Origin of the sequence: Nocardioides sp. Soil777 (assembly GCF_001428425.1) — a bacterium.
GTDB lineage: Bacteria > Actinomycetota > Actinomycetes > Propionibacteriales > Nocardioidaceae > Nocardioides > Nocardioides terrigena.
The window spans coordinates 57036-154692 of record NZ_LMSN01000002.1; the positions used below are offsets into that span (position 1 = coordinate 57036).

General features: G+C 72.8%; 102 protein-coding genes and 1 riboswitch (1 of these 103 running past the window's edge). Of the genes, 82 read left to right on the top strand and 20 right to left on the bottom strand.

The genetic code is table 11. The features are described from left to right. The 3 genes in view from ASG88_RS23285 to ASG88_RS03865 are tightly spaced (at most 37 nt apart) and all read left to right on the top strand, a layout consistent with a single transcriptional unit that may run on beyond the window. Nucleotides 1-445: the 3' portion of a hypothetical protein gene (locus tag ASG88_RS23285; RefSeq protein ID WP_056886116.1), read on the top strand. 146 nt of this gene lie to the left of the window's left edge; only the last 445 of its 591 coding nucleotides appear in the window; its start codon lies beyond the left edge, outside the window; it ends in the stop codon at nucleotides 443-445. Then, nucleotides 442-1206 carry a sulfite exporter TauE/SafE family protein gene (locus tag ASG88_RS03860; protein WP_056886117.1) on the top strand — a complete coding sequence of 255 codons (765 nt, stop codon included), beginning with the start codon at nucleotides 442-444 and terminating at the stop codon, nucleotides 1204-1206. The genes ASG88_RS23285 and ASG88_RS03860 overlap by 4 nt, the downstream gene beginning before the upstream one ends. A gap of 37 nt (nucleotides 1207-1243) precedes the next feature. Next, nucleotides 1244-1852 (top strand): DUF3105 domain-containing protein, encoded by a 609-nt coding sequence (locus tag ASG88_RS03865; protein ID WP_056886118.1) that lies wholly within the window; start codon nucleotides 1244-1246, stop codon nucleotides 1850-1852. Nucleotides 1853-1894: 42 nt separating this feature from the next. On the opposite strand, the gene ASG88_RS03870 is transcribed toward ASG88_RS03865, so the two are convergent. Then, nucleotides 1895-2731, bottom strand: a complete 837-nt coding sequence (locus ASG88_RS03870) for an alpha/beta fold hydrolase (protein ID WP_056886119.1) — start codon at nucleotides 2729-2731, stop codon at nucleotides 1895-1897. 184 nt (nucleotides 2732-2915) lie between these two features. Here ASG88_RS03870 and ASG88_RS03875 point away from each other — a divergent pair, with 184 nt between their 5' ends. From ASG88_RS03875 to ASG88_RS03910, 8 genes are all read left to right on the top strand, one after another. Then, on the top strand, nucleotides 2916-4265 hold the full coding sequence (locus ASG88_RS03875) for a hypothetical protein (protein ID WP_056886120.1): 1350 nt from the start codon (nucleotides 2916-2918) through the stop codon (nucleotides 4263-4265). Next, on the top strand, nucleotides 4252-4737 hold the full coding sequence (locus ASG88_RS03880; RefSeq protein WP_056886121.1) for a SigE family RNA polymerase sigma factor: 486 nt from the start codon (nucleotides 4252-4254) through the stop codon (nucleotides 4735-4737). Before ASG88_RS03875 ends, ASG88_RS03880 begins: the two co-directional genes overlap by 14 nt. 42 nt (nucleotides 4738-4779) lie before the next feature. After that, a complete protein-coding gene (locus ASG88_RS03885) occupies nucleotides 4780-5082 on the top strand; it encodes an MTH1187 family thiamine-binding protein (protein ID WP_056886122.1) in 303 nt (100 codons plus the stop codon). Continuing rightward, nucleotides 5072-5476 carry a YjbQ family protein gene (locus ASG88_RS03890; RefSeq protein ID WP_056886123.1) on the top strand — a complete coding sequence of 135 codons (405 nt, stop codon included), beginning with the start codon at nucleotides 5072-5074 and terminating at the stop codon, nucleotides 5474-5476. The genes ASG88_RS03885 and ASG88_RS03890 overlap by 11 nt, the downstream gene beginning before the upstream one ends. Before the next feature lie 5 nt (nucleotides 5477-5481). Further along, nucleotides 5482-6024, top strand: a complete 543-nt coding sequence (locus ASG88_RS22890) for a hypothetical protein (RefSeq protein WP_056886124.1) — start codon at nucleotides 5482-5484, stop codon at nucleotides 6022-6024. Continuing rightward, entirely contained in the window at nucleotides 6021-6638 is a 618-nt protein-coding gene (locus ASG88_RS03900; protein ID WP_056886125.1) for a GNAT family N-acetyltransferase, read from the top strand. The genes ASG88_RS22890 and ASG88_RS03900 overlap by 4 nt, the downstream gene beginning before the upstream one ends. Nucleotides 6639-6742: 104 nt before the next feature. Next, nucleotides 6743-7726, top strand: coding sequence for a formylglycine-generating enzyme family protein (locus ASG88_RS03905; RefSeq protein ID WP_082599876.1), 984 nt, complete (start codon nucleotides 6743-6745; stop codon nucleotides 7724-7726). A 46-nt stretch (nucleotides 7727-7772) separates the two neighbouring features. Further along, a complete protein-coding gene (locus ASG88_RS03910; RefSeq protein WP_056886126.1) occupies nucleotides 7773-8144 on the top strand; it encodes a hypothetical protein in 372 nt (123 codons plus the stop codon). On the opposite strand, the gene ASG88_RS03915 is transcribed toward ASG88_RS03910, so the two are convergent. Continuing rightward, the gene (locus ASG88_RS03915) at nucleotides 8112-8693 is read right to left on the bottom strand and encodes a hypothetical protein (RefSeq protein ID WP_157559543.1); all 582 of its coding nucleotides are present in this window, start codon (nucleotides 8691-8693) and stop codon (nucleotides 8112-8114) included. The two genes, ASG88_RS03910 and ASG88_RS03915, sit on opposite strands and share 33 nt — an antisense overlap. A gap of 70 nt (nucleotides 8694-8763) precedes the next feature. Between ASG88_RS03915 and ASG88_RS23715 the strand changes: the two genes are divergently transcribed. The 4 genes from ASG88_RS23715 (at nucleotide 8764) to ASG88_RS03940 (ending at nucleotide 14095) form a co-directional block, all read left to right on the top strand. Beyond that, on the top strand, nucleotides 8764-9612 hold the full coding sequence (locus tag ASG88_RS23715; RefSeq protein ID WP_235534715.1) for an NUDIX domain-containing protein: 849 nt from the start codon (nucleotides 8764-8766) through the stop codon (nucleotides 9610-9612). Then, nucleotides 9609-10541: an SMP-30/gluconolactonase/LRE family protein gene (locus ASG88_RS03930; protein ID WP_056886128.1), complete on the top strand. Its 933-nt coding sequence runs from the start codon at nucleotides 9609-9611 to the stop codon at nucleotides 10539-10541. Before ASG88_RS23715 ends, ASG88_RS03930 begins: the two co-directional genes overlap by 4 nt. A 15-nt stretch (nucleotides 10542-10556) precedes the next feature. Next, nucleotides 10557-12461: a 1-deoxy-D-xylulose-5-phosphate synthase gene (dxs, locus tag ASG88_RS03935; protein ID WP_056886129.1), complete on the top strand. Its 1905-nt coding sequence runs from the start codon at nucleotides 10557-10559 to the stop codon at nucleotides 12459-12461. Between the two features lie 128 nt (nucleotides 12462-12589). Next, a complete protein-coding gene (locus ASG88_RS03940) occupies nucleotides 12590-14095 on the top strand; it encodes an amino acid permease (protein ID WP_056886130.1) in 1506 nt (501 codons plus the stop codon). Nucleotides 14096-14136: 41 nt separating this feature from the next. Here the strand turns inward: ASG88_RS03940 and ASG88_RS03945 are convergent, their stop codons facing one another. The 4 genes from ASG88_RS03945 to ASG88_RS03960 all read right to left on the bottom strand — a co-directional run bounded on the left by ASG88_RS03945 (nucleotide 14137) and on the right by ASG88_RS03960 (nucleotide 19324). Next, a complete protein-coding gene (locus ASG88_RS03945) occupies nucleotides 14137-15315 on the bottom strand; it encodes a hypothetical protein (protein WP_056886131.1) in 1179 nt (392 codons plus the stop codon). Then, nucleotides 15312-15863: a SigE family RNA polymerase sigma factor gene (locus ASG88_RS03950; protein ID WP_082599877.1), complete on the bottom strand. Its 552-nt coding sequence runs from the start codon at nucleotides 15861-15863 to the stop codon at nucleotides 15312-15314. Before ASG88_RS03950 ends, ASG88_RS03945 begins: the two co-directional genes overlap by 4 nt. Nucleotides 15864-16001: 138 nt before the next feature. Then, nucleotides 16002-18104 (bottom strand): 3-hydroxyacyl-CoA dehydrogenase NAD-binding domain-containing protein, encoded by a 2103-nt coding sequence (locus tag ASG88_RS03955; RefSeq protein WP_056886132.1) that lies wholly within the window; start codon nucleotides 18102-18104, stop codon nucleotides 16002-16004. Further along, complete coding sequence (locus ASG88_RS03960) at nucleotides 18101-19324, bottom strand: thiolase family protein (RefSeq protein WP_056886133.1); 1224 nt, start codon at nucleotides 19322-19324, stop codon at nucleotides 18101-18103. The genes ASG88_RS03955 and ASG88_RS03960 overlap by 4 nt, the downstream gene beginning before the upstream one ends. Nucleotides 19325-19454: 130 nt before the next feature. Between ASG88_RS03960 and ASG88_RS03965 the strand changes: the two genes are divergently transcribed. Together ASG88_RS03965 and ASG88_RS03970 are read left to right on the top strand one after the other, a co-directional pair. Beyond that, on the top strand, nucleotides 19455-20381 hold the full coding sequence (locus ASG88_RS03965; protein WP_056886134.1) for a PAC2 family protein: 927 nt from the start codon (nucleotides 19455-19457) through the stop codon (nucleotides 20379-20381). Continuing rightward, the gene (locus ASG88_RS03970; protein ID WP_056886135.1) at nucleotides 20381-21241 is read left to right on the top strand and encodes an acyl-CoA thioesterase; all 861 of its coding nucleotides are present in this window, start codon (nucleotides 20381-20383) and stop codon (nucleotides 21239-21241) included. The genes ASG88_RS03965 and ASG88_RS03970 overlap by 1 nt, the downstream gene beginning before the upstream one ends. Nucleotides 21242-21308: 67 nt before the next feature. On the opposite strand, the gene ASG88_RS03975 is transcribed toward ASG88_RS03970, so the two are convergent. Further along, complete coding sequence (locus ASG88_RS03975; protein ID WP_056886136.1) at nucleotides 21309-22193, bottom strand: MaoC family dehydratase; 885 nt, start codon at nucleotides 22191-22193, stop codon at nucleotides 21309-21311. Between the two features lies 1 nt (nucleotide 22194). Further along, on the bottom strand, nucleotides 22195-23529 hold the full coding sequence (locus ASG88_RS03980; RefSeq protein WP_056886137.1) for a 3-oxoacyl-ACP reductase: 1335 nt from the start codon (nucleotides 23527-23529) through the stop codon (nucleotides 22195-22197). Nucleotides 23530-23675: 146 nt separating this feature from the next. Between ASG88_RS03980 and ASG88_RS03985 the strand changes: the two genes are divergently transcribed. Beyond that, nucleotides 23676-24971: an acetyl-CoA C-acetyltransferase gene (locus tag ASG88_RS03985; RefSeq protein WP_056886138.1), complete on the top strand. Its 1296-nt coding sequence runs from the start codon at nucleotides 23676-23678 to the stop codon at nucleotides 24969-24971. A 21-nt stretch (nucleotides 24972-24992) separates the two neighbouring features. Here ASG88_RS03985 and ASG88_RS03990 read toward each other — a convergent pair whose 3' ends face one another. After that, a complete protein-coding gene (locus ASG88_RS03990; protein ID WP_056886139.1) occupies nucleotides 24993-25595 on the bottom strand; it encodes a class I SAM-dependent methyltransferase in 603 nt (200 codons plus the stop codon). 148 nt (nucleotides 25596-25743) lie between these two features. On the opposite strand from ASG88_RS03990, the gene pyrR reads away from it, so the two are divergent. The 7 genes from pyrR (at nucleotide 25744) to ASG88_RS04025 (ending at nucleotide 30610) form a co-directional block, all read left to right on the top strand. After that, nucleotides 25744-26274 carry a bifunctional pyr operon transcriptional regulator/uracil phosphoribosyltransferase PyrR gene (pyrR, locus tag ASG88_RS03995; protein WP_056886140.1) on the top strand — a complete coding sequence of 177 codons (531 nt, stop codon included), beginning with the start codon at nucleotides 25744-25746 and terminating at the stop codon, nucleotides 26272-26274. After that, nucleotides 26271-27197 carry an aspartate carbamoyltransferase catalytic subunit gene (locus ASG88_RS04000; RefSeq protein WP_056886141.1) on the top strand — a complete coding sequence of 309 codons (927 nt, stop codon included), beginning with the start codon at nucleotides 26271-26273 and terminating at the stop codon, nucleotides 27195-27197. Before pyrR ends, ASG88_RS04000 begins: the two co-directional genes overlap by 4 nt. Continuing rightward, entirely contained in the window at nucleotides 27197-28462 is a 1266-nt protein-coding gene (locus ASG88_RS04005; RefSeq protein ID WP_056886142.1) for a dihydroorotase, read from the top strand. The genes ASG88_RS04000 and ASG88_RS04005 overlap by 1 nt, the downstream gene beginning before the upstream one ends. Before the next feature lie 11 nt (nucleotides 28463-28473). Beyond that, nucleotides 28474-29019, top strand: coding sequence for a cysteine hydrolase family protein (locus ASG88_RS04010; RefSeq protein ID WP_235534716.1), 546 nt, complete (start codon nucleotides 28474-28476; stop codon nucleotides 29017-29019). A gap of 106 nt (nucleotides 29020-29125) precedes the next feature. After that, nucleotides 29126-29740, top strand: coding sequence for a pyridoxamine 5'-phosphate oxidase family protein (locus ASG88_RS04015; protein WP_056886143.1), 615 nt, complete (start codon nucleotides 29126-29128; stop codon nucleotides 29738-29740). Continuing rightward, on the top strand, nucleotides 29740-30153 hold the full coding sequence (locus tag ASG88_RS04020) for a VOC family protein (RefSeq protein ID WP_235534717.1): 414 nt from the start codon (nucleotides 29740-29742) through the stop codon (nucleotides 30151-30153). The genes ASG88_RS04015 and ASG88_RS04020 overlap by 1 nt, the downstream gene beginning before the upstream one ends. A 10-nt stretch (nucleotides 30154-30163) precedes the next feature. Beyond that, entirely contained in the window at nucleotides 30164-30610 is a 447-nt protein-coding gene (locus ASG88_RS04025; RefSeq protein WP_056886144.1) for a hypothetical protein, read from the top strand. Nucleotides 30611-30612: 2 nt separating this feature from the next. Here ASG88_RS04025 and ASG88_RS04030 read toward each other — a convergent pair whose 3' ends face one another. Both ASG88_RS04030 and ASG88_RS04035 read right to left on the bottom strand, forming a co-directional pair. Then, nucleotides 30613-31842: an acetyl-CoA hydrolase/transferase family protein gene (locus ASG88_RS04030; RefSeq protein ID WP_056886145.1), complete on the bottom strand. Its 1230-nt coding sequence runs from the start codon at nucleotides 31840-31842 to the stop codon at nucleotides 30613-30615. A gap of 12 nt (nucleotides 31843-31854) precedes the next feature. Then, complete coding sequence (locus ASG88_RS04035) at nucleotides 31855-32955, bottom strand: DNA glycosylase AlkZ-like family protein (RefSeq protein WP_056886146.1); 1101 nt, start codon at nucleotides 32953-32955, stop codon at nucleotides 31855-31857. A 147-nt stretch (nucleotides 32956-33102) separates the two neighbouring features. Between ASG88_RS04035 and ASG88_RS04040 the strand changes: the two genes are divergently transcribed. Next, nucleotides 33103-34716: an ABC-F family ATP-binding cassette domain-containing protein gene (locus ASG88_RS04040; RefSeq protein WP_056886147.1), complete on the top strand. Its 1614-nt coding sequence runs from the start codon at nucleotides 33103-33105 to the stop codon at nucleotides 34714-34716. A gap of 6 nt (nucleotides 34717-34722) precedes the next feature. On the opposite strand, the gene ASG88_RS04045 is transcribed toward ASG88_RS04040, so the two are convergent. Further along, nucleotides 34723-35373 (bottom strand): DUF3060 domain-containing protein, encoded by a 651-nt coding sequence (locus ASG88_RS04045; protein WP_056886148.1) that lies wholly within the window; start codon nucleotides 35371-35373, stop codon nucleotides 34723-34725. 194 nt (nucleotides 35374-35567) lie between these two features. On the opposite strand from ASG88_RS04045, the gene carA reads away from it, so the two are divergent. From carA to ASG88_RS04150, 21 genes are all read left to right on the top strand, one after another. After that, the gene (carA, locus tag ASG88_RS04050; RefSeq protein WP_056886149.1) at nucleotides 35568-36716 is read left to right on the top strand and encodes a glutamine-hydrolyzing carbamoyl-phosphate synthase small subunit; all 1149 of its coding nucleotides are present in this window, start codon (nucleotides 35568-35570) and stop codon (nucleotides 36714-36716) included. A gap of 1 nt (nucleotide 36717) precedes the next feature. After that, on the top strand, nucleotides 36718-40005 hold the full coding sequence (carB, locus tag ASG88_RS04055; protein ID WP_056886150.1) for a carbamoyl-phosphate synthase large subunit: 3288 nt from the start codon (nucleotides 36718-36720) through the stop codon (nucleotides 40003-40005). Next, nucleotides 40005-41036, top strand: a complete 1032-nt coding sequence (locus ASG88_RS04060) for a quinone-dependent dihydroorotate dehydrogenase (RefSeq protein ID WP_056886151.1) — start codon at nucleotides 40005-40007, stop codon at nucleotides 41034-41036. Before carB ends, ASG88_RS04060 begins: the two co-directional genes overlap by 1 nt. After that, nucleotides 41033-41869: a dihydroorotate dehydrogenase electron transfer subunit gene (locus tag ASG88_RS04065; protein WP_157559545.1), complete on the top strand. Its 837-nt coding sequence runs from the start codon at nucleotides 41033-41035 to the stop codon at nucleotides 41867-41869. The genes ASG88_RS04060 and ASG88_RS04065 overlap by 4 nt, the downstream gene beginning before the upstream one ends. Beyond that, entirely contained in the window at nucleotides 41866-42720 is an 855-nt protein-coding gene (locus ASG88_RS04070) for a tRNA-dihydrouridine synthase (RefSeq protein WP_056886152.1), read from the top strand. Before ASG88_RS04065 ends, ASG88_RS04070 begins: the two co-directional genes overlap by 4 nt. Then, on the top strand, nucleotides 42717-43547 hold the full coding sequence (gene pyrF / locus ASG88_RS04075) for an orotidine-5'-phosphate decarboxylase (RefSeq protein ID WP_056886153.1): 831 nt from the start codon (nucleotides 42717-42719) through the stop codon (nucleotides 43545-43547). The genes ASG88_RS04070 and pyrF overlap by 4 nt, the downstream gene beginning before the upstream one ends. Beyond that, a complete protein-coding gene (locus tag ASG88_RS04080) occupies nucleotides 43544-43981 on the top strand; it encodes a hypothetical protein (RefSeq protein WP_056886154.1) in 438 nt (145 codons plus the stop codon). Before pyrF ends, ASG88_RS04080 begins: the two co-directional genes overlap by 4 nt. A 124-nt stretch (nucleotides 43982-44105) precedes the next feature. After that, nucleotides 44106-44432, top strand: a complete 327-nt coding sequence (gene mihF, locus ASG88_RS04085) for an integration host factor, actinobacterial type (RefSeq protein ID WP_056886155.1) — start codon at nucleotides 44106-44108, stop codon at nucleotides 44430-44432. Next, complete coding sequence (gmk, locus tag ASG88_RS04090; RefSeq protein ID WP_056886156.1) at nucleotides 44429-45034, top strand: guanylate kinase; 606 nt, start codon at nucleotides 44429-44431, stop codon at nucleotides 45032-45034. The genes mihF and gmk overlap by 4 nt, the downstream gene beginning before the upstream one ends. A 36-nt stretch (nucleotides 45035-45070) precedes the next feature. After that, nucleotides 45071-45400, top strand: a complete 330-nt coding sequence (gene rpoZ / locus ASG88_RS04095; RefSeq protein ID WP_056886157.1) for a DNA-directed RNA polymerase subunit omega — start codon at nucleotides 45071-45073, stop codon at nucleotides 45398-45400. A 31-nt stretch (nucleotides 45401-45431) separates the two neighbouring features. After that, nucleotides 45432-46667, top strand: coding sequence for a bifunctional phosphopantothenoylcysteine decarboxylase/phosphopantothenate--cysteine ligase CoaBC (gene coaBC, locus ASG88_RS04100; protein ID WP_056886210.1), 1236 nt, complete (start codon nucleotides 45432-45434; stop codon nucleotides 46665-46667). A 69-nt stretch (nucleotides 46668-46736) separates the two neighbouring features. Continuing rightward, the gene (metK, locus tag ASG88_RS04105) at nucleotides 46737-47939 is read left to right on the top strand and encodes a methionine adenosyltransferase (protein ID WP_056886158.1); all 1203 of its coding nucleotides are present in this window, start codon (nucleotides 46737-46739) and stop codon (nucleotides 47937-47939) included. A gap of 140 nt (nucleotides 47940-48079) precedes the next feature. Beyond that, nucleotides 48080-50092: a primosomal protein N' gene (locus tag ASG88_RS04110; RefSeq protein ID WP_162259805.1), complete on the top strand. Its 2013-nt coding sequence runs from the start codon at nucleotides 48080-48082 to the stop codon at nucleotides 50090-50092. A gap of 52 nt (nucleotides 50093-50144) precedes the next feature. Beyond that, complete coding sequence (gene def, locus ASG88_RS04115; RefSeq protein WP_056886159.1) at nucleotides 50145-50690, top strand: peptide deformylase; 546 nt, start codon at nucleotides 50145-50147, stop codon at nucleotides 50688-50690. Next, the gene (gene fmt / locus ASG88_RS04120) at nucleotides 50690-51616 is read left to right on the top strand and encodes a methionyl-tRNA formyltransferase (RefSeq protein ID WP_056886160.1); all 927 of its coding nucleotides are present in this window, start codon (nucleotides 50690-50692) and stop codon (nucleotides 51614-51616) included. The genes def and fmt overlap by 1 nt, the downstream gene beginning before the upstream one ends. Nucleotides 51617-51705: 89 nt before the next feature. Continuing rightward, nucleotides 51706-53244 (top strand): OFA family MFS transporter, encoded by a 1539-nt coding sequence (locus tag ASG88_RS04125; protein WP_056886161.1) that lies wholly within the window; start codon nucleotides 51706-51708, stop codon nucleotides 53242-53244. A 58-nt stretch (nucleotides 53245-53302) separates the two neighbouring features. Then, nucleotides 53303-54151, top strand: a complete 849-nt coding sequence (locus tag ASG88_RS04130) for a family 16 glycosylhydrolase (protein WP_056886162.1) — start codon at nucleotides 53303-53305, stop codon at nucleotides 54149-54151. A gap of 35 nt (nucleotides 54152-54186) precedes the next feature. Continuing rightward, entirely contained in the window at nucleotides 54187-54600 is a 414-nt protein-coding gene (locus ASG88_RS04135; protein WP_056886212.1) for an MmcQ/YjbR family DNA-binding protein, read from the top strand. Continuing rightward, the gene (locus tag ASG88_RS04140) at nucleotides 54593-55912 is read left to right on the top strand and encodes a transcription antitermination factor NusB (protein WP_056886163.1); all 1320 of its coding nucleotides are present in this window, start codon (nucleotides 54593-54595) and stop codon (nucleotides 55910-55912) included. Before ASG88_RS04135 ends, ASG88_RS04140 begins: the two co-directional genes overlap by 8 nt. 136 nt (nucleotides 55913-56048) lie before the next feature. Further along, nucleotides 56049-57074 (top strand): hypothetical protein, encoded by a 1026-nt coding sequence (locus tag ASG88_RS04145; RefSeq protein WP_056886164.1) that lies wholly within the window; start codon nucleotides 56049-56051, stop codon nucleotides 57072-57074. A gap of 79 nt (nucleotides 57075-57153) precedes the next feature. After that, entirely contained in the window at nucleotides 57154-57558 is a 405-nt protein-coding gene (locus ASG88_RS04150) for a hypothetical protein (protein ID WP_056886165.1), read from the top strand. Between the two features lie 9 nt (nucleotides 57559-57567). Here ASG88_RS04150 and ASG88_RS04155 read toward each other — a convergent pair whose 3' ends face one another. After that, on the bottom strand, nucleotides 57568-58788 hold the full coding sequence (locus tag ASG88_RS04155) for a cation:proton antiporter (protein ID WP_056886166.1): 1221 nt from the start codon (nucleotides 58786-58788) through the stop codon (nucleotides 57568-57570). 127 nt (nucleotides 58789-58915) lie between these two features. On the opposite strand from ASG88_RS04155, the gene ASG88_RS04160 reads away from it, so the two are divergent. From ASG88_RS04160 to ASG88_RS04220, 13 genes are all read left to right on the top strand, one after another. Then, a complete protein-coding gene (locus ASG88_RS04160; RefSeq protein ID WP_056886167.1) occupies nucleotides 58916-59917 on the top strand; it encodes a DNA polymerase domain-containing protein in 1002 nt (333 codons plus the stop codon). A gap of 62 nt (nucleotides 59918-59979) precedes the next feature. Continuing rightward, nucleotides 59980-60903: a lipid kinase gene (locus ASG88_RS04165; protein WP_056886168.1), complete on the top strand. Its 924-nt coding sequence runs from the start codon at nucleotides 59980-59982 to the stop codon at nucleotides 60901-60903. A gap of 21 nt (nucleotides 60904-60924) precedes the next feature. Further along, on the top strand, nucleotides 60925-61587 hold the full coding sequence (gene rpe, locus ASG88_RS04170; protein ID WP_082599886.1) for a ribulose-phosphate 3-epimerase: 663 nt from the start codon (nucleotides 60925-60927) through the stop codon (nucleotides 61585-61587). Continuing rightward, nucleotides 61584-61997: an MmcQ/YjbR family DNA-binding protein gene (locus ASG88_RS04175; RefSeq protein ID WP_235534718.1), complete on the top strand. Its 414-nt coding sequence runs from the start codon at nucleotides 61584-61586 to the stop codon at nucleotides 61995-61997. The genes rpe and ASG88_RS04175 overlap by 4 nt, the downstream gene beginning before the upstream one ends. Before the next feature lie 97 nt (nucleotides 61998-62094). After that, a riboswitch (FMN riboswitch) is annotated at nucleotides 62095-62224 on the top strand. Nucleotides 62225-62294: 70 nt separating this feature from the next. Beyond that, entirely contained in the window at nucleotides 62295-63326 is a 1032-nt protein-coding gene (gene ribD, locus ASG88_RS04180) for a bifunctional diaminohydroxyphosphoribosylaminopyrimidine deaminase/5-amino-6-(5-phosphoribosylamino)uracil reductase RibD (protein WP_056886169.1), read from the top strand. Next, nucleotides 63326-63937, top strand: coding sequence for a riboflavin synthase (locus tag ASG88_RS04185; RefSeq protein ID WP_056886170.1), 612 nt, complete (start codon nucleotides 63326-63328; stop codon nucleotides 63935-63937). Before ribD ends, ASG88_RS04185 begins: the two co-directional genes overlap by 1 nt. Then, entirely contained in the window at nucleotides 63934-64635 is a 702-nt protein-coding gene (pnuC, locus tag ASG88_RS04190) for a nicotinamide riboside transporter PnuC (protein WP_414858627.1), read from the top strand. Before ASG88_RS04185 ends, pnuC begins: the two co-directional genes overlap by 4 nt. Beyond that, nucleotides 64632-65891: a bifunctional 3,4-dihydroxy-2-butanone-4-phosphate synthase/GTP cyclohydrolase II gene (locus tag ASG88_RS04195; RefSeq protein ID WP_056886172.1), complete on the top strand. Its 1260-nt coding sequence runs from the start codon at nucleotides 64632-64634 to the stop codon at nucleotides 65889-65891. The genes pnuC and ASG88_RS04195 overlap by 4 nt, the downstream gene beginning before the upstream one ends. Then, nucleotides 65888-66358, top strand: coding sequence for a 6,7-dimethyl-8-ribityllumazine synthase (gene ribH, locus ASG88_RS04200; protein ID WP_056886173.1), 471 nt, complete (start codon nucleotides 65888-65890; stop codon nucleotides 66356-66358). The genes ASG88_RS04195 and ribH overlap by 4 nt, the downstream gene beginning before the upstream one ends. Before the next feature lie 24 nt (nucleotides 66359-66382). Beyond that, entirely contained in the window at nucleotides 66383-66646 is a 264-nt protein-coding gene (locus tag ASG88_RS04205) for a phosphoribosyl-ATP diphosphatase (protein ID WP_056886174.1), read from the top strand. Beyond that, complete coding sequence (gene hisG, locus ASG88_RS04210; protein WP_056886175.1) at nucleotides 66633-67499, top strand: ATP phosphoribosyltransferase; 867 nt, start codon at nucleotides 66633-66635, stop codon at nucleotides 67497-67499. The genes ASG88_RS04205 and hisG overlap by 14 nt, the downstream gene beginning before the upstream one ends. A 10-nt stretch (nucleotides 67500-67509) precedes the next feature. Next, a complete protein-coding gene (locus ASG88_RS04215) occupies nucleotides 67510-67932 on the top strand; it encodes a PH domain-containing protein (protein WP_235534719.1) in 423 nt (140 codons plus the stop codon). Nucleotides 67933-67985: 53 nt separating this feature from the next. Continuing rightward, the gene (locus ASG88_RS04220; RefSeq protein WP_056886177.1) at nucleotides 67986-69269 is read left to right on the top strand and encodes an esterase-like activity of phytase family protein; all 1284 of its coding nucleotides are present in this window, start codon (nucleotides 67986-67988) and stop codon (nucleotides 69267-69269) included. 9 nt (nucleotides 69270-69278) lie between these two features. Here ASG88_RS04220 and ASG88_RS04225 read toward each other — a convergent pair whose 3' ends face one another. Further along, on the bottom strand, nucleotides 69279-70226 hold the full coding sequence (locus ASG88_RS04225) for an aldose 1-epimerase family protein (protein ID WP_056886178.1): 948 nt from the start codon (nucleotides 70224-70226) through the stop codon (nucleotides 69279-69281). A gap of 39 nt (nucleotides 70227-70265) precedes the next feature. On the opposite strand from ASG88_RS04225, the gene ASG88_RS04230 reads away from it, so the two are divergent. Continuing rightward, entirely contained in the window at nucleotides 70266-71225 is a 960-nt protein-coding gene (locus ASG88_RS04230) for a GNAT family N-acetyltransferase (protein ID WP_162259806.1), read from the top strand. Here the strand turns inward: ASG88_RS04230 and ASG88_RS04235 are convergent. From ASG88_RS04235 to ASG88_RS04245, 3 genes are read right to left on the bottom strand one after another with little or no spacing between them, the layout of a single operon-like run. After that, nucleotides 71195-71746: a 4-amino-4-deoxy-L-arabinose transferase gene (locus ASG88_RS04235; protein ID WP_235534720.1), complete on the bottom strand. Its 552-nt coding sequence runs from the start codon at nucleotides 71744-71746 to the stop codon at nucleotides 71195-71197. The genes ASG88_RS04230 and ASG88_RS04235 overlap by 31 nt on opposite strands. Before the next feature lie 7 nt (nucleotides 71747-71753). Then, the gene (locus tag ASG88_RS04240; protein WP_082599889.1) at nucleotides 71754-72983 is read right to left on the bottom strand and encodes an amino acid deaminase/aldolase; all 1230 of its coding nucleotides are present in this window, start codon (nucleotides 72981-72983) and stop codon (nucleotides 71754-71756) included. Next, the gene (locus tag ASG88_RS04245) at nucleotides 72980-73438 is read right to left on the bottom strand and encodes a hypothetical protein (RefSeq protein WP_056886180.1); all 459 of its coding nucleotides are present in this window, start codon (nucleotides 73436-73438) and stop codon (nucleotides 72980-72982) included. The genes ASG88_RS04240 and ASG88_RS04245 overlap by 4 nt, the downstream gene beginning before the upstream one ends. A 46-nt stretch (nucleotides 73439-73484) precedes the next feature. On the opposite strand from ASG88_RS04245, the gene ASG88_RS04250 reads away from it, so the two are divergent. The 7 genes from ASG88_RS04250 to ASG88_RS04280 all read left to right on the top strand — a co-directional run bounded on the left by ASG88_RS04250 (nucleotide 73485) and on the right by ASG88_RS04280 (nucleotide 77874). Continuing rightward, a complete protein-coding gene (locus ASG88_RS04250; protein WP_056886181.1) occupies nucleotides 73485-73997 on the top strand; it encodes an SseB family protein in 513 nt (170 codons plus the stop codon). Nucleotides 73998-74291: 294 nt separating this feature from the next. Next, complete coding sequence (infC, locus tag ASG88_RS04255; RefSeq protein WP_234411121.1) at nucleotides 74292-74945, top strand: translation initiation factor IF-3; 654 nt, start codon at nucleotides 74292-74294, stop codon at nucleotides 74943-74945. An 86-nt stretch (nucleotides 74946-75031) separates the two neighbouring features. Then, on the top strand, nucleotides 75032-75226 hold the full coding sequence (gene rpmI, locus ASG88_RS04260; protein WP_056886183.1) for a 50S ribosomal protein L35: 195 nt from the start codon (nucleotides 75032-75034) through the stop codon (nucleotides 75224-75226). A gap of 67 nt (nucleotides 75227-75293) precedes the next feature. Beyond that, nucleotides 75294-75680 carry a 50S ribosomal protein L20 gene (gene rplT, locus ASG88_RS04265; RefSeq protein ID WP_056886184.1) on the top strand — a complete coding sequence of 129 codons (387 nt, stop codon included), beginning with the start codon at nucleotides 75294-75296 and terminating at the stop codon, nucleotides 75678-75680. Nucleotides 75681-75696: 16 nt separating this feature from the next. Then, the gene (locus ASG88_RS04270) at nucleotides 75697-76506 is read left to right on the top strand and encodes a TrmH family RNA methyltransferase (protein WP_056886185.1); all 810 of its coding nucleotides are present in this window, start codon (nucleotides 75697-75699) and stop codon (nucleotides 76504-76506) included. 18 nt (nucleotides 76507-76524) lie between these two features. Next, nucleotides 76525-76791, top strand: a complete 267-nt coding sequence (locus ASG88_RS04275) for a DUF4031 domain-containing protein (protein WP_056886186.1) — start codon at nucleotides 76525-76527, stop codon at nucleotides 76789-76791. 9 nt (nucleotides 76792-76800) lie between these two features. Beyond that, nucleotides 76801-77874 carry a PAS domain-containing sensor histidine kinase gene (locus ASG88_RS04280; RefSeq protein ID WP_235534721.1) on the top strand — a complete coding sequence of 358 codons (1074 nt, stop codon included), beginning with the start codon at nucleotides 76801-76803 and terminating at the stop codon, nucleotides 77872-77874. 36 nt (nucleotides 77875-77910) lie between these two features. Here the strand turns inward: ASG88_RS04280 and ASG88_RS04285 are convergent, their stop codons facing one another. Continuing rightward, the gene (locus ASG88_RS04285; RefSeq protein WP_056886187.1) at nucleotides 77911-78543 is read right to left on the bottom strand and encodes a LysE family translocator; all 633 of its coding nucleotides are present in this window, start codon (nucleotides 78541-78543) and stop codon (nucleotides 77911-77913) included. 127 nt (nucleotides 78544-78670) lie between these two features. Here ASG88_RS04285 and ASG88_RS23290 point away from each other — a divergent pair, with 127 nt between their 5' ends. The 4 genes from ASG88_RS23290 to pheT all read left to right on the top strand — a co-directional run bounded on the left by ASG88_RS23290 (nucleotide 78671) and on the right by pheT (nucleotide 85778). Further along, nucleotides 78671-79381 (top strand): response regulator transcription factor, encoded by a 711-nt coding sequence (locus ASG88_RS23290; protein ID WP_056886188.1) that lies wholly within the window; start codon nucleotides 78671-78673, stop codon nucleotides 79379-79381. Beyond that, the gene (locus ASG88_RS04295; protein WP_056886189.1) at nucleotides 79378-81978 is read left to right on the top strand and encodes a DUF4153 domain-containing protein; all 2601 of its coding nucleotides are present in this window, start codon (nucleotides 79378-79380) and stop codon (nucleotides 81976-81978) included. The genes ASG88_RS23290 and ASG88_RS04295 overlap by 4 nt, the downstream gene beginning before the upstream one ends. A gap of 203 nt (nucleotides 81979-82181) precedes the next feature. Beyond that, the gene (gene pheS / locus ASG88_RS04300) at nucleotides 82182-83279 is read left to right on the top strand and encodes a phenylalanine--tRNA ligase subunit alpha (protein WP_056886190.1); all 1098 of its coding nucleotides are present in this window, start codon (nucleotides 82182-82184) and stop codon (nucleotides 83277-83279) included. A gap of 15 nt (nucleotides 83280-83294) precedes the next feature. Further along, nucleotides 83295-85778: a phenylalanine--tRNA ligase subunit beta gene (pheT, locus tag ASG88_RS04305; protein WP_056886191.1), complete on the top strand. Its 2484-nt coding sequence runs from the start codon at nucleotides 83295-83297 to the stop codon at nucleotides 85776-85778. 6 nt (nucleotides 85779-85784) lie between these two features. On the opposite strand, the gene ASG88_RS04310 is transcribed toward pheT, so the two are convergent. Continuing rightward, complete coding sequence (locus ASG88_RS04310) at nucleotides 85785-86594, bottom strand: maleylpyruvate isomerase family mycothiol-dependent enzyme (protein WP_056886192.1); 810 nt, start codon at nucleotides 86592-86594, stop codon at nucleotides 85785-85787. 40 nt (nucleotides 86595-86634) lie between these two features. Then, nucleotides 86635-87426 (bottom strand): hypothetical protein, encoded by a 792-nt coding sequence (locus ASG88_RS04315; protein WP_056886193.1) that lies wholly within the window; start codon nucleotides 87424-87426, stop codon nucleotides 86635-86637. 51 nt (nucleotides 87427-87477) lie between these two features. Between ASG88_RS04315 and argC the strand changes: the two genes are divergently transcribed. The 10 genes from argC to ASG88_RS04365 are packed head-to-tail and all read left to right on the top strand — an operon-like array spanning nucleotide 87478 to nucleotide 97266. Beyond that, nucleotides 87478-88506 carry an N-acetyl-gamma-glutamyl-phosphate reductase gene (argC, locus tag ASG88_RS04320; protein ID WP_056886194.1) on the top strand — a complete coding sequence of 343 codons (1029 nt, stop codon included), beginning with the start codon at nucleotides 87478-87480 and terminating at the stop codon, nucleotides 88504-88506. After that, nucleotides 88503-89057, top strand: coding sequence for an ACT domain-containing protein (locus ASG88_RS04325; RefSeq protein ID WP_056886195.1), 555 nt, complete (start codon nucleotides 88503-88505; stop codon nucleotides 89055-89057). The genes argC and ASG88_RS04325 overlap by 4 nt, the downstream gene beginning before the upstream one ends. After that, a complete protein-coding gene (gene argJ / locus ASG88_RS04330) occupies nucleotides 89054-90205 on the top strand; it encodes a bifunctional glutamate N-acetyltransferase/amino-acid acetyltransferase ArgJ (RefSeq protein ID WP_056886196.1) in 1152 nt (383 codons plus the stop codon). The genes ASG88_RS04325 and argJ overlap by 4 nt, the downstream gene beginning before the upstream one ends. After that, nucleotides 90202-91143 carry an acetylglutamate kinase gene (gene argB / locus ASG88_RS04335; protein WP_056886197.1) on the top strand — a complete coding sequence of 314 codons (942 nt, stop codon included), beginning with the start codon at nucleotides 90202-90204 and terminating at the stop codon, nucleotides 91141-91143. Before argJ ends, argB begins: the two co-directional genes overlap by 4 nt. Next, a complete protein-coding gene (locus tag ASG88_RS04340) occupies nucleotides 91140-92330 on the top strand; it encodes an acetylornithine transaminase (RefSeq protein ID WP_056886198.1) in 1191 nt (396 codons plus the stop codon). Before argB ends, ASG88_RS04340 begins: the two co-directional genes overlap by 4 nt. Further along, nucleotides 92327-93250 (top strand): ornithine carbamoyltransferase, encoded by a 924-nt coding sequence (gene argF / locus ASG88_RS04345; RefSeq protein WP_056886218.1) that lies wholly within the window; start codon nucleotides 92327-92329, stop codon nucleotides 93248-93250. The genes ASG88_RS04340 and argF overlap by 4 nt, the downstream gene beginning before the upstream one ends. Further along, nucleotides 93247-93792 carry an arginine repressor gene (locus tag ASG88_RS04350; protein WP_056886199.1) on the top strand — a complete coding sequence of 182 codons (546 nt, stop codon included), beginning with the start codon at nucleotides 93247-93249 and terminating at the stop codon, nucleotides 93790-93792. Before argF ends, ASG88_RS04350 begins: the two co-directional genes overlap by 4 nt. After that, nucleotides 93793-95223, top strand: a complete 1431-nt coding sequence (gene argG / locus ASG88_RS04355) for an argininosuccinate synthase (protein ID WP_056886200.1) — start codon at nucleotides 93793-93795, stop codon at nucleotides 95221-95223. It abuts the gene before it with no gap. After that, on the top strand, nucleotides 95223-96659 hold the full coding sequence (gene argH / locus ASG88_RS04360) for an argininosuccinate lyase (RefSeq protein WP_056886201.1): 1437 nt from the start codon (nucleotides 95223-95225) through the stop codon (nucleotides 96657-96659). The genes argG and argH overlap by 1 nt, the downstream gene beginning before the upstream one ends. Next, on the top strand, nucleotides 96643-97266 hold the full coding sequence (locus tag ASG88_RS04365) for a DNA-3-methyladenine glycosylase (protein WP_056886202.1): 624 nt from the start codon (nucleotides 96643-96645) through the stop codon (nucleotides 97264-97266). The genes argH and ASG88_RS04365 overlap by 17 nt, the downstream gene beginning before the upstream one ends. Nucleotides 97267-97657 lie beyond the last annotated feature (391 nt).

Genomic DNA, 97657 nt, shown 5'->3' on the forward strand with positions numbered 1-97657 from the left:
CCCGGAGCCGGATCGCCGCAAGGCGCCGGAGGACTGCAAGAGCTGCTCCGCGCTCGGACGCGAGGACCTCGTGCTGCACCGGGGTGACCGACTCGGCGTGATCCGCCCCGGTGGCTGCAACCTCGTCTTCGTCGCCAACATCGTGTCGTTGTCCCACGAGATGCTCGACGACCTCGACGACGACGGGCACGTCGAGCTGGGGCGGCTCGTCGGACGCACGTACGCCGCCATGAAGGCGCTCGACGGCGTGGGCAACGTCCACGTCAACAAGTGGGAGAACGGCACCGGCCACCTCTCCGTCACGCTGCTGGCGCGCCCCGAGGGCGTGCTCCAGCTCCGTGGCTCCAACCTGGCCGCCTGGGCCGACATGCTCCCGCCCACCCCGGCGGACGAGCTGGCCGCCCGCGCCGACCTCGTGCGGCACGCCCTGACGCGCGCCGGGTGAGCCCCGCCCTGGGCGACGCCCTCGGCGCCACCTGGGTCGGTGTACCGGTCTGGACGATCGCCGTCATCGGACTGATCGTGCTGGTCGGAGCCTTCGTGCAGGCCACGATCGGGCTGGGGCTCGGCCTCCTCGGGGCGCCGTTGATCGCCCTGATGGAGCCCCAGCTGGTCCCCACCCTGCTGCTGCTCCTCGCCGTGCCGGTCTCGACCGCCGTCCTCGTCGTCGAGCGGCACCACGTCGACTGGCGGGTCGTGGCCTGGGCGCTGCCCGCCCGGGTGCCGGGCACGCTGCTCGGCGTCTGGCTCGTCACCGCCATCGCCGGTCGCTGGCTCGGGGTGGCGGTCGCGGTGATGGTGCTCGTCGCGGTCGCCCTGGCGCTCCACACCGTGGAGGTGCGGCAGACGCCGGCGACGCTGGTCGGGGCCGGGTTCGTGGCCGGTACGGCGGGGACTGCCGTGGCCGTGGGGGGACCCCCGATGGCGATCGTGATGGCCCACCGACCGCCCCGTGAGGTGCGCGGCACGCTGTCGCTGTTCTTCGTCGCCGGCTCGGTGATGAGCGTCGTGTGGTTCGCCGTCGTGGGGGAGCTGCCCCGCTCGTCGATCGCACTGGCGGTGGCCTACCTGCCGTTGCTCGCGATCGCGTTCCCGCTGGGCAGCCTGGCCAACCACCGGTTGCCCCGGGAGCGGTTCCGACGTGGCGTGCTGGCGCTGTGCGCCCTGTCGGCCGTCGTGCTGCTGGTGCGCTCGCTCGTCGGGTGAGGGCGAGCTGCTTCGACCGCCCCCGTAGCCTGACGCGGTGAGCGAGACCGAGACGGACGACCGGCCGGAGCGACGATCCCCGGTCCTGCTGGTCCTGTCCTCCGTGGTGGCCGTGGTCGTGATCGGCGGGGCGCTCGCGGCTCCGCTCGTGGCGCGGGTCGCCGGCTACGAACGGGCGCCGCTGGACCTGTCAGACGTGCAGACGTGGGAGATCGACGACACGCGCCACACCGACGGCGACGTCGACTACCCGCACACGCCGCCGGCCGGCGGGCCGCACGCCCCTGTCTGGCTGGACTGCGGCGTCTACGACGTGCCCGTGCGGGACGAGAACGCCGTGCACGACCTCGAGCACGGGACGGTCTGGATCACCCACGACCCCGAGCTCTCCGAGCGCGACCTGGAGGAGCTCGCCGAGCAGCTGCCCGACAACGGGATCATGTCCCCGCGCGAGGACCTGCCGTCCCCCGTGGTCGTCACGGTCTGGGGCGCGCAGCTGGCCCTGGACGGGGTGCGCGACGAGCGGCTCGGCCTGTTCCTCGAGGAGTACGGCGACGGGCACACCGCGCCGGAGTTCGGCGTGACCTGCAACGGCGGCACCCCGGACCCAACCGGCGCGGTGCCGGAGCCAGGCATCGGGGCCTGACACCCGCACCGCACGGCCGGTGCCCGCGTCGTACGTCGTGCGTCAGCGGGCGAGGAAGTCGATCAGCGCCCGGTTGAACTCGGCGGCGTGGCTGACGTTGAAGCCGTGCGGCGCACCCTCGACGACCACGAGCTCGGAGCCGGGGATGGCCGCGTGGGTCCGCTGGCCCGAGCCCTCGAAGGGCACCGTGGCGTCGCCGTCACCGTGGATGACCAGGGCGGGCACGGTGACCTTGGTCAGGTCGTCGCGGAAGTCCGTCGTGCCGAACGCCTCCATGCAGCCGAGCGCGGCCTTCTCGTCGCTCTGGTGGCTCAGCCTGATGGCGTCCTGGCGCTGCTCCTCGGTGACCTTGAGCTCGCCGTCGACGGAGAAGAAGTCCTTCGTGAAGCCGTCGAAGAACGTCGTCCGGTCGTCCTTGAGCCCCTGCTCCATCTCGCCGGCGGCCTCCTCGGTGAGGGGGCCGTCGGGGTTGTCGTCGGTCTTGAGGAGGTACGGCGGGACGGCGGCGGCGAACACCACCGAGTGCAGCCGGTCCTGGCCGTGCTTCGCGACGTACCGCGCGACCTCGCCGCCACCCATCGAGAAGCCGACCAGGGTCACGTCGGTCAGCTCGAGCTCGGAGAGCACGCCGTCGAGGTCGTCGGCGAGGGTGTCGTAGTCGTAGCCGCCGGAGGGCTTGTCGCTGCGACCGAAGCCGCGGCGGTCGTAGGCGACGACGCGGTAGCCGGCGTCGCGCAGGGCGCCGGTCTGCTCGCTCCACGACTCGGCCGACAGCGGCCAGCCGTGGATCAGGACGACGGGGCGGCCGCTGCCGCCGGTGTCGTCCACGTGCACCTTGGTCTTGCTCAGCAGTCCGGAGTTGGCGGTGACTTCAGCCACGTCGGTCCTTCCGTCGTCGGGTGTCCCCTCGTGGAACACTCGGTTGCCTTTTCAACCTAGCGTCTTGTGCACAAGGTGTTTCCACCCGCAGAGGTGTCCACAAGAAATTCCTCTCGTGGCACCCCTCCGTACGGCCTGCTCGACGCGTGTGGACGTGTGAGGCTTTCCCGGACCAGGAGCTCCCATGACCATGCACGTGAAGGACCGGCTCGAGCGGCTCTCCGACGAGGCGCCGAGGTACGTCGGCGCGCCCGGCGACCTGTGGCGACGCGGCAGGCGGCGACAGGTGCGCCACTGGCTCGCGGGCACCGGGGCGCTCGTCGTGCTGGCCGGCCTCGGCGGGGTCGCCGCCGGACCGGTGCTCGCGCCCGACGGCGTCGACGTGGCCTCGACCGCCGCCACGGAGCTGCGGCTCCCCGACGTGTTCCGCCAGCCGGGCGAGTGGGAGCCCGCCTTCGACGGGCCGCCCGGGCCGCTGGTCGCGGTCGGGCCCGGTGTCCGCGGAGGCCTCCTCAACCCTCGCAACGCCTGGTGGGGGGTCTCCGGCACGACGGGGGAGTCCCGCTTCCTCGACCTGCCCGACGCTGTCGTCGGGTCGGAGGCCGACCCGGCGCTGTCGGAGGACGGTCGGCTGCTTGCCTACTGGTACACCGGGGCGACCACCGACGAACCGATCGTCCAGGGCGACGCGGACCCGGCCGTGGGCGTGGCCGTGCTCGACCTGGTCACGGGGAACGTCCAGCGCTGGGACACCGGGACCCCGCACGGGCTGATGACCTCCGGCCTGGTGTGGGCCGGGGATGTGCTGTGGTGGGTGGGCGGCGACTTCGCGGCCGGAGGCACGGACGAGGAACGGGGCGGCATGAGCTCGGCACGCCTGTCCGTGCACACGTGGGACCCGACGTCGGACGATCGTCGGACCCGCGAGGGCGTGGGGGTCTCGATGCACGCGAGCGGCAGCGCGCCCGGTGGGGCGCTGGTGCCGGGGCGGGACGGGTCGCTGCGCCTGCTCGTGGGGGACGAGGTCGCCCGCAGGATCTCGTTCGACCAGGACCTCCTGTTCCAGCAGAGCACAACCCCTGCCCTCAGCCAGTCGGGCCTGCTCGCCGGAGTGCTGCACGAGGATCCGTCCGTGTACGACGACGTCCCGCACCCGGTCCTGGTGGGGGAGGTGGACGCCGACACCGGCGCGGTCCGTCTCGCGCCGGTGGGAGACGTGCTGGCCTGGTCCGTGCTCGGCTGGCGTGGCCCGACCGAGGTGCTGGTCGACGCGACGGCCACGTCGGACGGCACGCAGCGCGTGATCGCGCAGGTCGTGGACGTCCGCTCGGGAGACGTCGTCGGGCCCCTCGCGGAGTTCCACGGCAACGTGCCCGACAGCTTCGCGTCCGGGGTCTGGTCCGCCGACCTGGTGGACGCGCCGGACGCCCCCTTCGCCCCTGACCACCGACTCGTCGGGCTCGCCATCGCCGGGGCGGTCCTGCTGCTCGTCCGGGCGGGGCTGGCGGTGAGGCGTCGTCGTGACCGCTCCTGACTCGTTCGAGGCCTTCGTCGTGGCCCGCCAGGCCGCGTTGCTGCGCACCGCCTACCTGCTGACCGGGCACGCCCAGGACGCCGAGGACCTCGTCCAGATGGCCCTGGTCAAGGTGGTGCCGCACTGGCGACGCATCGCGGACGACCCCGAGCCCTACCTCCGTCGCGTCCTCGTCCGGGAGAACATCTCGCGGTGGCGACGCCGGCGGTGGCGCGAGGTCACCTCCGACGCACTGCCCGAGGTGCTCGCCGAGTCGCCCGACCACGACGACCTGCTCTGGGTGCGCGCCGCCCTGGCGGAGCTCTCGCCGCGGCAGCGCGCCGTGGTGGTGCTCCGCTACTACGAGGACCGCACCGAGGCGGAGACCGCGGACCTCCTCGGCATCTCCGTGGGCACGGTCAAGTCGCACGCCCGCGACGCCGTCGCCCGGCTGCGCGCGGGGCTGGTGCGCGAGCCCGCCGAGCGGACCTGACGGCCGACGTCGCGGCCGCTGCGCGCGTCGTACGGTGGGGTCATGCTCGTTGCCTTCTCGATCTCCCCGACGTCCAGCGACCCGAGCGGGTCGGTCACCGAGGCCGTCGCGGCCGCCGTCCGCGTGGTGCGCGAGTCGGGCCTGCCGCACGAGACCAACGCGATGTTCACCAACATCGAGGGGGAGTGGGACGAGGTGATGGCCGTGGTCAAGCGGGCCGTCGACGTCGTCGCCGAGGTCTCCCCACGCGTGGGCCTGGTGCTCAAGGCCGACATCCGTCCCGGGTACGACGGGCAGCTCACCGCCAAGGTGGAGCGCATCGAGGAGACCCTCCGTGGAGAGTGAGGTCCGGTCCTACCGCACCGGCGGCCAGGAGGTCGTCCTCGACCTGACCCGCGACGCGGCGGCCTTCGTGGACGGTCGCGGCGACGGGCTGCTGCACGTCTTCGTCCCGCACGCCACCGCCGGGCTGGCGATCCTCGAGACCGGCGCCGGGTCCGACGACGACCTGCTCGCCGCGCTCGGTGACCTGCTGCCTGCCGACGACCGGTGGCGGCACCGGCACGGGTCGCCCGGGCACGGCCGCTCGCACGTGATGCCGGCCCTCGTGCCGCCGTACTGCTCCGTGCCCGTCCTCGGCGGGCACCTCGCGCTCGGCACCTGGCAGAGCGTCTGCCTGGTGGACCTCAACGTCGACAACGCGCAGCGCGACGTGCGGTTCTCGTTCCTCGCTGGCTGATCGTCGTGGACCTGTGCCGGGCCACCCCCGCGGAGCGGGCCGCGTCCCTGCCCGGCGACGAGCTGGTCGCAGCCGACGTGGTCATGGACCGCGGCTTCTCCCTCGCGGCCGCGCCCGGCGAGGTGTGGCCGTGGCTGGTGCAGCTCGGCAAGCGGCGTGCCGGGTGGTACCTCCCGGCCGCGGTCGAGAGCTGCGTGCCCCGCTCACGCCGGGCGCTGCGCCACCTCGACCCGGTGCTGCTCGAGCACCGGGTGGGCGACGTCGTCCCCGACTGGGGAGGAGCGGACGCGACCTTCACGGTCGCTGCGGTCGAGGCGCCGCGGCTGCTTCTCTACACCTCTCGCCGCGGGCGCACCGACCTCACGTGGTGCCTGCACCTGTCACCGGAGTCCGCGGGCACGCGCGTCCACCTGCGGTTGCGGCTCGGGCCGGTACGCCGCGTCCGGCTCGCCGAGGTCGGCGGCGGGTTCGTCGACGTCCTGACCGTCGCCGGGCTCGCCGCGGGGCTGCGGGAGCGGGTCGAGCGCCCGGATACCCTGGGCCGGTGAGCGAGGCCGACCGGACCGTCGTACGTGCCGCCACCGAGGACGACCGGGCCGGTATCGACCGGGTGATCCGGGACGCCTTCGGCGCCGAGGACCCCGCGGAGGGCGACAAGGTGGCCGCCCTCTGGCCCGACGTGCGGGCGAGCGGGCACGTGCTGGTCGAGCTGGTCGCCGTCGCGGACGGCCGCGTCGTGGGGCACGTGGGCATCAGCCGGTGCTGGATCGACGCCCGCCGGGCTCTGGTCGAGGCTGCGATGCTCAGCCCGCTGAGCACGGCGCCCGACGTGCAGCAGCGGGGGATCGGTACAGCGCTCGTGCGCGCGGCCGTGAGCGCCTCCGAGGCGCTGGGCGGTCCGGCGCTCTTCCTCGAGGGGAGCCCGGCCTTCTACGGTCCTCGCGGCTTCTCGAGAGCCAGCGCCCACGGGTGCGAGGCGCCCTCGCGGCGTACGCCCGACGCGGCGTTCCAGGTGGTGCTGCACCCCGGGTCCGAGGACTGGATGGCCGGACGGGTGGTCTACCCCGAGGTGTGGTGGCGCCACGACTCCGTGGGCCTGCGCGACCCCGACCTGGCCTTCCTGGAGGAGCTCTTCGCGCGGGAGCTCCCGCCGCCCGCGTGAGCCGGGCGGCAGACACCTCACCCGGGAGGGGTGAGGCAGGCTCCGACGCGTGCTCCTAGCGTCGGGACCGGCGAAACCCCTCGCCGCTGGCCGAAGGGACCTCCATGCTGGACCCGGAGACTCGCGCGGACGGGAGCGGTACGGACGCCCACGGCTGCTGTGCTCCTTCGCGGGGCCCGGCGGCCGAGGCGCACCCCGCTCGAGGTCCGGCGGCCTCGCGGGACAGCCGCCCGTCGGAGCCCGAGACCCTCGTGCTGGTGCCCGGCGGCCACTTCGCCATGGGGAGCGAGCACGCCGGGGCCGACCCGGCGGACGGCGAGGGTCCGGTCCACGAGGTGGAGGTCCCCTCGTTCCGGATCGACTCCGTGGCGGTGGACAATGAGCGCTTCGCAGCCTTCGTCGACGCCACCGGCCACCGCACCGACGCCGAGAGGTACGGCTGGTCCTTCGTCTTCGCCGGCCACCTCCCGGACGACTTCCCGGACACGGCCGGGGTGGCCGCCGCCCCGTGGTGGCGCCAGGTCCTCGGCGCCGATTGGCGACACCCCGAGGGACCGCACTCCACGGTCGAGGGCCGAGCCGGCCACCCGGTCGTGCACGTGTCCTGGACGGATGCGACGGCCTACTGCGCGTGGAGCGGCACCCGGCTCCCCACCGAGGCCGAGTGGGAGTACGCCGCCCGCGGCGGGCTCGAGGGTGCCACCTTCCCGTGGGGCGACGAGCTCGAACCCGGTGGCACGCACCGGATGAACGTGTTCCAGGGACAGTTCCCGGGGCACGACACCGCGGCGGACGGCTACGACGGCACCGCCCCGGTCACGGCGTACCCACCCAACGGCCACGGGCTCCACAACATGACCGGCAACGTCTGGGAGTGGTGCGCCGACTGGCACGACCCGGGCTACTACCGACGCTCGCCCCGGCGGGCGCCGGCGGGGCCGGAGGCGGGGGCGCACCGGGTCATGCGCGGCGGTTCGTTCCTGTGCCACGCGTCGTACTGCGAGCGGTACCGCGTCGCGGCACGCAGCGGGAGCGACCCCGCGAGCAGCACCGGGCACGCCGGCTTCCGGGTGGCGGCTAACCTCTGACAGTGCCGCGATTGCGTTCGAACGGACGTTCGAGAGATGATGAGGCATGGTCTCCTCCGTCGCGCCCCCCGGCTGGCCGCGGGAGGTCCGCCCGCCGGACGCTCCCGACTGGGAGGTCACCGCGGCGAGCTGGCTCCTGGACCTGTGCCCCGCCGAGTACCGCCGCTACCCCGGCCTGCGGCGCCACGTCGTGGTGCTGGCACGGTTCGCCGTGCTGCACGTCGAGGCGCAGCAGGCGGCCTGCCGTCGCGGGCTCAGCCAGATCCGGGCCGACCTCAAGGACGTGGCGACCCTGGAGGTCGTCGACGCTGCGGTCCAGACCTTCCAGCTGGACGACGCGCGCCTCCAGTCCACCCGTCGCGCCGTCGGGCTCGTCGAGGACGCGCTACGCGGCCGCAGGTACGTCGCGCGGCTCTGAGGAGCGGCCCGGCACCCACCGTGGTACCACCTCGGGCCACCAGCGCCGCAGGGTCCAGACGTACAGGAGCGTCAGCGGCAGCCAGCCCAGCAGGGCGTGGCCGAACGGGTGGACCGTGTCGGGGAAGTCGAGACCACCGTTGCCGTCGGCCTCGCACAGGCTCGGCACCTCGCCGGCCCAGCAGGGCGTCACGACGTGCGGCACGAGCTGCGCGCCGACGAGCACGACCAGCGGGCCGGCCACCAGGAGAACGCACCTGAGCACCACCGCCCGCGCCTGCGACTCGGTGAGCACCATCGCGGCGGAGGTGACGGCCAGGACCAGGGCGAGCACCACCAGCACGGTGGGGGCGACCGGCAGGTCCGCGACCTGCTCGACCCCCGACGGCAACGGCTCTGACTCCGACGCTGCGTCGGCACCCAGGTCGGGGAAGACGAAACCCAGCAGCGCCACCGCCGTGCCCGCGACGATCGCCGTCGCGGCCGCGAGCACGGTGAACGTCACCGACCCTCGTCCGACCTGCAGCGCCCTCGTCCCCCGGGTAGCCATGGACCCATGGTGCCGTGGCCACCGCACGCGTGTCATGCCCCAGGTCGGGCACGTGGCTAGGGTCGCGGGCATGCACACCTTCGCCTCCGTCGCGGTCGTCGACCACCGCGGTCGGGTCCTGATGCAGGAACGCGACGAGCACGCGAGGTTCGACCCCGACCGCTGGTGCCTCCCGGGTGGCGGGGTCGAGGAGGGTGAGGACTTCCGCGCGGCCGCCGTCCGCGAGCTCGCGGAGGAGACCGGTCTCGTGGTCGAGCCGCACCACCTGGACTCCCTCGGTGTGACCCGCTTCCACAACCCGGCGTGTGGTGGCGAGGATGACTTCGAGACGTTCGTCGTGCGCCTGGGCGTCTCCGACGACGACGTGGTCTGCGGCGAGGGACGCCAGATGGTGTTCGTCGACCCGGCGCGTTTCGACGACCTCCCGCTCGTCCGTGCCGCCACCCTCATGCTGCCCCGGGTCCTGGAGTGGCGCGACGCCACCGGGCAGCACCTGTTCGCCGGTGTCCTCCTCGTCGACCCGCGCGGCCGGCTGCTGCTGCAGGAGCGGGACGAGCACCCCCGCATCGACCCGGAGAAGTGGGGCCTCCCCGGCGGCCACCTCGACCCGGGCGAGGACTTCGAGCCCGGCGCCTACCGCGAGCTCGAGGAGGAGACGGGGGTCCGGCTGGCCCCCGGGACCCTGGAGATGTGGAGGGAGTTCGTGGTCGACCACCGGTCGGCCTACGGCACCTTCGACCGGATGCAGGTCTTCGTCGCCGCGACCGACCTCACCGACGACGACATCGAGTGCCACGAGGGTCGGCGGATCGTGTTCGTCGATCCGGTGGAGGCTCGCGGCCTCGACCTCTCCAGCGCGGCGGCCGACATCGTCCCGGCCTTCCTCGACTCGCCGACGTACGCCAGCATGGCCCCATGACCTTCACCGTCCACCCCGTGCCCGGTCCCGGCGCCGAGGACGTCGTCGTCGCGCCCGACGGCCACGTCTACACCGGCACCGAGGACGGCTCGATCTTCCGGCTCAGCCCCGACGGCCGGCGGGTCCAGCGGGTCGCGCACACCGGCGGGCGTCCGCTGGGGATCGAGCTCTTCGACGACGGCGACCTCCTCGTCTGCGACGCCCACCGCGGCCTGCTCGTGGTCCACGTCGCCGGCAGTCCGGACGGGGCCGACGCCCCCGTCGAGACGCTGCTCACCCGGGTCGACGGCACCGCGATGCGCTTCTGCAACAACGCGGCGATCGCGGGCGACGGCACGATCTGGTTCAGCGACTCCTCGACCCGCTTCGGGATCGAGCAGTGGAAGGACGACTTCGTCCAGGACACCCGCACCGGACGGCTGCTGCGGCGCGACCCCGACGGCACGGTCACCGTCGTCCTCGACGGCCTCGCCTTCGCCAACGGGGTCGCCCTGGCCGCCGACGAGGGCTTCGTCGCCGTGGCCGAGACGGGCGCGCGCACCGTCGTACGCCACTGGCTCCGGGGCCCGCGGGCGGGGGAGCGGGACCTTCTCGTCGGCGACCTGCCCGGATATCCCGACAACATCGCCCGCGGCAGCGACGGGCTCATCTGGGTCACCATCGCCAGCCCCCTCGACCCGCTCGTCGAGCGGCTCCAGAAGGCCCCCCACGTGGTGCGCAGGCTCGTCACCCGGATCCCCGAGCGCCTGCAGCCCAGCCCGCAGCAGACGATCCGGGTGCAGGCGTACGACGACGACGGCGCGCTGGTGCACGACATCGACCTGCACGTCCCCGGCTACCACATGGTCACCGGGGTCCGGGAGCACGCGGGCCGGGTCTGGATGGGGAGCCTCCACGAGCCGGCAGTGGCCGTCTACGACCTGGCATGAAATAGACTCCCCGCCATGGGTCATCTCGAGTCGATCACGTCCCCGCAGGACCTGCGCGGGCTCAGCGACGACCAGCTGGAAGCGCTGGCCGCGGAGATCCGGGACCTCATGATCCGGACCGTCGCCACCAACAGCGGCCACCTCGGTCCCAACCTCGGCGTCGTGGAGCTCACGCTGGCGATCCACCGGGTCTTCGAGAGCCCGCACGACCGCGTCGTGTTCGACACCGGGCACCAGTCCTACGTCCACAAGCTCGTCACCGGGCGGCGCGAGGCGTTCGGGACGCTGCGCAAGGAGGGTGGCGTCAGCGGCTACCCGAGCCAGGCCGAGTCCGAGCACGACATCGTGGAGAACTCCCACGCGTCGACCGCGCTGTCCTACGCCGACGGCCTGGCCAAGGCCTACGCCATCCAGGGCCTCGAGCGCCACGTCGTGGCCGTCATCGGCGACGGTGCCCTCACCGGCGGCATGGCCTGGGAGGCGCTCAACAACATCGCGATCAACCCGCAGAGCCGGCTCGTGATCGTGGTCAACGACAACGGCCGCTCCTACACGCCCACCATCGGCGGCCTCGCGACGGCGCTCACCACGCTGCGCACCGACCCCCAGTACGAACGCCTCCTCGAGGTCGTCAAGCGCCGCCTCAACGCCGTCCCCGGCATCGGGCACGCGGCGTACGACGCGCTGCACGCGGTCAAGAAGGGCATGAAGGACGCCCTGGCCCCGCAGGGCCTCTTCGAGGACCTCGGCCTCAAGTACGTCGGTCCGATCGACGGCCACGACCGGACGGCCATGGAGGGCGCGCTCACCAAGGCCAAGCGCTTCGGCGGTCCGGTCATCGTGCACGCCATCACCCGCAAGGGCTACGGCTACGACCCGGCCGAGCGGCACGAGGCCGACCAGTTCCACGCTCCCGGCCCCTTCGACGTCCAGACGGGCGCCGAGAAGCCCAAGGGACGCATCTGGACCGACCACTTCTCCGACGCCATGGTCGAGGTGGGCGAGCGCCGCAAGGACGTCGTCGCCATCACCGCCGCGATGATGCACCCGGTGGGCCTCGACACCTTCGCCACGAGGTTCCCCGAGCGCACCTTCGACGTCGGCATCGCCGAGCAGCACGCCGCGACGTCGGCCGCCGGCCTGGCCATGGGCGGTCTGCACCCGGTCTTCGCCGTCTACGCGACCTTCCTCAACCGCGCGTTCGACCAGGTCCTGATGGACTGCGCCCTGCACCGGTGCGGTGTCACGTTCGTGCTTGACCGCTCCGGCGTCACCGGTGACGACGGCGCCAGCCACAACGGCATGTGGGACATGTCGATCCTCCAGGTCGTGCCCGGCCTGCGACTGGCCGCGCCGCGCGACGTCACCCGGTTGCGAGAGCTGCTCGACGAGGCCGTCGAGGTCTCCGACGCGCCCACGGTGGTGCGCTTCCCCAAGGGCCCGCCGCCCGAGGACATCGACACCCTGTCCAAGGCGGGTGGCGCCGACGTCCTGGTCCGCAACGGCGAGCAGGACGTCCTCGTCGTCGCCGTCGGCTCCATGTGCACGGTCGCCGTCGACGTGGCCGAGCGGCTCACGGCGCAGGGGATCGGCGTCACCGTGGTCGACCCGCGCTGGGTCAAGCCCGTCGACCCCGCGATCGTCGACCTGGCGCGCCAGCACTCGCTGGTCGTCAGCATCGAGGACAACGGCCGCATCGGGGGCTGTGGTGCCGTGCTCCTGCAGACCCTCAACGACGCCGGCGTCACCACCCCCTTCCGCCTGCACGGCATCCCGCAGGAGTTCCTGGACCACGCCAAGCGCGACGTCATCCTGGCCCGCATCGGGCTCGATGCGCAGACCATCGCGCGGGGCATCGTCGAGGACGTCACGGCCCTCGACGACGGTCGCCTGTCCGTCGACGCCCCGCACCCGAGCTGACCACCGGTCGACCCCGACCCCCGCCCCAGCGGGTCCTCTCGACGCGCTCCTGACCCGTCCGGTACGGCGGGTGCCGGTGCCCGTACGAGTGACTCGCCAGTAGCAGCGTGCGGGGATAGGTTGCCCGGATGAGCAGTCTCTTCCGGACGAAGTCAGTCGAGCAGTCCATCGCCGAGACCGAGGAACCGGAGCACCGGCTCAAGAAGAACCTCGGCCTCCTCGACCTGGTCATCTTCGGTGTCGGGGTGATCATCGGAGCCGGGATCTTCGTGGTCACCGGGACGGTCGCGAAGACCAACGCGGGACCCGCGATCACCATCTCGTTCGTGATCGCCGGTCTCGCCTGCGCACTGGCAGCGCTCTGCTACGCGGAGTTCGCCTCCACCGTCCCCGTGGCCGGCAGCGCCTACACCTTCAGCTACGCGACCTTCGGCGAGCTCATCGCGTGGATCATCGGCTGGGACCTCGTCCTGGAGTTCACGATCGGCTCGGCGGCCCTGGCGACCAGCTTCTCGGGCTACTTCCAGGAGGTCTTCGAGGGGACGTTCCTCGAGGTGCCGTCCTCGTTGGGCTCCGCCGCCGAGGGTGTGGTCGACCTGCCTGCGGTGGTCATCTCGCTGCTGATGATGACGGTGCTCATCGTCGGCATCAAGCTCTCCAGCAGGATCAACCAGGTGGTCGTGGCCATCAAGCTCCTCGTGGTCGGCGCGGTCATCGTCTTCGGCATCTCCCACATCGACACCGACAACTACTCCCCGTTCATCCCGGAGTCGCGCCCCGCGCCCGAGGGCAGCGGCGGGTTCATGGACCAGACGCTGATCAGCTGGATGCTCGGCATCGACCCGGCGGTCTACGGCATCGCAGGCGTGATCGCCGGCGCCTCGATCGTGTTCTTCGCCTTCATCGGCTTCGACATCGTGGCCACCACCGCCGAGGAGACCCTCAACCCGCAGCGCGACGTGCCCCGAGGCATCCTGATCTCCCTCGTGGTCGTGACCGTGCTCTACATGGCCGTCAGCCTGGTCGTCACGGGGATGCAGAAGTACTCCGACATCGACGAGAACGACGCGGCCCCCCTCGCCACGGCCTTCGACGCCGTGGGCATGGAGTGGATGGGCCGCCTCATCGCCATCGGTGCCTGCATCGGGCTGATCGTCGTCGTCATGATCCTGATGCTGGGTCAGACCCGCGTCGGCTTCGCGATGGCCCGCGACGGGCTGCTCCCGCGGGGCCTGGCGAAGGTCCACCCGAAGTTCGGCACGCCCTACATCTTCACCGCCATCACCGGCGTCGCGGTCGCGGTGATCAGCGGCTTCGTCGACCTCGCCACCCTGGTCAACCTGGTCAGCATCGGGACGCTGTTCGCCTTCGTCCTGGTCAGCGTCGGCGTGGTCGTCCTGCGTCGCAAGCGCCCCGACCTGCCCCGCTCGTTCCGTACGCCCGCGGTGACGTTGGTCGCCGGCCTCTCGGTGCTGCTGTGCGTCTACCTGATGCTCAACCTGACCGGTGGTACGTGGGTGCGGTTCCTGGTCTGGATGGCCATCGGACTGGTCGTCTACTTCACCTACGGGCGCACCCACAGCCGGCTTGCCCGTGCCGAGCAGGCGGAGCGGGCCGAGACCCCGCGGGTCTGACCAGCCAGCGGCGGGCCGCTGGCCCGGCTGGGAGTACACCGTCAGGGCGACATCCAGCCGGTGGCGGGGACGAGATCGTCCGGGACCCCGCGCACCACCACGGTGCAGTCGCCCGTGCTCGCCTCGCACGACAGCAGGTCCTCGCGTGCGGAGTCGGCGGTGTACGAACCGGCCCATGCAGCGAAGGTGTCCGCGTCCAGCCACTGGTAGGCCGTGACGCTGTCGACGCCCCGTGGTGCGACGGAGGTCCAGCTGTCTCCGGAGACCTCACCGACCACGGTCGTGTCGTAGGAGGGAAGGTCGCGGCGGCGCGAGACCCGGTCGTAGAGCACGGCGCGGCGACCGTCGGGCGAGAGCCGCCCGCCCACCCCCGGCAGGCTGCGTGTGTCCTGCAGGTCGGGTCCGACGCGGAGCTCCTCCACCTGGACCATGGTCGTCGACCCGTCGGTCTCCCGTGGCTCGAACGCGCGCGCCACCTGCAGGACCTGGCCGTCCCGGACGTCCAGCACCTGCACCTCGACCCCGTCGGGAGCAGCGAGGAGCGCGGGGTCCTCGCCGTCGAGGGCGTTCCAGGTCATCACGCCTCGGGCGTCGGTGACGTAGACGGTCCGTCCGTCCACGGCCGCGACGTGGGCGCCGGCTCCGCCGATCCGTCCCGCATCGTCCCGGGAGACGGGCTCACCCGGGAGCTCGGCCACCGGGACGTCGACGCGATCGCCCGTGGCGAGGTCGAGGACGCTCAGCGTGCCTGCACCGGCGGCGTCGACCCAGGCGACGACGTCGTCGTCGGACACGAGCCGGCCACGATCAGTCTCGGCGAGCTGACCGACCTGCGTGGACTCGCCGTCCACCACGGTGTGCACGCGACCCTGCCGGTCGGCCACGACGTAGCCGCTCACCCCCTGCACGAGCGCACTGATCCGCACATCGGTCTCGACGGTGCGCGACCCGTCGTGGATGGTGCTGCCGACGGCGTACGCGAGGTCGTACGACACCACGGGGGCCGAGACCTCGGGGTCGCGAGTGACGTCGGACAGCAGGGCGGGAAGGGTGATGCCGGCGGCGATCACGAGCGACGCCGCGACGAGGCCGACGAGGCCGACGACGCGGCGCCGGCCCGCCCGGTGGTCGCCGTCGCGGACCATCGCGGCCACGTCCAGGTCGGGTGCGTCGAGGGAGTCGGCGCGGTCGTGCATGACGTCCGTGAGGAGTCCGGTCATCGGGTCACCACCATCAGGTCGCGGGGGAGCAGCTCGAGGTGCTCACCGCCGTGGGCGTCGAGGGTCTTGCGGAGGGAGGCCAGACCGGCGTGCACCTGGCTCTTCACGGTGCCGACGGCGCAGCCGAGCGCCGCGGCGGTCTGGGCCTCGGTGAGGTCCTCGTAGTAGCGCAGCACGATGGCCGCGCGCTGGCGCGGCGGCAAGGCCTGCAGCGCCGTCCACACCCACTCGCGCCGGGCGACGTCGTCGGCCATCGCGTCGGCGCGGGCCTCGGTGGAGACCTCGGGGATCGCGTCGCTCGGGCGCTCCTGCCACGACTTGCGGCGGTACCAGGAGATCGCGGTCGTGGTGATGACCTTGCGGGTGTAGGCCTCTGCCTTCGAGGGGTCCCGCAGCGTCGGCCACGCGACGTACGTCCTGGTGAGGGCCTCCTGGAGGAGGTCCTGGGCGAGCTGGCGCTCGCCGACCATGAGGTACGCCGAGCGGTGCAGAGCGGCGGACCGGGCGGCGACGAACTCGGCGAAGGCCGCCGGATCGCGTCGTGGCATCAGTGCTCCCGACAGTGGTGGGTGGGTGTCACCTGTCCTGACGAGCCGACTGTGCCAAAAGGTTCGGCGCCACGAGGGACGAACGCGCGAGGGCGCCCGACCGGAGTGGTCGGACGCCCTTGCGGTTGGGTCAGTGGGTCAGTGGAAGCGCTTGCCGTTGACCTTCTCGGAGATGCCCGCGATGTCGAGCAGCATGGTGAGGCCGCCGTTCCAGAACGAGAAGCCGGCACCGGTGATCATCGCCAGGTCGAGGTCCTCGGGTGCGGCGACGACGCCCTCGTCGAGCATCAGCTGCGCCTCCTGGGCCAGGCCTGCGAGGACGCGCTCGCGCACCTCGGGCGCCGTCAGCACGACGGGCGACTCCGGCTTCTCCAGCAGGGCCTCGACCTCGGGGTCGATCGACAGGTCGGGGGCGTAGTAGGAGCCCTTCTTGGCCGCCACCACGCGCTCGAGCGCGGGGGAGACGTAGAAGCGCTCCGGGAACGCCCGGTGCAGCGTCTCGTTGTTGTGCAGCGCGATCGCCGGGCCGACGAGCGAGAGCAGCATGAAGGGCGGCATCGGGGCGACCCCCGCGAAGGCGCCGTCCGCGACGGTCACCGGGGTGCCCTCGTCGACGATCCGGCCGACCTCGCCCATGAAGCGGCCGAGGAGGCGGTTGACGATGAAGGACGGGCTGTCCTTGACCAGGATGGTCGTCTTCTTGAGCGCCTTGCCGGTGGCGAATGCCGTGGCCAGCGTGGCGTCGTCGGTCTGCTCGCCCCGGACGATCTCGAGCAGCGGCATCACAGCGACCGGGTTGAAGAAGTGGAAGCCCACGACCCGCTCGGGGTGCTCGAGGTCGGCGGCCATCTCGGTGATCGACAGCGACGAGGTGTTGGTCGCCAGCACGCACTCGGCCGACACGACCTTCTCCACGTCGGCGAAGACGGACTTCTTGACCGACATCTCCTCGAAGACGGCCTCGATGACGAAGTCGGCGTCACCGAACGCGACCTGCTTGTCGGTCGCACCGGTGACCAGGGCCTTGTGGCGGTTGGCCTTGTCCTGGTTGTAACCGCGGCCCTTGGCGAGCAGCTTGTCGATCTCGGCGTGCACGTAGGCGACGCCCTTGTCGGCGCGCTCCTGGTCGAGGTCGGTGAGGACCACGGGCACCTCGAGGCGGCGTACGAACAGCAGCGCGAGCTGGCTGGCCATCAGGCCGGCACCGACGATCCCGACCTTGGTGACCGGACGGGCCAGGGCCTTGTCCGGCGCGCCCGCGGGGCGCTTGGCCCGCTTCTGCACGAGGTCGAAGGCGTAGAGGCTGGCGATCAGCTCCGGCGTCCGGGACATCGCCTCGAGGGCGTCGTCCTCGGCCGCGAAGCCCGCGTCACGGTCGGCGTCCCGGGCGCCGGCGATCAGCTCGACGGCCTTGCGCGCGGCCGGGGAGGCCCCGCCGGTCTTGGACTGCACGATGCCCTCGGCGCGCGCGACGGCGGCGTCCCAGGCGTCCCTGTCGACCTCGGGACGCTCCACGGTGACCTTCCCCGCCAGCACGTCGGCCGCCCAGAGCAGCGACTGCTCGAGGAAGTCGGCGCCGCCGAAGACGGCGTCGGCGAGCCCGAAGTCGTACGCCGCCCGGCCGCCCAGCGTCTTGCCGTTGTTGAGCGGGTTCTCGAGGATCAGCGTGACGGCCTTGTCGGCACCGACGAGCTTCGGCACGAGGTAGGCGCCGCCCCAGCCGGGGACCAGGCCGAGCATGACCTCGGGCAGGCCCAGGGCCGGCGCGGAGTCCATGACGGTGCGGTAGGTGCAGTGCAGGGCGACCTCGAGGCCACCACCGAGCGCGAGCCCGTTGATGAAGCCGAAGGACGGCTTGCCGCCCTCGCCCAGCTTGCGGAAGACCGCGTGCCCGAGCTCGGCCACGACGCGCACCGCATCGGGGCCACCACCCTGGATGGAGGTGAGGTCGGCGCCGGCGGCCAGGATGAACGGCTTGCCGGTCACGCCGATGGCGGTGACCGTGTGGTCGGCGAGCGCCTCGTCGATGGCGGCGTTGAGCGCCAGCAGCGAGCGGGGACCGAAGGTGTTGGGCCTGGTGTGGTCCTCGCCGTTGTCGAGGGTGATCAGGCCGATCGTGGCGGCGGTGCCGTCGACGGGCGGCAGGGTGACCTTGCGCAGGTGGGCGGCGGTCACGCGCTCGGCGTCGGAGGAGATCTCCTCGGCGCGGGCGAGGAGGGCGGAGATGTCGGGGGTGCTCACTTGCTGTCTCCGTTCGAGTCGGTGGTGTCGGCGCCGGTCCAGTGCGGGTTCTCCCAGATCACGGTGCCGCCCATGCCGATGCCGATGCACATGGTGGTGAGTCCGTAGCGGACCTCGGGGCGCTCCTCGAACTGGCGGGCGAGCTGGGTCATCAGGCGCACGCCGGACGAGGCCAGCGGGTGGCCCATGGCGATGGCCCCGCCGTAGGGGTTGACGCGGGTGTCGTCGTCGGCGATGCCGAAGTGCTCGAGGAAGGCGAGCACCTGGACGGCGAACGCCTCGTTGACCTCGAAGGCCTGGATGTCGTCGATGGTCAGGCCCGCCTGCGACAGGGCCTTCTCGGTGGCCGGGATCGGACCGGCGCCCATGACCTCGGGCTCGACGCCGACGAAGGAGAAGGACACCAGGCGCATCCGGACCGGGAGGCCGAGCTCGCGCGCGGTCTCCTCGTCGGCCAGCAGCGCCGCGGTGGCGCCGTCGTTGATGCCCGCGGCGTTGCCGGCGGTCACCTTGCCGTGGGCGCGGAACGGGGTCTTGAGGCCCGCCAGCGTCTCCATCGTGGTCTCGGGTCGCATCGGCTCGTCGCTCGTCGCGAGGCCCCAGCCGGCGTCGGCGGAGCGGGTCGCGACCGGGACGAGGTCGCGCTGCAGCGAGCCCGCGTCGTACGCCGCCTTGGTCTTCTGCTGGGAGCGCACGGCGTAGGTGTCGACGCGCTCCTTGGTGATCGAGGGGTAGCGGTCGTGGAGGTTCTCCGCGGTCTTGCCCATCACGAGCGCGTCGGGATTGACGATCCGCTCGGAGAGGATCCGCGGGTTGGGGTCGACGCCCTCACCCATCGGGTGGCGGCCCATGTGCTCGACGCCACCGGCGATGGCGACGTCGTAGGCGCCGAAGGCGATGCCGGAGGCGGTGGTGGTGACCGCAGTCATCGCACCCGCGCACATCCGGTCGATGGCGAAGCCGGGGACGCTCTGGGGCAGGCCGGCCAGCAGGGCGGCGGTGCGCCCGATGGTCAGGCCCTGGTCGCCGATCTGGGTGGTCGCGGCGATGGCCACCTCGTCGACCCGCTCGGGCGGCAGGGACGGGTTGCGACGCAGGAGGTCGCGGATGCACTTGATGACGAGGTCGTCGGCACGCGTCTCGGCGTACTGGCCCTTGGCCTTGCCGAACGGGGTGCGCACGCCGTCGACGAAGACGACCTCTCGCAGCTGACGGGGCACGGGTTCTCCTGGTCGTGTGGGGATGGGGGAGAGGGGTGGAGCGGGCGCCACGTTACCCCTCGGTAACAAGATCGTGTCAGCAACTCGGGTGTGTGCCCGCTCACGCCGCGGTCCTCACTAGGCTGGGGGCATGTCAGAACCCTCCCGGCTGGTGCACATCGTCGACGACGTCGAGGGGGTCGTCGACCCCGGCGGGCTCACGATGGTGGTCGTGCTCACCGGCTTCCTCGACGCGGGCCAGTCCGCGGAGGTCGCCGCCCGTCACCTCCGGTCGCTGTCGGAGGGTCGCGTCGTCGCCACCTTCGACGTCGACGCCCTCCACGACTACCGCGCCCGGCGGCCGCCCGTCGCCTTCGTCCGCGACCACTACGAGGGCTACGAGGCGCCGCGCCTGGTCGTCCGCGCGCTCGAGGACGCCGGCGGCCAGCCCTACCTCCTCCTCACGGGCCCCGAGCCGGACATTCGCTGGGAGGGCTTCGCCCGCGCCGTGCGCGAGGTCGTCGAGCGCTTCGACGTACGCCGCGTGGTCAGCCTGGGCGCCGTCCCGATGGCCGTCCCGCACACGCGCCCGATCGCGGTCACCCCGCACGCCAACCGGGCCGAGCTGCTGACCGGGGAGAGCCCGTGGCGCGGCGAGCTCCGGGTGCCCTCGAGCGCCCAGTCCCTGCTGGAGATCCGGCTGGGCGAGTGGGGCCACGACGCCCTCGGCTACGTCGTGCACATCCCGCACTACCTCGCCCAGATGGAGTACCCGCAGGCCGCGACCGTGCTGCTCGAGCAGCTCGAGCTCGGCGGCCACCTCGCCTTCGACCTCGCCGACCTGCGGGAGGCTTCCGAGATCACCGAGACCGAGATCGAGCGCTACCTCTCCTCGCACGACGAGGTCAACGAGGTCGTGCACGGCCTCGAGCGGCAGTACGACGCGTTCCGCGACGCCGAGGAGTCCGGCAGCTCGCTGCTGGCGGCCGACCAGCCGTTGCCGACCGGTGAGGAGATCGGCGAGCAGTTCGAGCAGTTCCTCGCCGGGCTCGACGACGAGAAGGGGGAGGAGCGCTGATGGCCGGCTCAGCCGAGGAGCTCGTCTCCCTGCTCGTGCTCGAGGAGCTCGACGTCGACCTCTTCCGGGGGATGCAGGCCGACACCTCGCGCCAGCGCGTCTTCGGTGGCCAGGTGGCCGCGCAGTCCGTGGTGGCCGCCAACCGCAGCGTCGACGACGCCTTCGTCATGCATTCGCTGCACTCCTACTTCCTGCGCCCCGGTGACCCGGCCGTGCCGATCATCTACGACGTCGAGCGCATCCGCGACGGCCGCTCCTTCGCCACCCGGCGGGTGATGGCCCGCCAGCACGGCCGGCCGATCTACTACCTGACCGCCAACTTCCAGAAGCCGGAGGACGGCTTCGAGCACCAGGACCGGATGCCGGACGTGGTCGGACCCGACCGGGGCGTCCGGATGGCCGACCTGGCGGGACAGCGAGGCCCCGAGGCCGCCCAGGAGTGGGAGCGGGAGTGGTCGGCGCTCGACGTGCGCTACCTCGGGACGTCCGCGATGGGCCTGCCCGAGGACCCCGAGCACCCGGCCCGCGCCCAGCTGTGGATCCGGATCGCCGGCGACCTCGACGACGACCCGCTGACCCACCAGGCGGCCTTCACCTACGCCAGCGACCTGACCCTGCTCGGGGCCGCCCTCGTCCCGCACGGGGTCAACTTCGGGACGCCTGGCATGCAGATGGCGTCGCTGGACCACACCGTGTGGTTCCACCGGCCGTTCCGGGCCGACCGCTGGTGGCTCTACGACCAGGTGTCGCCCACCGCGGTGGGCGGGCGTGGGCTCGCCACCGCACGGGTCTTCACCGAGGACGGCACCCTGGTGGCGACGGTCGCGCAGGAGGGCCTGATCCGCCACCACGCGCGTTGAGCGCGGGACCCGGACGACGGCCATCAGGTTCCGGCGCCCCCGCCGCTGAGCGGGCCGCCGGACCGGCTCAGGCCGGCGTGGCCCGGCCGAGCAGGTGCGGCGAGCCGTCCCGGGGATCGCGCAGGGCGAACGTGTGCACGCCGCCCTCCGCGGTGTCCGCGAACGCGACCGTCCCCGGCAGCAGGACCGGCCTCTTGAAGGCCGCCTCCACCGTGATCGCGTCGGGGAGCCGGTTCTCGATGGCGGCCACCGACCGCGCCAGGGTCCACATGCCGTGCGCGATCTGACGCGGGAACCCCAGGGCCCTCGCGGTCAGCGGGTGCAGGTGGATGGGGTTGAAGTCGCCGGAGACGCCGGCGTACCGGCGTCCCAGGTCGGCGGGCAGCCGCCACTCGAGACCTCCCGAGGGGGCGCCCTCGACCACGAGGCCGCCGGCCGCGTCGTCGTCGCCACGTCCGCGGCGCAGGTATGTCGACGTGGACTCCCAGGCGGTCTCCCCGGCCGAGGTGACGGTGGTGACGAAGTCGACCAGCGTGCCCTTGGCGTGCGGCCGCGGGGCGCCCACCGAGGTCTGGAGGTCAAGCATCTCCCCGACGCCGATCGCCCTGTGCGCGGTGATCGAGTTCTCGAGGTGGACGGTCCCGATCGCGGGGTAGGGGAACGCGGGGTCGCTCATGATCGCCATGTGCAGGCCGAAGGCGAGCAGGTGCGGGTAGGGCAGCGGGACGGTGTCCTTGCGCGGGAACCCGCACACCGCGGCGTACGCGTCGACGTGAGGTCGCCGCACCTCGACGCCCTCGCGCGCGAAGGCCAGCCCGGCGAACGCCGAGGCGGGCGCCTTGCGGACGCCGGGCAGCAGGTTGAGACCCGGTACGCCGGGCAGCGCGGCGCGCAGCAGGGGGCCGACCCCGCCGGGCTCGCCCGTGAGGACCGTGGGCTCGGGGGCGGTCACGTCAGGCGCCCAGCATCATCTGGCCGCACACCCGCACGACGTTGCCGTTGACGGCGGTGGAGCCGGGGCTGGCGTACCACGCGATCGTCTCGGCCACGTCGACCGGCAGGCCGCCCTGGCTCAGCGCGTTGAGGCGCTGGCCGATCTCGCGGGTCGCGAAGGGCACGGCGGCGGTCATCGCGGTGATGATGAAGCCGGGTGCGACGGCGTTGACGGTGATCCCGTTGTCGAGGTCGTCGGCGAGGCTGTCGACGAGGCCGAGCACCCCGGCCTTGGACGCGGCGTAGTTGGTCTGGCCGACGTTGCCCGCGATCCCGGCGATCGAGGCGACGCCGATGATCCGGCCGTTGTCGTGCACCACGCCCTCCTCGAGCAGCACCCGGGTGATCTGCTCGGGGGCGGTGAGGTTGACCGCGATGACGCTCTCCCAGCGGTCGGCGGCCATGTTGGCGAGCTTCTTGTCGCGGGTGATGCCCGCGTTGTGCACGACCACGTCGACGCCGCCGTGCTCGGTGCGCAGGTGGTGCGCGATCCGCTGGGGCGCGTCCCTGGCGGTGATGTCGAGGACGAGGTGGTCGCCGTCGAGCTCGCGCATCAGGGCCTGGAGCTCGCTGGCCGCCTGCGGCACGTCGACGCCGACGACGGTGGCGCCGTCGCGGTGGAGCACCCGGGCGATCTGCTCGCCGATGCCGCGGCTGGCCCCGGTCACCAGGGCGACCTTGCCGTCCAGCGGGCGCGTCCAGTCGGCCACGGGCCCGGCGGTCGTCGCGCCGTGGGCTCCGATCCGCACCACCTGGCCGGAGACGTAGGCCGACTTGGGGGAGAGGAGGAAGGCGAGGGTGGACGCGATCGCGTCGTCGGCGCCCTCGGTCACGTGGACCAGCTGGACGGTGCCGCCTCGTCCGATCTCCTTGCCGAGCGACCGGGTGAAGCCCTCGAGGGCCCGCTGGGCGACACGCTCGCTGCCCGTGACGGACTCCGGCGTGGTCCCCAGCACCACGACGCGTGGGCAGGTCTCGAGGCTGCGCATGAGGGGGGTGAAGAACTGCTGGAGCGCGACCAGGCCCGAGGGGTCGGTGATGCCGGTCGCGTCGAAGACGAGGGCCTTGTGGCGCTCGCCGTCGGCGGTGGCCGTGGTCGAGGCGATGCCCAGGGAGTCGAGGAGGGCGGGGAGTCCCGCCGCCAGGCGCCCGGCCCCGCCGACCACGACGGTGCCGGTCACGAGGGGGGCGCCGTCGGCGTAGCGCTCCAGGCGGGTGGGGCTGGGCAGTCCCAGGTTCTTGGCGAGGATCTTGCCGATCGGCGAGGAGACGAAGCCCTGGTAGCGGTCGCTCATGGCGTGAGGTCCTCCGGATGACGTGGGGTGGGGGTGCTGCGCGTGCCGCTCCCATGTGTAACGCCACGTGTAACTGGGCGTCCACATTTCGTGACGTGGCCCTCATCGGATTCCCTCGACGAGGGTCGGGGGTCAAGGATAGGAGGATGACCTCCTCCATCCGCCGCGTCGCCGTCCTCGGCGGCAACCGCATCCCGTTCGCCCGGTCCAACACGGTCTACGCCGACGCCTCCAACCAGGAGATGCTGACGGCGGCCATCGACGGGCTGGTGGCCCGCTTCGGGCTCGAGGGGGAGCGGCTCGGGGAGGTCGTCGCCGGCGCGGTGCTCAAGCACGCCCGCGACTTCAACCTGACCCGCGAGTCGGTGCTCGGCTCGAGGCTGTCCGCCGAGACTCCCGCCACCGACATCCAGGAGGCGTGCGGCACCGGCCTCCAGGCGGCGATCCAGGTCGCCAGCAAGATCGCCCTCGGCCAGATCGACGTCGGGATCGCCGGTGGCACCGACACCACGTCGGACGCGCCCGTCGCGATCAGCGACAAGCTGCGCAAGAAGCTCATGAAGGTCAACGCGGCCCGGGACACCAAGGGCAAGCTGACGGCGCTGGGGCAGATCCGCCCCGGGGACATCGGCCTGGAGATCCCGCAGAACGGCGAGCCCCGCACCAGGCTGTCCATGGGCGAGCACGCCGCCCTTACCGCGCTGGAGTGGCGGATCACCCGCGAGGCCCAGGACGAGCTGGCCGCCTCGTCGCACCACAAGATGGCGGCGGCGTACGACCGCGGGTTCTTCGACGACCAGATCACCCCGTTCCGCGGGGTGGAGCGGGACAACAACCTGCGGGCCGACTCCACCGTGGAGAAGCTCTCCACCCTCAAGCCGGTCTTCGGCAGGGGCGAGGCGGCCACCATGACGGCCGGCAACAGCACCCCGCTCAGCGACGGTGCGTCCGTCGTCCTGCTCGCCTCCGAGGACTGGGCGAAGGAGCACGACCTCCCGGTCCTCGCGTGGTTCGTCGACCACGAGACGGCCGCCGTCGACTACGTCAACGGCCACGAGGGCCTGCTGATGGCCCCGGCGTACGCCGTCCCGCGGATGCTCGCGCGCCACGGCCTGTCGCTCCAGGACTTCGACTACTACGAGATCCACGAGGCGTTCGCCTCGCAGGTGCTCTCGACGCTGGCCGCCTGGGAGGACCCGGTGTTCTGCAAGGAGCGCCTCGGCCTCGACGAGCCGCTGGGCGCGATCGACCGCGACAAGCTCAACGTCAACGGCTCGTCGCTGGCCGCCGCGCACCCGTTCGCCGCGACCGGCGGACGGATCATCAACACCCTGGCGCACATCCTCGACGAGAGGGCTGCGGCGACGGGCGAGGGCGGTCGCGGGCTCATCTCGATCTGTGCCGCCGGCGGCCAGGGCGTCGTCGCGATCCTGGAGCGCTGAACCCGGCGGTCGGGCGTCCGGTCAGCTCCGGCGCAGGCGGTACCACGTCGGTGAGGACCCGCGTTGTCCCCGCGACATCCCACTGGTGTCCGCCGGGGCGGCGCTGACGACGGTCCAGCCGGCGTAGGCCCGCTCGACGTCCTCCTGCGACGCACCTCGGGACCGCACCGGAGAGCGCTGGGGGCTCGTCGACATCAGCAGCATCGTCGCGTCGGGCGCGGCCAGCTGGGTCACACCGGCGGCCACCAGGGCCCGGTCGTCGTCGCTGAGCCCCTCGAAGCAGCCCACGTCGAGCACGAGGGAGAAGTCCGAGCCGATCCCGGAGTGCACGAGGTGGCGGACGTCGCCGACGACGAACCGGGTGTCGGCGACGCCGGTGCGGCGTACGGCGATGTCGACTGCCTGTCGGACGTTGTCGATGCCGACGGCGTCCCAGCCGCGCTCGACGAGGTGTCCGGTGCGCTCACCCGTGCCGCAGCCGAGGTCGAGGGCCCGGCCCAGCTGCGGCCCGCGCTCGCTCTCCTCGAGCTCGAGCATGACGTCGAAGGAGGCACGACTCTCACGTCCGGCCCTCTTCCACGGGGTGAAGCCCCACCAGTAGGCAGCGGAGTAGCCGACGCTCATGTTCAGTTCCTGACGTTGGACCGGCGACAGCCGGTTGCTCTCGACAGTACTCCCGACGCCGGCTGGTAGGGTCGGCGCCGATTCATCCCCCTGCAGTGACATCCTTTAATGAGCCGTCCCGTGAGGCGGAGAAGGAGGTCCTGGCCGCATGGCCGACCCTCGCATCGTGCTCGACTCCGGTGACATCGCCCGGGCGTTGACCCGCATCTCCCACGAGATCCTCGAGCGCAACAAGGGCGCCGCCGACCTCGTCCTGCTCGGCCTCCACACCCGCGGCGTGCCACTGGCCCGCCGGATCGGTGAGCGCATCACCAGCGTCGAGGGGGTCGCGGTCGCCGTCGGCGAGCTCGACGTCACGATGTATCGCGACGACCTGCGCAAGCAGCCGACGCGGCGCTCGCACAAGACCGAGATCCCGCCCGGCGGCATCGACGACAAGGTCGTGGTGCTGGTCGACGACGTGCTGTTCTCCGGTCGGACGATCCGGGCGGCCCTCGACGCGCTCGCCGACCTGGGGCGACCCTCCGCCGTACGCCTCGCCGTGCTGGTGGATCGCGGGCACCGTGAGCTGCCCATCCGTGCCGACCATGTCGGCAAGAACCTCCCCAGCGCCCGCAGCGAGCGCGTCAGCGTGCGACTGGCCGAGGTCGACGAGATCGACGAGGTGACGATCGCGTGAAGCACCTGCTCTCCATCGACGACCTGTCCGTCGACGCCATCGCCGAGATCTTCGAGACCGCCGCCGACATGCACGACGTCCAGCGCCGCGAGGTCAAGAAGCTCCCGGCCCTGCGCGGTCGCACGGTGATCAACATGTTCTTCGAGGACTCGACGCGCACCCGCTCGAGCTTCGAGATCGCCGGCAAGTGGCTCTCCGCCGACGTCATCAACATCTCCGCCAAGGGCTCCAGCGCGTCCAAGGGCGAGAGCCTGCGCGACACCGTCCTCACCGTCTGCGCCATGGGCGTCGACGGCCTGGTGATCCGCCACCCCGCCTCCGGTGCCGCGCACCAGGTGAGCCAGTGGGTCGACGCCGTGGTCGTCAACGCCGGCGACGGGATGCACGAGCACCCGACCCAGGCGCTGCTCGACGCCTACACGCTCCAGCGTCGGATGGGGTCGCTCGAGGGACGCCACATCGTCCTGGTGGGGGACCTGACGCACAGCCGGGTCTTCCGGTCCAACGTCCTGTGCCTCACCAAGCTCGGCGCCCGGGTCACCGTGGTCGCCCCGCCCACCCTGATGCCCAGCGGCATCGCCGCGTGGTCGGCGTCGGCGGGCTTCGAGACGTCGTACGACCTCGACGCCGTGCTCCCCGAGGCCGACGCGGTGATGATGCTGCGCGTCCAGCGCGAGCGGATGTCGGGCGGCTACTTCCCCAGCGCGCGGGAGTACACCGTCGGCTACGGCCTCACCCGCGACCGGCTCGCCACCCTCAAGCCCGACGCCCCGATCTGCCACCCCGGCCCGATGAACCGCGGCCTCGAGATCGCCGCCGACGCCGCGGACGCCGCGCAGTCGGTCGTCCTCGAGCAGGTGTCGAGCGGCCTGGCCGTCCGCATGTCCGTGCTCTACCACTTGCTTGCCGGAGAGGAGTCCTGATGGGTCTGGTGATCACCGGCGCCTCGTTGCTGGGGGAGAGGACCGGGGACCTGTACGTCGACGACGCGGGCCTGCTCGTGGACGAGGCGCCCGCGGGGGCCGAGGTCCTCGACGCCGACGGCCTCGTCGCGCTGCCCGGGCTCGTCGACCTGCACACCCACCTGCGCGAGCCGGGCCGGGAGGACGCCGAGACGATCCTCACCGGGTCGCGGGCGGCCGCGGTCGGCGGCTACACCGCCGTGCTGGCGATGGCCAACACCTCCCCGGTCACCGACACCGCCGAGGCCGCCCTGCGCGTCCTCGAGCTCGGTCGCGAGGCCGGCCTCGTCGACGTGCAGCCGGTCGGCGCCGTCACCCGCGGGCTCGGCGGCGAGGAGCTCGCCGAGCTCGGGCTGATGGCGCGCTCGCGAGCCCGGGTGCGGGTGTTCTCCGACGACGGCAAGTGCGTCCACGACGCCCGGGTGATGCGTCGCGCGCTGGAGTACGTCAAGGCGTTCGGCGGGGTCATCTCTCAACACGCCCAGGACCCGACGCTCGCCGGCCCGGCGTCCTGCTGCCACGAGGGCGAGCTGTCCGGACGTCTCGGGCTGCCCGGCTGGCCGGGCATCGCCGAGGAGGTCATCGTGGCCCGCGACGTGATGCTCGCGCGCCACACCGGCTCGCGCGTCCACGTCGCCCACGCCTCCACCGCAGGCACCGTCGAGGTGCTGCGGTGGGCCAAGTCGCAGGGCATCGACGTCACGGCCGAGGTCACGCCGCACCACCTGCTGCTCACCACCGACCTGCTCGCCGGCTACGACCCGACGTACAAGGTCAACCCGCCCCTGCGTCCCCAGGAGGACGTCGACGCGCTGCGCGAGGCGCTGGTCGACGGCACGATCGACGCCGTCGCCACCGACCACGCCCCGCACGCCCGGCACGACAAGGAGCACGCGTTCACCGACGCGGCGTTCGGGATGCTCGGGCTCGAGACGGCGCTGGGTGTCGTCCGCACGGCGCTCCCGGAGATGTCGTGGGCGCGGGTCGCGCAGGTCATGTCGACCACCCCGGCCCGCATCGCCGGGCTGGCCGACCACGGCTCGCTCGCCCTGGGCACCCCCGCCCACGTGACCCTGGTGGACCCGTCCGCCGCGGTCACCGTGGACCGGGCGGACTCGGTGTCGCTCTCGCGCAACAACCCGTGGCACGGGCGCTCGCTGACGTCGAAGGTCGTGCACACCGTGTACGCCGGGCGGCTGACCGTGCGCGACGGCTCCCTGGTCTGATCGGGGGACCGGTGGGGACCGCGGTGCTCGTCATCGACGTGCAGCGCGCCCTCGTGGAGCCGCCGCACGACGTCGTGGACGCCGACGGCCTGGTCACCCGGCTGGGTCGACTGCTCGATCGCGCCCGGAGCGCCGGCGTACTCGTCATCCACGTCCAGGACGACGGCGACGCGGATCCCTCGATCGAGCGAGGCACTCCGGGCTGGGAGCTGGTCCTCCCCGTCCCCGACGGGGACGTCGTCGTGGCCAAGACCGGGGACGACGCGTTCGACGGGACCGGTCTCCACGCCCTCCTCACCTCCCGCGGCGTGGACACCGTCGTGGTGGTGGGCATCCAGTCCGAGATGTGCGTCCTCGCCACGGCTCGTACGGCCCAGTCCCGCGGGTTCGAGGTCGTGCTGCCTCGCGGCGGGCACACGACGTACGACGTCCCGGCGGACCCGCCCGAGGTGCCCGCGGTCCCGGCCGCCCACGTGGCGCGCGTGGTCGAGTGGGCGCTGGGGGACCAGGTCCGGCTGCCGGAGATCGACAAGCTGGACTGGGCACGCGACCGCTGACCATCGGACGGACCGAACGACCCCGCACCTCGACGCGCCACGCCTGAGGTCCGCTGGACCGGACACGTTCGGTCCGTCCGGCCGCGCAGCGATCTAGGCTCGGTGCATGGAGATCACCACCGTCGACCAGCTCGAGGCGATCGTCGGTCTGCCGACCGGGCTGGCGGTGACCAAGGAGCGCGACGCGCTCACCGACATCGACCGGGCCTGGCTGGCGGCGACGCCGTTCTGCGTGCTGGCCACCTCGGACGACGAGGGACGCCGCGACGCGAGCCCCAAGGGCGACCCGCCCGGGCAGCTGGTCCACGTGGTCGACGAGCACACGATCGCGATCGCGGAGCGGCCGGGCAACCGGCGGGTCGACGGCTACCGCAACGTGCTGGCCAACCCGCACGTCGGCCTCACCTTCCTCATCCCCGGTCGCGGCGACACCCTGCGGATCAACGGGCGGGCCCGCCTGGTCGACGACGCGGCGTACTTCGACGCCATGGCGGTCCGGGGCAAGCGGCCGATCCTCGCCCTCGAGGTCGAGATCGAGACGGTCTTCTTCCACTGCGCCAAGGCGTTGCTGCGCTCGGGGCTGTGGGACCCCGAGTCGTGGGAGCCCGGGTCCGTCCCGCGCCGGGCCGTCATCGCCCACGAGCTCGAGCACTCGCCGCGCACGCTGGAGGACCTCGACGACTACTACCGGCCGGACAACTACGGCAAGGGCCTGTACTGATGTCCCACCCGCAGCTCCTGCACACGGTCCTCGACGCCGTCGACGTACGCCGCGAGGCCGAGTTCTGGCGCGAGCTGCTCGGGCTGGTCTACCGGGCCGGGGACGAGGTGCCCGACGGACACGGAGCCGTCGACGACCTCGAATGGCTGGTCCTCACCCATGCCGACGGCCGTCGGGCCCTGGCCTTCCAGCAGGTGGCCGAGCAGGCCCGGTCCACCTGGCCCGACCAGCAGGTCCCCATGCAGCTCCACCTCGACCTCACCGTGCCCGGCGTCGACGAGCTGGCCGAGCAGCACGCCCGCGCCCTCGCGCTCGGTGCCACGGTCCTGCTCGACCGCACCGACGACGCGGACGAGCCGCTCTACGTCTACGCCGACCCGGAGGGTCATCCCTTCTGCATCTTCGTCGCCTGAGGAGGCCGCCATGACCACGCCGTACGACGTCCCGCTGGGGGACGGGGCGGGCAGCTACGCGTTCCGGCTGCTGCCCGACGACCACTTCGACGAGGGCGCGTCGACCGTGGCGGTGGACGCCGCGGCGTCGGGTCGGGCCGTCCTCGTGTCCTACACGTGGGTCCATCCCGTCGACGGCCCCCAGAGCGGGACGCTGCTCCTCGGCGTCCCGGGGGAGGACGGGGCGGTCAGCGCGGCCTGGGTCGACAGCTGGCACCAGCGCGACGTCGTCGCCCTCACCGGGACGGGCACGGCCACCGGGGCGGTGGTCGCCTACGAGTACGCACCCGGCTGGACCTGGGAGATCGAGGTGGCGGTCGTCGACGGGGGCCTGACGATGGTCATGCGCAACGGGGTGCCCGAGGGCGACGACGGCCCGGCCGCACGGTACGACGCGATGCGCGGCACCTGGTTCTGACGTCACGCCAGCCCGAGCGCCGACGCCTCCTCCCGGAGGTCGTCGCGGACGCTCGGGTGGGCGGCGTGATCGATGAGGTGGCGCGCCTGGGTGCGCTCGTCGCGGCCCCACATCCACGCGATGCCCTGCTCGGTGACGACCGCCGTGTGCTGGAAGGACGTCACCGGCTCGTCCACCAGAGGCACGATCGTCGAGACGTCGGCCCGGGGGTGCCAGCTCCGCAGGGCCAGGAACGCCTGCCCGCCCCGGGAGTGGCTCGCACCGACGGTGAAGTCCGTCTGGCCGCCGAAGCCCGAGTGGATCCGGGCGCCGATGCGCGACGCGTTGGCCTGGTCGAAGAGGTCGACCTGGAGCGCGGTGTTGACCGAGGTCATCCGCGGCTGCCGGGCGATCACCGCGGGGGCGTTGGTCACCTCGGTCCGGGACATCCGCACCCGGGGGTTGCTGTCGATCCACGCGTACAGCTCGTCGCTGCCGAAGACGAACGACGTGGTCAGCGGCACGTCCGGGTCGAGCGAGCCGGCCCGCTCCAGCGCCAGCACCCCGTCGCTGAACATCTCGGTCCAGACCCGCAGGCCGCGCCGCCCGGAGACCTCGGCGACGGTCGCGTCGGGGACCTCGCCGATCCCGGCCTGCAGGGTGGAACCGTCGCCGACCTGGGCGGCCACGAGGGCGCCGATCGTCCGGGCGTCGTCCCCCGGAGCCGTGGGCAGGTGGGTCCGCAGGGGCACGTCGACCTCGACGCCCAGGTCGATGTCCGCGACGTCCACCTCGGCGTCGCCGAAGGTCCACGGCATCCGCGGGTTGAGCTGCGCGACCACCAGCGCGCCGCGCGCCCGGGCCGCCTCGATCGCGGCGGGCAGGACGTTGACCTCCACCCCGAGCGACACCCGGCCCCGGTGTGGGGTCGTGGTGTGCACCACGACGACGTCCGGGGGGAGCGGTCCGTGGAAGAGCCGCGGCACCATCGAGAGGCGGCACGGGACGTAGGAGAGGCGGGGGTGCCGGCGGAACCCGGGACCCACGAACGTCGTCTCCGGCACCACGCCGTCGTGCAGCGGCAGGTCGGGCTGCGCGTTGAGCGCGTGGAGGCGCGCGGACGGCAGCTCGGCCAGGACGGCGGCGAGCACGGTGACCGGTGAGGCGAAGTTGCCGCTGGTGACGATCCTGGGCTGGAGGAGGCCGAGGGCGGACACCGCTCGGGCCGCTCCCTCGATGGACTCGGTGCGCATGGACCCAGAGTGTCAGGAACGCTCGACGACCAGTCCCGACCAGCGACCCAGGGACCCGATCTCGTCGTCCACCGCGGAGCGCAGCGCCCTGCTCCACCGCCCGTCCTCGTGGACGGCGTCGACGCGCAGCACCCCGTCGGCCCGGTCGGCCGTGGCGTCCACCTTGCCGACCAGTGCGTCACCGTGGAGGACTGGCAGCGCCCAGTAGCCCCAGCGTCGCTTCGCTGCCGGCTTGTACATCTCGAGCGCGTAGTCGAACTCGAACAGGTCGGCCATCCGCCTGCGGTCGAACACCAGCCGGTCGAGCGGGGACAGCAGCGCCGTCCGACCCTCGAACGCGTCGAGGTCGGAGAGGTACGCCGGGTCGACCCGCCACGTGCCGCGGAGTCCCTCGACGCGCGCCTCCTCGCCGACGGGGCCGACGTCGTTGGGCTCGCCGGGGGAGACGGTGGTGCGCGCCCGCGCGATGCCCAGCGCGCGCAGGCGCCGTTCGCCGCGGATGCGGAACGCCTCCGCGAGGGGCACGACGGGTTCGTCGGGGTAGACCCGCTCGGCGAGGTCCCACAGCTTGTCGCGGCCCTCCGCGCCGGCCACGGCGACCTCGCCGCGCTGCACCATCATGTCGAGGAGCCTGCGGACGTTGCGGTCGTCGTTCCACCCGCTCGACCGCCACGGCACCAGCGTGGTGTCCGGGAGGACCCGCGCGGTGCACGGCCCCTCGTCGTACAGCTGGGCGAGGATGTCGCGCCGGGTGTCGTCGTTGGCCTCCACCCAGCCGGCCAGCGCGACCTGCCACTCCGCGAGCTCGCCGACGCCCGGCCAGACGGCCATCTCGGCGCGGTGGAGGGCGAGGTCCTCCGCCGGGCGGAGCATCGAGTGCAGCTCCACGAGCGAGCCGTCCGCCACCAGATCCTCCAGCATCGACGTCCGGTACGACGCCCCGAGGCGCGACCACGCAACCACGTGCGCGCTCGGGGCCACGGCCGCCGTCGGCTCGACCTGCAGGAGCGAGAGGTGGCGCACCACCGCCAGCAGGTCGCTGGGCCGGTCGGCGTCGAGGAGCTGGGCGCGGACCGCGATCCGACGCGCCTGCTCGCGGGTGAGCTCGTGCACGCCAAGACCATAAACGGGTGGCAGGACGAGGAGCGTCCGGATAGCGTCGCCCCATCATGTGGATCCCGGCCTGACCTGACTCGCGCCCGCGGCTGCAGCCCCTCACGGGGCGCCCGGCGAGTCACCGCACTGTGCGAAGGCCCGCCCATGTCACTCCAGCCCCTCGTCGTCCGCGACCTCTCCGTCTCGTACGCCGCCCGCCCCGTGCTCTCGGGAATCGACCTGCTCGCGCAGCCCGGCCGCCGCATCGGCCTGGTGGGCGAGAACGGCGTCGGCAAGACCACGCTGCTGCGTGCGGTCGCCGGGCGCCTGCCGGCGTCCGCCACGGTCACCGGCTCGGTCGAGCGCCCCGACGACCTCGTGGTCCTCGGCCAGGAGCCGCCGTTCCCGGACGCCGCCACCATCGCCGACGTGCTCGTCCGGACCCTCGCCCCGCTGCGCCGGGCGGTCGCCGACGTCGAGCGGCTGGCGGCCGCCCTCGGCGACCCCGCGCCCGACCGGGACGCGTCGGCCGCGGCGTACGACCGGGTCCTCGAGTGGGCGCTGGCGCACGACGCGTGGGACGCCGACCGGCGCGCCGAGGTGGCGGCCGCCCGGCTCGGCCTGGCCGACCTCGATCCGGGACGGAGGGTGGGGGCGCTGTCGGGCGGCCAGCGCACCCGGCTGGCCCTGGCCACGATCATGACGACGCGGCCGACCTGCCTGCTCCTCGACGAGCCGACCAACCACCTCGACGACGCGGCACTGGAGGTGCTGACCGGCTTCCTCGCGGACCTGCCCGGGGTCGTGCTGTTCACCAGCCACGACCGGGTCTTCCTCGACGACGTCGCCACCGACCTCGTCGACCTCGACCCGAGCGCGTTCGGCACCGACGGCGAGGGCGGACGCCGCTTCGGTGGCGGCTGGACGGCCTTCGAGGAGCACCGCCGCGACGCCCGACGGCGCTGGGAGGAGGCGTACGCTGCGCAGCAGGAGGAGCTCGACACGCTGCGGGCCGCGACCCGGATCGGCACCGGAGCGATCGCCCACGGCCGCGGGCCGACCGACAACGACAAGTTCGTCCACGCCTTCAAGGGATCCCGCGTCGACCGCACCCTGGCCCGGCGCAAGAAGGACGCCGGCCGCCGGCTCGAGGTCGCCGAGCGCGACCAGGTGCGCAAGCCACCCGCGCCGCTGCGCTTCGGGGGTCGGCTCACCGCGAGAGGCCACACCGACCGGCTCGTGCTCGTGCGTGACCTCGTCGTCGACGGGCGGCTTCAGCTCGACCGCCTCGACGTGCACGCCGGTGAGCACCTGCTCGTGAGCGGCGGCAACGGTGCCGGGAAGTCGACCCTCCTGGGTGTCCTCGCCGGCCGGGTGGCACCCGACCGGGGCACCGCCCAGGTGGGCGCACGCACCGTGGCGGAGCTGGCCCAGGACGTCGTGTTCGCGGAGCCCGGTCGCAGCGCGCGGGCGACGTACGACGCCCTGGCCGGCGGCGACGCGCCACCGCTGCGCGAGCTCGGCCTGCTCCACCCGCGGGACCACGCGCGTCCCGTGGGGGCGCTGTCGGTCGGGCAGCGCCGGCGACTGGGCCTGGCGGTCGCCGTGGCCGGCGGGCCGGACCTGCTGCTCCTCGACGAGCCGACCAACCACGTGTCCCTGGCGCTCGCCGGCGAGCTGGAGGAGGCGATCGGCACGAGTGCCGGCACCGTCGTGGTGGCCAGCCACGACCGCTGGCTGCGGCGGCGGTGGCAGGGGAGCGGGTTGGTGCTGGGGTGAGGCGCGTCAGCGCCGGCGGGGCACGGTGATCGCGTTGCCGGTGCCCGTGACGCGCATCCGGGGGCGCGTGCGGGTGACCTCGACGGTGTTGTCGTCGCCGCGGACCCGCAGCCGGTCGAGGCGGCGGTGGGTGACGGTGTTGGCGTCCCCGACGACCTTCGTCGTGAAGCCACGACGCGCGGTGAGGACGTTGCCCGACCCGCGCAGCACGACGTCGTGGACGCGGTCGGCGGCCACGGACACACCGGTCGTGGTGACGCGTACCTGCTCGACCAGACCGGTCGAGGAGACGGTGGAGCGGGGGCCGGAGACGAGCAGGGACTCGGCGGAGGTGACGTCGAGACGGCTGTCGGCACCGGTGACGACCACCTCGCCCTGCGACTTCGCGGTGACCCGGTTGCGCTCGCCGGTGACGACGAGGTGGGTGGCGGTCGGCATCGTGACGACCGCGTCGTCGGCCGTGACGCGCACGGTCCCGCACACGCCCTCCACGACGTAGGTGGTGTCGTCCCACGCCAGTACCAGGCCGTCCTCGCCCTCGAGCGCGCAGTTGACCGGGATCGTCGGTCCGGCGTGGGCCGGGACGGTGGTGCCCAGCGGTCCGAGCACGGCAGAGGCGAGGACGGCGCCGGTGGCGACGAGGGCGGTGCGGATCAACGAGGGCTCCGTACGGTCGGGGGGCTGCCACAGGGATAGGCATACCGCGGGTATGTCCTCACCCTGCCCTGCGCCGGGACGGGTTGCCCAGAGCGTGGTGCGTGGTCTCGGACACACGTCCGTCGCTGGTAGGGTCACCGACGCAGAAACATCCTTTAACGATCCGTCCTGTGAGGCGGAGAAGGAGGTCGGCGTTGCCTGTACGCGCGCCCGCACTGCTCGTCCTCGAGGACGGGCGCACCTTCCGAGGCGATGCCTTCGGAGCCGAAGGTGAGACCTTCGGTGAGGCGGTGTTCTCCACCGGCATGACCGGTTACCAGGAGACCCTCACCGATCCCAGCTACCACCGCCAGGTCGTCGTCATGACGGCCCCGCACGTCGGCAACACCGGCATGAACGACGAGGACCCCGAGTCCTCGCGGATCTGGGTCGCCGGCTACGTCGTCCGCGACCCCGCCCGGGTCCCGAGCAGCTGGCGTTCGCAGCGCACGCTCGACGACTCGCTGCGCGACCAGGGCGTCGTCGGCATCTCCGGCGTCGACACCCGCGCGCTCACCCGCCACCTGCGGGAGCGTGGGGCGATGCGGGTCGGGATCTCCACGACGGAGACGGATCCAGCGGCCCTGCTCCAGCGGGTGCGCGACTCGGCCGAGATGCGGGGGTCCAACCTGAGCGAGGCCGTCTCCACGCAGGAGGCGTACGTCGTCCCGGCCGTCGGCGACAAGCGCTTCACCGTCGCGGCGATCGACCTCGGCATCAAGGCCAACACCCCGCGGATGATGAGCGAGCGCGGCATCGAGGTGCACGTGCTCCCCGCCACCGCCTCGATCGACGAGGTCGTGGCCACCGGCGCCGACGGGTTGTTCTTCTCCAACGGCCCCGGCGACCCGGCGGCCACCACGGCCCAGGTCGACCTGCTCCGGGCGGCGCTCGACCGCGGCCTGCCCTACTTCGGCATCTGCTTCGGCAACCAGCTCTTCGGCCGGGCGCTCGGCTTCGGCACCTACAAGCTGACCTACGGCCACCGCGGCATCAACCAGCCGGTGATGGACCGCACCACCGGCAAGGTCGAGGTCACCGCGCACAACCACGGCTTCGCGGTCGACGCACCCCTCGAGGGCAGCACCACCACGCCGTACGGCGAGGCGACGGTCAGCCACGTCTGCCTCAACGACGACGTGGTCGAGGGCCTCGAGCTGCGCTCGCCCGAGGGCGACCTGCTCAGCTTCTCGGTGCAGTACCACCCGGAGGCCGCGGCCGGCCCGCACGACGCGGCGTACCTCTTCGACCGCTTCAACGACCTCATGGGGTCTCGCTCGACCAACGACGGGAAGGGAGCCTGAGATGCCGAAGCGCGAGGACATCAAGAGCGTGATGGTCATCGGCTCCGGGCCGATCATCATCGGGCAGGCGTGCGAGTTCGACTACTCCGGCACCCAGGCGTGCCGGGTGCTCAAGGAGGAGGGCCTGCGGGTCATCCTGGTCAACTCCAACCCGGCCACGATCATGACCGACCCCGAGTTCGCCGACGCGACCTACATCGAGCCGATCACGCCCGAGTACGTCGAGAAGGTCATCGCCCAGGAGCGCCCCGACGCGCTGCTGGCCACCCTCGGCGGCCAGACCGCGCTCAACTGCGCGATGTCGCTGGCGGAGCAGGGCGTGCTGGACAAGTACGGCGTCGAGCTGATCGGCGCCAGCATCGAGGCCATCGACCGCGGCGAGAACCGCGAGGTCTTCAAGAAGATCGTCGCCGAGCTCGGTGGCGAGAGCGCGCGCTCGGTGATCTGCCACTCGATGGACGACCTGCTCGGCGCGGCCGAGGAGCTCGGCTACCCGATGGTGGTGCGCCCGTCGTTCACCATGGGCGGCACGGGGTCCGGCATGGCGTACGACGAGCAGGACCTGCGCCGCATCGGCGGCGCCGGCCTCGCCGCCAGCCCGACCACCGAGGTGCTCCTCGAGGAGTCGATCCTCGGCTGGAAGGAGTACGAGCTCGAGGTCATGCGCGACACCGCCGACAACGTGGTGATCATCTGCTCCATCGAGAACCTCGACCCGATGGGCGTCCACACCGGCGACTCCATCACCGTCGCCCCGGCGATGACGCTCACCGACCGCGAGTACCAGAAGATGCGCGACCTCGCGATCGACATCATCCGCTCCGTCGGCGTCGACACCGGCGGCTGCAACATCCAGTACGCCGTCAACCCCGAGGACGGCCGCCTGATCGTCATCGAGATGAACCCCCGCGTCTCCCGCTCGAGCGCCCTGGCCTCCAAGGCCACCGGCTTCCCGATCGCCAAGATCGCCGCCAAGGTCGCCATCGGCTACACGCTCGACGAGATCCGCAACGACATCACCCGCGAGACCCCGGCGTCCTTCGAGCCGACGCTCGACTACGTCGTCGTCAAGGTGCCCCGGTTCGCGTTCGAGAAGTTCCCGGGCGCCGACACCACGCTGACCACCCACATGAAGAGCGTCGGCGAGGCGATGGCCATCGGCCGCAACTTCACCGAGGCCCTCCAGAAGGCTCTGCGGTCGCTGGAGAGCAAGGGCGCGGTCTTCGACTTCGCCGAGCCGACCGGCGATGTCGTCGAGCTCCTCGAGACGTCGCGTCGCCCCACCGACGGCCGGCTGCGCACCGTCATGGACGCCATCCGGGCCGGCGCCACGCCCGAGCAGGTCTTCGAGCACACGGCGATCGACCCGTGGTTCGTCGACCAGCTCTTCCTCATCAAGGAGGTCGCCGACGAGGTCGCCGCAGCCCCCAAGCTCGACGTCGAGACGCTGCGCCTGGCCAAGCGGCACGGCTTCTCCGACGCCCAGGTCGCCGGCATCCGGGGGATGCGCGAGGACGTCGTGCGCGGCGTCCGCCAGGCCCTCGGCCTGCGGCCCGTCTACAAGACGGTCGACACCTGCGCCGCCGAGTTCGCCGCCACGACCCCCTACCACTACTCGTCGTACGACGAGGAGACCGAGGTGGCGCCCCGCGAGCGGGAGGCGGTCATCATCCTCGGCAGCGGTCCCAACCGCATCGGCCAGGGCATCGAGTTCGACTACTCGTGCGTCCACGCCTCGCTCGCGCTGAGCGAGGCCGGCTACGACACGATCATGGTCAACTGCAACCCCGAGACCGTCTCGACCGACTACGACACCTCCGACCGGCTCTACTTCGAGCCGCTCACGCTGGAGGACGTGCTCGAGATCGTCCACGCGGAGGAGCAGGCCGGTCCGATCGCCGGGGTCATCTGCCAGCTCGGCGGACAGACGCCGCTCGGGCTCGCGCAGGGCCTCGCCGACGCCGGGGTCAAGATCGTGGGCACCGCGCCCGAGGCGATCCACCTCGCGGAGGAGCGCGGCGCCTTCGGCAAGGTGCTCTCCGACGCCGGGCTCCCGGCCCCCAAGCACGGCATGGCGGTCACCTTCGAGGACGCCAAGCAGATCGCCGACGACATCGGCTACCCGGTCCTGGTGCGCCCGTCGTACGTCCTGGGCGGACGCGGCATGGAGATCGTGTACGACGACGGCCGGCTGCGCGCCTACATCGACGCGGCCACCGAGATCAGCCGCGAGCACCCGGTGCTCGTCGACCGCTTCATCGACGACGCGGTCGAGATCGACGTCGACGCGCTCTTCGACGGCCACGAGCTGTTCCTCGGCGGCGTCATGGAGCACATCGAGGAGGCCGGCATCCACAGCGGCGACTCCTCGTGCGCGCTGCCGCCGATCACGCTGGGGGAGACCGAGATCGACCGGATCCGGCACGCCACCGAGGCGATCGCCCGCGGCGTGGGCGTCCTGGGGCTCATCAACATCCAGTTCGCGCTGAGCTCCGACGTGCTCTACGTCCTCGAGGCCAACCCCCGCGCCAGCCGCACGGTCCCGTTCGTCTCCAAGGCGACAGCGACCCCGCTGGCCAAGGCCGCGGCCCGCGTCATGCTGGGCGAGACCATCGCCGAGCTGCGCGCCGTCGGCCTGCTGCCCGAGGCCGACGGCGGGCACCTGCCCTCCGACGCCCCGATCGCGGTCAAGGAGGCGGTGATGCCGTTCAACCGGTTCAAGACGATCGACGGCCGCAACGTCGACACCGTCCTCGGGCCGGAGATGAAGTCCACCGGCGAGGTGATGGGCTTCGACGCCGACTTCGGCACCGCCTTCGCCAAGGCCCAGGCCGCGGCCTACGGCTCGCTGCCCACGACCGGCCGGATCTTCGTGTCGGTCGCCAACCGCGACAAGCGCAACATGATCTTCCCGATCAAGGTGCTGGCCGACCGGGGCTTCGAGATCCTGGCGACCAAGGGCACCGCCGAGGTGCTGCGCCGCAACGGCGTGAGCGTCACCGTGGTCCGCAAGCACCACGAGGGCGAGGGGCCGGACGGCCAGAAGACCACCGTCCAGCTCATCCGCGACGGCGACATCGACCTGGTCATCAACACGCCGTACTCCACCGGCGGCTCGGCCCGTCTCGACGGCTACGAGATCCGCACGGCCGCCGTGCTCGCCGACATCCCGTGCATCACCACCGTGCAGGGCCTCGGCGCCGCGGTGCAGGGCATCGAGGCGATGACCGCCGGCGAGATCGGCGTCCGCAGCCTGCAGGACTGGCAGCGGGGGAGGACCGCTCGCTGATGGGTCGTCCCTACCGCCTGCTCTTCGACCACGTGCTGACCCGGGCCGATCCGGAGCGCGCGCACCACGCGGCGTTCCGGGCGATCCGGGCGGCGGCGCCCGTGACCAGGCGGGTTCCGGACGTCGCGGGGCGGCCGGTCGAGGCGATGGGGCTGCGCTTCCCGCACCCCTTCGGCCTCGCGGCGGGCTTCGACAAGAACGGCGTCGGCATCGACGCGCTCGGGACGCTCGGCTTCGGGCACGTCGAGATCGGCACGGTGACCGGCGAGGCCCAGCCCGGCAACCCGCGACCGCGGCTCTTCCGCCTGCCGCTCGACCGTGCCGTGGTCAACCGGATGGGCTTCAACAACGAGGGGGCCGAGGCGGTCGCGACGCGGCTGGCCCGTCGCGGTCGCCCCGAGGGGGCGCCCGTCCTGGGGATCAACATCGGCAAGACCAAGGTCGTGCCGGCCGAGCACGCGATCGCCGACTACGAGAAGTCCACCGGCCTCCTCGCGCCGCACGCCGACTACCTCGTCGTCAACGTCAGCTCGCCCAACACCCCCGGCCTGCGCGACCTCCAGGCCGTCGAGGTCCTCGAGCCGCTGCTGACCGCCGTACGCCGCCGCGCCGACCAGGTCCGTCCCGACGACCGGGTGCCGCTGCTGGTCAAGATCGCTCCCGACCTCAGCGACGAGGACGTGCTGGCCGTGGCCGACCTCGCCGTCGCCATCGGCCTGGACGGCCTGATCGCCACCAACACCACCATCACCCGCGAGGGCCTGCGCACCGACCCCGCCACAGTCGCGGGGATCGGTGCCGGCGGCCTCAGCGGCGCCCCGCTGCGCGAGCGGGCGACCGCGGTGCTCCGGGCGGTGCGCGAGCGGGTCGGCCCCGACCTGACCCTCATCGGCGTCGGCGGGATCAGCACGCCGGCCGACGCACGCGAGCGCCTCGACGCGGGGGCGGACCTCGTCCAGGGCTACACCGCCTTCGTCTACGAGGGCGCGCTGTGGCCGCGGACGCTCGTCGCGGGGCTCCCGTCGGCATGACCTCCGAGCCCACCGGCGCCCCGGCCGTGCGCGGCCCGGTGCACGTCGTCGGCGAGGTGCTGGCGACCAAGCGGGCCGGCGCCTACCGCCACCTGACGATCGCGGCGCCCGGCCTGCCGGAGCGCTTCCGGGCCGGCAACTTCGTGGCCGTCAGCGTCGGAGACGGTCGTCTGGCCCGGCGTCCGCTGTGGATCCACCGCGTCAAGGAGACGGGTGCCTACGGCCCGACGCTCGACGTCGTCGTCGAGCCGCGCGGCCCCGGCAGCACCTGGCTGGCCGAGCTCCCGGTCGGTGCCCGCCTACCGGTCACCGGACCGCTGGGGCGTCCGTTCGCGCTGCCCCGCGAGCCGGTGTCCTGCGTGCTGGTCGGCGAGGGGTACGCCGCGGCGCCGCTCTTCCCGCTCGCCGCCCGGCTGCGCGAGCGCGGCTGCCCCGTCACGCTGGTCCTGGCTGCCGACGACGAGGGCCACCTGCTCTCCGCGCTGGAGGCCCGCCGCAGCGCCCGCTCGGTCAGCGTCATCACCCGCGACGGCTCGGTCGGCGTGCGCGGCGACGTGCCGTCGCAGGTCGAGGCCATCCTCGAGCGCGCCGACGCCGACGTCGTCTACGCCGCCGGTCCGACGACCACCCTCGCCGCGGTGGCCGCCGCCGCCGAGCGTCGTGGCGCCTGGAGCCAGGTCGCGCTCGAGACCCCGATGGCCTGCGGCACCGGCCTGTGCCAGGGCTGCCCGGTCCCGGTGGTCGCCGAGGACGGCGTCACCCGACGGGTGCGCGCCTGCGTCGACGGACCGGTCGTCCGCGGTGACCGGGTCCACTGGGGTGAGCTCGGATGAGGTGGGGCACCGTCATGGTCGCGAGCGGGTGCGGGGGCACCGGCCGCGAGCTCGCGCCGTACGCCGACCTCGACGGCCTCGACCTGGTCACCCGCTCGATCACGCTCGACCCGCGTGCCGGCGGTCCGACGCCCCGGATCGCGGAGACGCCCAGCGGCCTCGTCCACGCCGTCGGCCACCAGAACCCCGGCCTCGAGCACTTCCTCGCCACCGAGCTGCCCTGGCTCGTGCGGGCCGGCGTGCGGGTCCACGTGTCCGTCGTCGGCGCCACCATCGGTGAGTACGCCGAGCTCGCGCGTCGCCTCAGCCGGGCCCCCGGCGTGGCGGGCCTCGAGGTCAACCTGGGGGCGCCCGACCAGGCGGGGGAGGGCCTCTTCGAGGTCCGTGAGCCCTACCACGCGGCCAGCGTGGTCGCCGCTGTGCGACGCGAGTTCCCCGCCGACCGGCCGGTCCTGGCCAAGCTGCGCCCGGACCTCTCGCGCGCGGTCGAGGGGGCCCGGGCCGTCCACGACGCGGGCGCGAGCGGCGTCGTCCTCGGCGACGCCGTCCCGGCCGCCATGCCCGACGGACGCCCCGGCGGGCTGACCGGCCCGGCCATCACCCCGGTGGCTTTGCGTTGCGTGCACGAGGTCACCTCCGCCCTGCCGGACGTCGAGGTGGTGGGTGGCGGGGGTGTCGACGGTCCCCGGACCGCGCGCGCCTTCCTCGCCGCCGGCGCCGTCGGCGTCCAGGTCGGCACCGCACTGCTCCACGACCCCACCACCGTGGCGCGCATCCGCGCCGCCCTGACTGACGATCACGTCGACGACACGGCCGGCGACACGGCCGACGACCGAGAGGATCATCGATGAGCGACCACTTCGGGGCACGGCTGCACGCGGCCATGCAGGAGCGCGGCCGCTTCTGCGTCGGCATCGACCCCCACGCGTCCCTGCTGCGCGACTGGGGGCTGTCCGACGACGTCGCCGGGCTGGAGACCTTCGCCCGCACCGTGGTGGACGCGGTCGCCCCCGAGGTCAGCGTGGTCAAGCCGCAGAGCGCGTTCTTCGAGCGCTTCGGCAGCCGGGGGGTGGCGGTCCTCGAGCGGGTCATCGCCGACTCCCGCGCGGCGGGGGCGCTCGTGCTGCTCGACGTCAAGCGCGGCGACATCGGCTCGACCAGCCAGGCCTACGCCGACGCCTACCTCGACCCGGCCTCGCCGCTGGCCTCCGACGCCATCACCGCCAGCCCCTACCTCGGGTTCGGCTCCCTCGACCCGATGGTCGAGACGGCCCGCCGCCACGGGGCCGGGGTCTTCGTGCTCGCGCTGACCTCCAACAAGGAGGGCCCCGAGGTGCAGCACGCGTCCACCGGTGGGGGGACCGTCGCCGGCACCGTGCTCGGCCACCTCCGCGCGCTCAACGCCGGGCTGCAGCCGCTCGGCGACCTCGGCGCCGTCATCGGGGCCACCATCGGTGACAGCGGGGAGGACCTCGACTTCAACGGTCCGGTCCTGGCCCCGGGCTTCGGTGCCCAGGGCGGGACCGTCGACGACCTCCGCCGGATCTTCGGTCCCGTCGCCCGCCACGTGCTTCCCAGCTCGTCGCGCGAGGTCCTCTCCGCGGGGCCCGACCGCACGGCCCTGCGAGACGCGGCCCGCCGGGGCAACGACGCCGTCTCCGCCCTCGGCGACGCATGAGGGGCGGGGTCCTGCCCGTCGCGGCGCTCGTCCTGGGGCTCACCGCCGGGTGCAGCAGCGAGCAGGAGACCTACTGCCAGGCGGTGGAGGACCACCGGGCCGAGCTGAGCGACATCGCCGCCAGCGAGCAGCCCGGCGCGGTCCTCGGTGCGCTCGACGCCTACCGGGACCTGCGCGAGGAGGCCCCGAGCGACCTCCGGGACGAGTGGTCGCAGGTCGTCACCCGGCTCGAGGCGCTCCAGCAGGCCCTCGACGACGCGGGCGTCGACCCCGCGTCGTACGACCCCGCGACGACCCCCGACGGGCTCCCCGAGGAGGACCGCCGGGCGATCGAGGCGGCCGCCCGCGACCTCGGGCAGGCCGAGACCGTGGAGGCGATGGGCGGCATCGAGCAGCAGGCCCTCGACGTGTGCAAGGCCCCGTTGAGCCAGTAGCCACCACCGCGGTGTGTCGGCGGTCTCGCGGCACGCGCGGCGTCGTACCCCGCATTGCAGGGCATCCGTCGTTCTGACTAGATTGACCGCGTTGCCCAGCCCGACTGCCAGAAGGACCCGTTTCGTGGCCTTGCCCCCTCTCACGCCCGAGCAGCGCCAGGCGGCCCTCGACAAGGCCGCCGCCTCCCGACGGGAGCGCGCCGAGGTCAAGAACCGGCTCAAGAACTCGGGCGCCTCGATCATGGACGTCGTCCACGAGGGCCGCGACAACGAGGTCATCGGCAAGATGCGCGTCGTGGAGCTGCTCCAGTCGATGCCGGGCCTGGGCAAGGTCCGTGCCCGGCAGGTGATGGAGCGCCTCGGCATCGCCGAGAGCCGCCGCGTCCGGGGCCTGGGCATCAAGCAGGTCGCCGCGCTCCAGCGTGAGTTCGGCCCCAACGAGGAGTCTTGAGCGAGCCGCGCAGGTCTCGCCTGATCGTGCTGGCCGGCCCGACGGCCGTCGGCAAGGGCACCGTCGCCGCCGAGGTGCGCCGCCACCACCCCGAGGTCTGGCTGTCCGTCTCCGCCACGACGCGCGACCCGCGTCCCGGCGAGGAGAACGGCGTCCACTACTGGTTCGTGTCCGACGACGACTTCGACGCGATGATCGAGCGCGGTGACCTCCTCGAGTGGGCGACCGTGCACGGCACCCACCGCTACGGCACCCCGCGCGGCCCCGTGGAGCTCGCACTGGCCTCCGGCCACCCGGCGATGCTCGAGATCGACCTCCAGGGTGCGCGCCAGGTCCGGCGGACGATGCCGGAGGCGCTCTTCGTCTTCCTGGCACCGCCCTCGTGGGAGGAGCTGGAGCGCCGGCTTGTCGGCCGCGGCACCGAGACCGAGGCGCAGCGGGAGCGCCGGCTGGCCACGGCGAAGGTGGAGCTGGCGGCCGAGTCCGAGTTCGACGTCACCGTCGTCAACCACGAAGTTCACGCTGCGGCGGACGAGTTGGTAACCTTGATGACGTTCGACCCTCAGTCGGACCCTGCCCAGGGTCCAGCCACCACCGACTGACCTCTGCACCAACTGACTTCTGTGAGGCTTCCAGCTGTGTCTGCCCCCAACATCGCCGCCGAGGGCGTGACCAACCCCTCGATCGACGACCTGCTCACCAAGACCGACAGCAAGTACAAGCTGGTTCTCTACAGCGCCAAGCGCGCCCGCCAGATCAACGCCTACTACTCCCAGCTCGGCGAGGGCCTGCTGGAGTACGTCGGCCCGCTCGTCGACACCGTCGTCCAGGAGAAGCCCCTCTCGATCGCGCTCCGCGAGATCAACGAGGACCTGCTCACGTGCGAGGACGTCGACCCGGCCGAGCTCGCCGCTGAGGAGGCCGCTGCCGCGGCCGCGCGCGCCGAGGCGTCCAGCTTCACGGAGTGACGTGACCTCCCAGGACACTTCCGTCCACGACGTGGCCGTTTCCCGCACCGGGGAGCGGCCACGTGTCGTCCTCGGGGTCAGCGGCGGCATCGCGGCGTACAAGGCCTGCGAGCTGCTCCGCCGCTTCACCGAGTCCGGGCACGACGTCACCGTGGTGCCCACGGCGGCCGCGCTGGAGTTCGTCGGCGCCCCCACGTGGGCGGCGCTGTCGGGCAAGCCGGTCTCCACCGAGGTCTGGGACGACGTCCACGAGGTGCCGCACGTGCGGATCGGGCAGGCGGCCGACCTGGTCGTCGTGGCCCCCGCGACCGCCGACCTGGTCGCGAAGGCCGCCCACGGGCTGGCCGACGACCTGCTGACCAACACCCTGCTCACCGCGCGATGTCCCGTCGTCCTCGCGCCGGCCATGCACACCGAGATGTGGGAGCACCCGGCCACCGCGGCCAACGTCGCGACCCTGCGCAGCCGCGGTGTCGTCGTGATCGAGCCCGCCGAGGGACGCCTGACGGGCAAGGACACCGGCAAGGGGCGGTTGCCCGAGCCGGCCGAGATCTTCGACCTGGCCGTCGAGGTCCTCGCCCGCGGCACCGCCGTCCCCGACCTGGCCGGTCGCCGCGTGGTCGTGAGCGCCGGCGGCACCCGGGAGTACCTCGACCCGGTCCGCTTCCTCGGCAACCGCTCCTCGGGCCTCCAGGGTTACGCCCTGGCTCGCGCGGCCGCCGCCCGCGGCGCCGAGGTCACCCTCGTCAGCGCCAACGTCTCCCTGCCCGACCCGGCCGGCGTCAAGGTCGTCCGGGTCGAGACGACCGCCCAGCTGCGCGACGAGGTCGTGCTGGCCGCCGGATCCGCCGACGCCGTGGTGATGGCCGCGGCGCCCGCCGACTTCCGGCCCACGGCGGTCAGCGAGGCCAAGATCAAGAAGGCCGACGACGGCTCCGCCCCGGCGATCGAGCTCGAGCAGAACCCCGACATCCTCAAGGAGGTCTCGCACGAGCGGCAGCGCCCCGGCGCGGTCATCGTCGGGTTCGCCGCCGAGACCGGCGACGACACGGGCGACGTCCTCGACCTCGCCCGGGCCAAGCTGGCCCGCAAGGGGTGCGACCTGCTCGTGGTCAACGACGTCAGCGGGGGAGCGGTGTTCGGCAGCCCCGACAACGAGGCGGTCATCCTCGGCGCCGACGGTGCCACCGTCGACGTGCCCCACGGCACCAAGAGCGCCCTCGCCCACGTCGTGTGGGACGAGGTCGTGGGGCGATTCGCCCGCTGAGACGGGCATCTTGCATAGTGAGCCACCGTTATCGTGGCTAGCACAAGCACCTCGACAGGAGCATCGACTGTGGCTGGACGCCTCTTCACCTCCGAGTCCGTGACCGAGGGTCACCCGGACAAGATCGCCGACCGGATCAGCGACTCGGTCCTCGACTACCTCATGGAGCACGACTCCGACCCCGAGAACCTCCGGGTCGCGGTCGAGACCCTGCTGACCACCGGCCTCGTCGTCGTCGCCGGGGAGGTCCGCACCGACGCCTACGCCCCGGTCGCCGACCTCGTCCGCAAGGCGATCCTCGACATCGGCTACGACTCGTCCGACAAGGGCTTCGACGGCACCACGTGCGGGGTCCAGGTCGCCATCGGCGCCCAGTCGATCGACATCGCCGCCGGCGTCGACAGCGGCCACGAGTCCCGGGTGGGCTCCTCCGAGGACGACCTCGACAAGCGTGGCGCCGGCGACCAGGGCCTGATGTTCGGCTACGCCTGCGACGACACCCCCGAGCTGATGCCGCTCCCGATCATGATCGCCCAGCGCCTCGCGCAGCGGCTGACCGAGGTCCGCAAGGACGGCACGCTCGGCTACCTGCGTCCCGACGGCAAGACCCAGGTCACGATCGAGTACGACGAGCAGGACCGGCCCGTCCGCATCGACACCGTCGTGCTGTCCACCCAGCACTCGGAGGACGTGGACCACGCCACCCTCGAGGCCGACATCAAGGAGCACGTCATCGACGTGGTCCTGGGCAGCTTCGACATCCCGTCCGAGGGCTACCGCCTCCTGGTCAACCCGACCGGCAAGTTCGTCGTCGGCGGCCCCATGGGCGACGCCGGGCTCACCGGCCGCAAGATCATCGTCGACACCTACGGCGGCATGGCCCGCCACGGCGGCGGTGCCTTCTCGGGCAAGGACCCGTCCAAGGTCGACCGCTCCGCGGCGTACGCCATGCGCTGGGTCGCCAAGAACGTCGTGGCCGCGGGCCTGGCCCGCCGCTGCGAGGCGCAGGTCGCCTACGCGATCGGCAAGGCGGCCCCGGTGGGCGTCTTCATCCAGACCTTCGGCACCGGCGTGGTGTCGGACGAGGCGATCCAGAAGGCGGTGCTCGAGGTCTTCGACCTGCGTCCCGCCGCGATCATCCGCGACCTCGACCTGCTGCGCCCGATCTACGCCCAGACGTCGGCCTACGGCCACTTCGGCCGCGAGCTCCCCGACTTCACCTGGGAGCAGACCGACCGCGCCGACAAGCTCAAGGCCGCCGCCGGCGCCTGATCCATCGCTGCGACAGAGTCCCCGCTCAGCCGGGGACTCTGCCACCGTGTGACCGTTGCAACGGTCACACGGTGACGGGCCCGCGGACACAGTCCGCACCGGTCGGTGCGCTGTCGGTCCGCATTGATTGAATGCCGACCATGACCAACCACGAGGCCGGGCCAGCAGAGATGCTGCCCGGCCTCCGTGCATCCGTGGCCGACGGCAAGGCCCGGGCCGCCGCGACCCGGGCGCGCAAGGCCGCCGAGTTCGAGCCCGCCGGGGTGGACCCGGTCGCCCGGGTCCTCGTAGACGTCCCGCTGGCCCACCTCGACCGGACGTTCGACTACGCCGTGCCGACGGCCTACGCCGACACCGCGGTGCCGGGCGCGCGGGTCAAGGTCCGGTTCGCCGGCCAGGACGTCAACGGCTACGTCGTGGCGCGCGCCGCCACCAGCGACCACACCGGCCGCCTCCAGCCGCTGCGCCGCGTCGTCAGTGCCGAGCCGGTCCTGAGCCCCGTGGTGGCCGATCTCACCGCCGCCGTCGCCGCGCGCTACGCCGGCGCCCGGGCCGACGTCCTGCGCCTCGCCGTCCCGCCCCGGCACGCCAGGGTGGAGGCCGAGCCGTGGGAGATGCCGCCGACAGAGGTCCCCGGCGTCGCGAGTGGGGCCTGGCAGCACGTGACCCACGGGGAGACGTTCCTCGCGCACCTCACCGACGGCTCCGCACCCCGCGGCGTCTGGTCGGCGGCGCCCGGAGACGACTGGCCGGCCATGGTCGCGGCGGCGGTCGCGGCGACCCTCGCCGGCGGCCGCGGGGCCGTCGTGTGCGTGCCCGACCAGCGCGACGTCGACCGGGTCGGTGCCGCCCTCGACGTCGCGCTCGGTCCCGACCGGCACGCAACGCTGACGGCCGACCTCGGTCCGGCCGCGCGCTACCGCGCGTTCCTGTCCGTCTCCCGGGGTGCCCGGAGGGTGGTCGTCGGCACCCGCGCGGCGGCGTTCGCGCCGGTCCACGACCTGGGGCTCGTCGTCATCTGGGACGACGGCGACGACCTGCACGCCGAGCCCCGCGCCCCCTACCCGCACGTCCGCGAGGTCCTCGGCCTGCGCGCGGAGGCCGAGGGCACCGCGATGCTCCTGGGCGGCTTCGCCCGCTCGACCGAGGCCGCGATGCTGCTCCGGTCCGGCTGGGCCCGTGAGCTCGCGCCTCCGCGCGACGTGGTGCGCGAGCGGGCCCGCACCGAGGTGGCGGCCGCGGAGGATCGGGCCGTGGGCGCCCGGCTGCCCCGTCCCGCCTTCGAGGCGATCCGCTCCGGCCTAGCCCACGGTCCTGTCCTGGTGCAGACGCCCCGCGCGGGCTACGCCCCCGCCCTGGCCTGCGAGAGGTGTCGCACGCCCGCCCGGTGCGGCCACTGCGCCGGCCCGCTCGTGCTGCCGGGTCCCACGGCGCCGCCGACCTGTCGCTGGTGCGGCACGGCCGACGGGCGCTGGGCGTGCCGCGAGTGCGGCCACCGGGGCCTGCGGGCCCCGGTCCGGGGCGAGGCACGCACCGCCGAGGAGCTCGGTCGCACCTTCCCCGGCACGACCGTCCGCAGCTCCAGCGGTGATCGCGTCCTGGCGCGGGTCGGGGAGCGGCCCGACATCGTCGTCGCCACCGTCGGCGCCGAGCCCGTCGCCGAGACCGGCTACGCCGCCGTGGTGCTCCTCGACACGTGGCTGACCCTGGCCCGCGACGACATGCGCGTCCAGGAGGAGGCCGTACGCCGCTGGCTCGGCGCCGCCGGCCTGGTGCGGCCCGGCGGTCACGTCGTCGCCGTCGGTGATCCCGCGCACCCGGCGCTCCAAGCCCTCGTGCGGTGGGACCCGGCCGGGTTCGCCGACCGGGAGCTGGTCGAGCGGGGCGAGGCCCACCTGCCGCCGACGGCCCGGATCGCCACCATCACCGGGGAGCCCGGGGCACTCGACGACGCGGTGACGCTGCTCGACCTGCCCGAGCCGGCAGAGGTGCTCGGACCGGTGCCGGTCAGCGCCGAGGAGCAGCGCGTCGTCGTCCGGGTGCCGCTCGCCCACGGGGCCAGGCTGTCGGCGGCCCTCGGCGAGCTGCAGCGGGTGCGGTCGGCGCGCAAGCTCGACGCCGTACGCATCCGGGTGGACCCGCCGAGCATCTGAACGCTCCCTAGACTGGGCCGCGCATCCGAGACCGAGGAGTCACAGCACCCCCATGGCAGTCCAGCCGATCCGCCTCTTCGGCGACCCGATCCTGCGCCGACGCGCGATCGAGGTCGACGACTTCGACAAGGAGGTCCGCCAGCTCGTCACGGACCTCACCGACACCATGCTGGCCGCCCCGGGCGCCGGTCTCGCCGCCCCGCAGATCGGCGTCGGGCTGCGGGTCTTCACCTGGAACGTCGAGGGCGAGGTCGGCCACCTGGTCAACCCGGGCCTCGAGCTGAGCGACGAGACCCAGGACGGCGCCGAGGGGTGCCTGTCCCTGCCCGAGCTCACCTACGACTGCCTGCGGGCGCTGTCCGTGATCGCCACGGGCTTCGACATGCACGGCGAGCCGGTGCGGATCGAGGCGTCGGACTACCTCGCCCGCGCCATGCAGCACGAGACCGACCACCTCGACGGGATCCTCTTCATCGACAAGCTCGACACCGCCTCCCGCAAGGCGGCGATGAAGGAGATCCGCGAGTCCGAGTGGTTCGGCCTCGAGCGGCCGACCGTCCGGGTGAGCCCGCACGCCACCCGCGGGCTGGGCCTCTGATGCGCGTCGTCTTCGCCGGCACCCCGGAGGTCGCCGTGCCCGCCCTCGACGCCCTGCACGCGTCCGCCCACGAGGTCGTCGGCGTCGTCACCCGTCCCGACGCGCCGTCCGGTCGTGGTCGCAAGCTGGTCGCCAGCCCGGTCGCCCTGCGCGCCGAGGAGCTCGGCCTGCCGGTCCTGCGGCCCGAGCACCCGCGCGACCCCGACTTCCAGGCCGCGCTGCGCGCCCTGGAGCCCGACGCCTGCCCCGTCGTCGCCTACGGCGCCCTGCTGCCGCAGTCGGCGCTCGACATCCCCGCGCACGGCTGGATCAACCTGCACTTCTCGATCCTGCCGGCCTGGCGCGGCGCCGCACCCGTCCAGCACTCCATCTGGGCCGGCGACGAGCTGACCGGTGCCACGACGTTCCGGATCGTCAAGGAGCTCGACGCCGGTCCGACGTACGGCGTGATGACCGAGCGGATCCGCGCCACCGACACCGCCGGCGACCTGCTCGCCCGGCTCGCCGAGGGCGGCGCGACCCTGCTGGTCCGCACCCTCGACGGCATCGAGGACGGGTCCCTCGAGGCCCGCGAGCAGCCCGCCGACGGCATCAGCCTGGCGCCCAAGATCCTCGTCGACGACGCCCGCATCGAGTGGACCGACCCCGCGATCGGCGTCGACCGCCAGGTCCGGGCGTGCACACCCGGACCCGGTGCCTGGACGACCTGGGAGGGCGAGCGCTTCAAGGTGGGCCGCGTCAGCGTCGCGAGCGGTCGCGACCGGCTGGCGCCCGGTGTCCTCGAGGTCACCAAGAACGCCGTCTACGTCGGCACCGCGACCGACCCGGTCGAGCTCGGCGAGGTCAAGGCGTTCGGCAAGAAGCAGATGCGCGCCGCCGACTGGGCGCGTGGCGTCACCGTGCCCCAGGGCGCCCGCCTCCACTGACCACACTCAGGGGTGGTCTGCGTCACGTTTCAACGACATTGGCGTTAACCTGCGCGGAGCCAACGTCTCGGAGGTCCCCTGTGGCTGTCATGGAAATGCTCGATCGTCGCCACACCGTGGCCACCCAGTCCTACAACCGGTGGCTCATCCCACCGGCCGCGCTGGCGGTGCACCTCTGCATCGGCCAGGCCTACGCCACCAGCGTCTACAAGAACTCGCTCATCGAGCACTTCGACGCCTCGCAGACCGCCATCGGCTTCGTCTTCTCGATCGCCATCGTGATGCTCGGCCTCAGCGCCGCGGTCTTCGGCACGTGGGTCGAGAAGGTGGGGCCGCGCAAGGCGATGTTCACCGCGGCCTGCTGCTGGGCGGCGGGCTTCCTGGTGGGCTCGGTCGGCATCGCGACCGGCCAGCTGTGGGTGCTCTACCTCGGTTACGGCGTGATCGGGGGCGTGGGTCTCGGCATCGGCTACATCTCGCCGGTCTCGACGCTCATCAAGTGGTTCCCGGACCGCCCGGGCCTGGCCACGGGCATGGCGATCATGGGCTTCGGCGGCGGGGCGATGGTCGCTGCGCCCCTGTCGCGCCAGCTGCTGTCCTACTACGACCCGGCCTACGACCCGACCGACGCCGCGTCGCTGGCCGACGGGCACGCGCTGACGCTGCTCTTCGTGACCCTCGGCATCGTCTACTTCGCGATCATGATGCTCGGCGTCGCCAACATCCGCGTGCCGGCTCCCGGTTGGCGCCCCGACGGCTTCGACCCGTCCGCGGTGAAGAAGAAGGCACTGGTCACCGAGAACGACGTGTCGGCCGCCAACGCCATCCGCACCCCGCAGTTCTGGCTGCTGTGGACGGTGCTGTTCTGCAACGTCACGGCGGGCATCGGCATCCTCGAGCAGGCCAGCCCGATGATCCAGGACTTCTTCCGTGACGGGGCCGGTGACTCCAGCGTCACCGTGGCCGCCGCGGGCGGCTTCGTGGGCCTGCTGTCGCTGTTCAACATGGCCGGCCGGTTCGTGTGGTCGAGCACGTCGGACTTCATCGGCCGCAAGCCGATCTACATGGTCTACCTCGGCGGCGGCATCATCCTGTACGTCGCGCTGGCCCTGGTCGGTTCGACGTCCACCGCGATCTTCGTGCTGGTCGCCGCGATCATCATCTCGTTCTACGGCGGCGGCTTCGCCACCATCCCGGCGTACCTCCGCGACCTCTTCGGGGTCTTCCAGGTCGGCGCCATCCACGGCCGGCTGCTGACCGCCTGGTCCGCCGCGGGCGTGGCCGGGCCCCTCATCATCAACAGCTTCCTCGACTCCGCCGGCGGGGCCGGTTCGCTCGACGCCGGCTCCTACCGTCCCGCGCTCTTCACGATGGTCGCGATCCTGGGGGTCGGCTTCGTCGCCAACCTGCTGGTCCGGCCGGTGGCGGCGAAGTTCCACGAGGACATGTCGGCCCACAGGGCCGAGGCCGAGGCGGAGCGCGAGGCCGTCGTGTCCGAGGAGGACCCGACCGGGTCGGCCGGCAACAGCACCGTGCGGCTGGTGCTGTCGTGGGCCGTGGTGAGCATCCTGCTCGCCTACGGCGTCTTCCAGACGATCACGACCGCGCTCAAGCTCTTCTCCTCCTGAGCCTGCGACCGCGCCGGAGTTGCGGCGGCACCGCCGTCGTGACGTACGGTCTTCGGCCATGACCTCCCCCCTGGTTGCCCGTTCCCGTTCCCGTTCCCGGCGCGGTCGCGTCGCCTCGCTCGCCGCGGTCGTCCTCGCCTCCGTGCTGTCCCCGGTGCTCACCTCGACGAGCGCGTCGGCGGACCACGGGGGCGCCGAGCCCGGCCCCGTCCACGCCGGCACGACGTACGGCTGGTGGCACAAGGGGATCGTCTGGCGCGAGGAGTTCGAGGCGCCGTACTCCGGACCGACGGGGCCGCAGTGGCAGGCCTCCGGCCAGGGCGAGGTCGTGCACCAGAACGGCATGCTCACCCTCAACACGACCACCCAGGGCAGCCTGAGCGCCAAGCTCGGCTTCGAGGGTGCCGTGGTGGGCCGCTGGGAGACCCGCCTGCGCAGCCGGCAGTACGGCCGCGGCGGTGCGCGCTTCAAGGTGATGACCGAGCTCGTGCCCGCCGGCGACCGCGACCAGCGGTGCGGGGCGCAGAACATCGCGCTCGAGAGCTACCGGATCGGGACCAGCAAGGCCAACCTCTACGCCCGCACCCTGCCCGACGTCGCCTGGAAGGGCGCCAGGACCGGGATGGACCTCGGTCGCGACAAGTGGCACACCTACGGCGTCGAGGTCACCCGTGACCGCATCTCGTGGTTCGTCGACGCCCACGTCGTCCACACCGAGCGCCGCCCGGAGATCTGGTCGGACGTGCCGCTGGTCCCTCGGTTCACGATGGAGGCCAAGGGCCAGAAGCCGATGAACGTCAGCCGGATGCAGATGGACTGGATCCGCCACTGGAGCCTCGAGGCACCCAACGACCTCCCGGTGGACGCCCCGCCGACCCGCAGGGGCACCTACGGGAGGGCGTGCTGAGCCCCACCGGCGGCGTCGCGACTACGCTGGCTCGGGTGAGCAGGAAGGCCCGTCCGGAGGACGTCGACGAGATCTGCGCCGGCCTGCCCGGGACCGAGCTGGGCACCTCGTGGGGCGACGTCCCCACGTGGAAGGTGCCGACCGGCGACAAGGGCCGCGGGTTCGTGCTCTACCGGCGCCCGCACCACAGCGCCGTCGACCCGGAGTCGGGGGAGATGTACGACGACCTCGTCGTCATCGTCACCCCCACCGAGGCCGACAAGGTGGCGCTCGTCGAGGACCCGACGACGCCCTTCTTCACGATCGACCACTTCCGCGGCTACAACGCCGTGCTCGTCCAGCAGTCGCGCCTGGGGGAGATCAGCCGCGACGAGCTGGTCGAGGTCATCACCGACGCGTGGGCGCACCGCGCCCCCCGGCGACTGGCTCGCGAGCACCTCGATGGCTGAGCGCCGCCCCCGGGGCGGCCGCATCGACCCCGCGCGGCTTGCCGCCCTCGACGTGCTCAAGGCCGTGCGGGTCGACGACGCCTACGCCAACCTCGCGCTGCCGCACGCCCTCGCCGAGCACGGACTGACCGGGCGGGACGCGGCCTTCGCGACCGAGCTGGTCTCCGGCACCATCCGGCGCCAGGGCACCTACGACGCGATCATCGACGCCTGCCTCACCAAGCCCCGGCTGGAGGCCAAGGTCCGTGACGTCCTGCGCCTCGGTGTCCACCAGCTGCTGTCGATGCGGGTACCGGACCACGCGGCGATCAGCTCGTCGGTCGAGCTCGCCCGGGCGCGCGTCGGCGTCGGTCCCGTCGGACTGGTCAACGCCGTGCTGCGCAAGGTCGCCGCCCACGACCTGGACGGCTGGATCCGCCGGGTGGCCCCGGACCCGGGGACCGATCCGTTCGGCTACGCGTCCATCGCCCACTCCCACCCTCGCTGGGTGGTGGAGGAGCTGGCCGACGCGCTTGCCTCCGCGGTGCAGCTCGAGGACCTCCTCGCGGCCGACAACGCGCCGCCCCGCGTCATGCTCGTCGCCCGGCCGGGGCTCTCGACCGTGGCGGAGCTCGTCGCCGCGGGCGGCACGGCCAGCACGCTCTCGCCGTACGCCGTGGAGCTGGCTGGTGGCGACCCCGCGGCGATCCCCGCGGTGGCCGAGGGACGCGCCGGTGTGCAGGACGAGGGCTCGCAGCTGGTGGCCCTCGCGCTGGCCGAGGCAGAGATCGACGGTCGGGACGAGCGGTGGCTCGACGTCTGCGCCGGCCCCGGCGGCAAGTCCGCGCTGCTCGCGGCCCTGGCGGCCGAGCGGGGTGCCCGGCTGGTCGCCAACGAGCGCCAGCACCACCGTTCCAAGCTGGTCGCCCGGAGCCTGCGGGCCGCCCGGGGCGGGCTGCTCGGGGTGGTCACCGGCGACGGCACCCGGCCGCCGTGGCGCGACGGGACCTTCGACCGGGTCCTCGTGGACGCCCCCTGCTCCGGACTCGGGGCCCTGCGCCGCCGGCCGGAGTCGCGCTGGCGCCGCACGGAGAAGGACCTCGAGGCACTCGTCCCGCTCCAGCGCGCACTGCTGGACCGGGCGCTCGACGCCGTCCGTCCGGGGGGCGTGGTCGTCTACGCGACGTGCTCTCCCGTCCTCGCGGAGACCTCGGGTGTGGTCGACGCGGTGGTCGGCTCCCGGGACGACACGCGCGTCGGCACGACCCGCCAGCTCTGGCCGCACCGCGACGGCACCGACGCGATGTTCATCGCGACGTTGCACCGCGGCTAGCGCCCACCCCCAAAAGGGGGGACGCGGCGTGCTCTGCTGTTCCCTCATCACCACCGGTCGTGGATGATGGTGCGCGTCGGCCAGGAGGTCGGCGGGGGACGGGAAAGAGCGAGCAGTGCGACGGAGAGCAGGAGCGGTGGCCCTGGCCATCCTCGCGAGCCTGGTGATCGGGTTCGCTCCTGCTGCGAGCGCCGACGGCGTCAACGTCCGCAGCGGTCCCGGCAGCGCCGCGGACGGGATGTTCCTCACCTACCTGGGCTGCGACGGTTTCTTCGCCCCCTCGTCCGCCCCGCGCACCCGCGTCAACCTCGGCCCGGGCACCGCGCCGATCGGCCGCCGGAGCTTCGGTCTCGTCCCGTCCGGCGCCGGGACGGCGTCCGGCCCCTACGTCCCCTTCCTGTCGCTCGCCGGAGCGGGTGCCTCGGTGTCCGTCACGGCGGCCGCGGGCACCACCGGCGCGTCCTACATCTGGACCTCCGCGGCGGACGCCCCGGCCGGCCACGCCTGGCTGGGTCGGACCACGACGACGGTGCCCGCCGGTGGCTGGCACACGGTCGACACCGCGTCCCTGCGCTACGACTGGAAGCTCGTCGACCTGGTGACCGGGTCGAGCACCGCGGGAGCACCCGCGACGCCCGCCGAGTTCGTGGCCGCGCACGGCGACGGCACCGGCTACGTCGTCACCGGCTTCGGCTGCGACGGCAATGCCTTCAACATCGACGCGGTGCGGGGTGTCGGCCAGACGTGGGACTTCGAGGGCATCACCCTCGGCACGGCGATCACCGCCTCGGCGCCCCAGGTGCCCGCAGGCCACGACGTCGTCATCAGCGGTCACGTCACCGACGGCTTCGGCCGGGTGACCGGTGACCCCGTGCTGCTCCAGGCCCGCACACCGGGTGCGGCGGAGTGGCGCACCGTCTCCGAGCTCGCCATGGTCGGTCCAGACGGCTGGTCGCGGGCGACCGCGAAGGTCACCGAGGACACCGAGTTCCGCTGGTTCCGCCCCCACGGCGAGTACGCCGACGAGGGGGCCAGCGAGTCCGTGCTCGTCCGGGCGACCGCGGTGCCGCCTCCGCCCCCGGAGCAGCAGCAGCCGACCCCGGAGCAACCGCAGCAACCGCAGCCGTCCCCCGAACAGCCGCAGACCACGCCCGGCGGATAGGGCCGGCGGAGTCTCACCTCCTCGACCTCACTCGTTCCGGAGGATGCCGCCGGGAGCCGGCGCTCCTAGCCTCGTCGACATGAAGCCGAACAGTCGCGCAGCCGCCGTCGTGCTCACCCTGGGACTCCTGGCCGGGACCTCGGCATGCTCGGAGGAGGAGCCCGCGGTCTGCGACGACGTCGCGGCCCTGCGTGCGGACCTCGACGACCTCGAGGCCATCGAGCTGCAGCCGGGGGCCCTGGCCGAGTTCTCCGCCGTCCTGGACGAGGCCGGCGCGGACGTGGACCGACTCGTCGACGCGGCCGCGGCCGAGTATGCGGACGAGATCGATGCCGTCCAGTCCGCGACGCAGGCCCTCACGGCCAGTGTCGAGACGGCGGTGCAGGCGCCCTCCGGGGCTGCCGTGACGCAGGTCTCCGCCGACTTCGGTGCCTTCACGACCGCGGTGGACGACCTCCTGGGCTCGGTCGGGAACGACTGCTGACCCCCGGCACTAGGCAGTGTCGGTGTCCGAAGGGTCGCCCGGCCGGTCAGGTCGAGCCCGGCCGTAGCGGAGCGCCAGCGGAGCCGCGGTGAGCCCGTGGGCGACCACGCTCAGGAGCACGGTGATCCCGATGAGGGCGACCGCCTGGTCAACCTCGTCACCGAGCTCCTCGAGGGCGAGCAGCGCGAACACCAGGGAGGCGAGGCCGCGGGGTCCGAACCAGCCGATGAACAGGACCGTCCCGCGGTCGAGCCCGGCTCCGAGGGCGGCGAGGGCGACCGGGACCATCCGGACCAGGGTGAGGCTGAGGACGGCGTACAGCACCATCGTCGGCGTGGCCAGGTCGAGCACGATCGGGCCGGCGACCGCCCCGAAGGCGAGCCACACCAGCAGTCCCACCAGACCTGCCGACTGCTCCACGAACATCAGCTCGGCGGGCCCACGGCGCCCGGCCGACGTGCCGAACGCGAGCCCTCCGCAGAAGGCGGCCACGAAGCCGTTCGCCCCCACCGCGAGTGCGGCCAGGTAGGCGATGAGCGCCAGCGCCAGGACCGCGATCCCGGCGAAGTCCTCGGCGGCCCAGTTCCGCCGGCGGGCCCACCGGAGCGACCGTCCGCCCACGAGACCGCACACGGCACCCACCACCGCACCGACGACCAGGGAGACCACCGCCGTGCCCAGCCCGGTGGAACCGGACAGCTCCTCCTCGGCCGCCAGCGCCGCGATCGCCAGCATCACCACCGGGGTGACGATGCCGTCGTTGAGCCCGCTCTCCACGGTGATGAGCCGCCGGACCCGGGCGGGGACGACGGGGTTGGTCACGACCGGGACCCCGAGGGCGGCATCGGTGGGCGCCAGCGCAGCGGCGACGAGCAGCGCGACCCAGACCCCGGACGCCGGGAACAGCCACCACGCCAGCCCCCAGCCCGCCAGCACGGTCAGCGGCAGGCCGACCCCCAGCAGCCGGAGGTAGGGGGCCAGGTCGCGACGGATCGTCTGCACGGGGATGCGGGCGGCGTCGGAGAACAACACCCACACCAGGGTGACCTCGACCAGCAGCGTCAGGCCCTCCGGGCCCTCGGGCGTCCCGAGGAGATCCATGCCGCCCACGACCGCGCCGACGGCGACGAAGAGGATCGGGGCGGTCAGGTCGGCGCGCTGGAGACGCGCCGACAGCACGCCCCACAGGAAGATCGACCCGGCGACGACCAGGGCGGCTGTCACGTCCACGGCTCACCACCTCCGGCCCTCGGCGGCAACGGTCTGCGGCCAGTCTCGTCCCCGGGACACCGCAGGGCCTCACCCTGCCCGGGTGAGGCCGTGGGTGGCCGCGACGCACGCCAGTAGGTTGGGCCGCATGGCCCCGACCGGCAAGAGCCCTGCCAGCAAGAGCCCCAGCGTCGAGATCGACGTGGACGACCGGGTGGTGCGGGTGAGCAACCCCGACCGGGTCTACTTCCCGCCCACGGCGTCGGCGCCGTCGGGGGCGACCAAGCTGGACCTCGTGGAGTACTACCTCGCCGTGGGGCCGGGCATCGTCAACGCGCTCTACGAGCGCCCGTGCATGCTGCACCGCTTTCCCAAGGGCCTGGCCGGGGACAAGGTGCACCAGAAACGGCTGCCCGCCGGTGCCCCGCCCTGGGTCGAGACCGTGCGCCTGCACTTCCCGAGGTGGAACCGCACGGCCGACGAGCTGTGCGTCACCGAGCTCGCGAGCGTGATCTGGGCGGTCCAGATGTCGACGGTCGAGTTCCACCCGTGGAACAGCCGCCGCGCCGACACCGAGAAGCCCGACGAGTGGCGCATCGACCTCGACCCCGGTCCGGAGTGCGACTGGGCGACCGTCCAGCGGGTCGCCGGGATCGCCCACGAGGTGCTCGACGAGCTCGGCGCGGTGGGCTTCCCCAAGACCAGCGGAGGGTCCGGGATGCACGTCTACGTGCGGATCCCGCCCGACCACGGCTTCGGGGACGTACGCCGCGGTGCCCTGGCGTTCGCCCGTGAGGTCGAGCGCCGCGCGTCCGGCGACGTCACGACCGCGTGGTGGCGCAAGGACCGCGAGCCCGACCAGCTGTTCGTCGACTACAACCAGAACGCGCGCGACCACACCATCGCCGCGGCCTACTCCGTGCGCGGGGTGCCGACGGCGCGGGTCTCGGCCCCGGTGCGCTGGGACGAGATCGACGAGTGCGAGCCGGACGACTTCACGATCTTCACGATGCCGGAGCGGTTCGCCGAGCTCGGCGACCTGCACGCCGACATCGACGACCACGTCTTCGACATCGCCCCCCTGCTGGAGTGGGCCGCCCGCGACGAGGCGCAGGGTGCCGAGCCACCGGTCGACCCCGAGGACGGGTGACCCACAGCCCGCGCACAGGTCGGGCTCATGGTCCTCTCACCTGCGCCGCCTAGCGTCGGTGCATGCCCGCCGACACCCGCACCCGTCACGTCGCCGTCGTGGTCAACACGGCCTCCCGCACCGGCGCTGCCGCGCTGCGCCTGGTGGAGGGCGAGCTGCACCGTGCAGGTGTCGAGGCGGTCGACGTGCACCGGGTCGACAGCGGCGCCCAGCTGCCGGGTGCCCTCGCGGAGGCCGTCGGCGCCGAGCCGGACATGGTCCTGGTGGGCGGGGGAGACGGCACCATCGGCTGCGCCGCGTCGGTGCTGGCCCACACCGGTACGACGCTGGGCGTCCTGCCCCTCGGCACGGCCAACGACTTCGCCCGCACCCTGGAGATCCCGTCCGCGCTGCCCGCCGCCGTCGACACCCTGCTGAGCGGCAAGGTGGTCGACATCGACCTGGGTCGGGTCAACGGGTCGGTATTTCTCAACGTCGCCTCGCTCGGCCTCTCCGTCGCGGTGACCCGCCGGCTCACCCCGCGGCTCAAGCGACGGCTCGGCCAGCTGGCCTACCCGGCCGCGACCCTCGCGGCGTACCGGCACCACCGTCCCTTCGCCGCACGGCTCGAGCTCGGCGACGGCTCGGTGCTCGAGCTCGAGGACCTCATGCAGGTGGCGGTCGGCAACGGGCGTCACTACGGCGGCGGGCTCACGGTGTCGCCGACGGCCTCCATCGACGACCACCTCCTCGACGTCTACGCGATCGGCAAGGGCCGGCTTCGGGACCACGTGTCCGTGGCCCGGCTGCTGCGCAGTGGGCACCTGATCGAGCACGACCGGGTGCACCACGTGACCACCCGCAGCGTGCGGGTCGTCACCGACGAGCCGCTGGACGTCAACCTCGACGGCGAGCTGGCCGCGATGACACCTGCGACGTTCGAGGTCGACCGCAACGCGCTGCACGTGGTGGTGCCCCAGCACAGCCGGGCAGCCCAGCTGGACTGACGGGCCCTAGACTCACCGCCCGTGGGTATCCAGATCACGCCGAGCATCCTCAACGCCGACTTCTCCCGCCTGGGCGAGGAGGTGGCCCGCATCGGCAGCGCCGACTGGGTGCACGTCGACGTGATGGACAACCACTTCGTGCCCAACCTGACCTTCGGCCCGACGATGGTCGAGGCGCTCAGCCGGGCGACCGACCTCCCGCTCGACGCCCACCTGATGATCGAGGACTGCGACAGCAACGCACTGGCGTACGTCGAGGCGGGCGCCTCGAGCGTCACCTTCCACGTGGAGGCCACCAAGGCCCCGATCCGGCTGGCCCGGGAGGTCCGGGCCAAGGGAGCACGGGCGAGCATGGCCCTCAAGCCGGCCACGCCGATCGAGCCGTACGAGGCGCTGCTGCCGGAGCTGGACATGCTGCTCCTGATGACGGTGGAGCCCGGCTTCGGCGGTCAGAAGTTCCTCGACCTGTGCCTGCCCAAGATCCGCACCGCCCGCGCCATGATGCGCAAGCACGGTGTCGAGACCTGGCTCCAGGTCGACGGGGGAGTCTCGCTGGAGACCATCGAGCGGTGCGCCGAGGCGGGTGCCGACGTCTTCGTCGCCGGCTCGGCCGTCTACTCCGCCGGCGACCCGGACGCGATGGTGCGCGAGCTGAGGGCGAAGGCCGAGGCCGCCTCGTCGTGAGCAGGCGGGCGGTGGTCGACGACATCCACGCCACGGCGCTGGCGATGCCGCACGTCACCGTCGCCCGGACCGGCGCCCTCCCCGTCTACCAGGTGGGCGGCAAGTCGTTCGTCTTCTTCCGCACCCCGCGGTCTGACGCCGTCGATCCGCGGACCGGGGAGCGGTACGACGACGTGGTCGTCATCTGGGTCGGCTCGGAGGGCGACAAGCTGGCCCTCGTGCAGGACGAGTCGTCCCCGTTCTTCACCACGCCGCACTTCGACGGGCACCCGTCGGTCCTGCTCCGTGCGTCCCGGGTCGGTGAGGTGTCGCGCGACGAGGTCGTGGAGCTCGTGCAGGACGCGTGGCTGGCCCAGGCGTCGCGCCGGCGGGCGGCGACCTGGCTGCGCGAGCACCACCTCGAACCCTGACCGGTGCCCTCGCGAGCGCAGTCATCGACGTGGCCCACGCCACGCGGACACTCCGTCCGGGAATGCGCGGAGGTGTGGCAGAGTTCCGTCCACGAGCAAGCGTGCTCTGGGGGCGGTGAAACTCCGCACCGGCGGTCACAGTCCGCGACCCGACCACTGCCAGTGGCCGGTTGACCAGGTGGAACTCCTGGACCGACGGTCACAGTCCGGATGAGAAGTGCACGCAGGTGACGCACCCGTCGTGGTGCGCGCGCCCGAGTCCCCCGGAGTCCGCGACCACGGACGAGAGGGCGAGCAATGGGTGCGACACCGGCGGAGACCGCCGCCATGCGGCGCGCGCTGCGGATCGCTGCCAACCCCGGCGTCCCGCTGGGCCCCAACCCGCGGGTCGGCTGCGTGCTGCTGGCCGACGACGGCACCGAGGTCGCCGAGGGCTTCCACCGCGGGGCAGGTACGCCGCACGCCGAGGTCGCCGCGCTCGCCGAGGCCGGGGACGCGGCCCGCGGTACGACCGCCGTGGTCACCCTCGAGCCCTGCAACCACACCGGGCGCACCGGCCCGTGCGTCGAGGCGCTCCTGGCCGCCGGCGTACGCCGCGTGGTCTTCGCCCAGGACGACCCCACCGACGAGGCGGCGGGCGGCGCCGATGCGCTGCGCGCGGCCGGGGTGGAGGTCGAGGCTGGCGTGCTCGCCGACGAGGCCGCACGGCTCAACCGGGCCTGGACCTTCGCCGTGGAGCACGGTCGACCCTTCGTCACCTGGAAGCTCGCCACCACCCTCGACGGCCGCAGCGCCGCCGCCGACGGCACCAGCCGCTGGATCTCCAGCGAGCCGGCCCGCCAGGACACCCACCGGCTGCGCGCCGAGTGCGACGTCCTGCTCGTCGGCACCCGCACCGTAGAGATCGACGACCCGCTGCTGACCGTCCGCGACGACTGGGACCGCCCGGTGCGCCACCAGCCGCTGCGCGCGGTGATGGGGCTGCGCGACCTCGCCCCCGACCGCCGGATCCTCAACAACCACGCCGAGACGGTGCACCTGCGCACCCGCGAGCCCCTCGCGGCGCTGCGCGACCTGCACGACCGCGGTCGCCAGCACGTCTGGCTGGAGGGCGGGCCCACCCTGGCGGCCGCCTTCCTCACCGCCGGCCTCGTCGACGAGGTCGTCGCCTACGTCGCCCCGAGCCTGCTGGGCGCCGGGGCGAGCACGGTGGGCGACCTCGGCATCACCACCATCTCCGACCAGCTCCGCTTCCGCATCCGGCAGGCCGCCGTGATCGGCACCGGGGCCGACGCCAACGTCCGACTGACCCTCGAGAGGACCCCCTGATGTTCACCGGCATCGTCGAAGAGCTCGGCACCGTCGCCGCGATCGAGGAGCAGGGCGACGCCCTGCGCCTGTCGATCAGCGCGCAGACCGTGCTCGAGGGCACCGGCCTGGGCGACTCCATCTCCGTCAACGGCTGCTGCCTCACCGTCACCGACGTCACCGACGGCACGTGGACCGCCGACGTGATGGCCGAGACGCTCGACAAGACCTCCCTCGCGGGCGCCCGGCCGGGGGACCGGGTCAACCTCGAGCGGGCCGTCACCCCCCAGACCCGTCTCGGTGGCCACATCGTGCAGGGCCACGTCGACGGCGTCGGCGAGGTGCTGCGCCGCACGCCGAGCGAGCACTGGGAGGTCGTCGAGGTCTCCCTGCCGCCGCACCTCGCGCCGTACCTCGTCGACAAGGGCTCCATCACCGTCGACGGGGTCAGCCTCACCGTCGTGGAGGCCGGGGACGAGAGCTTCACGGTGAGCCTCATCCCCGAGACCCTGGCCCGCACCACCCTCGGCTCGAGGGCGGTCGGCGACCGCGTCAACCTCGAGGCCGACATCATCGCCAAGCACGTCGAGAAGCTGCTGCAGAGCGGCGTGCACACCAGGAAGCAGGACTGATGGACCTCCTCGAGTGGCTGGTCCACGGCACGATCCCCGTGGCCGGCGGACAGCTCAGCGCCCCCGAGGTCGTGGGCAACCTCTTCGGCCTGGCCAGCGCGGTCCTGGGCATGCGGCGCCTCGTCTGGGCCTGGCCGATCGGCCTGGTCGGCAACGTCCTGCTCTTCGTGGTCTTCGCCTCCGGTGAGCTCAGCGGCGTCGTGGCCGAGCCCCTCTGGGGACAGGCCGGCCGGCAGGTCTTCTTCGCCGCCGTGTCGGTCTACGGCTGGGTGCGCTGGTCGCGGTCGCGACGCGCCGGGGGTGCCGCCGACGGCGGGGCCATCGCGCCGCGCTGGGCCACCGGGACCGAGCGGCTCCAGCTGGTGGGGCTCGGCGTCGTCGGCTACACCGTCGCCTACGTGGTCCTCCAGCAGATCGGCTCGTGGGGTCCCGTCACGGAGGCCTGGATCCTGACCGGCTCGATGCTCGCGACCTACGGCATGGCCCGCGGCTGGGTGGAGTTCTGGCTCGTGTGGATGCTCGTCGACGTCGTCGGCGTGACCACGCTCCTCAACGCCGGCTACTACCCGACGGCCGGGATGTACCTCGTCTACGCCGCGTTCGTCGTGGTCGGGTTCGCCGTGTGGGTGCGGGCCAGTGCTGGCAGCGCGACCACGAGCACGTCCGACCAGCCCGAGCACGAGAAGGTGACCGCATGAGCGTCCGACTGGACTCCGTCGAGCGGGCGATCGAGGACATCGCCGCCGGCCGCGCCGTGATCGTCGTCGACGACGAGGACCGCGAGAACGAGGGCGACATCATCTTCGCCGCCTCCCGAGCGACCCCGGAGCTGATGGCCTTCACCATCCGCCACTCCAGCGGCGTGATCTGCGTGCCGATGCCCGGCGACATGCTGGAGCGCCTCGAGATCCCGCTGATGACGCCGCACAACAAGGACAAGCTGCGCACCGCCTACACGATCTCGGTCGACGCCAAGGACGGCGTCAGCACCGGCATCAGCGCCGCCGACCGGGCCCACACCGCCCGCGTGCTGGCCGACTCGGCGACCGAGCCCGGCGACCTGACGCGGCCCGGGCACGTCTTCCCGCTCCGCTACCGCGACGGGGGAGTGCTCGTACGCCGCGGGCACACCGAGGCGGCCGTCGACCTGGCCACCCTGGCCGGTCTCACCCCGGCCGGCGTGCTCGTCGAGGTGGTCAACGACGACGGCACCATGAAGCGCGCCCCCGAGCTGCGCGAGTTCGCCGACGAGCACGGCCTCGCGATGATTTCCATCGAGGACCTCGTCCGCTACCGCCGCCGCCACGAGCGGCACGTGGAGCGCGTCGCCGAGACCAGGCTGCCGACCGCGCACGGCGACTTCACGGCGTACGGCTATCGCATCACCATCGACGACAGCGAGCACGTGGCACTCGTCCACGGTGACGTCGCCGGGGCGGTCGAGCAGGGAGAGCCGGTGCTGACCCGCGTGCACTCCGAGTGCCTCACCGGCGACGTCTTCGGCAGCCACCGCTGCGACTGCGGCCCCCAGCTCCAGGAGGCGATGGCCCGCATCGTCGAGGAGGGTTGCGGGGTCGTCGTCTACCTCCGCGGCCACGAGGGTCGCGGCATCGGCCTGGTCGCCAAGCTCCAGGCCTACGAGCTCCAGGACGGCGGGCGCGACACCGTGGACGCCAACCTCGACCTCGGTCTGCCCGCGGACGCCCGCCACTACGGCACCGCCACCCAGGTGCTCCGCGACCTCGGGGTCCCCCGGGTGCGCCTGCTCACCAACAACCCCGACAAGACGGCCAGCCTCGAGGACTTCGGCATCGAGGTGGCCGAGCGCGTGCCGCTGGCGATGCACCCGACCGACGCCAACCGCGCCTACCTCGAGACCAAGCGCGACCGCATGGGCCACGACCTGCCCGACCTGGGCGACCCCACCGTCACCACCGAGGAGCTGCACCAATGAGCAAGCACGGCGCCCCCGCAGAGACCGCCTTCGACGCGAGCGACTACAGCGTCGCCGTGGTCGCCGCGAGCTGGCACACCGAGGTGATGGACGGGCTCCTCGCCGGCGCCCACCGAGCCCTCGCCGCGCACGGTGTCACCGACGCGGAGATCGTGCGCGTCCCCGGCACCTTCGAGCTGCCGGTCGTCGCCGACGCGCTCGCCGAGGAGCACGACGCCGTGGTCGCCCTCGGCGTCGTCATCCGCGGCGGCACCCCGCACTTCGAGTACGTCTGCGCCGCCGCCACCGACGGACTCACCCGGGTCGCGCTCGACCACGGCGTGCCGATCGGCTTCGGCGTCCTCACCTGTGACACCGAGGAGCAGGCGCTCGACCGGGCCGGCCTCGAGGGCTCGAGCGAGGACAAGGGCTGGGAGGCCACGGCCGCGGCCCTGGCCACGGCCCGGACCCTCGCCGGGCTCGGCTGAGCGACGGCCGTAGGCTTGCCACCCGTGAAGACGTTCGAGGAGCTGTGGGCCGAGCTCAACGAGAAGGCCCAGACCCGACCCGAGGGATCGGGCACCGTCCAGCAGCTCGACGCCGGGATCCATGCGATCGGCAAGAAGCTCCTCGAGGAGGCCGCCGAGTCGTGGATGGCCGCCGAGCACGAGGGCAAGGACGCCACCGCACTGGAGATCAGCCAGCTGCTCTACCACGCGCAGGTGCTGATGATCGCCGCGGACATCACGCTGGAGGACGTCTATGAGCACCTCTGAGCAGCCCGAGCTCCTGCGCGTCGCCGTCCCCAACAAGGGCGCCCTCTCTCAGGCCGCGTCGGAGATCCTCAAGGAGTCCGGCTACCGCCAGCGCAGTGACTCCAAGGAGCTCGCGCTCATCGACGCCGACAACGGCGTCGAGTTCTTCTACCTCCGGCCGCGGGACATCGCGCTGTACGTCGGCGAGGGCACCCTCGACATCGGCATCACCGGCCGCGACCTGCTGCGCGACTCGGGGGCCAAGGCCGTCGAGGTGCGCGACCTGGGCTTCGGCCGCAGCCGCTTCCACTTCGCCGGGCCGTCGGGACGCTACTCGTCCCTCGACCAGCTGGAGGGACTACGCATCGCGACGTCGTACGTCGGGATCGTCGAGTCGTTCCTCACCGAGCGCGGGATCGACGCGACCGTCACCCGCCTCGACGGGGCGGTGGAGACCAGCATCCAGCTCGGGGTGGCCGACGTGATCGCCGACGTCGTGGAGACCGGGTCCACGCTGCGCGCGGCCGGGCTCGAGACCTTCGGCGAGGTCGTCCTCGACTCGCAGGCGGTGCTGATCTCCCGCAACGGGGAGACCCCGCCCGGCTTCGAGGTCTTCATGCGACGCATCGAGGGCGTCCTGGTCGCCCGGACCTACGTGATGATGGACTACGACGTGTCCCGCGACCAGCTCGACCGCGCGGTCGCGGTGACCCCGGGCCTCGAGGGCCCGACGATCTCCCCGCTCGGTCGCGAGGGCTGGGTCGCGGTGCGTGCCATGGTGCCGCGTGCCGGCGCGCAGCGGCTGATGGATGAGCTCTACGACCTCGGGGCCAGGGCGATCCTGCTCACCGACATCCATGCCTGCCGCATCTGAGGGGGCCTCGGTGTCCCTCCCGCGCACGTGGCGTCCGCTCGGCGTGCGGCTGGCCGTGCTGTTCTTCGGCGGCATGCTCCTGGTGATCTGCACGTTCGCGTGGTTCGGCTTCGACCCCTCGGTGCGCGCCCGGTTCACCTTCTTCCAGCGCTCCACGCTGCTCGCGCTCGGCCTGCTGTACGCCGCCGTCGGCTACGCCCTGGCCCGGTCGCGGGTCGTGGCGGAGGAGACCGGCCTGACCGTGGTCAACGGCTACAAGCGCCACGTCTACGACTGGGCGCAGGTCGTCGCGGTCCGGCTGCCGCAGGGGGCGCCGTGGGCGACGCTGGACCTCGCCGACGGCACCACCGTGTCGGTCCTGGCCATCCAGGGGTCCGACGGCGACCGGGCCCGCGCCGCGGTGCGCGGGCTGCGGTCCCTCATCGACCGCTGAGTCTTCGCCCGGCGGTCACCGCCCGGACACGGGGGACTGGTGGGGTCGGACCCATGACCCTCGGACCCCGCCACCTCGCCCTCGCCGCCCTCACCCTCCTGACCGCCTCGGCCGTCGCCCCTGCCGTCGCTGCGCCGAAGGGATCGCCGGTCGATCCCGGCGGGGCGGTCCTGTCGGCGTGGTCGGTGCTCGGCGCGGGGACCTACGTCCCAGGCAGCGAGCCCAGCGGCCACTTCGTCACCGGCACCACCGCGGTGCCCAGGCCCTATCCGGGCCAGCCGGTCCAGGGCTTCTCGGGCACCCACGCCCTCGGCGACGGGTCCTTCCTGGTCCTCTCCGACAACGGGTTCGGGGCCAAGGCCAACAGCGCCGACTTCCTGCTGGCAGTGCACCGGATCACCCCCGAGACCGACGCGGCGGACGGCGACGGCACGACGACGTACGACGAGACCGTCCTGACCTTCAGCGACCCGGACCGCCTCATCCCGTGGACCACCTGGCGCGACGGCGGCTGCGCGGGCGCGGCGACACTCCCCGCCGGCTACTCGTGCCCGACCCCGGACCGCCGCCTCACCGGCTGGGACTTCGACCCCGAGTCCCTCCAGGTCGCCCCGGACGGGACCCTCTGGGTGGGCGAGGAGTTCGGGCCCTACCTCCTGCACTTCGACGCCGACGGCGCGCTCCTCGAGCCTCCCCTCGCCACGCCCGGCGTGCAGAGCCCCTCCAACCCGACGCTCGGGTCGGCGACGCCCAACCTGCCCGGATCCAAGGGCTACGAGGGCCTGGCGATCAGTCCGAACGGTCGGGTGCTCCACCCGATGCTGGAGGGCGCGACGGCCGAGGACGTCGCTGCCGGGATGGATCGGGCGCTGCGCATCTACACCGTGCGCAAGGGAGCGTTCGAGGAGGACTTCCTGCGCTACCGGATGGAGAGCGCTGTCCACGCGCTCGGCGACTTCGTGATGGTCAACCAGCACGAGGCACTGGTGATCGAGCGCGACAACGGCCAGGGCGGGACGGCGGTCTTCAAGCGGATCTACCTCGTCGACCTGCGCGACACCGACGGCGACGGCTGGGTGGCCAAGCGCCCGCTGATCGACCTGATGGACGTCGGCAACCCCGACGGGCTCTCGCCCCACGGCGACCCGTTCACGTTCCCGTTCTTCACCATCGAGGACGTCGAGGTGCTCGACGCGCGGACCATCGCCGTCATGAACGACAACAACTTCCCGGCCACGGGCGGCCGCTCGGCCACCGAGCCGGACGCCAACGAGTACGTCGAGATCACCCTGCCGCGACCGCTCCGGGTCGACCACCGGCTGCTGCCGCGCGGCTGACCCGGCCGGTCAGTGCGCCTCGTCGGTGGCGTTCAGGGCCCGGATGCCCCACGTCACCGAGAGCTCGTCACCCGGCTCGCCCGCGGGGGCGAGGGTGACGAGGTCGGTGCCGGAGTTGAACGCGTTCGGCGGTGCCGTCATCGGCTCGACCGCCAGGGAACGCCGCTCGAGGCCGGGGGCGTCGTCGGCGCTGTAGAGCAGCAGCCACGAGATCCGCTCGTCGACCCACAGGGCCACCCCGTTGCCGGACGCGGGGTCCCGCAGGGTGGCCGTGGCGAGGCCCTCGTCGCGCGACAGGTCGCCGTACGTCTCGTCGAAGGCGGTCGACCCGATCGCCCGCGGCGTGCGGAAATCGTGGTCGGCGTCGACGGGCACCGTCTCCACCGGGATCAGCCGGTCGTCGGTGAGCGTGCGGGTGCTCGCGGGAAGGGTGAGCTCGAGGTGGTCGATGCCCTCGCCGACGCACAGGTAGGGGTGGGCCCCACAGGCGTACGGCGCGGCCTCGCCACTCAGGTTGGTCGCCGTCTGCGTGACCGTCAGCCCGTCGGCACCGAGGTCGTAGAGCACGTGCAGGTCCACCGCCCACGGGTAGCCGCTCTGCGCCATCACCCGGTGGACGAGCGACACCGAGTTGGCGGTGTGCTCCTCCAGCGTCCAGGCCACCCAGCGCGCCAGCCCGTGCGACGCGTTGGAGCGCTTCGGCTCGGTCAGGGCCAGCTGGTGCTCGCGCCCCCCGAAGGAGTAGCGGCCGTCGCGGATCCGGTTGGGCCACGGCATCAGCAGCTGGCCGCGGCCGCCCGACGACATCTCGTCCTCGCCGAAGCCGTCGACGAGCGCCCGGCCGCCGTGGTCGAGGAGGCGCAGGGCGCCGCCGCTCTCGGTGACCACCGCCCGATAGCCGGCGGCCGCGATCTCGTACTGCTCGCCGCTGGGGGCGACACGGTGTGAAGGGGCCATGCGCGACACCCTAGGCCCGCCTAGGGTTCCGTCATGGTCATGACCCACCGCCCCGTCACCGCCGAGGACGCCGACGTGGTGGCGGCGGTGATGTCGCGGATCGCCGCCGACCACGCCACGGGGTTCGAGCTCTCCTCGTCGGAGGTGCGCGAGCTGCTCGCCGGCTATCCGGGCGTCGCGGTCGAGGGCCGCTGGGACGGTGACGACCTGGTCGCCTACACGGCGATCCTGCCACGCGCGCCGCACGACGGCAGCCAGCACTTCCTGCTCTTCGGCGACGTCGATCCGGCCCGCCTGGGCAAGGGCCACGGCACGGCGATGCTCGGCCGCGCGATCGAGGCGGCCCGGGCGATGCACGCGGTCGCCGCGCCCTCGACGCGCCTGCGTCTCCAGACCCGTGCTCTCGCCGGCCGCGAGGACCAGGCTCGTCTGCTGTCCGAGCACGGCCTCGCCGTCGACCGCCACAACTTCCTGATGTTCTCCGACCTGACTGCGCTTCCGGAGCCGGTGCTGCCGGACGACCTCGTGGTCGGCACGTTCGACCCGGCGACCGCCGACGAGCTGCGGGACGCCCACAACGAGGCGTTCCGCGGCTACCCCAACGGCACCGCCGTCGACGAGGAGACCTGGCACGGCTTCATGGTGGGCGCGGCCCACACCCGCCACGACCAGTCGTTCGTGCTGCGGGACCCCGGTGAGGGCGGGCGGGTCGCGGCGTACGTCTTCGTGCACGAGTACGAGTTGACGCGGTCCGGCGAGCAGGGCCGGGAGGCGTACGTCGCCTACGTCGGCACGCTGCCGGCGCACCGTGGTCGTGGGCTGGCCACCCACCTGCTCGCCCACACCCTGCACGCCTGCCGGGCAGCCGGGTTCGACACGTCGAGCCTGGACGTCGACACCCAGAACCCGACGGGCGCGCTGGGCGTATACGAGCGTGCCGGCTACGGCGTGCGGTACCGCCAGGACAACTACGCGCTCGAGGAGGCGCCGGTCGCGTAGACCAGGTCCGCGCGGTCGCGGGTGCGCTCCCGGGCGTGCAGTGCCGCCTCGTCGTCCAGCCACTGCTCCCACTGCGGCCGCATCTGCTCGCCGTCACGAGCGATGCCGCGCCGCAGCCGCTCGTCGCGGGGAGCCTCGACCCACACGAGCGTCGTCACCAGGTCGTCGATGCGGGCCGGGGCGGAGCCGACGCCCTCGACCACCAGGAGGCCACCGGGGGACAACGGGTGTGACTCGGCCCAGGCGGAGGCGTGCCAGTCCCACCGGGTCCACTCCGACGACGCACCCGCGGCCAGGGGGCGCAGGACCGTGTCGAGGGTCGCACCCAGGCCGGGCAGGCCGGACCACCCCTCGAGCAGCTCGTCGGCGTGCACGACCTGGGTGCGGGTGATGGCCGCGAGGCCGAGGGCGAGGGTGGTCTTGCCGGCCCCCGCGAGCCCGTCGATGCAGACCAGGCGCCCGGCTCCCAGCGTCGGCGGGCGGGACAGCGCGTGGGCCAGCACGTCGCGCGGGTCGATCACCGCTCCGTCACCAGGCGTGGCCGAGACCGCGATAGCTCGGCACGGTCTCGACGATCCGGTCGCCCCGGACCAGGTGCACGTCGTTGACGTGCTCGAACAGCTCACCGGACTTGGCGTGCCTGAACCACACCAGCTCGCCGATGGCCAGCATGGCCGCCGGGTGGCCGGTGAGCGGTGTCTGGACCTCCCCGGCGCCCTCGAGGCCGGTCAGGTGCAGGCCCGGTGGCGCCCACGGGATCGGGGCACGGTCGTCGCCGACGGGTCCCGAGGCGATGAGGCCACCGCCGTGCACCGTCGCGAGTGCCGGGGAGGGCTTGCGACTGACCCGGAGCCCGAAGAAGGCCGCGGGGCGAGGGGAGAAGGACTGGTAGTGGTCGAACAGCCCGGGCACGAGCAGCCCCGAGCCGGCGGCCACCTCCGTGACCACCGGGTCGGCGACTGTGGACTCGACGGAGCCGGAGCCGCCACCGTTCCAGAACTCGAGGTCGGCCAGCCCGGCGAGCGCGTCGACGACCTCGCGGCGGCGCACCTCGAGCTGGGAGACCGACGCCTGCTTGAGGCGGCGCACCAGCAGCGACTTCGTGCGCTGGCCCGGGACGTCGTCCGGCACGCCGGCGACCTGTCCCTCGTAGGTCATCGCTCCGACAAGGACGAAGCCCGGACGGGCGACCACCTCGCGGGCGAGCGCGGTCACCGCGGCTGCGTCGTACAGCGGGGAGCGCTTGGGCCCCACGTGCTGGCTGCCCAGCCGCAGTCCGGCGTCGACGTCCACGGCGACCCTGACGACGACACCGGGGGAGGGGCGCGCGGCGTCCACGGCGTCGAGGTGGGCCACGTCGTCGACCATGAGGGTGATCGCGGCGGCCGCCGCCTCCGAGGACGTCAGGCGCGCCAACGCCCCGGGATCGACGCTGGGGTAGGCCACCACGACGTCGTCGCTGATGCCGGACCCGTGCAGGTGCAGCGCCTCCGCCACCGTGTAGGCCAGCACCCCGGAGAAGCCGTCGTGGGCCAGCGCCCGGGCCACCAGGGCAGGGACGCGGAGCGACTTGGAGGCGACGCGGACCGGCTTGCCACCCGCCCGTCGAGCCAGGTCGTCGGCGTTGGCGTCGAAGGCATCGAGGTCCACGACAGCGATCGGCGTGGACAGCGGCTCCGGGTGGTTTGCGACCGCGCCTCCCAGTCGGGCCCAGAGCCGGTTGCGCTCGACGAACCCGTCGACCGCCTCGTGGCTCACTGGATGCCGCGCTTCTTGAGCAGCGCCTCGATCTCGGCCATCTCGTCGTCCACCACCGGCTCCTGGCGCGGAGCCCGGGTCGACGACGCCTCGGGGACCGCCCGGCGCCGGGTGGAGCCCGTGACCTGCGCGTCGGGAGCTCCCGCGGCCCGGCCCAGCTGGCGGTCGCGCAGCACCCCGGCAAGCACGATCAGCACCAGACCGAAGCCGGCGAGGCCGATCCCGATCCAGGTGGCCGGGTTGAAGACCAGGCTGGACGCCCAGTCGGTGACGGACCCGGCGATCTCGGTGAACATCTCCAGGGTGCCGGTGAGGTAGGCGGCGACCGGCATCAGCGTGAAGCCGAGGGCCCGCATGGCGGCGGTCGTGCCGCGTCGCTGGAACGAGACCCAGGTCCAGGCCAGTCCCAGCAGGGTCAGGGTCGCGGTCAGTGCCGCCCACGTTGCTCCGTCCACCCCTCCAGAGTTCCACAGTGGTCCACGGAACAGGGACAATGGCCGCGTGGAACGACACATCCCCGACCCCGGGTTCGCCGGCGACGACGGCACCGCCGACCCAGCGCTGCGGACCGCGCTCGCCGTCCTGGTCGCCGAGCCCACGACGTACGGCGACGCGCTGCTGGCGCTCCAGGACGCGCGGCTGCTCGTGCCGGTCGTCGCCGTCCTCGGCGAGGTGGAGGTCGACGAGCACGGCCTCGCCCACGACAAGACCTCCGACATGGCGGCGGTGCTCATGACCGGTGCTGACGGCCGGCGTGCCCTGCTGGCCTTCACCGGCTCCGACAGCCTGGCCACGTGGGACGCCGGGGCGCGACCCGTCCCGGTCCCCACGAGGCTGGCCGCGCAGTCGGCCGTGCAGGACGGAGCCGCGGCCCTTGTCGTCGACATCGCGGGGCCCGCCACGGTGGTGGTCGAGGGCGACGACCTGACCCGGCTCGCGGCCGGGTGGCGGGTGGTCCGCCTCCAGGACGGTCGCGGCGACCAGCTGGGCTGGATTGGCCCGGCGGCGGAATGATCCGCTAGTCTTCGGTGTTGACCGATCAGTTCCACTCCGCCACCACCGGGAGCGGGACCGATCCTCCAAGCGGGAACAGCACCATCGTTCCCCACCCGCATCGATCGCCCTGCACCACAGGTCGTCGGGTCACGGTCCGGATGAGGCGCACGCCTGGCGTGCGTCACTGCTGGCTCCCGCTTGGTCCACCGCGGGAGCCATTGTTCATTTCGGGCAGGTGTCTCCGGCCAGGGTCATTCCAACCACTGAGTCACTGGAGGACACATCAGCACCGAGCTGCGCATCAACGAGCGGATCCGCGTTCCCGAGGTCCGTCTTGTCGGGCCCAATGGCGAGACGGTCGGCATCGTGCCGACCGACCAGGCGTTGAAGCTTGCCCAGGAGGCAGACCTCGACCTGGTCGAGATCGCTCCCCAGGGCCGGCCGCCAGTCTGCAAGCTCATGGACTACGGCAAGTTCAAGTACGAGAACGCCCAGAAGGCTCGCGAGGCGCGTCGCAACCAGACGAACGTGATCATCAAGGAGATGAAGCTTCGTCCCAAGATCGACGCCCACGACTACGAGACCAAGAAGGGTCACGTCGTCCGCTTCCTCAAGGCCGGCGACAAGGTCAAGATCACGATCATGTTCCGCGGTCGTGAGCAGCACCGCCCCGAGCTGGGCTTCCGGCTGCTGCAGCGCCTGGCCGAGGACGTCACCGAGCTCGGCTTCATCGAGTCGTCGCCCAAGCAGGACGGCCGCAACATGATCATGGTGCTCGGCCCCCACAAGAAGAAGGCCGACGCCAAGATCGACGCCGCCGCCGCCAAGGACGCCAAGGCGGCCCAGCGGGAGGCCGCTGTGGCCGAGGAGCAGGCAGAGCGCGACGCCGCCCACGCGGCGGGTCCCGTCGCGGCGAAGAAGGAGCGCGGCCGCTCCGAGAACCTCGACGACGACATCGAGGCGTGAGCCTGCGTCACCTCGCAGTCCCACCACGTCAACCGCGTCGTCCATCAAGGACGTCCCAGACATCCAGCAGCAGAAAGTAGAGAGAGATGCCGAAGAACAAGACGCACTCCGGTGCCAGCAAGCGCTTCCGCGTGACCGGCTCGGGCAAGATCCTTCGCGAGAAGGCCGGCAAGCGCCACAACCTCGAGAAGAAGCCCTCCAAGGTCACCCGTCGCCTGTCGGGCACGGTCGAGGTCGCCAAGGCCGACAACGCGCGCGCCAAGAAGCTGCTGGGTCGCTGACCCACGAGCCGCCTCCGGCGGTTGGTTGCACCACCTTTCCCCAGATTTAGCACCAAGGAGTTTTGAAATGGCACGCGTCAAGCGGGCGGTCAACGCCCAGAAGAAGCGCCGGGTCGTCCTCGAGCGCGCCTCCGGCTACCGCGGTCAGCGTTCGCGCCTGTACCGCAAGGCGAAGGAGCAGGTCACCCACTCGCTCGTCTACAGCTACAACGACCGCCGCAAGAACAAGGGCAACTTCCGCAAGCTGTGGATCCAGCGCATCAACGCCGCCGCGCGTGCGCAGGGCATGACCTACAACCGCTTCATCCAGGGCCTCAACCTCGCCGGTGTCGAGGTCGACCGCAAGATCCTGGCCGAGCTGGCCGTCAACGACGTCGCGGCGTTCAACGTGCTCGTCGAGACCGCCAAGGCCGCCCTCCCCGAGGACGTCAACGCGCCCAAGGTCAGTGCCTGATCGTCACGACCCCAGCATGAGCACCCCCCTGACCGCGGGCACCCCACTCACCGTGGGCAACACCCGCGTCAAGGAGGCTCGCAAGTTGAGCCGCCGCCCGGTCCGATCCGAGCGGCGGCTCTTCCTTGCCGACGGCCCCAAGGCCGTCGAAGGTGCCCTGTCGACCGTGCTCGACTCCGGGGAGCGCTGCGTGGTGGAGGTCTTCGCCACGCCCGACGCCGAGCAGCAGTACGCCGCCCTGCTGGCGTCCGCCGACGTCGTCACCACCGTCGACGACCGGGCGCTCGCTTCCCTCTCGGACGCCGTCAACCCGGCCGGGGTGGTCGCCGTCTGCCGCCACCTCGACGTCCCCCTCGCGTCGGCCCTGACGGGGCCGATGGTCGCTATCTGCGCCGACGTGCGCGACCCCGGCAACGCCGGCACGGTCATCCGCACGGCCGACGCGGCCGGGGCAGGCGGTGTGGTGCTCGCCGGGAGCTCGGTCGACGCCTACAACCCCAAGACCGTGCGCGCCTCCGTGGGCAGCCTCTTCCACCTCCCGGTGGCGGTCGAGCCCGACGCCGCCGCCGCCGTGGCCGCGGCCCGGGCCGCCGGCTACACCGTGCTGGCCGCCGACGGCGCCGGCGACGTCGACCTCTTCTCCGCCGACCTCGGCGGGCCCACCGCCTGGCTCTTCGGCAACGAGGCGTGGGGCCTGCCCGCCGACCTGGCGGCGCTCGCCGACCACCGGGTCGCGATCCCCATCCACGGTCGGGCGGAGAGCCTCAACCTCGCGACCGCCGCCGCGGTCTGCCTCTACGCCAGCGCTCGCGCGCAGCACGGCTGAGGACCCCGGGCGCACACCATGATCCTCATCGACCCACCTGCCGTCCCCCGCTGGGGCCGCACCTGGTCGCACCTCGCCAGCGACACGTCGTACGACGAGCTGCACACCTTCGCCCTCGCCCAGGGCGTCCCTGAGCGCGGCTTCGACCGGGACCACTACGACGTCCCGGCGGAGTACTACGACGCCATGGTCGCCGCGGGTGCCGTCCCCGTGACGAGCCGCGAGCTCGTCGGGCGCCTGCGCGCCTCCGGCCTGCGACGCCCCAAGGCGGCCCGGCCCGACTAGGGTGAGCCGGTGCCCCGCATCGTCGAAGCCCGGCCCACGCGGCTCCAGTCGCTGGCCGACCTCTACCCGGACGGCATCCTCGGTGCCACCATCGCGGGCGAGATCACGTTCATCAACGACCACGCCGCCCGTTTGCTGGGGACCACCGTCGAGCAGGCGATGGGGGGCCGGCTCGAGGACGTGCTGCTGCTCCAGGACCAGGACGGGGAGACGTGGCTGCACGTCAACCGCCCCGACCGCAGCATCTCCACCCGGACTGGCATCCCCGAGCAGTCGTGGCTCAACTCCCGCGGCGAGGAGGTCCTGACCACCGCGCGCATGGTGCGTGAGCGGCCGCTGGCCCCGGTGGTGGGCGTGGCCATCGGGATCCGCAGCGGCCGCGGCCGGGCCCGGCTCGACCGCGAGCGCTCGGACCTCGTCGCCACCGTCGCCCACGAGCTGCGCTCCCCGTTGACGGGCGTGAAGGGCTTCGTGCAGGCGCTGCTCAACCGCTGGGACAAGCTCAACGACGACCAGCGCAAGCTGATGCTCACCACCGTCAACGCCGACGCGGACCGGCTCGTCCGCCTGATCGCCGAGCTGCTCGACGTCGCCCGCATCGACACCGGGCGGCTGTCGCTCTACCCGCGTGGGTGCGACGCGGTCGTGCTGGCGCGACGCGTCGTCGACTCCGTCGGCGCCGGCACCAGCCGGGTCATCGAGCTCGAGGCTCCCGACGGAGTTCCCGAGATCTTCGCCGACCCCGACAAGTTCACCCAGGTCGTCACCAACCTCGTCGAGAACGCCGTCCGCCACGGCCAGGGCCGGGTCACCGTGTCGCTGGCCCCGACCCCGGAGTCCTCGGACGTCGCGGGGGTGCGCATCTGCGTGGACGACGAGGGTGACGGCATCCCCGAGGAGATGCGGCGGCGGGTCTTCACCAAGTTCTGGAAGCACGGCTCCAGCGGCGGCTCCGGGCTGGGGATGTACATCGTCGGCGGACTGGCGCGCGCCCACGGGGGCTACGTGACCGTCACCGACGCGGACGGCGGGGGAGCGCGCGTGGTGGTCGACTGGCCGAGCGAGAACGAGCGCCCGGACTGACCCCCGACTGACCCCGGATGAGCAGGAGCGGGTGACCTACTCCGCCGCGGCCATCGTCGCGCCGAGCCCGATCATCATCACGCCGCCGGTGGCCCCCATGGCGTCCAGCCGCTCAGGTCGCCGGGCGAACCAGTCCCGGGCCTTGCCCGCGGCCATCGCCCACGCCGAGTCGCTGGCCACCGCCAGCACGCCGAAGAGCAGGCCCAGCATCGCGATCTGGAGGCCGACGTGCCCGGCGGTGGGGTTGGTGAACTGGGGGAGGAAGGCCACGAAGAACACGATCGTCTTGGGGTTGCTCATCCCGACGACCATCCCCGTCCACACGGCCGCACCGGGCCGCTCGGGCCGTCGCTGTCCGGTGGTCAGCGCCACCCGCGCGTCCTTGCGGTGGCGGATGGCCGAGATGCCCAGCCACACGACCCACGCGGCACCGGCGAGCTTGAGGACGGTGTACGCCGTGGCGCTGGCGACGACCACGGCGCCGAGGCCGAGGGCGACCAGCAGCACCTGCACGAGCAGCCCGAGTGCGTTCCCGAGCACCGACAGCAGCGCCTCACGACGTCCGACGCTCAGCGCGCGACCGATCGTGAAGAGCAGGCTCGGGCCCGGCACCTGGATGAAGAGGATCGAGGCGAGCACGAAGGCGAGCAGCTGGCTGGTGGTCGGCACCCGACAAGGCTAGGACGCCCGGGCCCGCCGCGCCTCCCCATATCGCGGGGCGGGCGCCGGGCCATCTGCACACAACCTTCACGAGTCGTCCCCGCCTCCCACGCCGTGGGACTCCTAGGGTCGAGCCATGACACGACGACGGGTGCTGGTGGTCGAGGACGAGCGGGTCATCAACGACCAGCTGACCGAGCGGCTGCGGGCCGAGGGGTACGACGTCGCCCAGGCCTTCGACGGCCTCGCCGCGGTCCACGAGGCGCACGCGGGCGAGCCCGACGTCGTCGTCCTCGACGTGATGCTCCCCGGCATCGACGGACACGAGGTCTGCCGCCGCATCCAGGCGCTGCGTCCGGTGCCGGTGCTGATGCTCACCGCCCGCGACGACGAGGCCGACATCCTCGTCGGCCTCGGGGTCGGTGCCGACGACTACCTCACCAAGCCCTTCCGGATGCGCGAGGTGGTGGCCCGCGTCGCGGCGCTCGTACGCCGGGTCGACCGCGCGGCCGAGCTGGCCGCGAGCCCCGAGCGGTCCCCGCTGGTCGTCGGCGGGCTCACCGTCGACCCCGGGCGCCGGCGCACGACCCGCAACGGCGCCGAGGTGCACCTGACGCCCACCGAGTTCGACCTGCTCGTCTGCCTGGCCCGGGAGCCGGGCCAGGTGCTCACCCGCGAGCGGCTGCTCGCCGACGTCTGGGGCTGGGCCGAGACGGGCCTCACCGGCGTAGCGACCCGCACCGTCGACAGCCACGTCAAGGCACTGCGGCACAAGCTGGGGGCCACCTGGATCCGCACCGTCCACGGGGTCGGCTACGCCCTCGAGCCCGGGGAGCCGGCCGCGTGAGCCGCGCCCTCGACCCGGTGACCAGCATCAAGGTCAAGCTGGGCGCCCTCGTCGCGGCCTCCGTCGTGGTCGCCGCGCTCCTCGCGACGCTCGGCTCGGCCGCCGGCGTGCCGGCCCTGCTGACGGTGCCCGTCGCGGTGGCGCTGGCCCTCGGGGTGACCCAGCTGCTCGCGGCCGGCATGGTGGCGCCGCTGCGCCAGATGACCGACGTCGCCCAACGGATGGCACGCGGGGACTACTCGGGCCGGGTCCGCACGACCGCCACCGACGAGGTCGGCCGGCTGGCCGTGGCGTTCAACCAGATGGCGGCGGACCTCGAGCAGGTCGAGGCCGAGCGCCGCGACCTCATCGCCACCGTCTCCCACGAGCTCCGGACACCGCTGGCCGCCATGACCGCCGTCCTGGAGAACCTCGCCGACGGGGTCGTCCCTGCGGATCCCGCGCACCTCGCCGGCGCCCTGGCCCAGGCCGAGCGCCTCCGGGACCTCGTCGCGGACCTCCTGGAGCTCTCCCGGCTCGAGGCCGGCGTGATCCGGCTCGAGCCGCGCGACGTCGAGCTGGCCACGGTGGTCGCCGACTGCGTCCGCGAGGTGGCGCACGCAGGACGGACCACGTCGTACGACGTCACGATCGCGTCCGACCTCGTCGTGAGCGCCGACCCCGCCCGCCTCCGGCAGCTGCTGGTCAACGTCCTCGACAACGCGGGACGTCACAGCCCCTCCGACTCCCCGGTGCACGTCACGGCCGGGGCCGCCGTCGACCACTGGTGGCTGGAGGTCGTGGACCGCGGACCCGGTGTGCCCGCCGACGATCGCGAGCGGGTCTTCCAGCGGTTCGGCACCGACGCCACCGGAGGGGGCACCGGCCTTGGCCTGGCCGTGGCCCGCTGGGTGGCCGAGCTCCACGGAGGCACCCTGCGCTTCACAGACCCGGCCCCCGGTGGGACCGGCGCCCGCCTGCACCTCCACGTCCCCCTCGCCCTGCCCCAGGAGTCCGTCGTGCCCGCAGTCCCGCCCGCCACCCACGCTCCCGCTCCCACCGCGACCCCGCGTCCGGACGGTCCGCGCGGTCCCGTCGGGCCGCCGCAGCAGGGGATGGACGCACTCTTCGGCTCCTTCTGGCCCGAGCCGCCCGGCTCGGCCGCCCTCCGGGTCGTCGTCGCCAGCATCCTGGTCGGGGTCCTCGCCGGGGCCACGGTGACGTTCGTGGGCCCGGGCCTCGCCTGGACGCTGGTCCTCGCGGCCGCCGGGGGAGCGGCGTACGTCGCAGCGAGGCACCGCCGGGACACGTTCGTCGCCGCAGCCACCGCGCTGGGCCTGCTGCTCGTCGTACCCCTCACCCTCCTCGACAACGCGGCGATCGCCCTGCTGTGCGTGGTCGCGGCCATCGCCGTCTTCCTGGTGGCCGTCACCCGCGCCGTCACCCTCCCCGGGTTCGTGCTGGCCGGCCTGACCTGGCCACTGTCGTCGCTGCGGGGACTCCCGTGGTTCGGCCGGAGCCTCCGGCTCGTCGGGACGGGGGGTCGGACCCCGGCCGTCGCCCGCACGGTCGCCCTGTCCCTGCTCGGGCTCGTGGTCTTCGGTGCCCTGTTCGCCTCCGCCGACGCCCTCTTCGCCAGCTGGGTCGACGCCGTCGTCCCCAACCTGACGTTCGGCGACCTGGTCGCCCGGGTGTTCGTGGCGTGCGCGGTCTTCGGGCTCTGCCTCGCCGGCTCGTACGCCGCCCTCAACCCTGCCCGCGTCGAGGCGCCTGGACGGCCCGCGGACCCGCTCCCCAACCGCTTCGAGTGGCTGGTGCCGGTCCTCATCGTCGACGCCGTCTTCGTCGTGTTCCTGGCCGCCCAGGCCACGGTGTTCTTCGGCGGTCACGCCTACCTCGAGGAGACCACCGGACTTACCTACGCCGACTACGTCCACCAGGGCTTCGGCCAGCTCACCGTGGCGACCGCCCTCACCCTGCTCGTCGTCTGGGCCGCCGCCCGTCGGGCCGGTGACACCCCGACGGACCGGCTGTGGCTGCGGCTCTCGTCGGGACTGCTGTGCGTGCTCACCCTGGTGGTGGTGGCCTCGGCGCTCTACCGGATGCACGTCTACCAGGAGGCCTACGGCTTCACCACGCTGCGCCTCGTCGTCGACGTCTTCGAGGGATGGCTGGGGGTCGTCGTGCTCACCGTCATGGTCGCGGGCGTGCTGGGGCTGGGCCGCTGGATCCCCCGGATCGCACTGGTCACCGGCGCAGTCGCCACCCTGGGCCTCGCCGTCGTCAACCCCGACGCGTGGGTCGCGGAGCGCAACATCGACCGTTACGAGCAGACGGGTGACCTTGACGTGCGCTACCTCCAGTCGCTGTCGGCCGACGCGGCACCCGTGGTCGTCGAGCGCCTTCCCGAGCGGGTCGCGGCCTGTGTCCTGCAGTACCTCCCGGCCAACCAGCTCGACGAGGAGGACCGCACGGTGTGGGGCTGGAACCTCGGCCGGGAGCGGGCGCGCGACGCCCTCGCCGACGTGGACCTGCCCCCTCCGCCGGACGCCTCCGGGGATCCCTGCACGCCGGTCTACGAAGAATTCGGGGAGCCGGCCGGGACCCGTGTCGGCTAGTCTCACGGCCATGGAGCCCCGCCTGCGATTTCGTCGCCCCGGACCGGCCGTCGGTCCGGGGGCCACGGATCTCCGGGGCGCGTCGGCCTGACCGACGCCGACCGCACAGGCCAGGCCTTCGTACGACGCCGGGTCCGGGGAGCTGCCCCGTCCGACCCACTTCTACAATCGGCGCGTCCACGAAGACGTGAGGAAAGGGAGCCATGTCCGGCCCCAACACCGAGTACGACCCCGTCCAGGTCACCCCGCTCGACGCCGACCAGGTCGAGGCGATGCGCGAGGCGGCGGTCGCTGCCATCGCGGCTGCGTCCGACCTGGAGGCCCTCAAGGCGGTCCGCCTCGAGCACGTCGGCGACCGCTCGCCCCTGGCCCTCGCCAACCGCGAGATCGGCGCCCTGCCGCCGCAGGCCCGCAAGGACGCCGGCCAGCGCATCGGGCAGGCCCGCGGCGCGGTCAACAAGGCGCTGGCCGAGCGCCAGGTCCAGCTCGAGGCCGAGCACGAGGAGCGGATGCTGGTCGAGGAGACCGTCGACGTCACGCTCCCCACGGACCGGGCCCGTCGCGGCAGCCGTCACCCCATCACGCTCCAGTCCGAGCTGATCGCCGACATCTTCGTCGCCATGGGCTGGGAGATCGCCGAGGGGCCGGTCGTCGAGGCGGAGTGGCTCAACTTCGACGCGCTCAACCTCGGACCCGACCACCCCGCGCGCACGATGCAGGACACCTTCTGGACCGAGCCCGCCGACCACCACGTCGTGCTGCGCACCCAGACCTCCCCGGTGCAGGCGCGCACCATGCTGACCCGTCGGCCCCCGATCTACGTCGCCTGTCCGGGTCGCGTCTTCCGCACCGACGAGTACGACGCGACCCACAGCCCGATGTTCCACCAGGTGGAGGGCCTCGTCGTCGACGAGGGCATCACCATGGCCCACCTCAAGGGCTCGCTCGACCACCTCGCCTCGCAGCTCTTCGGGGACGGCATCGACACGCGCTTCCGCCCGTCGTACTTCCCCTTCACCGAGCCCTCGGCCGAGGTCGACGTCCGCTGCTTCGTGTGCCGGGGCGTCGACAGCGCCTCCTGCCGCACCTGTCGCGGCGAGGGCTGGATCGAGTGGGGTGGCTGCGGCGTGGTCAACCCGCGCGTGCTCGTCGCCTGCGGCGTGGACCCCGAGACCTACTCCGGCTTCGCGTTCGGCATGGGCATCGACCGCAGCTTCATGTTCCGCCACAACCTCGAGGACCTGCGACCGCTCTTCGAGGGCGACGTGCGGTTCTCGTCCGCCTTCGGGTCCGAGATCTGAGAAGGAGGATCCGAGATGAAGACACCCCTGTCCTGGATCACCGAGTACGTCGACGTGCCTGACCACCTCAGCACCGACGAGCTCACCGCACGCCTCACCCTGACCGGGCTCAAGCTCGAGGGCATCCACAGCCCCGGTGCCGCGATCACCGGGCCACTGGTGGTCGGCCGCGTGCTCACCATGGAGCCCGAGCCGCAGAAGAACGGCAAGACCATCAACTGGTGCACCGTCGACGTCGCCGACGCCAACGGCACCGGGGAGCCGCAGGGCATCGTCTGCGGCGCCCACAACTTCGCACCCGGTGACCTGGTCGTCGTGGTGCTGCCCGGCGGAGTGCTGCCGGGAGGTTTCGAGATCTCCGCGCGCAAGACCTACGGGCACGTCTCCTCGGGCATGATCTGCTCGGCCGCCGAGCTGGGCCTCGGCGACGACCACGACGGCATCATCGTGCTGCCGTCCGACGCCGGGAAGCCCGGCGAGGACGTCCGCCCCCTGCTCGGCCTCGACGAGGAGATCATCGAGTTCGAGATCAACCCGGACCGGGCCTACGCCCTGTCCCTGCGCGGGATCGCCCGCGAGGTGCTGGTCTCCGTGGACGGGGCCAGCGGCTTCCGCGACCCGGCGCTGCGCGACACCCCTGCGGCCAACGACCAGGGACACCCGGTCGTCGTCGAGGACCCGACGGGCTGTCCCGTGTTCGTGGCCCGCACGGTCACCGGCTTCGACCCGGCGTCACCGACCCCGGACTTCATCGCCCAGCGCCTCACCGCCGCCGGCATGCGTCCGATCTCGCTCGCCGTCGACGTCACCAACTACGTGATGCTCGAGACGGGGCGGCCGATCCACGGCTACGACGCCGACACGCTGCAGGGACCGATCGTCGTACGCCGCGCGCGTGCGGGGGAGCGGCTCACCACGCTCGACGGCACCGCCCGCACCCTGTCCGAGGAGGACCTGGTCGTCACCGACGACTCGGGCATCATCGGCCTCGGCGGCGTGATGGGTGGGGAGTCGACCGAGATGTCGGCCACCACCACCCGCGTCCTCGTCGAGGCCGCGCACTGGGACGCGACCTCGATGTTCCGGACCGGCCGACGGCACAAGATCACCTCCGAGGCCGGCAAGCGCAACGAGCGCGGCGTCGACGCGACCATCTGCGAGGCCGCGGCCGACCGGGTGGTCGAGCTGCTCACGACGTACGGCGGTGGGCAGGTCGACCCGGGCGTCACCGTCGTCGGGACGCCCCCGCCGATGCCGACGATCACCGTGGCCGGCGACCGCGCCGCCCGGGTGTCCGGACTCGACATCAGCGAGGAGCGGGCCGTCGAGGCGCTGCGCGCCGTCGGGTGCGAGGTGTCCGGCACCGGCACGCTCGAGGTCACCCCGCCGCCGTGGCGGCCCGACCTCACCGACCCCCAGGACACCACCGAGGAGGTCATCCGCCTCGTCGGCTACGACACCATCCCCTCGGTGCTTCCCAAGGCCCCCGGTGGCGGCGGCCTCACCCGCACGCAGCTGCTGCGGCGCCGCATCGGCCGCACCATGGCCGGTGCCGGCTACGTCGAGGTGGTGACGTTCCCGTTCGTGGGTGACCACGACCTCGACGCCCTCGGGCTCCCGGCCGACGACCCGCGCCGCACCACCCTGCGCCTCTCCAACCCGCTCAGCAGCGAGGCGCCGGGCATGACCACGACCCTGCTGCCCGCGCTGCTGCGCACGGCCGGCAAGAACGTCGGGCTCGGCACGACCTCGGTCGCGATCTTCGAGGCCGCGCCCGTCACGCTGCCCCGGGCCACGGCGCCTGCGCCGATCCTCCCGGTGGACCGGCGGCCCACCGACGCCGAGCTCGACGCCCTGACCAAGGCGCTGCCCGACCAGCCGCTGCACCTCGGTGTGGTGGCCACGGGTGACGCCGAGGCGGCCGGCTGGTGGGGCGACGGTCGTGCCGTCGCCTGGTCGGACGCGGTGGACGCCGTGCAGGTGGTGGCGGAGGCGCTCGGTCTCGAGCTGACCTCGCGCCCCGCCGACACCGCGCCCTGGCACCCCGGGCGCTGCGCGGCCCTGCTGCTCGGCGACGTGCTCGTCGGCCACGCCGGCGAGCTGCACCCGCGGGTGTGCGCGGCCTTCGGCCTCCCGCCCCGGTCCGTGGCGGCCGAGGTCGACCTCGACGTGATGCTCGAGCACGCCGTGCACCTGCGGCCGTCGCCGACCTTCTCGCCCTACCCGGTCGCCAAGGAGGACGTGGCGCTCGTCGTCGACGAGACCGTGGCGGCCGCCGACGTGGAGGCCGCGCTGCGTGAGGGCGCCGGCCCTCTCCTGGAGTCGATCCGCCTCTTCGACGTCTACACCGGCGAGCAGGTCGGCGAGGGGAAGAAGTCGCTGGCCTTCGCACTGCGCTTCCGTGCTCCGGACCGCACCCTCAAGGAGGGCGAGTCCTCGGCGGCGCGCGACGCCGCCGTGCGGGTCGCCGCCGAGCGGACCGGGGCCGTCCAGCGCTGAGCCGGGTCAGTTGATCGGGTGGTCCACGATCGCGCGGAAGCGGGCGAGGGCCTCCCGGTCACCGGCGATCGACAGCTCGGCGTCGTCGCCCCGGTGCCACAGCCAGGCGTCGAGGGCGGCGGCGGGTCCGTCGACCACGACGTCGGGCTCGAGGCCGGCAGGTGCCTCGACGAGGTGGACGTCCTCCTCGTCGCTGATGACCTGGCCGCTCTGGGGGTCGGTGCCGCTGAAGAGCCCCACCTGGGCCCACAGCTCGTCGCCGGTGTCGGTGCAGTCGAGCCGGACGTAGTGGGGGAGCGGCTCCCAGGAGCCCCAGGGCGGGCACCCGCCGTACATCACGCCGATGACCTCGGCGACCCCGTCGGCGGCCAGCCGGGGATCGACCTCCGAGGGAGTCCCAGCGACCAGCTCGGCGTCGATCCGGTGCACCAGCGCCTCGTGCGCCTGCCGGCGCAGGATGAACCCCACGGTGTGGTCGTCGGACCAGGTCCACGCCTCGTCCGCCGGCGGGGCGCCGTCCAGGGCCGCGGCCAGGGCCGCGCTGGCGACGTCGTACGCCGCGAGCAGCTCCGGGTGGGTTGCGGGGCGACCCACGTCGTAGGCCTCCTCGCCCTCGGCGGGCTCGGCGGGACGGTCCGCCACGGCTCCGGCCCAGAAGCGCTGGACCTTGGTGAGGTGCCAAAGCAGGTCGGCGGCGTCCCAGTCGGGGCACGACGGCACCCGGGCGGCCGGGTCGGTGTCGGCCAGCACCGCTCGGAAGCGGGCGGACTCGGCTCGGATGTGGGCGAGGTAGTCCTCGGGCGTCAGTCGCGTCATCGCCCCACGGTAGGGCGCGCCACCGACGGCGCGACAGCCGTTATCCGCGCCACCAGCCCCGGCGACGAGGGGCGGGGTCCACGTCGTGGCCCAGCCCCTGCCGCAGCGCGCGGAGGAGCAGGTCGTCGCTCGACGAGACCTCGAGCAGGCTGTCCGCGGTGGGGTAGCCGTGCATCCACCACAGGAGCGTCGCCGCGTCCGTCGACACGATGGCCCCCGGAGCGCGCGTGCCCGTCGGACGGAACGCCGCGTGGTCGCCCCGACTGCTCGAGCCGCACTCGAGGTACCACGACCGGGCGGTGTCGGTGGCGCGGAGCACCACCGGGTCGGGCCGCCACGCGACGTGGGCGTCCGGCTCGGCCCAGTGCGCCAGCGCGCGGTCGACACCGTCGGTCGCGACGGCGGGGCTCAGGTCGGGGGTCACGCGTCCGGCCGCGAGGCTGGCGGCGTGGGCGACGCCGATCGCCTCGTGGGCCAGCAGCCGAGCGACCTGCCCGGTGGTCCCGGGCGTCCCGAAGAAGTCGATGGCCGTGTCCGGTCCGGCGGCCAGCAGTCCTTCCTCGAGACGGGTGAGCTCGGAGCCGATCGCCGCTACCAGCGCCGCGTGGTCGGGCGGGGGAGTCGGCTCCGGGCGCCCGCTCCAGTGCAGCCCCGGGTGCTCCAGCGACCAGGCCCAGATCTCCAGCGTGGCCCAGTGCTCGCGTGTCGCCGGGTGCACCGGCACGCCCTGGGGTGGCAGGGTGTCGGTGGGACCCAGCTGTGCGAGGCTCGCGACGGCGGCGCGTCCGTGCAGGTCCAGCAGGTCGAGGTGCTCGGCGAAGGTGATGGCCACGGCCAGACCCTAGTGAGGCATGATCATGCACTCGCATGTATAGTCATGCATATGACCTTCTCCGTCGCCGTCGCCGGTGCCAGCGGATACGCCGGGGGCGAGGTGCTGCGGCTGCTCCTCGGCCACCCGGACGCCCGGATCGGCACGCTCACCGCCGGCTCCAACGCCGGTGAGACCCTCGGCAGCCTCCAGCCGCACCTCGTGCCCCTTGCCGACCGCGTCCTCGAGGCCACCACGGCCGAGACGCTCGCCGGGCACGACGTGGTGGTCCTCGGGCTCCCGCACGGCCAGTCGGCCCCCATCGCCGAGGCCCTGGGTGACGACGTGGTCGTCATCGACTGCGGTGCCGACTTCCGGCTGACCGACGCCGCCGCGTGGGAGCACTTCTACGGCGGTTCCCACGCCGGTTCCTGGCCCTACGGCCTCCCGGAGCTCCCCGGCCAGCGGGACCTCCTGCGCGGCGCGCGGCGCATCGCGGTCCCCGGGTGCTACCCGACGGTCTCCACGCTCACCATCGCCCCGGCGCTCGCCGCCGGCCTCGTCGAGCCGGACATCAGCGTCGTCGCCGCGAGCGGCACGTCCGGGGCTGGCAAGGCCGCCAAGCCGCACCTGCTCGGCAGCGAGGTGATGGGCAACGCCAGTGCCTACGGCGTCGGGGGAGTCCACCGCCACACCCCGGAGATCACCCAGAACCTCGGCCGCGTCCACGACGGCGACGTCCGGGTCAGCTTCACACCGTTGCTGGTGCCGATGTCGCGCGGCATCCTGGCCACCGTGTCCGCTCCGCTCGCCCGGGACGTCGACGCCGACGAGGTGCGTGCCGCCTACCTCGCGGCGTACGCCGACGAGCCGTTCGTGCACGTCCTCCCGGACGGCCAGTGGCCGCAGACCCAGTCCGTGCTCGGTTCCAACGCCGTGCACGTCCAGGTCACCGTCGACCCCGCCGTACGCCGCGTGGTCGCGGTCGGCGCCGTCGACAACCTCGCCAAGGGCACCGCCGGCGCCGCCGTGCAGTGCCTCAACCTCGCGCTCGGCCTCGACGAGACCACCGGGCTCTCCACGATCGGACTCGCACCGTGAGCGACCAGAACCCCGACCAGACCTCCGACGAGACCACGGAGCAGCCCGCCGAGCAGGGCACCGCGACCGTCAGCGGGCCCACCTTCACCCTGCTGAAGTACCCCGAGAAGCTCGCCATCGTGCGTCTCGGCCCCGGCGCCGAGCTCCCGCAGTGGGCCGAGTCGGCCACCCTCTTCTCGATCACGGCCACCGCGACCGAGACCAGCCTGGTCTGCGCGACGCGCTCGGTGCCGACCAAGACCCCGAGCATCAAGCCGCTGACGGCCTTCCAGGTGCGGGGCCCGCTCGACCCCGACGCGGTCGGCATCCTCGCGGGGCTGCTGGCGCCGCTGGCCGAGGAGCAGATCCCGGTCTACACCCTCTCCACCTTCGACACCGACTGGGTGATGGTGCGCCTCGTGGACGCCGCCAGGACGGCCGAGGCCTGGCGACGACGGGGTCACACCGTGACCGACGCCGTGCCCGCCAAGCCCGTCCGCGACAAGGGCCGCGACCGCCCCCGCAGCGCGCGGGGCAGCCGTGACAAGTCCGCAGGAGAGACGAAGAAGTGACCACCACCCATCCCGCAGGATTCACCGCCGCCGGCGTCGAGGCCGGCCTCAAGACGAGCGGGGGCAAGGACCTCGCCCTCGTCGTCAACGCCGGACCGACGTACGACTCCGCCACCGTCTTCACCGCCAACCGCTGCAAGGCCAACCCGATCCTGTGGAGCCAGGAGGTGGTCAAGGACGGCACCGTCCGCGCGGTCGTCCTCAACTCCGGGGGCGCCAACTGCTACACGGGCCCCGACGGCTTCCAGACCACCCACGCGGTCGCCGAGCGGGTGGCCGAGCGGCTCGGCATCGGCGCCATCGACGTCGTCGTCTGCTCCACCGGTCTGATCGGCCTGGCCAACGACCGCGACGCCCTGCTCGCCGGTGTCGACGACGCGCACGCGCACCTCTCCTCCGACGGCGGCCCGGCGGCCGCCGAGGCGATCATGACCACCGACTCGGTGAGCAAGCAGGTCGTGGTCGAGGGAGCCGGCTGGTCGATCGGCGGGATGGCCAAGGGTGCCGGGATGCTCGCGCCCCAGCTCGCGACGATGCTGGTGGTGCTGACCACCGACGCCGTCGTTCCCGCCGCCGACCTCGACGCCGCCCTGCGCGCGGCGACGCGCGTCTCCTTCGACCGGCTCGACTCCGACGGGTGCATGTCCACCAACGACACCGTCACCGTGATGGCGAGCGGCGCCAGCGGCATCACCCCGACCCCCGCCGACTTCACGGACGCGCTCACGCAGGCGTGCACCGACCTGGCGATGCAGCTGCTCAAGGACGCCGAGGGCGCCGACCACGAGATCGCCATCACGGCCCTCAACGCCGCGTCCGAGGACGAGGCCGTCGAGGTCGCCCGCAGCGTGGCCCGCTCCAACCTCTTCAAGGCCGCCGTCTTCGGCAACGACCCCAACTGGGGACGCGTGCTCGCCAGCATCGGCACCACGCAGGCGGCCTTCGACCCCGCCGACCTCGACGTCGCCATGAACGGCGTGTGGGTCTGCCGGCAGTCCACACCGGCGGAGGACCCGGCAGGCGTCGACCTCACCGGCCGCGAGGTCAGCGTCACCATCGACCTCAAGGCCGGCGACGCCCGCGCCACCGTCTGGACCAACGACCTCACCCACGCCTACGTCCACGAGAACAGCGCCTACAGCTCATGACGACGACATCCAGCTCCCAGAACCGGCCCGACCCCGCCAAGGCCCGCACCCTCGCCGCGGCGCTCCCGTGGCTGAAGCGCTACCACGGCCGCACGATCGTGGTGAAGTACGGCGGCAACGCGATGACCGACGACCGCCTCAAGGCGGCCTTCGCCGAGGACGTCGCGTTCCTGCGCTTCGCCGGCTTCAAGCCCGTGGTCGTCCACGGCGGCGGCCCGCAGATCTCCGCGATGTTCAAGCGGCTCGACATCACCTCGGAGTTCAAGGGCGGTCTCCGGGTGACGACCCCCGAGGCGATGGACGTCGTCCGGATGGTCCTCGTGGGCCAGGTGCAGCGCGAGCTCGTCGGGCTGATCAACCAGCACGGACCGCTCGCCGTCGGGCTCTCCGGCGAGGACGCCGGCCTCTTCACCGCGACGGCCACCAACACCATCGTGGACGGTGAGGAGGTCGACCTCGGCCTCGTGGGCGAGGTCGCCAAGGTCCGTCCCGAGGCCGTGCAGGACATCGTCGAGGCGGGCCGGATCCCGGTGATCTCCAGCGTCGCCCCGGACGAGAACGGCCTCGTGCACAACGTCAACGCAGACACCGCCGCGGCGGCGCTGGCCATCGCGCTGGATGCCGAGAAGCTGCTGGTGCTGACCGACGTCGAGGGCCTCTTCCGCGACTGGCCGGACAGCGACGACGTGATCCAGGAGATCAGCCCCGAGGCGCTGGACGACATGCTGCCGTCGCTCGCCAGCGGGATGGTCCCCAAGATGACCGCCTGCCTGCAGGCCGTCCGCGGCGGTGTGCCGAGGGCCACGGTCGTCGACGGTCGCGAGGAGCACGCGGTGCTCCTCGAGATCTTCACCGACGAGGGCGTCGGCACCCAGGTGCTGCCCGGCGTCGAGACCAAGCTGCGCAAGGCGCACACCAGCCCGGAGGTCAAGGGATGAGCTGGCAGGAGCGCTACGAGGGCGCCCTCATGAACACGTTCGGCACGCCGAGGCTCAAGCTCGAGCGCGGCGAGGGCGTCCGGGTCTGGGACGACGCCGGTCGGGAGTACGTCGACCTGTACGGCGGCATCGCCGTCAACGCCCTCGGCCACGCCCACCCGGCGATCGTCGAGGCCGTCACCACCCAGCTCCAGACCCTCGGCCACGTCTCCAACTTCATCGCCTCCGAGCCGCAGCTCGCGCTCGCCGAGCGCCTCCTCGGGCTCCTCGGCTGGTCGGACGGCCGGGTGTTCTTCTCCAACTCCGGCGCCGAGGCCAACGAGGCGGCCCTCAAGCTGAGCCGTCGCACGGGTCGCACCCACGTGGTCGCGGCCACCGGCAGCTTCCACGGCCGGACCATGGGCGCGCTCGCGCTGACCTCCAAGGCGGCCTACCGCGAGCCGTTCGAGCCGCTCCCCGGGCACGTCACCTTCGTGGAGTACGGCGACGAGGCCGCCCTCGCCGCGGCCGTCACGGACGAGACCGCGGCCGTCATCCTCGAGCCCATCCAGGGCGAGGCCGGCGTCCACGTGGCTCCCGAGGGCTACCTCGCCGCGGCGCGCGAGGTCACCACGCACCACGGGGCCCTGCTCTGGCTCGACGAGGTGCAGACCGGCATCGGCCGCACCGGCGCCTGGTTCGCCCACCAGCTGCCGTTCGCCGGAGGAGTGACCCCCGACGTCGTCACGCTGGCCAAGGGCCTGGGCGGCGGCATCCCGATCGGCGCCACGGTCGCGCTCGGCGACGCCGCCACCCTGCTCCAGCCGGGCAACCACGGCACCACCTTCGGCGGCAACCCGGTGGCCTGCGCGGCCGCGCTCGCGGTGCTCGACACCGTCGAGCGCGACGGCCTGCTCGAGCACGTCGAGCACGTCGGCAAGCGCCTCGCCGACACGCTCGCCGACCAGCCGGCGGTCACCGAGGTGCGGGGGCACGGCCTGATGCTGGCCGCCGACCTCGACGCCGAGGACGCGGCGGCCGTCGTCGACGCCGGACGCGACGCGGGGTACCTGCTCAACGCCACCGGACCGTCGACGCTGCGATTCGTCCCGCCGTTGGTGCTCTCCGAGCACGACGTGGAGGCGTTCGCCGCGGCGTTCGGGGGAATCGTGGCGGGTGCGCGGGCCGACGACCGGGGAGGCGCCTGATGCGCCACCTGCTCGCCGACGACGACCTGACCCCCGCCGAGCAGGCGGAGGTCCTCGACCTGGCGGCCGCCGCCAAGGCGGACCCCTTCGCCCACCGGCCCCTCGAGGGGCCGCGCACCGTCGCCCTGGTCTTCGACCGGCCGACGCTGCGGACCCAGGTCTCCTTCTCGGCCGGGATCGCCGAGCTCGGCGGCCACCCGATGACCGTCGACGGCGGCCTCGCCGCCATGGGGGAGCGGGAGTCCGTCGAGGACGTCGCCCGGGTGCTGGGGCGCCAGGCCTCGGCGATCGTCTGGCGCACGGCGCACCAGGCCGATCTCGCCACGATGGCCGCCTTCGCCGGGGTCCCCGTGGTCAACGCCCTCACCGACGAGTTCCACCCCTGCCAGCTGCTCGCCGACCTCCAGACCGTGCGTGAGCACGTCGGTGCCCTGGCCGGCACGCGGGTCGCCTTCGTCGGCGACGGCGCCTGCAACATGGGCAACTCGTGGGTCCTGGCCGGTGCCACCGCCGGCATGCACGTCGTGGTCGGCGCCCCCGAGGGCTACGAGCCCGACGCCGGCGTCGTGGCCCGGGCCCGCGAGGTCGCGACGCGGACCGGCGGCTCGGTGACCCTGGAGCGCGACCCGGTCGCCGCCGTCACCGGCGCGGCCGTGGTCGTCACCGACACCTGGGTGTCGATGGGTCGCGAGGAGGAGAAGGCCGACCGGCTGCGTCTCCTCACGCCGTACGCCCTCACCGCCGGGCTGCTCGCCCACGCCGATCCCGGCGCGATCGTCATGCACTGCCTGCCGGCCTACCGCGGGACGGAGATCGACGCGGCCGTCATCGACGGTCCGCAGAGCGTCGTCTGGGACGAGGCCGAGAACCGGCGGCACGCCCAGAAGGCGATCCTCATGTGGCTCCTGGAGCAGGTATGAACGACACCGCCGTCAGCCCGACGACCAAGAGCGCCCGGCACCAGCGCATCATCGACCTGGTGACCCACCACGACGTGCGCTCGCAGACCGAGCTCGCCGAGCTGCTGGCCGGTCGCGGCGTGCACGTCACCCAGGCCACCCTGAGCCGCGACCTCGTCGAGCTCGACGCGGTCAAGATCCGCAGCGCCTCCGGCGCCCTCGTGTACGCCGTCCCCGCCGAGGGGGGCGACCGCTCCCCGGGTGCCACCCGCGAGACGGCCGCGGCCATCGACCGGCTGGCCCGGCTGTGCAGCGAGCTGCTGGTCAGTGCCGACGCGAGCGCCAACCTGGTGGTGCTGCGCACCCCGCCCGGTGCCGCGCAGTTCCTGGCCAGCGCGTTCGACAAGGCCGACCTGGGCGACGTCCTCGGCACCATCGCCGGCGACGACACCGTGCTCATCATCGGCCGCGACGCGGCCGGCGGGGAGGCGCTCGCGCGCCGGTTCCTCAGCCTGGCCAACCACGACACGACAGCCCCCCACCCAGCAAAGGACGAGATCTAAGTGAGCAAGGTCCTCACCTCCCTGCCCATCGGCGAGCGGGTCGGCATCGCCTTCTCCGGCGGCCTCGACACCTCCGTGGCCGTCGCGTGGATGCGCGCCAAGGGCGCCGTCCCGTGCACCTACACCGCCGACATCGGCCAGTACGACGAGCCGGACATCTCCGGCGTCCCCGGCCGTGCGCTCGAGTACGGCGCGGAGATCGCCCGCGCGGTCGACTGCCGGGCCTCGTTGGTGGAGGAGGGCCTGGCCGCGATGGCGTGCGGTGCGTTCCACATCCGCTCCGGCGGCCGCACCTACTTCAACACCACCCCGCTCGGTCGCGCCGTCACCGGCATGATGCTGGTGCGGGCGATGCACGAGGACGACGTCGACATCTGGGGCGACGGGTCCACCTTCAAGGGCAACGACATCGAGCGGTTCTACCGCTACGGCCTGCTCGCCAACCCCGAGCTGCGGATCTACAAGCCGTGGCTGGACGCCGACTTCGTCCACGAGCTGGGTGGTCGCGACGAGATGAGCCAGTGGCTCACCGAGCGCGGCCTGCCCTACCGCGACAGCAAGGAGAAGGCCTACTCCACCGACGCCAACATCTGGGGCGCCACCCACGAGGCCAAGACCCTCGAGCACCTCGACGTCTCCCTCGAGACCGTGCAGCCGATCATGGGCGTGAAGTTCTGGGACCCCTCCGTCGAGATCCCCACCGAGGACGTCACCGTCCGCTTCGACCAGGGCCGCCCCGTCGCGATCGACGGCACGTCGTACGCCGACCCGGTCCAGCTCGTCATGAAGGCCAACGAGATCGGCGGCCGGCACGGCCTGGGCATGTCCGACCAGATCGAGAACCGGATCATCGAGGCCAAGTCCCGCGGCATCTACGAGGCGCCCGGGATGGCGCTGCTGTGGATCGCCTACGAGCGGCTGCTCAACGCCGTCCACAACGAGGACACCATCGCCAACTACCACCACGAGGGGCGCCGCCTCGGTCGGCTGCTCTACGAGGGCCGCTGGCTCGACCCCCAGGCGCTGATGATGCGCGAGTCGATCCAGCGCTGGATCGCCTCGCTGGTCACCGGCGAGGTGACGCTGCGCCTGCGCCGGGGTGAGGACTACACGATCCTCGCCACCGACGGCCCCGCGTTCTCCTACCACCCGGACAAGCTCTCGATGGAGCGCACGGACAACGCCGTATTCGGTCCCACCGACCGCATCGGCCAGCTGACGATGCGCAACCTCGACATCGCCGACTCGCGGGCCAAGCTCGAGCAGTACGCCAGCCAGCCCCAGGACCAGGGTCACGTGCTGGTCGAGAACGGCAACCTCTTCGGCGAGATCGAGCCCGGTGGCGCCGACCGGATCGCCCGCCGCAACGGCGCCGACCAGCTCGACGACGAGGCGCTGGACCACGCTGCGATGGACGTCGGGACCGACTGATGGCCGAGTCGGGCACCACCCACGGCACCACCAACCAGGGCAAGCTCTGGGGCGGGCGCTTCGCGTCCGGCCCCTCGCCCGAGCTGGAGGCACTCTCGCGGTCGACGCACTTCGACTGGCGGCTCACGCCCTACGACCTGGCCGGCTCCCGGGCGCACGCCAACGCCCTGCACGGCGCCGGGTTGCTGACCGATGACGACCACGCCGAGCTGCTGCGCGGTCTTGCGGTGCTGGGGGAGCGGTACGCCGCGGGCGACCTGCACCCAGACCCCTCCGACGAGGACGTGCACGGCGCGCTCGAGCGGCTGCTCCTCGAGGAGGTCGGGACCGACGTGGGTGGGCGGATCCGGGCCGGCCGGTCCCGCAACGACCAGGTGGCCACGCTCTTCAAGGCCTTCCTGCGCGACCACGCCGCGACCGTCGCGGGCCAGGTCCTCGACCTCGTCGACGCGCTCGTCGTCCAGGCGCAGGAGCACCTCGACGTCGTCATGCCGGGGCGCACGCACCTGCAGCACGCCCAGCCGGTGCTGCTGTCGCACCATCTCCTGGCCCACGCCTGGCCGCTGCTGCGCGACGTGTCGCGGCTGGTCGACTGGGACGCCCGCGTCGCGGGTGACTCGCCGTACGGCTCGGGTGCCCTGGCCGGCTCCTCGCTCGGCCTGGACCCGACCGCCGTGGCGACCGAGCTGGGCTTCACCGGCTCGAGCGCGAACTCGATCGACGGCACTGCGGCCCGCGACTTCGTGGCCGAGCTCGCCTTCGTGACGGCGATGATCGGCGTGGACGTCTCGCGGCTGGCGGAGGAGGTCATCCTCTGGACGACCCGGGAGTTCGACTTCGCCCGGCTTCACGACTCGTGGTCGACGGGGTCGAGCATCATGCCGCAGAAGAAGAACCCCGACATCGCCGAGCTGGCCCGCGGCAAGGCCGGTCGCCTGGTCGGCAACCTGGCTGGGCTGATGACCACGCTCAAGGCGCTGCCGCTGGCCTACAACCGCGACCTCCAGGAGGACAAGGAGCCGGTCTTCGACTCGGTCGACACCCTCGAGGTCCTGCTGCCCGCGTTCACCGGCATGGTCGCGACCTTGCAGTTCAACACCGCCCGGATGGCGGAGCTCGCACCCCAGGGGTTCTCCCTCGCGACCGACGTGGCGGAGTGGCTGGTGCGCGAGGGCGTGCCGTTCCGGGTCGCGCACGAGGTCGCCGGTGCGTGCGTACGCCGCTGCGAGGAGCTCGGCGTCGAGCTCCACGAGCTGACGGACGACCAGCTGGCCGAGATCTCCACCGACCTCGGTCCCGGCGTCCGCGAGGTCCTCACCGTCGAGGGGTCGGTCGGCTCACGCACCGGCCGGGGCGGTACGGCCCCGGCACGGGTCCGCGACCAGCTCGCCGAGCTCGCCGGCCAGGTGGCCGCCCACCGTGAGCGGCTCGCCTGACCTGGTCGACCTGCTGGGGGGAGCGGTCCACGAGGTGGCGCCGCTCCTCCTCGGCTCCGTGCTCTCCCACGGGGGAGTGGCCGTCCGAATCACCGAGGTCGAGGCGTACGGCGCCGCCGACGACCCGGGATCCCACGCCCACCGGGGCCGGACCCCGCGCAACTCCGTGATGTTCGGCCCGGCCGGCCGGCTCTACGTCTACTTCACCTACGGCATGCACCACTGCGCCAACGTGGTCTGCGGCCCTGAGGGGGACGCGGCCGCCGTGCTGCTCCGTGCCGGGGAGGTCGTGTCCGGTCTCGAGCTGGCCCGCGTACGCCGCCCCGGGTTCGGCGACCGCGACCTGGCGCGTGGTCCCGCGCGGCTCTGCACGGTCCTCGACCTGGACCTCGTGAGCAACGGCGCCGACCTCGCTGCGGGTCCGCCGCGCCTCGAGCTGGGCGACACGCCCGATCCTTCGATCGTGTTCTCGGGGCCCCGGGTGGGGCTGCGGGGCGCACCGGAACGCCCCTGGCGCTTCTGGCTCACCGGGGAGCCGACGGTGTCCGCGTACCGCCCGGCGACCCCCGTGCGCACCTCGCAACGCTCTGACCTGCGGAAACAGTGACGAGGCGACCCCGATTTGTCAGCGGTTGAACGAGGGGTCTAATGTTTCACCTGTCGCCGCAAGCGGCCAGCGAAACACCAGCCTCACCGGCTGGAAGAAGCGGGTTCTTGCATGCGCGGCGGGTGCGGGTACGGCCGAGATTGACGAGGCCGACCTGGACCGGTAAGTTACTGCAGGTTGTCCCAAGACAAGAACCGCGAGGTTCGCACTTGGGTGCGTCTGATGTTTGAGAACTCAACAGTGTGTCATAGTCGACGAATTAGTTTGTTATGCCCCGTCACCATAGCTTTTGAAGTTGTGGTGGTGGTTTCTTTGGTTAACGATAATTTCTGACATATTTGTCAGTGATTGTTCGATGCTAGGGGATGTGGCTCTCTTTTCCTGTGCTGGC

Bases quoted from the DNA above. Each gene is read 5' to 3' on its own strand.
- ASG88_RS03875 (WP_056886120.1), top strand. From the start codon at position 2,916: ATGACCATGCACGTGAAGGACCGGCTCGAGCGGCTCTCCGACGAGGCG.
- ASG88_RS03885 (WP_056886122.1), top strand. From the start codon at position 4,780: ATGCTCGTTGCCTTCTCGATCTCCCCGACGTCCAGCGACCCGAGCGGG.
- ASG88_RS03905 (WP_082599876.1), top strand. From the start codon at position 6,743: ATGCTGGACCCGGAGACTCGCGCGGACGGGAGCGGTACGGACGCCCAC.
- ASG88_RS03910 (WP_056886126.1), top strand. From the start codon at position 7,773: ATGGTCTCCTCCGTCGCGCCCCCCGGCTGGCCGCGGGAGGTCCGCCCG.
- ASG88_RS03915 (WP_157559543.1), bottom strand. From the start codon at position 8,693: ATGGCTACCCGGGGGACGAGGGCGCTGCAGGTCGGACGAGGGTCGGTG.
- ASG88_RS23715 (WP_235534715.1), top strand. From the start codon at position 8,764: ATGCACACCTTCGCCTCCGTCGCGGTCGTCGACCACCGCGGTCGGGTC.
- ASG88_RS03930 (WP_056886128.1), top strand. From the start codon at position 9,609: ATGACCTTCACCGTCCACCCCGTGCCCGGTCCCGGCGCCGAGGACGTC.
- dxs (WP_056886129.1), top strand. From the start codon at position 10,557: ATGGGTCATCTCGAGTCGATCACGTCCCCGCAGGACCTGCGCGGGCTC.
- ASG88_RS03940 (WP_056886130.1), top strand. From the start codon at position 12,590: ATGAGCAGTCTCTTCCGGACGAAGTCAGTCGAGCAGTCCATCGCCGAG.
- ASG88_RS03945 (WP_056886131.1), bottom strand. From the start codon at position 15,315: ATGACCGGACTCCTCACGGACGTCATGCACGACCGCGCCGACTCCCTC.
- ASG88_RS03950 (WP_082599877.1), bottom strand. From the start codon at position 15,863: ATGCCACGACGCGATCCGGCGGCCTTCGCCGAGTTCGTCGCCGCCCGG.
- ASG88_RS03965 (WP_056886134.1), top strand. From the start codon at position 19,455: ATGTCAGAACCCTCCCGGCTGGTGCACATCGTCGACGACGTCGAGGGG.
- ASG88_RS03970 (WP_056886135.1), top strand. From the start codon at position 20,381: ATGGCCGGCTCAGCCGAGGAGCTCGTCTCCCTGCTCGTGCTCGAGGAG.
- ASG88_RS03980 (WP_056886137.1), bottom strand. From the start codon at position 23,529: ATGAGCGACCGCTACCAGGGCTTCGTCTCCTCGCCGATCGGCAAGATC.
- ASG88_RS03985 (WP_056886138.1), top strand. From the start codon at position 23,676: ATGACCTCCTCCATCCGCCGCGTCGCCGTCCTCGGCGGCAACCGCATC.
- ASG88_RS03990 (WP_056886139.1), bottom strand. From the start codon at position 25,595: ATGAGCGTCGGCTACTCCGCTGCCTACTGGTGGGGCTTCACCCCGTGG.
- pyrR (WP_056886140.1), top strand. From the start codon at position 25,744: ATGGCCGACCCTCGCATCGTGCTCGACTCCGGTGACATCGCCCGGGCG.
- ASG88_RS04005 (WP_056886142.1), top strand. From the start codon at position 27,197: ATGGGTCTGGTGATCACCGGCGCCTCGTTGCTGGGGGAGAGGACCGGG.
- ASG88_RS04015 (WP_056886143.1), top strand. From the start codon at position 29,126: ATGGAGATCACCACCGTCGACCAGCTCGAGGCGATCGTCGGTCTGCCG.
- ASG88_RS04020 (WP_235534717.1), top strand. From the start codon at position 29,740: ATGTCCCACCCGCAGCTCCTGCACACGGTCCTCGACGCCGTCGACGTA.
- ASG88_RS04025 (WP_056886144.1), top strand. From the start codon at position 30,164: ATGACCACGCCGTACGACGTCCCGCTGGGGGACGGGGCGGGCAGCTAC.
- ASG88_RS04030 (WP_056886145.1), bottom strand. From the start codon at position 31,842: ATGCGCACCGAGTCCATCGAGGGAGCGGCCCGAGCGGTGTCCGCCCTC.
- ASG88_RS04040 (WP_056886147.1), top strand. From the start codon at position 33,103: ATGTCACTCCAGCCCCTCGTCGTCCGCGACCTCTCCGTCTCGTACGCC.
- carB (WP_056886150.1), top strand. From the start codon at position 36,718: ATGCCGAAGCGCGAGGACATCAAGAGCGTGATGGTCATCGGCTCCGGG.
- ASG88_RS04060 (WP_056886151.1), top strand. From the start codon at position 40,005: ATGGGTCGTCCCTACCGCCTGCTCTTCGACCACGTGCTGACCCGGGCC.
- ASG88_RS04065 (WP_157559545.1), top strand. From the start codon at position 41,033: ATGACCTCCGAGCCCACCGGCGCCCCGGCCGTGCGCGGCCCGGTGCAC.
- ASG88_RS04070 (WP_056886152.1), top strand. From the start codon at position 41,866: ATGAGGTGGGGCACCGTCATGGTCGCGAGCGGGTGCGGGGGCACCGGC.
- pyrF (WP_056886153.1), top strand. From the start codon at position 42,717: ATGAGCGACCACTTCGGGGCACGGCTGCACGCGGCCATGCAGGAGCGC.
- ASG88_RS04080 (WP_056886154.1), top strand. From the start codon at position 43,544: ATGAGGGGCGGGGTCCTGCCCGTCGCGGCGCTCGTCCTGGGGCTCACC.
- ASG88_RS04110 (WP_162259805.1), top strand. From the start codon at position 48,080: ATGACCAACCACGAGGCCGGGCCAGCAGAGATGCTGCCCGGCCTCCGT.
- def (WP_056886159.1), top strand. From the start codon at position 50,145: ATGGCAGTCCAGCCGATCCGCCTCTTCGGCGACCCGATCCTGCGCCGA.
- fmt (WP_056886160.1), top strand. From the start codon at position 50,690: ATGCGCGTCGTCTTCGCCGGCACCCCGGAGGTCGCCGTGCCCGCCCTC.
- ASG88_RS04125 (WP_056886161.1), top strand. From the start codon at position 51,706: ATGGAAATGCTCGATCGTCGCCACACCGTGGCCACCCAGTCCTACAAC.
- ASG88_RS04130 (WP_056886162.1), top strand. From the start codon at position 53,303: ATGACCTCCCCCCTGGTTGCCCGTTCCCGTTCCCGTTCCCGGCGCGGT.
- ASG88_RS04140 (WP_056886163.1), top strand. From the start codon at position 54,593: ATGGCTGAGCGCCGCCCCCGGGGCGGCCGCATCGACCCCGCGCGGCTT.
- ASG88_RS04150 (WP_056886165.1), top strand. From the start codon at position 57,154: ATGAAGCCGAACAGTCGCGCAGCCGCCGTCGTGCTCACCCTGGGACTC.
- ASG88_RS04160 (WP_056886167.1), top strand. From the start codon at position 58,916: ATGGCCCCGACCGGCAAGAGCCCTGCCAGCAAGAGCCCCAGCGTCGAG.
- ASG88_RS04165 (WP_056886168.1), top strand. From the start codon at position 59,980: ATGCCCGCCGACACCCGCACCCGTCACGTCGCCGTCGTGGTCAACACG.
- ribD (WP_056886169.1), top strand. From the start codon at position 62,295: ATGGGTGCGACACCGGCGGAGACCGCCGCCATGCGGCGCGCGCTGCGG.
- ASG88_RS04185 (WP_056886170.1), top strand. From the start codon at position 63,326: ATGTTCACCGGCATCGTCGAAGAGCTCGGCACCGTCGCCGCGATCGAG.
- ASG88_RS04195 (WP_056886172.1), top strand. From the start codon at position 64,632: ATGAGCGTCCGACTGGACTCCGTCGAGCGGGCGATCGAGGACATCGCC.
- ribH (WP_056886173.1), top strand. From the start codon at position 65,888: ATGAGCAAGCACGGCGCCCCCGCAGAGACCGCCTTCGACGCGAGCGAC.
- hisG (WP_056886175.1), top strand. From the start codon at position 66,633: ATGAGCACCTCTGAGCAGCCCGAGCTCCTGCGCGTCGCCGTCCCCAAC.
- ASG88_RS04220 (WP_056886177.1), top strand. From the start codon at position 67,986: ATGACCCTCGGACCCCGCCACCTCGCCCTCGCCGCCCTCACCCTCCTG.
- ASG88_RS04225 (WP_056886178.1), bottom strand. From the start codon at position 70,226: ATGGCCCCTTCACACCGTGTCGCCCCCAGCGGCGAGCAGTACGAGATC.
- ASG88_RS04230 (WP_162259806.1), top strand. From the start codon at position 70,266: ATGACCCACCGCCCCGTCACCGCCGAGGACGCCGACGTGGTGGCGGCG.
- rpmI (WP_056886183.1), top strand. From the start codon at position 75,032: ATGCCGAAGAACAAGACGCACTCCGGTGCCAGCAAGCGCTTCCGCGTG.
- rplT (WP_056886184.1), top strand. From the start codon at position 75,294: ATGGCACGCGTCAAGCGGGCGGTCAACGCCCAGAAGAAGCGCCGGGTC.
- ASG88_RS04270 (WP_056886185.1), top strand. From the start codon at position 75,697: ATGAGCACCCCCCTGACCGCGGGCACCCCACTCACCGTGGGCAACACC.
- ASG88_RS04275 (WP_056886186.1), top strand. From the start codon at position 76,525: ATGATCCTCATCGACCCACCTGCCGTCCCCCGCTGGGGCCGCACCTGG.
- ASG88_RS23290 (WP_056886188.1), top strand. From the start codon at position 78,671: ATGACACGACGACGGGTGCTGGTGGTCGAGGACGAGCGGGTCATCAAC.
- pheS (WP_056886190.1), top strand. From the start codon at position 82,182: ATGTCCGGCCCCAACACCGAGTACGACCCCGTCCAGGTCACCCCGCTC.
- pheT (WP_056886191.1), top strand. From the start codon at position 83,295: ATGAAGACACCCCTGTCCTGGATCACCGAGTACGTCGACGTGCCTGAC.
- ASG88_RS04310 (WP_056886192.1), bottom strand. From the start codon at position 86,594: ATGACGCGACTGACGCCCGAGGACTACCTCGCCCACATCCGAGCCGAG.
- argC (WP_056886194.1), top strand. From the start codon at position 87,478: ATGACCTTCTCCGTCGCCGTCGCCGGTGCCAGCGGATACGCCGGGGGC.
- argB (WP_056886197.1), top strand. From the start codon at position 90,202: ATGACGACGACATCCAGCTCCCAGAACCGGCCCGACCCCGCCAAGGCC.
- ASG88_RS04340 (WP_056886198.1), top strand. From the start codon at position 91,140: ATGAGCTGGCAGGAGCGCTACGAGGGCGCCCTCATGAACACGTTCGGC.
- ASG88_RS04350 (WP_056886199.1), top strand. From the start codon at position 93,247: ATGAACGACACCGCCGTCAGCCCGACGACCAAGAGCGCCCGGCACCAG.
- argH (WP_056886201.1), top strand. From the start codon at position 95,223: ATGGCCGAGTCGGGCACCACCCACGGCACCACCAACCAGGGCAAGCTC.